Genomic DNA, 115343 nt, shown 5'->3' with positions numbered 1-115343 from the left:
GCGCCGCCGCCGTCGGCGCCCGCCGAGCCGCGCACCTGCACCTCGGCGGTGACGCTGCGGGTCACCCCCGCGATGGTGAGGTCGCCCACCGCCTGCGTCTGCACGACCGCGCCCGCCGCAGGCGCCGCGTCGAGTGTAACCGGCTGGGTGAGGGTGAAGGTGGCGGTGGGGTGCTCCGCGGCGCGCAGCGCCTGGTCGCGGAAGTAGGTGTCGCGCTGCGCGCTGTCCGTGCTGATCGACGCCACGTCGACCGTCAGCTCCGCGCGCTCGAGCGTGAGACCGCCCGCGCCGATCGTGAAGGAGCCCGTGACGTCGTCGGTGCGCCCGGTCACGGTGACGTCGGTGCCGTTCAGCACCTCGTCCACGCGATAGCCGGCCTCGGAACCGTCGGACACCCGCCACTCGCCCACGAGGGTCGCGGGTTCGAGCGCGTCGCCGACAGGCTCCAGCATGTCGCCGTCACCGCTGAGACTCGGAGCCTCGGCGGCGGGCGGTGCGATGAAGTCGCGGTAGACGATGGGGCCGGCGACCGCGGCGGCCACGGCGAGCGCGAGCACCCCGGCACCGGCGCCGATGAGGACCTTCTGGGACTTCTGCACGGGTGGCTCCTCTGCGCTGCGGGTCGACGGCTGAGATGCTCCCACCCTCGCAGGCGCGCCGATGAGGAAGCTCGGAGTCGCTGGGGAACGGGCTGGGAGTCGCGGATCGCGGCAGTTCAGCGCACCCGCAGTGCTGCGGGCAGGATCCGCACCTCGAACGACGACACCTCGCCGACGTCATCGCCGTCGACCTCGAAGGCGAGCGCCTGCGGCAGCTCCACCCGCACGGTCCGGGCCCGCAGATGCGCGGTCGATCCCGAGCTCTCGGCCGTGCCCCCGCCGCGGATGAGTCGCTTGAGGCCGTTGTCCCACACCATGTTCTTCATCGTGTCGAGCCACGCGCCCGCGTTGTCCGCGCGCAGCACCAGCAGATCGAGCTCGCCGTCGTCGGGAACGGCGTCCGGCAGCAGCGTGATGCCGCCCTGGATGCTGCCGCAGTTCGCCACCAGCACCGTGTGCGCGCTCTCCACCAGCGGCTGCTCGTCGTCGAGCTGCAGCGACAGCTCCACGACCTCGGCGCCCGTCGTCGCCCGTCCCAGCGATTCGACGTAGGCCAGCCAGCCCGTCTTCGCCTTCAGCTCGTCATCGGTCTCCACGATCATCTGCGCGTCGATGCCGAATCCCACCATCACCACGAAGCCGTGGCGCTCGGGCTCGGCGGCCGCGGCATCGTCGGAGTGGGGAGCTCCGTCGCCCGCGACGCGCGTCACGCGCACCTCGCCCAGGTCGAGCGGCGATCCCGTGCCGGTGAGCGCTCGCACGAAGGCCGCCCGCGGATTGCCGAGCGGCACGCCCAGGTTGCGGGCGAGCAGGTTGCCGGTGCCCAGCGGCACCACCCCGAGCTCGGCAGCCGGCGATCCCGACTCCCCGAGCCGCTCGGCCACCGCCCGCACCGTGCCGTCCCCGCCCGCTGCGATGACGAGAGAGCAGCCTGCGTCGAGCGCCGCCGAGGCCGCGCCCTGGCCGGGATCCTCCTCGGTCGTCTCGAACCACAGGCACTCTGGGCGATCCTCCGGCGACCCGAAGGCGCTCGCGAGGGCTCGCTCGCAGGCGTCGCGCAGCTTCTCGCCCTCGACCTTCGAAGGGTTCCAGACGATGCCGACCTGCTCGCTCATGGGCATTCTCCTCGGGTGTCGGGGTGCGTCGCGATGTCCTGCCGTCATGGGATCGCGGCTCCGCTTCGAAGGCTACAGCTCGGCGAGCAGCGATTTCCAGTGAGCTCGCCACTGCTCGATGCGCTCCCCGTCGGGCAGGCCCTCCTGCGACACCGCCAGCGACGTCTTCTCGCCCTTCGGGGTCGCCGCCACCTCGACCCGGCCGGCGCCGTCGAGATCGAAGCGCAGGAAGCTGCGCTTGTCGGTGCGCGAGCGGCGCGGATCGCCCGCCGCATGCCCCCGATGATCGGTGCGCCCGCCGTGAACGGCGGCCCACGCCTCGATCGCGGCGTCACGGTCGAGCGGCAGTGTGCGGCTCGCGCCCACACGGAAGGTGCCCGACGTCGACTGCCCCGGTACCCGCAGGCCGGCATGCTGCTCGTACGCGATGGCGGCGCTCTGGGCCCACCAGTCGGGGTTCTGCAACTCGGCCGGCATCTCGGCGCGGGCGACGCGCGCGATCCCCGCGTGCCCCAGCTCGCGCGCGCCCGCCGACTCGAAGAGCTGCAGCCAGGCCTGCCAGCTGCGGCCGGTGGCCCGCTCCAGGGCGGGCACGCTGCCCGCTCGGGTACGGTTGCCCGCGGACGTGTCGGCGGCGTCGGGTGCTGCGGCGTCGGGCTCGGCGGCGTTCATGGCATCAGCGTACCCCGCGGCTCGGCCCGCAGCTCGGCGGCCGCCGCGGCTGATGCTTGAATGGGGGCATGACTGAGGAGAGCACTCGGGAAGCACGACAGCACGTCGAGCACGTCTCGTCGCAGCACCGATCGGCGGGCGTCGGCGACGGCATCCGCGACGGCATCGTCGACGGCATCGTCGACGGCGGCCGCGAGCGGGCGGGCAGCGCCCGGGCCGCCGCCGGCCCCGCCGGAAGCGAGCCCCGGGGCGCCGCCGACCCCGCACCCGGCCGCGGATCCGCCCCCGCCCGGCCTGACCGCGACAGTGACGTCCACGGCGTGCAGGAGGGCGACGCCGTCGCCCCCACCGACGCGGCGCGCCCCGAGCTGGCGGGCGCGCAGGAGTACCGCATCGACCTCGAGCGGATCCGCTTCTCCTCCTACTTCGCGCGGCTCTCCGACGTCACCCAGGTCGTGCCGCGATCCGGAGTCGGCCCCGTGATGCACAACCGCCTCACCCATTCCCTGAAGGTGAGCGCGGTCGCACGGGTCATCGCCGCGCAGCTCGCAGGGCACGAGGCCCGGCATCGGGCGCACCTGCGCGGCGAGCGCGAAGACGACGCCACCGGCGCGATCGTCGCCCGGCTCGGCGGCTGCGACACCGTGGTCGCCCAGGCCGCGGCGCACGCCCACGACCTCGGGCACCCGCCGTTCGGGCATCTCGGCGAACGGGTGCTGGATCGCGTGGCCCGAGAACGGCTCGGCCTCGTCGAAGGCTTCGAGGGCAACGCGCAGAGCTTCCGCATCCTCACGCAGCTCGACACCCTCGGCCGCGACTTCCCCGGCCTCAATCTCACCGCCGCCACCCGCGCGGCAACCCTCAAGTACCCCTGGACGCGCGCCTCCTGGATCGGCGTGACCGAGGCCCAGCGACCCGTCGCCGAGCGCCCGCGCGGCGTCGGCGCAGACGCCGTGCACGGCGCCGAGAAGTTCTCCGCCTACGCGCTCGACGCGAGCGAGATGGAGGCGGCGCTCGCCGCATTCCCGCACGTCTCAGCCGGCATGCAGACCGTGGAGTGCGCCGTCATGGACCTCGCCGACGACATCGCCTACGCCGTGCACGACCTCGACGACTTCACCCGGGCCGGGGTGCTGCAGCAGGCCGCCGTCGCGGGCGAGTTCCGAGCCTGGCTCGCCGACATCAGCCGCTTCGAGCGCATGGCCCCCGACGAGCTCGCCGGATCGGGTGCGCTGCGCGTGCCCGGCCACGCCCTCGAACAGCTGTGGCGGCGCCTCGCGCTCAAGGACGCGTGGATCGCGGATCGAGAGGCGTTCACCGCCGCCGTGCGCCGCGTGAGCGTCGAGGTGGGCGACGCGCTGCTCGAGGCGCCCTACGACGGCGGCATCGACAGCGAGCGCGCCGTCTCCGACTTCACGCGCCGTTGGATCGAGCACCTGCGCACCTCCATCGTGGTCGAGGAGCGGCCGCACGTGCGCAGCGGCTACGTTCGGCTCGACCAGCGCGCCTGGCACGAGGTGATGGTGCTCAAGTTCGTGCACGCGCACTTCGTGCTCGAACGCCCCGAGCTGGGCCAGCCGCAGCGCGGGCAGGCGCGGGTCGTCGCCGACCTCGCCCTCGGCTTCGACGCCTGGCTGGCCGACCCCGTCGATGCCCCGCGGGCGCCCCGCCGCCTGCTCGAATGGGCGGAGGAGTCGGTCGCGGCGTACTTCGAGCTGCGAGGGGAGCGGCCCGAGCTGCTCTCGGGCGACACGAGCGATTCGGGTCTGCGCCGCCAGGGGCGCACGCGGGCGATCCTCGACTACGTGGCGTCGCTCACCGACCAGCAGGCGCTCACCACGCACCGGGAGCTGACGGGCGCGGTCTGAGCCCCGGTCGGTGGGCGTCTCGCCGCACGGGGCGGGCGCCGCCCGGACCTCTGGGTCTCTGGGTCTCTGGGTCTCTGGGCCTCTGGGTCTCTGGGTCTCGGGATCTCTGAGCTTCTGGCCTCTGGGAAATCGGGGTCACTTCTGGTCGTGTCGTTCCGCGACACGCGACCAGAAGTGACCCCGATTCCAGTGGGAGCCGGGGCGGCGGGGTGCGGGCTGCGGGCTGCGGGGGCATGCGGATGTGTCGGGCGTGCGGTGCGTGCACGGTGCGGATCGCCGATGCGCGGGGCCGCGGCGTGCGAGCGCGGGTCGGGCGAGGACCCGCGCACCGGCCGGGGGCTCGGGAGCGAGTACGGTGGAGGGCATGACTACGACGCGTGACCGTGACCGGCTGGTGCAGGAGCTGATCGAGGTGGGCCGCGACGCCGCCGCGCGGGGTCTCGTGCTCGCGAGCGCCGGCAACCTCTCGGCGCGCATCGCCGACGACCGCTTCGTCGTCTCGGGAAGCGGCGTGTGGTTCGACAGGCTCACCCCGGGGGACTTCGTCGAGCTGAGCCTCGACGCTCACGAGACCGGCGCCCCCTCGGCGAGCGGCGTGAAGCCGTCGAGCGAGTGGAAGCTGCACCACCGCGCCTACCGCGCCCGGCCCGATGCGGAGTGCGTGCTGCACCTGCACCCGCGCACCGCGGTCGTGCTCGCCAGCCTGGGCCACGACATCCGGCGCCTCACCCTCGACCACGCCTACTACCTCGGCTCCATCGGCGTCACCCCGTTCTTCCACAACGGCACCGATGAGCTCGCCGACACGGCTGCGGAGCAGCTGAGGGAGCACGACTGCGTCGTGATGCAGCACCACGGCTGCTCGGTCGTGGCCGACACCGTCGAGATGGCGTACCGGCGCGCCCTCAATCTCGAAGACGCCGCGCAGGCGACGGCGCTCGCGCTGCAGCTGGGCGACACCGGGACGGTCTTCCCGGAGGACGGCGCCCGCCACGCCTGAGCCCAGCGGGCATGCCCGGCTCACCTGAGCCTGGCGGGGCATGCCCGGCTCGGCCGGCGTGCGCGGTGCACTCGGCGCGCGCGAGGCGGATCCGCCTCAGGGGGAGACGGGGAGCAGACGGCGCGCGTCCCAGGGCGCTGCCCAGCCGAGCTCTTCGAAGAGCGCCGAGAGCAGGATGCCGGTGAAGCCCCACACGACGTGACCGCCGAGCCGGTCGTGCAGCTGGAACGCGGGGCCCCGGAAGGTGGATCCGCCCCGCCGCAGCACCGAGGTGCCGCGCGCCGCGGGATCCAGCAGCTCCGCCACCGGGGCGCGGAACACGTCGACCGATTCCGTGCGATCCGCGGCCACGTCGCTCGGCAGCCGCCACCAGCCCACCACGGGCGTCACGAGGTTGTTGCTCACCGGGATGTGCACGCGCTGCAGCGAGCCCAGCACTTCGACTCCCTCGGGCACGAGCCCGGTCTCCTCGACGGCCTCCCGCAGCGCGGTGCGCGCCGGATCGTCGCCGTCCTCGGGCTCGGCACCACCGCCGGGGAAGGCGATCTCGCCCGCGTGGTGGCGCATGCCGGTGGCCCGCCTGATGAGCAGCACGTCGAGCTCGGGCGGCATGCCGCTGGCCGCGGCCCCGGCGGGCGATGCCTCGGTGCGGTCGAGCGCGCCGAACAGGATCAGCACGGCCGAGTGGCGCAGCGGCCGGTCGGAGAGGGCGCCTTGCGGGTCGAAGGGGAACGAGAAACCGCGGCGCATCAGCTCGCGCAGTTCGCGCTCGGCGTCGGCGACTGTGCGGTGCATGGCTGCTGTGCTCCCGGTCAGCCTTCGATGAGGAGGTCGTTGATGCCCTCGGGCACCCGCTGCGAGCGGGACCACGGTTCGCGATCGCGGCGCGCCACGCGCTTGCGCCGTTGGGTCTCCTCCGCGCGCACCGCGGTGAGCACCGCGACCACGGCGGCCCGCTCCTCGTCGCTCACCTGCCGGGTGGCGAAACGGATGTCGTCGCCGTGGAGCGTGTCGTCGAGCGCTCCGAGCTCCCGGCGCCGGGCGGCGTCGCGCTCGGCGGCGTCGGGGGGCAGCAGGCGGTCGTTCACGATGATTCCTCTCGGTCCACGGTGCGGCTGGGCGCGGCCCCTTGAGAATACCTGAAGGGGTGCGGTGGGCGGGCTATGGGCGCCTTCCGAGCGGATCCGCGCGGCTGTGCGGATCCGCTCGTGTGGCCGCGGTGCCGCCCGTCTCCGTTCGCGAAGGCAGCCGGCCCGGCCCCGCCGCTACAGCGGGATGTTGCCGTGCTTCTTGGCGGGCAGTTCGTCGCGCTTGCCGCGCAGACCGCGCAGGGCCTTGATGACCGCGAGACGGGTGCCGGCGGGCTCGAGCACGTTGTCGAGCTCGCCTCGCTCGGCCGCGAGGAACGGCGACGACACGTCGGCCGTGTACTTCGCGGTGAGCTCTGCGCGCAGCGCCTCGACATCCTCGCCGCGCTCGGCCGCGGCCGCCAGCTCCTTGCGGTAGAGGATGTTCACGGCGCCCGCGCCGCCCATGACGGCGATCTCGGCGGTGGGCCAGGCGATGTTGAAGTCGGCGCCCATCTCCTTCGAGCCCATCACGATGTACGCGCCGCCGTAGGCCTTGCGCGTGATGATCGTGACGAGCGGCACGGTGGCCTCGGCGTAGGCGTAGAGCAGCTTCGCGCCGCGTCGGATGACGCCCTGGAACTCCTGGTCGGTGCCGGGCAGGTAGCCGGGCACGTCGACGAGAGTGAGGATCGGGATCGAGAAGGCGTCGCAGAAGCGTACGAAGCGGGCGGCCTTCTCGCTGGCGTCGATGTTGAGGGTGCCCGCCATCTGGTTGGGCTGGTTGGCGACGACGCCCACCGTGCGGCCCTCGACGCGGCCGAAGCCGATGAGGATGTTGGGGGCGAACAGCGGCTGCACCTCGAGGAAGTCGCCGCCGTCGAGGATCGCCTCGATGATCACCTTCATGTCGTACGGCTGATTGGGGCTGTCCGGGATGATGGTGTTGAGCCGGCGGTCGGCGCTGGTGATCTCGAGCGCGGTGTCGCTGTCGTACACCGGGGCCTCGGCGAGGTTGTTGTCGGGCAGGTAGCTGATGAGCGTGCGCGCGTAGTCGAGCGCGTCGAGCTCGTCGCTGGCGAGGTAGTGGCTCACGCCGCTCGTCTTATTGTGGGTGAGCGCGCCGCCGAGCTCTTCGAAGCCGACGTCTTCGCCGGTGACGGTCTTGATGACATCGGGGCCGGTGACGAACATGTGGCTGGTCTTGTCGACCATGATGACGAAGTCGGTGAGGGCGGGCGAGTAGACCGCGCCGCCGGCCGAGGGGCCCATCACGATGGAGATCTGCGGGATCACGCCCGAGCACGCCGTGTTGAGACGGAAGATCTTCGCGTACTTGCTGAGCGCGACGACGCCCTCCTGGATGCGGGCGCCGCCCGAGTCCAGGATGCCGAGCAGCGGAGCGCCCGTCTTGAGGGCGAACTCCATCGCCTTCACGATCTTCTCGCCGGCGACCTCGCCGAGCGATCCGCCGAAGGTGGTGAAGTCCTGCGAGAACACGACCACCTGGCGGCCGTGGATGGTGCCGGCTCCCGTGACGACCGAGTCGCCGAAGGGGCGGGTGTTCTCCATGCCGAAGCCCTGGGTGCGGTGCTTCACGTACTTGTCGAACTCGACGAAGGAGCCCTGGTCGAGCAGCGCCGAGATGCGCTCTCGCGCCGTCATCTTGCCGCGGGGGTGCTGCTTCGCGGCGGCGGCGGCATCGCGGTCTCCCACGGCCTCCTGGTACTTGCGGCGGTGGTCTGCGATGCGGCCCGCGGTGGTCGCGAGCGAGTCTGCTCCCGGCGAGGCGGGCGCAGCTGCGGTGGCGTTCTCTTCGATCACGCCTGCCAGCCTAGCGCGGGCCTCTGACGGATGGTTCATGGACACCTCCAACTGAGCTGGAAATTCGTAGTCGATTCCATACGAAACACGGCCGTGTCGCGTGCTCGCCGCGGGTCACGGGCGGGACTTCGAAGCTCAGCTCGCGACGCAGCTCGCGCGGTGGATCGCAGCTCAGACGGAGGTTCTCAGCGGATTCCTCCGTCTGAGCTGCGATCCACTGCCCGGACTGCGGGCCCGGAGAGGGGCAGACGGCAAAAGGGGAGGGGAGGGGGTGAGAGGGCAAGGGGAAGGGAGGGGGCAAGGGGGTAGCGTGGTGCGCATGGAATTGCGGCGCACGCGCGAACTTCTGCCCGAGGTGATCTGGCGGGAGAGCTCGCCCTCCACGAACGCCGAGCTGCGAACGCTCGCGACCGGCGCCGGGTCCGCTGCCGGTGCGCTGCCCCACGGCACCCTGCTCGCGACCTCGGACCAGACGGCCGGCCGCGGTCGGCTCGATCGCGGCTGGGTGATGCCGCCCGACACCGCGATCGCGGCTTCGCTGCTGATCCGGGGCTTCACCGGGCTCGGGATCGGCTGGCTGCCATTGCTCACCGGCTCTGCCATCACTGCGGCCCTGCAGCCGTACTTCGGCGAGGGGCTGCGTGTGGGCGTGAAGTGGCCGAACGACGTGCACGTGCGCGACGAGGAGGACGCGATCGCCGGGCGACCCGGGAAGAAGCTCTGCGGGATCCTCTGCGAGCTGCTGCCCGACGGCTCGGTGGTGGTGGGCACCGGCATCAATCTGCTCATCCCCGAGTGGGAGCTGCCCACGGAGCGGGCGACCTCGCTGCTGGCAGCGGGCGCCGATCTGACCGCGGGCGCCGATCTGATCGTGGGCGCCGATCTGACCGCGGGCGCCGATCTGATCGCGGGCGCCGATGGGCGCGACAGTGCGGGTGCGGATCCGACCCTCGCCGACGAGGTCGGCCGCGACCTCGCGGATCGGGTGCTGGCCGCCTACGCCGCCGAGCTGCTGCGGCTGATCGCGCTCGCCGCGAGCGACCCGGACGCCGCCCGTGCGCGCGTTGCGCGGCACTCGCTGACGCTCGGCACCGAGGTGCGCGTGCATCTGCCCGGCGGCGAGGTGGTGGACGGCCGGGCGCGGCGGCTCGCGGAGGACGGCTCGCTGGTGGTGGATCTGCCGACCGGCGGCGTGCTCACGGTCTCGGCGGGCGACATCGAGCATCTGCGGTGAACGCATCGGGGGCGGGCACGGGGTTTCCCGTGCCCGCCCCCGATCGGCGACGCGTCAGCGGCGCGGATCGAGCGGGTACTCCTCGCCGAGCTGGTCGATCTGCTCGGTCGTGGGGTCGTTCTCGGAGAAGTCCATCTTGGGCACGGGCCGCTTGAAGCCGCCGGTCACGATCGCGATGATGATGACGCCGACCACGAGCCAGATGCCGCCCACGAGCCAGGTGCCCGGTTCGAGGGAGGTCCACAGCCAGATGGTGAGTCCGAAGCCGATGAGGGGCGCGACGCCGTGCGTCAGGATCGCGCGTGCCGTGAGGGGCTGCGTGCGGCCGCCCTTCGGGAACAGATAGGTGCGGATCACCGACAGGTTGACCATCGCGAACGCGGCGAGCGCGCCAAAGCTGATCATGAACGCGACGGTGTCGAGCGACAGGAAGAGGCTCGACAGCGCGAACACCGACACGGTGACAGCCGCCACGATGGGGGTGCCGAAGCGGTGGTGCAGGCGCGAGAGCGGCTTCGGCAGCATGCCGTCGCGGCCCATCGCGTAGAGGATGCGCGACACCGACACCTGGCCGGTCATGCCGGAGCCGAACGCGCCGACGACGTAGACGGCCACGAAGAAGGCGGTGAAGGCCTCGCCACCGATGTTGTTCATGACGGTCACGCCCGCGGCGTCGACCTCGCCCGCGGTGAGCGACTCCCAGTCGGGCTGGTAGGCCATCGCGCCGGCCCACGAGACGAGGATGAAGAAGAGGCCGCCGACCATCGTCGCGAGCACGATCGCGCGGGGGATGTCCTTGCGGGGGCGCTTGGCCTCCTCGGAGAGGGTGGAGACCGCGTCGAAGCCGAGGAAGGAGAGCGCGAGGATCGCGGCGCCGGAGGCGACCGCGCCGATCCCGCCCTCGCCGAAGGTGAACGGCTCGATGAGGCTGATCTCGGTGTTGCCGCCGAGCGAGTGCTTGAAGGCGAGCACCATGAACAGGATCACGAGCACGACCGAGAGCGCGATGATGACCATGTTGGCCTTGTTCACGAGCGTGATGCCGAGCACGTTGAACACGAGCACGATCAGCAGCGCCGCGAGGGTGAACACCCATGCGGGGATCGCGGGGAACTGCGTGTTCAGGTAGATGCCGATGAGCATGAAGTTGATCATCGGGATGAACAGGTAGTCGAGCAGCATGACCCAGCCGGTGAGGAATCCGACCGCGCCGCCGAACGACTGCTGGGTGTAGGTGTAGGCCGATCCCGCCACCGGGTAGCGGCGCACCATCGCACCGTAGCTGGCGGCGGTGAAGAGCATCGTGACGACGGCGACGACGTAGGCCGCGGGCAGGTGCCCGTCGGTGACCTGGTTGACGATGCCGTAGGTCGTGAAGACCGTGATCACGGTCATGTAGGTGACGCCGAACAGGGTGAGGCCGGTGAGGCCGAGGGCCCGCTTGAGGTGCGGCTGCGAAGATTCGCTCATGATTTCTCCTTTGAAACCGGGGTGGTCGGCAGTTTAGCGTTGATAGGTGCGCTCGCCGGCAAGCCAGGTGCCGTGAACGGTGAGGTCCGCGATCGCCTCGGGTGCGATCGCGAGGGGATCCGCCGACAGCCAGACGGCGTCGGCGGTCTGACCGAGCGCGAGCGAGCCGCGATCGGGGGCGAGAGCCTGCCGCGCGATGCCGGCGGTATAGGCGGCGTAGGCGGTGGCGGGGTCGATGCGCTCATCGGGCAGCCAGGCCGTCGCGTCGGGTTCGGCGTGGCTGTGGCGCGTGATCGCGGTCGAGAGCGCCGGCCGCCAGTCGAGCGTCGTCACCGGCCAGTCGCTGCCGAAGGAGACGGTCGCTCCGCTGCGCACGATCGAGCCGATGAGGTACTGCCACTCGTCGCGCGGATGCCCGAGGTGCGGGATCGTGAGGTCGCGCATGACGGCGTCGCACTGCGCCCAGTAGGGCTCGAAGTTCGCGATGACGTCGAGCTCGGCGAAGCGGGCGACGTCGGCGGGGTCGAGCAGCGCGACGTGCGCGATGACGTGGTGGCGCAGGCGGGGGCCGTTCGCTCGGATCGCGGCTTCGAGGGCGTCGAGTGCGAAGCGGTTGGCGGCGTCTCCGATTGCGTGCATGTGCAGCTGGAAGCCGGCCGCGTCGAAGGCGGTGACGGCGGACGCGAGTTCGTCGGCGGTCCAGTTCGGGAGGCCGTGCTCATCGGGCCGGTCGGCGTAGGGCGCGAGCAGCGCGGCGGTGTGGCTCTCGATGACGCCGTCGACGAAGAACTTGATGGTGTGCGCGGTGAGCCGGTCGGCCCCGAGCGCCTCGACCGTCGACCGCGCATCGGCGAACGCGGCGAGCTGCTCGCGCCACTGGCCGGGAGCGGCGCGGAAGGCGAGGTTCACCCGGGTGTGGAGCCGCTGCTGCTCGGCCGCGGCGAGGTAGACGGGCAGCTCCGTGAGCTCCACCCAGGCGTCCTGCACCCAGGTGGTGCCCTGCGCCGCGTAACGGCGGGTCGCGCTTTCGATGGCGGAGAGCCGGGTGTCGAGGGGGTAGGCGGGCACGACGTCGGCGAGGAAGTCGTTGGCCGCGGCCTCCTGGAGGGTGCCGAGGGGTGAGCCGTCGGCGCGGCGCACGATGCGGCCGAGATCCGGATCCGGGGTGTCAGCGGTGATGCCGCCGGCCCGCAGCGCCGCCGAGTTCACCCAGGCCGTGTGGTAGTCCCAGGCGCGCAGGATCGTGGGGGTGTCGCCGGTGGCCTCGTCGAGCCAGCGGGCGTCGAAGAGGCCGCCCTCGGCGAAGGTGGCGTCGTAGCTGCCGCCCACGATCCACTCCGCCTCGGGGTGTTCGGCCTTCCAGGCGGCGACGGCGTCGATGATGCCCGGCCGGTCGGCCGCCTCGCGGATGCGGGGGCCGAGCGCTTCGAGACCGCCGAGCAACGGGTGGGCGTGGCCGTCGCCCGGAGCGGGGGCGAGGACGCCGCCGGCGAGGTCGATCACGCGGGCGTCCGGCTGCGCCGCGAGGGCTGCGGCGTCTGCTCCGAGCGCTGCGACGACGCCGTCGCGGAAGGCGATGGCGGCGCTCCGGGCCGCGGCGCCTTCGGCGAGCGGGTCGACGAGGATCGTGCCTCCGGTGAAGACGGTGAGGCTCATGGTGACGGCTCCTTTGCCTGTGGGGTGCGGGGGGTGCGGCGCGCGCCGCACCCCCCGCGGAATTACTTGAAGGGGGCGGCCTCTGCGACGGCGTCGATGACCTCGGTCGCGGGGCCCTCGGAGAAGTCCATGCGGGGCACCGGGCGCGTGAAGAAGCGGGTGTTGATCGCGAGGATCACGACACCGATCGCGAACCAGATGCCGCCGACCACCCAGGTGCCGGGCTGCAGCGAGGTCCAGAGCCAGAGCGACATGGCGAAGCCGATGAGGGGGAGCACGCCGCGCAGGACCCAGTCGGCGCGGACGGGCTTCGGGTCTCCGGCCTTCGGGAAGAGGTAGACGCGGATCACCGACAGGTTCACCATCGAGAACGCGGCGAGCGCGCCGAAGCTGATCATGAAGGCGGCCTGCTCGAGGGTGAGGAAGAGGCTCGCGAGGGCGAACACCGAGACCGTCGCCGCGGCGACGACCGGCGTGCCGTAGCGCGACCAGAGGAAGCCGAGCGGCCGGGGCAGGGTGCCGTCGCGGCCCATCGAGTAGAGGATGCGTGCGACCGAGACCTGACCGGCGAGGCCCGATCCGAAGCAGCCGGCCACGCTCACGAGGACGAAGAGCACGGCGAGCCACTGACCTGCGACGTGCTCGGCGAGCACGACCGCTGCGGCGTCGATGAGCTCGCGCGGGATGTCCTGCCAGTTCTCGGGCTGGTAGGCGAGGGCGCCCGCGAGCGAGACGATGATGAAGATGGCGCCGCCGATGAGGGTGGTGAGCAGGATCGCGCGGGGGATGTCGCGGCGGGGGTGCTTCGCCTCTTCGGAGAGCGTGGACACCGCGTCGAAGCCGAGGAAGGAGAGCGCGAGCACGGCGGCGCCGGCGAAGATGGGGCTGAAGCCCTCCTGGCCGGGGATGAAGGGGTCGATGAGGCTGGGCGCGTCGGGGTTGCCGATGGCGGCCTTCACGGCGAGCGTGGTGAAGACGACCAGCGAGGCCGTCGAGATGGCGATGATCGCCACGTTGAGCTTGCTCACGAGGGTGATGCCGAGCACGTTGAAGACGAAGACGAGCAGCAGTGCCGCGAACGAGAACACCTGCGCGGGCACGTCCGGGAACTGGGTGCTCATGTAGAGCCCGAGGATCATGAAGTTGATCATCGGGATGAAGAGGTAGTCGAGCAGCAGCACCCAGCCGGTGAGGAAGCCCGCGCCACCGCCGAAGGCCTGCTGTGCGTAGGTGTAGGCGGATCCGGCGACGGGGTAGCGCCGCACCATCGACGCGTAGCTGTAGGCGGTGAAGAGCATGACGAGCAGCGCGACCACGTAGGCTGCCGGGAGGCGGCCCTCGGTCATCTGGTTGACGATGCCGTAGGTGGTGAAGACGGTGCCCATCGCCATGTAGGCGAGGCCGAAGAGGATGAGCCCTCCGAGGCCGAGTTCTCGTCTGAGGTGCTGCTGCGGCGATGCGGTCTCGGCCACGGTATCTCCTTTGATCATGCTCGGGCGCGGGGCGTCGGCCCCGGCTCCTGCGGCAGAACAGTTAAAATGAACGGGGTTCTTTTAGGGCTGCCGGAATGAGAATAGTACGGAAAGGCCGATGATGGCGAACCGAAACGACGACGACTCCGCGGCGGCGCCCGCGACCCGGCGCAGGGTCGGCCGTCCGCGCGCGGGAGTGCTGTCGAAGCGGCTCATCACGGAGACCTGCCTCAGACTCATCGACGAGCGCGGCACCGAGGCCGCGAGCATGCGCGCGATCGCCGCGGAACTCGGCGTGCGCCCCTCGGCGCTCTACAACCACGTCGCGGGCTACAACGAGCTCATCGCCGGTGTGCGCGAGCTCATCAGCGAGCGGATCCCGGTCGACGCCTTCGAGCGGGAGCCGTGGGACGCCGCGCTCGCCACCTGGGCCCGCCACTACCGCGACGTGTTCGCAGCGCACCCCTCGCTCGTCGCGCTGCTCGCGGTGCTGCCGCTCGCCGAGGAATCGGTGACGACCGTGATGTACGAGGCGGTGATCGCGAAGCTCGGAGACGCCGGCTGGCCCGACACGCACGCGGTGACCGTGCTCGTGGCCCTCGAATCGTTCGTGCTGGGGTCGGCGCTCGACCTCTCCGCCCCCGACGACATGCTCGATCCGGGGCCGCGCGACGATGTGCCGCGCTTCAGCTCGGCCTACCGAGCCCGAGCGGCCCTGCTCGCGGAGACCGGCACTCGGCCCGCGGACGCGTCGTTCGAACTCGGCCTGCGCGCGCTCATCGCGGGGTTCTCGGCCGAGCTCGCGAGCCTCGCGGCTACTGGAAGATGATGGTGCGGTCGCCGTCGGCGAGGATGCGGTTCTCGGCGAACCAGTTCACCGCGTGGCGTAGCACCCGCGCCTCGATGTCCTGACCCAGCTGCACGAGCTCGCGCGGCGAGTAGGAGTGATCGACGCGCGTCGTGTCCTGCTCGATGATCGGGCCCTCGTCGAGGTCGGTGGTGACGAAGTGGGCGGTCGCGCCGATCAGCTTCACCCCGCGCTGGTGCGCCTGCTTGTAGGGGTTCGCGCCCTTGAAGCCGGGCAGGAACGAGTGGTGGATGTTGATCGCGCGCCCCTCGAGGGCCTCGCACAGCTCCGGCGACAGGATCTGCATGTAGCGCGCCAGCACCACGAGCTCGATGTCGAGCTCTTCGACGGCTTCGAGCACCCGGCGCTCGAAGGCTGCCTTGTCGTCGGCGCCCGCGATGGGGCGGTGCTCGAAGGGCACCCCGTAGAACTCGGCGATGTCGCGCACGGTCTCGTGGTTCGAGAGCACGAGCGGCACCTCGATCGGCAGCTGGCCGCCGCGGCGGCGGTAGAGCAGGTCGTTGATGCAGTGCGTCGCGGTGGAGGCGAGGATCAGCGTGCGCACCGGCCGGCCCACCGTATCGAGCCGCCACGTCATGTGGTAGCGCTCGGTGACCGGGGCGAGCGCGGCCGCGAACCGCTGCTCGAAGGTCTCGGGCTGGGCCACGGCGCTCACCTGCAGCCGCATGAAGAAGCGGCCGGTGTCGGCGCTCGCGAACTGCTGGCTCTCCTCGATGTTGCCCCCGGCGGCGACGATCGCGCCGCTGATGGCGTGCACGATGCCCGGACCGTCGATGCAGGAGAGGGTCAGCACCCACTGGGTGCGCTCTGCGGTGTCTGCGGGGGCGATCGTGTTCGTGCTCACGGAGTACAAGGGTAGTGGATCCGCGCTAAACTGGTGCCCGTCGTGACTGGCGTGCAGATGGGACACCATCGGGGAACGACAACTTCGTATGAATTGGCCGCTCGCCTGGGTCGTATTTCTCTGGAATCTCCGCGTGCCGCGGGGACGAAGATAGAAGGAGCACACAATGTCCACCCAGTCCGCATTCTTCAACGAGCCGCTCGAGTCGGTCGATCCCGAGATCGCCGCCGTGCTGCAGAACGAGCTCGGTCGCCAGCGCGCCACGCTCGAGATGATCGCCAGCGAGAACTTCGTGCCCCGCGCCGTGCTCGAGGCCCAGGGCTCCGTGCTCACCAACAAGTACGCCGAGGGCTACCCCGGCCGCCGCTACTACGGCGGCTGCGAGTTCGTCGACGTGGCCGAAGATCTCGCCCGCGAGCGCGCCAAGTCGCTGTTCGGCGCGAAGTACGCGAACGTGCAGCCCCACTCGGGCGCCAGCGCCAACGCCGCCGTGCTCAGCGCGATCGCCGAGCCCGGCGACACGATCCTGGGCCTCGAACTCGCCCACGGCGGCCACCTCACCCACGGCATGAAGCTCAACTTCTCGGGCAAGCTCTACAACGTCGTGCACTACGGCGTCGACCCCGAGACCTTCCTCATCGACATGGACGTGGTGCGCGCGCAGGCGCTCGAGCACAAGCCGAAGGTCATCATCGCCGGCTGGTCGGCCTACCCCCGCACGCTCGACTTCGCGAAGTTCCGCGAGATCGCCGATGAGGTCGGCGCGACCCTGTGGGTCGACATGGCGCACTTCGCCGGCCTCGTCGCCGCCGGCCTCTACCCGAGCCCGGTGCCACACGCGCATGTGACCTCGTCGACCGTGCACAAGACCATCGGCGGCCCCCGCTCCGGCTTCATCCTCACGAACGACCTCGAGCTCTACAAGAAGCTCAACTCGAACGTGTTCCCCGGTCAGCAGGGCGGCCCGCTCATGCACGTCATCGCCGCGAAGGCCACCGCCTTCAAGCTCGCCGCGACCGACGAGTTCAAGGATCGTCAGGTGCGCACCCTCTCTGGCGCCAAGCTCGTGGCCGAGGCGCTGACGAGCGAGGCCTCGAAGTCGGCGGGCGTGGACGTGCTCACCGGTGGCACCGACGTGCACCTCGTGCTCGCAGATCTGCGCCACTCGCAGCTCGACGGCCAGCAGGCCGAGGACGCGCTGCACGCGGTCGGCATCACGGTCAACCGCAACGCCGTGCCCTTCGATCCGCGTCCCCCGATGGTCACGAGCGGCCTGCGCATCGGCACCCCGGCGCTCGCGACCCGCGGCTTCGGCGACGCCGAGTTCGCCGAGGTGGCCGACATCATCGCGCAGACCCTGCAGCAGTCCGGCGACCTCGAGGCCCTCAAGGCCCGCGTCACTGCGCTCGCCGAGGCCTTCCCGCTCTACCCCGGTCTCGAGACCTGGTAACCCCGTCCGCCGGGTCGGCCGGGGCGAGCGGCGTTCTCCGCCCTCCGGCCGGCCCGGCGCACGGCTCACAAGAGGAGTCAGTCATGTCTGCAAGCATCCTCGACGGCAAGGCCGCGGCCGCCGCGATCAAGAGCGAGCTGACGGATCGGGTCGCCGCCCTGCGCGAGCGCGGCGTCGTGCCCGGTCTCGCCACGGTGCTCGTGGGTGAGGATCCGGGATCCCAGTGGTACGTCGCGGGCAAGCACCGCGACTGCGCCGAGGTCGGCATCGCGTCGATCAAGCGCGAGCTGCCCGAGACGGTCACCCAGGACGATCTGGAGGCGGTGCTCGACGAGCTCAACGCCGATCCCAGCTGCACCGGCTACATCGTGCAGCTGCCGCTGCCGAAGCACATCGACACCGATCGCATCCTGGAGCGCATCGATCCCGACAAGGACGCCGACGGCCTGCACCCGACGAACCTCGGCCGACTCGTGCTGAACGCGAACACCGAGATCACGAGCCCGCTGCCGTGCACGCCGCGCGGCGTGATCGAGCTGGTCGAGCGCAACGGCCTGTCCTGGGCCGGCAAGCACGTGGTGGTCGTGGGCCGCGGCGTGACCGTGGGTCGACCGATCGGGCCGCTCCTCACCCGCCGCGAGTACAACGCGACCGTCACGCTCACCCACACCGGCACGCAGGATCTCGCGGCCGAGCTGCGCCGCGCCGACGTGATCGTCGCCGCCGCCGGCGTCGAGGGCATCGTGCGCGCCGAAGACGTGAAGCCGGGCGCGATCGTGCTCGACGTGGGCGTCTCGCGCAAGACCGACCCGGAGACCGGCAAGAGCCGCGTGGTCGGCGACGTCGACCCCGCCGCCGCAGAGGTGGCCGGCTGGGTCTCGCCGAACCCCGGCGGCGTCGGCCCGATGACCCGCGCGCTGCTGCTGAAGAACGTCGTGGAGATGGCCGAGCGCACGCTCGCCGAGTAGCGCGAGCCGTCACCCGAGCCCTGGCCGCTCCCGCTGCCCGCACCGGGAGCGGCCAGGGGGCTGCGGGTAGACTTGCGCCAGCCGCCGAGCAGCCCGGCGCCGCCGCGATCCGCCCGACGTTCCGACGAAAGCAGAGCTCCCGTGACCACGATCTACCTCGCCCTCGGCGCTGTCGTCCCGGCTCTGCTCGGCATCGACTGGCTCGACCCCGAGACCCTGCTGGAGGCCGGCGGGTGGGCGGCGCTCATCCTCGCATGCCTGTTCGTGTTCCTCGAGACCGGGGTCGTGGTACTGGCCTTCCTGCCGGGCGACTCGCTACTGTTCACCGTCGGGCTGTTCAGTGCGACGGGCCCGGGCGGGGTGCCGATCATCGACATCCCGATTTGGATCACCTGCACGGTGCTGTTCGTCTGCGCCTTCCTGGGAGACCAGATGGGCTTCATGCTGGGGCGCAAGATCGGCCCCGCCATCTTCAAGCGCGAGAAGAGCCGCTTCTTCAACCCCGAGAACGTGGCCCGCACGCACGCGTTCTTCGAGAAGCACGGGCCGAAGGCGATCATCATCGCGCGCTTCCTGCCCATCATCCGCGGCTTCGTGCCGGCCGCGGCGGGCGTTGGGCACATGAGCTACCGCCGCTTCGTGGTCTACAACGCGGTGGGCGCCCTGCTGTGGGCCGTCGGGGTGACGCTGCTGGGCTACTACCTCGGTCAGATCCCGTTCGTGCAGCAGTACAGCGAGGTCTTCATCATCGTGCTCGTGCTGATCCCGGGTATCCCGATCCTCATCGAGATGTGGCGCGCCTTCTCCTCGTGGCGCGCGCGTCGCCGTGCTGCGCAGCTCGGGGGATCCGCGCAGCTGGGCGGATCGGCGGAGGCGACGGAGCGTCCCGAGGCACCGGCCGCCGAGTAGCGCCGCCTCGCCTTCGGGCGCGCGGGTTCGCCTCCGGGCGCGATGCGCGAGCGCGATGCATCCGGGGGTTGACCCCAAAACCGGCGCGAGCTAATATGCAACTAAATGGTTGCATATTGAGGAGATGCTCATGATCCCCCCGACCGCCCGGACCGCGCCGCAGGGCCGCGAGCTCGACGACGCCGAGGTCGACCGCATCTTCCGAGCCCTCGCCGATGCGACCCGGCGCGACATCGTGCGCCGCACCCTCGGCGCGGAGGCCTCGATCTCGCAGCTCGCCGAACGCTACGAGATGTCGTTCGCGGCGGTCCAGAAGCACGTCGCCGTGCTGGAAGCCGCCGACCTCGTCGAACGCATCCCCCGAGGAAGGGAGCGCATCATCCGCGGCAACCCCGACACCATCCGCCGCGCCCAGCAGCTGCTGGGCCGCTTCGAGCAGATCTGGCGCGGACGCATCGAACGACTTGACGCACTGCTCGCCGAAGATCCGCCCGCCAGCTGACCACCCCGGGCCGGCGCACCGCCGCGCCGGCCTCCACCAGAGCCCCACGGGGCCGCACGAAAGGCCGCCATCATGCCCATCACCGACGTCACCACCGATCCCGAATCCCTCACGCTCACCGTCACCGCCGACTTCACCGTCCCCGTGAGCCGACTCTGGGACGCCTACACCGACCCGCGCCAGATCGAGCGCTTCTGGGGCCCGCCCGAGTACCCCGCCACCTTCTTCCGGCACGACGCCCACCCCGGCGGTGTCAGTCAGTACTGCATGACCGGCCCCGAGGGAGACCGCAGCTGCGGCTACTGGGAGTGGACCGCGGTCGACGCTCCCCGCTCCTTCGAAGTGCGGGACGGCTTCGCCCACGAAGACGGCGAGCCCAACACCGAACTGCCCCACATGCGCATGGTGTTCGAATTCGCCGAGACCGCGCTCGGCTCGCGGCTCGTGACCACCACGCACTTCAACTCGCTCGAAGAGCTCGAACAGCTGCAGGGCATGGGCATGGTCGAGGGCATGAGCGCCGCCATGGGGCAGATAGACGCCGTGCTCGAAGACCTCGCCTCCTTCGCTGAGGGCCGAGGCACCGAACTGCAGCTCATCGGCGACCGCAAGGCGCGCGTCGCGCGCGTGATCCGGGGCACGGTCGACCAGGTGTGGCGCGCGCACATGGAAGCGGATCTGCTGCGCCGCTGGCAGCTCGGCCCCGATGGCTGGACCATGCCCGTGTGCGAGGTCGCCACCGAGGTCGGCCAGCACCACCGCAGCGGCTGGGAGAACACGGCCGACGGGCAGCAGTTCGGATTCACCGGCGTGCTGCTGGAGGTCGCGGCGCCGTACCGCGCGGTCACCACCGAGAAGATGTGGACGCCCGAGGACCCCGATGCCGACGGCAGCCCCGAGACGCGCAACGAGCTCACCCTCACCCCCGTCGAGGGTGGCACCCTGCTGTCGCTGCTCATCACCTACCCCGACACCGCGACGCGCGAGATGGTGCTCGCGACCGGCATGGTCGACGGCATGGAGGCGAGCTACGCCAGGCTCGAATCCGAGGTGATCGGGGCGTAGACCGCGCCCGGTCAGATCCTCACGAAGCGGGTCACAGTGTCGACCAGCACCTCGACGAGGCCGGTCTCCTCCTGCATCTCGGAGCGCAGGGCGAGGACCCGGTCGGGGTGGTCGCTGACGATCCCGTCCACGCTGCGTCGCAGCTGCTCGCGCATCCCCGGCTCGTCGTTCACGGTCCACACCATGAACCCGAGTCCCGCCGCCCACGTCGACTGCTGCAGCGGCTCGGTCGCGCTCCACTCCTCGACCACGATGAAGTCGGCCGGGGTGTCGGGCGCGGCCACCGCTGCGAACGCCATCGTGTAGCCGACCGAGAGATCCGGGCGCAGCTGCTTCAACCGGGCCACGCTCGGCGCGTCGAGGGAGTGGTAGATGTTGCTCTCGAGCGCGTCGAGCCGCTCGAGCTCGGCGACCAGCCGCTCGACGTGATCGGGCGTATCGGCCCCGCCGAGCTTGATCTCGATGAGCAGCGGCATCCCCAGCTGCTGCGCGCGCACGACGTAGTCGCTGAAGCTCGGGATGACATCCTCGTGCCCCTGCAGATCGTGCACCGTGATCGCGGTGAGCTCGGCCAGGGTGAGATCCTTCACCGCGTCGGGCCGGTCCGCGAGCCGGGCGAGCGTCGCATCGTGCATCGCGACGAACTCGCCGTCCTTCGTCTGCATGACATCCATCTCGACGAGGTCGGCGCCCGCGGCGTGCGCGGCTTCGAGACCGCCGATCGTGTTCTCGACGCCGCCGTCGGAGAAGCCGCGATGCGCGAGCACGAGCGTCTCCGGCGCCTGGGAGAGGCGCTGCATCGTGTCCATGGCGGCCGTGCCGAGACCGAGAGCGACGACGAGCGAGAGCGCCCCCACGAGCAGCGCCGGCCGCTTCGAGCGGGCGGCGCGGCGCCCCGATCGCGTAGCCGGTGCGGCGGATCCGGGCAGCCGCACGAGCTCCACGCCGGGCGCGAGGCGATCCGCACCCCGCTGCACCCGCGCGATGAGGATCGAGGCGACGAACGCCGTCACCAGCCCGCTCAGCAGGATACCGAGCACCTGCGCGATGCCGAGCGAGTACGCCGCGACCACGGGCGAGGCGGCGGGGGCGAGCTCGTCGGCGAGAGCCGTCGGCACGACCGCCGCGATCGTGAGGGCTATCACGGCAGCGCCGCCGAGCAGCATCGCCGCCGCCACCGCGAGCACGAGGGGCAGCCAGGCGCGGACTCCTCGGGTCAGTCGCCAGCTCGACCGCGAGGCCCGCCCGCCCGTGGTCAGCACGAAGATCGGCACGGTCAGCGCGAGACGCACGTTGAGCACCGCGAGGATCAGCAGCACGACACCGAGGGCGACCCCGCTCGACACGCTCTTCAGCAGCTCGCCCGAGACGAACGACGGGATCGCGATGCCGCGCGTGAACGCCGAAGTGAAGCCGAAGCCCGTGAGCGGCAGCAGCAGGAACAGGTAGAACAGCAGCGACAGCGAGCCCGGGCGCAACAGCTTGCGGGCCACACGGCCGAGCTCGCGAGCGAGCCCGTGCCAGCCGATCCCCGGCCACTGCAGCAGCACCACGAGCGCCGTGAACTGCAGCGAGATGAGCCAGAAAGCCAGGGCGACGATGGCGACGATCAGGCCGAGCGTCAGCGTGAGGCCGCGCCCGGGCGAGAGCGCGCCCAAGTCGAGACCCGTCATGCCGCTCGCGCGCAGGGCCTCCCGGAACAGCCAGCCGATGACCGGCATCGCCGCGCCCAGGATCACGAGCTGGGAGATCAGAATCAGGCCGAGCAGCCGCGCCCCGCCCGCCCGCACCAGGCCCCAGCCCCGGGTGAACAGCGTCGCGCTCTCGCGCCAGATTCCGGGCTTGGACACGGTTTCGATGTGCATGCTCTCAGTGTATGAGCGGGATCGGTCGCGCCGGGTCAGCGCGACCGCACCCGCCGATACGGGTGCGTCTGCACGCGGTCGGCAACCTCGGCGATCAGATCCTCGCTCGAACGCCCGGCCCGGGCTGCCGCGGTGAGGCGCCGCGTGACGCGGGCCGCGGCGCGCAGGCTCATCGGGCGGCCGTCGATCCCGAACAGCAGACGCGCCCACTCCGGCAGCAGGGAGAGGATCCCGTCCTGGATGTTGAGCGCCGCCCACACCTTCACCGGGTTGCCCCGCAGCGCCGGCGCTCGCAGCTCGCGGGAGAGCTCGGCGGCGGGCAGCGTGAGAGCCATCCAATCGCGGTTGTCGTCGATGTAGCGGTCGAGCTCGCGCCGGGTGCCGGGCAGCAGCGCGGCGTCGGTGATGCCGACGATGCGGGCCGCCTCGTGCTGCTCGACCACGAAGCGATCCTGCTCGGCGACGGTGAGCGTGGGCCCGAACGCGTCCGCCGCGCGCAGCACCCCGTAGACGATGGCATTGTGGGTCCAGGCGAGCCATTCCTCGGTATCGGCCCGCAGCTCCTCGCCGGTGCGCGGATCGGTCCAGACGCTCGCGGCGTGCAGCCGCTGCACCGCCTCGCCCGCGGCGTCGGCGTGGGCGCGGTCACCGAAGACGGTGGTGTCGATGTACCTGCCGGTGCGCTCCGCACGACCTTCGGCGTCGGATGCGTAGCCGCTGGTGCCCGCGAACACTCGCATCATCATGGGGTTGAGCGACTGGAGCAGCAGCGCGGCGACGCCGCCGAGCTTCGAGCTGGGGTCTGAGAAGAGGCGCCAGCTGACGCTGCCGGGCCCGAAATAGCCGTCGTCGGCGCCGCGGCGGTCGGGATCGCCGGGCGTCGCGCCGTGAGCGACGGGGCAGCCCGCCGCGGCGCGGGCGCCCGCACCCGGTTCGGGTGCGGGAGTGGGCGTGCGGTCCATGCGGTCTCCTGCCGTTCGTGGGACTGTGACGTTGACTCAGTCTAATTTTAGTTGCAATTCGAAAATGTGTGAACACTCGGCGCAAACCCCGCTCTTGCTGCGAACTCGCCGAGCACGCTTGGGGAACACCGGGATGCGGTGCCACACTGATGCCATGAGAACGAGGACCTGGGCCGCTCTCGGAGCCGCCGCCCTGCTGACCCTGACGCTCGCCGGTTGCGGCGGATCGGCCGGAGACCCCGCCGACTCGGAGCCGATCGGCAAGAACACCATCGCGCCCGTCACGATGAGCGTGAACGAACTGCAGGGCGCCACGGTCGAGTTGGTCACGGGGCAGGTGCTCAACATCAACACCGACAGCCTGGCGGTCGACAGCTACAACGGAGAGGTCGCCGACCCCGCGGTCGCCGAGTTCACGCCCGGCCGCACCGGCGACACCGCCGAGTTCAACCCCGGCGTCACCGCGCTCGCGCCCGGCACCACCGAGGTCACCATGACGAATGAGCAGGGCGGCATCCAGCCTCTCTCCTTCACGGTCGAGGTGACGGCACGCGACTAGTCGGCGCGCCTGCGAGTTCCCAGGGACGCAGGGTACCCTGAGGGACTGTGCTGAGTGAGCTGGAACACTACTCGACGATCGCGCTGTATTCCGCCATGATCGTGTATTCGATCGCGTTCGTCTTCTACGCGGTCGACCTCGCGAATCGCAGCGGCGACACGGCCCGGCAGGCATCGCGCGGCGGGGAGCAGCAGGCCGCTGCCGGAGGCGGCGTCGCCACCCTCACGCGCACCGCGACCGCCCGCGCCGAGACGCGGCCGCCCCGCTCCCGCTCGCTGCGGATCGGCTTCTCGCTGACGGTGCTCGCCTTCGTGCTGCACCTGGCCGCCACCGTGCTGCGCGGCATCGCCGCCTCGCGCGTGCCGTGGGCCAACATGTACGAGTTCGCGCTCACCGCCACCTGCGCGATCATGCTCGTCTTCCTCGTCGCGCAGCTCTTCATCGACTTGCGGTTCCTCGGCACACTCGTCACCGGCCTCGTCGTCCTCTTCCTGGGCGTCTCGAAAGTGAACTACTACGTCGAGATCGTGCCGCTGCAGCCGGCGCTCGACTCCTACTGGCTCGTGATCCATATCCTCGTCGCGGTGCTCGCGGTCGGCTTCTTCACGCTGTCGTTCGGGCTCGCCCTGCTCCAGGTGCTCCAGTCCGGGCGCGAGGCGAAGCTCGCGGCGCAGGAGCCGGGCGGGCTGCGATTCCTCGCCACGCTCCCCAACGCCGTGCGGCTCGAAGACATCGCCTACCGGCTCGCGATCATCGGATTCGTCTTCTGGACCTTCACCCTCATCGCCGGTTCGATCTGGGCCGAAGCGGCGTGGAGCCGCTACTGGGGCTGGGACACCAAGGAGGTCTGGACCTTCGTGATCTGGGTGCTCTACGCCGGCTTCATCCACGCGCGCGCGACGCGCGGCTGGCGAGGCACCCGCTCGGCATGGCTGAACATCATCGCCTACGCCGCGGTGATCTTCAACTTCACGATCGTCAACGTCTTCTTCAAGGGCCTGCACGCCTACTCCGGGTTGTGATCCTATGGCGGGCCACGGCGTCGACGCACCGCAGCCCGCGGTGAGCGACGGCGGGCCGCCGGCACCTGGCAGCACCTCGGTCGACGCTCCCCGCAGCGCCTCTGGCGGTGCCGCTGGCAGCACCGTGTCCGGCGCGCGCCGCTGGATCGGCGGCGCGGGCCTCGCCCTCGGAGCGGTCCTCGTCGCCGTCATCACGCTGACCCCGGATCCCGTCGACTCGAACCACCGCGCGCTCGTGCGCGAGCTGATCGCCTTCCTGCACGCGCACGGAGCGCCGCCCCAGCTCGGCTACGCCGCGCTCGAGTTCACGGCGAACATCGTGATGTTCGTGCCGCTCGGCTTCTTCGCGGCGCTGCTGCTGCCGCTCGGCCGGGCCTGGCTGGCGGCGCTGTTGGCCGTCGGGTTCTCGGCGGCCGTGGAAGCGGTGCAGCTGCTCCTGCTGCCGGCGCGCTTCGCGACGCTGCTCGACGTGCTCGCGAACGCGCTGGGCGCCGCCGTCGGCGTGGGCGTCGCCGTGCTGCTGCGCGTCTGCGTGGCCGCGCGCGACAAGCGCCTGCTGCGCGAGGCGCACGCACGGGCCGGCGCCGCGCCCGGCTCGCCGCCCGGCGCGGCGTCGCTCACCGCCCCCTCGCGTTCGAGGTGACGCGTGTGGTCGTCTCCTCGCCGGGAGACGACCACACGCGTTACCTCGCTGCGGGCTGCGCGGAGGAGGGCTGCGACGAGGAGGGCTGCGCCGAGAAGAGCTGGGGTACGGCCTCGCGCAGCGCGGCGAGCAGCGCCGGCTCCGTGGTGCGCGCGTAGGTGCTCGTCATGTGCCCGTCGTCGCGGTAGACGAGCACATTGCCCACGATCGGTTCGCACGTCGTCGGCCCGCAGAGCGCGTCGGAGAGGTCGATGATGCGCAGATTCGCGGGCAGATCCGCCGCCAGCGTCCCGAAGAAGTCGGGCGCCAGCTTCTCGTACCGCTGCAGCGAGCAGGAGCTCGGATCCGCACCGTGCTCGACGAGGCACTCGGGCACGTCGAAGGCGAACTTGGGCGTGCCGCGGATCCCGACCACCTCGATGCCCAGCTCGCCGAGCCGCTCCACCTGCTCGATCATGCCGCGCGGGATCTCCTCCGGCGTGCCCGGCTCGAACGAGACGACGCTGCCGAGGGTGAAGACGAGATCCGGGTCGTACGACGCGATCGTGCGGACGACATCGCCGTTCCACTCGCTGCAGGTGTCACCGGTCTGCTCCGTGGTGAGCCGGCAGCCGTCCTTCTCGATGACGAGCAGGCGCCAGTGCTGCTGCTCGGCGATCCTGCGCAGCGCCGGGTACCACTGCACGGAGAACGAGCCGCCGGTCAGCACCACGGTGCGCTCGCGGCCGAAATCGTCGACGTCGCAGACCAGCACCTCGCCGTCGCCGGGCTCGTCGCGGTGCGACTGGATGCAGCCCTCGTCGTAGATGGGCGCGAGGTCTATGAACGCCGAGGTGGGGGTGGGAAGGAAGCCGACATCGGGATCCGGATCGAGCGGCGCCGCCGCGCCGGGGCCGGCGAGCGCGCCCGCGCCGACCTGCTCGGGCGAGAGCCGGGCCGCGGCTGCGAGATCGGCGTGGCGCTGCCGGTCGACGAGCTCCGCCCAGCCGACCGTCGTGACCGCGAGCAGCATCAGCGGCACGAGCGGCACCGCCGCGGCCCTCGGCCACGACCAGTCGCTCAGCGAGCGCCGCGAGACCGCCGAGACGATCCGCTCCGTCGCGATCGACAGCGCGAACGACACCGCCGCGATGAAGATCGCGGTGCCCCAGCTCACCGTCGTCTCGCCGCGCACCCGCATCGTGAAGATCAGCACCGGCCAGTGCCAGAGGTACAACTGGTAGGCGATCCGGGCGAGGAACTTCACCGGGCCGACGCTCAGCGCGTGCGCCGCCCAGCCGTCGGGCGCCCCGCGGGTCGCCCCGAAGAGCACCAGCAGCGAGGCGCCGACCGGCCACAGGGCCGGCACGCCGGGGAACTCGCGCGCGCCGTCGAAGATGAGACCGCAGACGAGGATCATCGCGAGCCCCACCCACACGCCGGCCTCGCGCACCCAGCCGTGCGCGAGGAAGGTCGCCGGGATGAACGCGATCATCGCGCCGGCCCCCAGCTCCCAGAAGCGGCTGAAGGTGTTGAAGTAGGCCACGGTCTGGTCGGCGTCGACGAGCACCAGCGCCCAGACGAACGAGGCCGCCGTCAGCGCGAGCGTCGTGCCGAGGAACACCGCGCGGAAGGTCGGCCGCCGCGCCCCGCCGCGCGCGAACAGGGCGTAGAGGGCGAGTGCCAGGAACGGCCAGACGAGGAAGAACTGCCCCTGCACGGCCAGTGACCAGAAGTGCTGCACGGGGCTCGAATCCGGCCCCGCGGCGCCGTAGGAGAGCTGCGACGAGATGAGCTCCCAGTTCTCGTAGTACAGCGCCGAGGCGAACACCTCGCGGAAGGTCTGGAGGTAGCGCGTCGCGGGGAGCCACAGCCAGGTGGCGATCAGCACCGCGGCGAGCACGATGACGGCGCTCGGGATCAGCCTGGTCGACACCCCGATGAAGTGCTTCCGCAGCCAGGCGCCGGGCCGCTTGCGGCCGCCGCCCGGTTCGGGTCTGTCGAAGTACCCCAGCAGCTTGCGGGTGAGGAAGTAGGCCGACAGCACCAGGAACACGTCGACGCCGCCCGAGACCCGGCCGTTGCCGAAGACGTGGAACACCATGACGAGCGTGAGAGCAATGCCGCGCACGCCATCGATCTCGTGCATGTACCCGGCTTTGGAGCCGGCGCGCACGACGCCCTGATGCTGCACTGCGATTGCTCCCACACCGCAGAGCGTAGGCGCCCCCGGCGGGGCGGGAGGAGGAAAGCCGTGATTCCTACTCACCCCCGGGGGTGGGGCGGGGGTGGGGCTACTGCAGCACCTCGACGATCTCGACAGGCTCGATGCGCCGGCCCGTGTAGAACGGCGTCTCGAGGTGCACGTAGTTGCGGGCATCGACGCCGCGCAGATCCCGCATCATGTCGACCAGCTCGGTGAGGTCGTCGGCCTCCATCGGCAGCAGCCACTCGTAGTCGCCCAGCGCGAACGCCGACACGGTGTTCGAGACGACTCCGGCGTGCTGCGCACCCGCGCTGCCGTGCTCGGCGAGCATCGCGCGGCGCTCCTCGGGCGGCAGCAGGTACCACTCGGGCGAGCGCACGAACGGGTACACGGCGAGCCACTGCAGCGGCGGCACCCCGCGCGCGAACCCCGGCAGGTGCCCGCGGTTGAACTCGGCGTCGCGGTGCACGCCCACGGCGCCCCAGGTGCGGATCAGGGGTTTGAGCAGCGAGGAACGGCGCAGTTCGCGCAGCGCCCACTGCAGATCCTCGGCCGCCGTGCCGTGCAGCCAGACCAGGAGATCGGCGTCCGAGCGCATGCCGCTGACGTCGTACCAGCCGCGCAGCGTGACGCCCTCGTCCTCGATGAGCTCGACCACGCCCTCGAGCTCCCGCACCGCATCGGGCACGTCGCGGCCGTCGACCGTGACGGGGTGCGAGGAGCTGAGACGGAACACCGCGAAGAGCGTGAAGGCCGGCTCGTCGGAGCCTCCCTCGAAGTCGACGTCGATGGCGGCGTTGTGGTCCGGGACGGCGTGGAGCGGTGAGGAGTTCATGAGCTCATCGTGCTCTCTCGCCCGAGCCGGCGCAAGAGGAGGCTCGCCGAGCGGGTCGGCGTTCAGGCGGCCGGCGGGCCGAGGGCGGCGATCCGCTGCCACGCGTCGACCCAGGTGGGCACCTGCTGCGGCAGCGCCTCGCCGGCGTGCGCGAGCGCGGCGGCCACCGCGTCGGAGAGCGACGCCGCATCGTCGAGCGGCACGGTGTGCTGCGCGATGCCGGGCGGGAGCGACAGTCCCAGGGTGAGCACGGGGCGGCGGCTGGCGAGCGCGTTCCAGATCTTCGCCGGCACGAGGGTCTGCTGGCGGTCGCCCACGCGGTAGGGCAGCAGGATCGCGCTCCAGCGGTCGATGATGGGCGGCAGCTCCGCGACCGGCACCGGCGGCGCGAGGCGCACCCCCGCCGCGAGCAGCTCGGCGCGCGAGGCCTCGTCGACCTCGCCCACCACCTCGACGGGACGGGTGCGTGCGACGGCCGCGACCGCGGGCAGGTCGACGATGCCCTGCTGCACGGTGCCGAAGTAGCCGATGGGCGCGTCGGGCTGCGGCTCGGACCAGGGGTAGCCGGTGAACTCGTCGTCGGCCGCGGGCAGCACCAGGATCGAGTCGAGGCCGCGTTCGGCCCACGCCAGCTGCATGGCGGCGGAATCGGTGACGAGGCCCGCCTCGTGCTCGAGCGCGCGCTCGACGCGGCGCCAGTGGCGGGGCGGGTACCAGTTCGCGGGCACCTGGGACCAGTCGAGCACCCGGTCGTAGACGATCCGCCGCGGGCTCAGTCGCCTCGCGAGCGCCAGGCAGCGGCGCGAGGGCACGTACTGCAGCACCATGGTCTCGCTCGCGGACGCGGACCCCAGGCGTCGGCGGATCCGGCGCAGGGTCGCGCCGGGCAGGAGATCGACGGGCGACCAGTGCAGCACCCGCACCCCCGCGGGCAGCTGCTGCGCCGGGGGAGCGTCGCCGCCCCGGCGCCGGAGCCTCGCGAGGATCTGCCGGACATCGCGCAGCAGCGGCTCGACGAACACGACGGCGGTCCCCGCCCCGGCCGCGGCCCTCGCGAGCGAGTGATGGCGCTGCCAGGCGAAGTTCCACTTCACCGAGCTGAGGATCACGAGCGCTACGGGCGCGGGGGCTGGAGCCGCCCCGTGGGCGGCGCGGGGCGCCCGATCGGGGGTCTCGGCGTCGGTGCGTTCGACGCCCGACGCCCGACCGCCGGGGTCTGCGTGCTGGGCCATGACTCTCCTTCGAATCGTGACGGCCGGATCCTCATCCTTGCACGGCCCGGCACCATACGCCGAGAAAGTCGTACACCTTTATCACACATGGAACAAGATTCCCAAAGCATCATTGACGTGTCGGGACATTTGGGCGGAGACTTACGTACGTGCGAAACACGTAAAGTCGAAAGCGGAGCAAAAAAGCCAGACTTACTCTGAGAGGGCTTTCGGGCGGCAGTGGGGGCCGACTGGCTCCCCTGGGGGAGTCAGGTCATGGAACTGTTCAATGGAGATGGAGCGGATCGCGAATTCACGGTCTCGGCCGAGTCGCGTCTCGCAGTGGAGGCGAGCAGCACGCCGGAGCGCTTGGACGCGCTGCTGGAAGCGCTGGTCGCTCCCGGCAGCGTAGCCCTGCTGATCGGCGAGGCCGGCACGGGCAAGAAGCGGCTCGCGCACGAGGCCGCGGGGGCACTCGGCGGGCGGCTCGGCGAGCCCGTATCGGTGATCTCGCTGGAGTCCCCTCCGAGCCCACTCACCGGCATCGCCTCCCATTTCGGCCTGCACTTCCCCGAGCTCTTCGGCGCAGCGGACGCTCTCGAGAACCGGGACCACTTCAACGTCGAGGAGCCCGAGGTGCTGGCGGCCCGCCTCATCGAGGCCGTCGAGCGCGACAGCGAGAACCGCACGCCGCTGCTCATCGCGCAGGGACTCGACCAGTACTCGCCGATGGCGGCGATGATGCTCGACCGGCTGGTGCGCTCGCGTCGCATCCGGGTCATTGGCACCACCCGCCAGCTCAGCGGCGCCGCGGGCCAGCTCGCGCGCGACCCGCAGGTGCGCAAGATCTCCGTGCCCCCGCTCTCGGTGGCCGAGGCGCAGCGATTCCTCGTGCAGCTGCTGGGCGCGGAGTACGTCGAACTGCAGACGCTGCGCCGCTGGTACCGCGTGACCGAGGGCAACTCGCTGTCGCTCACCCTGCTCGCGCTGACCCTCGACCGCCGCGGGCTGGTGGGGCGCAAACGCGGCGTGGTCTACGAGCTGCCCGGCGCCGAAGCGGTGCCCACCGAGTTCCGCGAGTTCCTGCACAGCACCTGCACCGCGGACGAGCTGCGCACCCTCGAACTGGTCGCCCACGTCGAGCCCATGTTCGAGAACGCCTTCATCCAGCAGCTCGATCCGGTGCACGTGGCGCACCTCACCGATCAGGGCCTGCTCGCCGCGGGAACGGGTCCGAGCGGACGGCTGACGCTCAGCCTCAAGCATCAGCTGCTCACCAAGGCGGTGCGGGAGCAGATGACCCCGACCCGGCTGGTGGAGGTGAGCAACCAGCTCTTCGACGCACTGCACGACGAGCTCGGCTCGGAAGACCCGTACCGCTCCCCGCGCCTGCTGTTCCGCATGGTGGCGATGGGCCTCGACGCCGACCGCAACGTGCCGCTCGGCTGGCTGTGGGAGGCGCTCGAGATCCTGCGCAGCGGCCACGAGCTGCAACTGCGACTGCGCGTCGCGCTGGCGGTGGCCGCGCACCCGGACGCCTCGACCCTGCAGCTCACCATCGGCGCGCAGCAGGCCAGCCAGATCGCGCGCTTCATCGGCGATCGCGAACGGCTCGTCCAGGCGCTCGACCACGTGCGCACCGCGGTGGAGCGCACGCGCCGCGTCTCGGGGGTGCCGGCGCTGCTGCGCGCGAAGCTGCGGCTCGCGCTCGTCGAGCACCTCACCCTCGACCGCGACGACGCCGAGGCCGCCGAAGCGCTGCTCGGCGAACTGGAGCGCGAGTTCGCGGAGGCCGACGTGCGGGTCGTCGAGGTCGTGCGCAACGCGCGAGTGCTCTTCCTCTCCCGCACGGGCCGGCTGCGCGAGGCCGCCGAACTGGTGCCCGACCCGAGCGACTTCGGCACGATGCCGATCGAGTGGGAGCGCACCTTCGGGCGGGCGGTCTCCTCGCTCATCCTCGCGCAGCGCGGGCGGCAGGACACCGCGGTGCAGACCGCCGAGTACGCCGAATCGTTCGCGTCGCTCGGCGAGCAGCCGCAGATCGACAGCGCAGACCTGCTGCGCTTCTGCGGGTTCATCAGCGCCTGGGGCTGCGGCGGGCTCGAATCGGCGCGGCAGATGCTCGCCGAAGCCGTGCGGCAGTCGTTCTCGGACATGCACTACTCGGGCCTCGTCGACACCTGCGCGGTGCTGATGAGCATCGCCGACGGCAAGTGGCGGCTGGCCGCCCAGCGCGCCGAACGGCTGCGGGAACGCCTCGGCGCCTACGACAGGCACGGCGTGATCGGACTCGTGAACGCCGGTCTTGCACTCGCGCTCGCTGCGCTCGGCGAGCACGCCGCCAGCCGCCGCGCGATCCGCCTCGCCGAGAGCCGCCACTACGGCATCTCGCAGGCCGTCACGGGCTACCTGCGGCTGATGACGCTGCAGGCGCGGCAGTGGAACAGCGACCCGGAGATCGTGGAGCTCGTGCAGCGGCTCGCCTCGTGGGCCCGCACGCAGCAGCTCGAACTGGTCGAACTGCGCGCGCTGCGCCTGCTCGCGATCGAGGATCGCGCGGCGGCCGCGCCCTACCGCGGGCGGATCGAGGCGCTCGCCGCCGCGGTCGACCCCGACTTCGGCAGCGCGCTGCGCGCGCACTGCGACGAACTGCTCGACGGCCGGGACGGCTGGGACACGCCGTCGTCGAGGCGGCTCACCGAGTACGGCATCTGGATGCCGCTGCCGCTCACGGAGGAGCTGTCGTCGCGGGAGCGGGAGATCGCGCTCTTCGCCTCGCTCGGCTACTCGAGCCGCTGGATCGCCGAGCAGTTCCACCTCTCGGTGCGCACCGTCGACACGCACCTGCGGCACGTCTTCACGAAGCTGCGGGTGAGCGGCCGCGACGAGCTGCGGCAGTGGTTCCGCCGCGAGCACGTCTCTCGGTAGACGCGGGAGCGGCCGTCCCTCTGGGATCTGCCGTGGATATGGCCCGGGAGGCGGGAACTGCCATACGTTCGGCAGATCCCATATCCGTGGCCGGGCTCTCGGCCGGGCTCTCGCCGCCGGGCGTGCGGAGGAATGCGTAGCGGAAGGAACTCCCCGCGACGGGCGCGGAGAACAGCGCCGAATCGCTCCGTAGAGCTTGCGTAACTTGTCCCCGCAGAGGCCCCCACCCTTCTTAGCCTGACTCCACATTCACGATGGAGTGCAAGCTAGGGGAGTCGGCATGCTGGTGGAGAGCGGGCTGGATACGTTCACGGGAGCGGTGGCGCTGTCGCCGAGGCGCACGCCCACTCTGGAGCGGCGGCGGCGCTGGGAGCGCAACTTCCGCTGGTGCCTCCGCGTCTCGGACACCGTCGTCATCCTCGCCTCGATCGGCGCGGCGCTGCTGCTGCAGGGGCTGCTCGTGGGCGAGAGCCCGTCGACCCCGGTCGTGGCGGCCGCGCTCGTGACGCTCTGGATCCTCGCGCTCACCGGCATGCGCAGCCGCGACATCGGCTGCCTCGGGGCCGGCACCGTCGAGTACCGTCGAGTGGCGCACGCCACCGGGCTCGCCGTCGGCGCCGTCGCCATCACCGCGCTCATCGCCGACTGGAGCGGCGACCGGGTGCTCATCTTCGCAGCCCTGCCGATCGGGCTCGTCGCGCTGCTCGTCTCGCGGTGGGAGTGGCGTCGCTGGCTGCGCGAGCAGCGCCGCATCGGCCACTACGCCTCGCGCACGCTCGTCGTCGGCGAACGCGCCGACGTCGAATACGTGATCCGCACGCTGCAGGCGGATCGCGGCAGCGGCTACCAGGTGGTCGCGGCGACGCTCTTCGGCGCCGACCGGGCCCCGCTCGTGGTCGGCGGCCACCGCTATCAGGTGCGGGGCAGTGCCGACCAGGTGGCGGCCGTCGCCTCGCAGGCCGGTGCCGACACCATCATCGTCGCCAGCCAGCCCGAGAACGCCCCCTCCTTCGTGCGGGAACTCAGCTGGCGGCTCGAAGGCACCGCGGCGAACCTCGTGCTCTCCAACCGGGTCACCGACGTCGTCGGACCGCGCATCTCCTTCCGACCCGTCGAGGGGCTGCCGATGCTGCAGATCACGATCCCGTCGTACGAGGGCGGGCACCACCTGCTCAAACGGGGGCTCGACGTGAGCGTGGCCGCGTTCGCGCTCGCCGCGATCGCGCTGGTCACCCCGGTGCTGGCGCTGCTGATCAAGCTCGACTCGCCGGGGCCGGTGCTCTTCCGGCAGCAGCGCGCCGGCCGCGACGGGCGCCTGTTCACGATGGTCAAGTTCCGCACGATGGCGGTCGACGCCGAGCAGCGGCTCGCCGAGCTGAGAGAGCAGAACGAGGGGTCCGGCCCGCTGTTCAAGATGAAGCAGGATCCTCGGGTCACCCGCGTGGGACGGGTGCTGCGGCGGCTCTCGCTCGACGAGCTGCCCCAGTTCTGGAACGTGCTGCGGGGCGACATGAGCGTCGTGGGCCCCCGCCCGCCGCTGCCCGCCGAGGTCACCGCCTACGACGGCACCGTCGTGCGTCGGCTCTACGTGAAACCCGGCATCACCGGCCTGTGGCAGGTCAGCGGCCGCAGCGACCTCTCGTGGGACGAGAGCGTGCGCCTCGACCTCAGCTACGTCGAGAACTGGTCGCTCATGAACGACCTGCAGATCATGTGGCGCACGGCCCGCGTGATGGTGCACCGCGAAGGAGCGTACTGATCATGTCGCACCTCAACGTGCATCCTCACGGCAGCGCCTCGGTCGAGGTCGCCGGGGTGGCGATCGACTCCTTCACCGAGCGCTCCTTCGCCGAGACCGTCATCGAGTGGGCCGCCCGGCCCGGCGTCGATGTCGCGGTGGGCGTCAACGCGCACGTGTGCAATCTGGCCCGCAAGGACGCGCAGCTGCGCCGCTTCCTGCAGCAGCACACCACCTACGCCGACGGTCAGTCGGTCGTGTGGGGCGCCCGGCTCCTCGGGCGCCGCCTGCCCGAGCGGCTCGCGACCACCGACGTGGCCGAGCCCGTGCTGCGGGCGGCCGCCGACGCCGGCATCCCCGTCTACTTCCTCGGCGCGGCCGAGGGGGTGGCGGAGACCGCCGCGGAACGGTTGCGCGGCCGCATCCCCGGGGTGCGGATCCGCACGCACCACGGCTACTTCGACGAGCGCGACGTGCCGCGCATCGCCGCCGACATCGCCGACCACGGCACGGGCATCCTCTTCGTGGGCATGGGCGACCCGGTGCAGGAGCGCTGGGTGCAGGAGCACGAGGAGCTGCTGCCGCCGGCCGTGCTCACCTGCGGCGGCCTCTTCGACTGGCTCAGCGGATCGAACCGCCGTGCGCCGCAGTGGATGATCCGCGCCGGGCTCGAGTGGTTCTGGCGGCTGGGCCTCGAACCGCGACGGCTGGCGAAGCGCTACCTGGTCGGCAACGTGCAGTTCATCGCCGCGCTCGCGCGGCAGCGTCTGACGGCGAGCCCCGCATGACCGCCGTCGCGGCGCCCGTGCGCGAGGAGCGGAGCCTGGGGCGCCGGAGCATGCTGAGCTTCGCGGGTTCGGCCACGAGCGCCCTGCTCGGCTTCCTGCTCGTGGTGGTGCTCGCCCGGTTCCTCGGCGACGCCGACTCCGGCATCGTGCTGCAGGCCATCGCGGTCTTCATGATCGCGCTCGGCTTCGCCCGCTTCGGCATGGACTCGACCGCGGTGTGGCTGCTGCCCCGGCTCGCCGACGACCAGCCGCAGCAGGTGCGGGCCACCGCCTGGTTCCTCATCGCGGTGTCCGGCATCGCGGGCTCCCTCTGCGCCGTGGTGGTGTGGATCGGCGCAGGGTTCGCGGCCGAGGCCGATCCCGCCGACCCGCTGCCCGCCGTGGTGCGCGTCAGCGCGGTCTTCCTGCCGATCGCGGCGATGCTGCTCACCGCCCTCGCCGTCAGCCGGGCGCTCGGACGCATCGCCGAGTACGTGCTCATCGGCGGCATCGGGCTGCCCGCCGCCCGCCTGCTGGCCGTGCTCGCCGCCCTGCTGCTCGGGGTGGCGCTCAGCGGTGTGATGCTCGCGTGGGCGCTGCCCGCAGCGCTCGCGCTCGCGCTCGCCCTCGTCGTCGTTGCCCGCCAGCTGCGCGGCCTCGGAACCGGCGACGGCGCCCGCTTCTTCGGCACCGCACTGCCCACCCGCACCCTCGGCTTCGCGGGCCCGCGCGTGATCTCTGCGGCACTCGAGCAGATGCTGCTCTGGATCTCGGTGCTCGTCGTCGGCGCGGTCGCCGGCGCCGCAGCCGCGGGCGTGTACGGCGCCGCGAGCCGCTTCGTCGCGGCCGGCATGATCGTCGACTCCGCGATCCGCGTCGTCTTCGCCCCCGTGTTCAGCCGCATGCAGCACCGCGGCGCCGAGGGCGAGGTGCGCGAACTGCACCGCACCGCGACGAGCTGGCTCGTGCTGTTCAGCGCCCCCGTCTTCCTGCTGCTCGCGATCTTCGCCCCCGTCGCCCTCTCGGTGCTCGGCCCCGACTTCGCGTCAGGCGCATCCACGCTCGCCGTGATGTGCATCGGCGCGCTCATCGCCTTCCTCGCCGGCAATGTGCAGACGATTCTGCTCACCGCGGGCCGCAGCGGCCTCGCCGCGATCAACAAGGCCGTCGTCGTCACCGTCAACGTCGCACTGATCCCGCCGTTCGTCGCGATGTGGGGGATCGTCGGCGCCGCCTGGGCCTGGACCATCGCCTGCGTCATCGACGCGCTGCTCGCCTGGTGCGAGATCCGCTTCGTGCTGCGGCTGCGGATCGCGCCCGGTGCGGGATTCGCAGCCCTCGCGGTCTGCCTCGGCAGCGTCGGCCTCTCCGCGATGATCGCCCGGCTCGTGCTCGGGCCGAGCTTCGTCGGCCTCGTCGTCGCCGCCGGCCTCGGCCTCGCACTCTTCGCCGCCGCCTGCCGCTTCGGCCGGATCCCGCTCAGACTCGCCGGCCTCGCACCGCCGACCCCGAGACCACCGGAGTGAACCCGCTCCGGTCACCACCGCCGGCGACCCGCTCGTCCGGCCCACCACACGCAGAAATCAGGGACACCATGAACATCGAACCCACCGGCCCGGTACGGCCGCCGCGCAGGAGGTGGGCGCTGGCCGCGATCATCGCGGCCACGCTCGCAGCCACCGCGGGGGGCATCTGGCTCAGCACCGCAGGTGCCCAGCAGCCCGAAGCGGCCGGCCCCAAGACCGAGGGCGCAGCGCCGCCCACCAAAGCCCCCGCATCCTCCGAGCCGCCGAACTCCCCTGAAACTGCGGGCGGTTCGGGGGATGCGGGCTCACTCACCGAAGACACGGCGAGCACGCTCATCGCGACCGCCATCGGCGCACCGCTCACTCAGAGCGAGGACGAAGGGGCCCTCGCCCAGCAGATCGCGAGCTTCGCGGCGGGCGCCTTCGCCTCCGAGCTCGAAGTGCAGTGGGAAGAGCTCGTGGTCAACGGCTGGAGCATCTCCGGCACGCCCGAGATCGTCAAGACCTCGGTCGAGACCGCCGCCGATGATCGCAGCGCCGTCGCGCTGAGCTGCGTCGACGCCACCGCGGTGCACACGCTCGACTCCGAAGGCGAGCCCATCGCCCCGGAGGCGTCGCGCGACAACCGCGCCCTGCACCGCTTCACCCTCACCCGCGGAGACGACGACGTCTGGCGAGTGACCAAGCACGACTTCCCCGACGATCCGGCCTGCTGAGCCGCCGCAACGAAAGAGACACGAAGATGTTCGAACACCGAACCGAGACCCGGCGCAGGCTGCGCCGCGGCGGCGCTGCAGCCGTCGCCCTCGCCGCCGCGCTCGCCGCGAGCCTGCTCGCCGCCCCGACCGCTGCGACGGCCGCCCCCACCCCGCCCGTCATCGACGGGCTGAGCGAGGCGACCGCGGCGGCCTCCTGCTGGGAGATCAAGCAGACCACGCCCGCCGCGCCGAGCGGCATCTACTGGATCGCCACCCCCGCCATGGGCGGCGCGCAGCAGTTCTACTGCGACCAGGACCGCAACGGCGGCGGCTGGGTGCTCGTCGGGCGCGGCCGAGACGGCTGGGGGGTCGCGAACGCCGGATCCGGAACCCCCGAGCAGGTGCGCAGCACCGTCACCGGACCCGAGGCGTTCCTGCCGCGACAGCTGTCATCCGAGATCATCGGACAGCTCGCGAACAACACCCCCATCAAAGACCTGCCCGACGGCATCCGCCTCGTGCGGGCCACCAACCAGCAGGGCACCTCCTGGCAGGACCTCACCTTCACCCTGTCGAGCCCCCGCGCCGACTGGACCTGGCAGTTCAACAACAAGCAGCGCGTCGCCACCTACAAGATCGGCAACACCACCCGCAGCGGCGGTGAGACCGCCAACTTCGGCAGCGACAACTCCTACAACCGGGTGCGGATGGCCACCGGCAGCAACGAGGGCTGGAAGATGGGCTTCGGCTTCGGATCGCAGATCCGCGGCAACCCCTCCGCCACCAGCTACCTCTGGTCGAAAGACACCTCGACCGGCTACGCCAGGCCCTTCACCCAGGTCTTCATCAGGCCCAAGCTCATGAGCACCGAGGTCTACCAGCCGATCCCCGACACCGGCACCCCCGCCGTCACCACCACCTCGGTCGTCGACAGCTTCGCGCTGCCCCAGCCGTGGAGCGTCGCCGGCACCGGCAACGGCCCCAGCTCGATCGAGGGCAACAACGAGGTCGCCGCGTTCACCGAGGACAACGGCAAGGTCTACGTGGGCGGCAACTTCACCACGGTGCAGAAGACGGCGGCCGGCGGCAGCGCCCAGCAGCAGTCCTACCTCGCCGCGTTCAACCGCGACACGGGAGAGTGGGATCCCGGCTTCCGGCCCACCTTCAACAACGCGATCCGAGCGCTCGCAGCCCTCCCGGGCAACCGCATCGCCGTGGGCGGCTTCTTCACCGAGGTGAACGGGCAGCCCAGAAACGGCCTCGCCGTGCTCAACGGCACCACCGGGGAGCTCGACCCGCTGTTCACGGGCCGGCTCATCAACAAGCTGAGCGGCGGATTCCCGCTCGTCCGAGCGCTCGATGTGCAGGACGGCTGGCTCTACGTGGGCGGCTCCTTCACCCACGGCACCGGCGGCTCCACGAGCCAGGAGCGCTACATGCGAGCCGGCGGCCGCCTCTCGGTCACCGACGGCACCCCCGACCTCTGGAACCCCGAGTTCAACGGCACCGTGATGGCTGTCGACGCCTCACCGCGCGGCGACCGGGCCTACTTCGCCGGGTACTTCAGCCAGTCCCGCGGCCGCGACGCCGACAAGGCCGCCGCGCTGTCGTCGACGAGCACCGACCTCTTCACCTGGAACGTGCTCTTCTCGAACCGCACCGGCGGCAGAGCCGGCTATCAGCAGGCCGTCAAGGAGGTGGGCGATCGGGTGTGGCTCGGCGGCGCCGAGCACTCGCTCTTCAGCTACTCGCGCGACGACTTCTCGGTGCTGAGCACCACCATCGGCAACGCCGGCGGCGACTTCCAGGCGATCGCCGAGTACAACGGCGTCGTCTACGGCGGCTGCCACTGCTTCGAGACCCAGTACGAGGGAGAGACGCTGTGGCCGAACATCGGCACCGGCTGGACCTCGGCCAACGCGGTCTGGGGGACGGGCGCCTGGAGCGCGAGCACCGGTGAGCGGATCCCGCAGTTCAACGGCACCTTCAGCACCTACCGCGGAGCGGGCTCCTGGGCGCTGATGGTCGATTCGAACGGCACGCTCTGGCAGGGCGGCGACTGGTCGTACTCGACCAGGCCCGGCTACGTGCGGCAGTGGACGAGCGGCTTCACACGCCACGCCCAGCGCGACGTCACCGCACCGGCGACACCGGCCGGGCTCACGGCCATCGGCGACGTCTCGGCGGTCTCGCTGAGCTGGCCGGCGGCGACCGACAACACCGGCGTCACCGCGTACGAGGTGATGCGCGACGACAGGGTCGTCGCGACCGTCACCGGCACGAGCGCCGAACTGCCGCCCGCGGCCTCGGGCGCGAAGTACTTCGTGCGCGCCGTCGACGCCGCAGGCAACAAGTCGGCCTCGACCGCGGCCGTGCTCGCGCAGGAGCCGCCGGAGACGCCGGACACCGTCAACTACATCAACTCGGGAGACGAGTGGTCGTACCTCTTCAACGCGGCGGGACCGGGAGCCGGGTGGACCGGCATCGGCTACGACGCGTCGGCCTGGACGACGGGCGCCGCACCGTTCGGGTGGGGCCACGCCGGACTCGCGACGACGCTGTCGGCGCCGAGCCCCGTACCGCTCGCCTCGTTCTACCGGAAGTCGTTCGAGGTCGCCGACGCGACCCTCGTCGACTCGATGGAGATCACCACCCGCGCCGATGACGGCGTCGTGGTCTACGTCAACGGCACCGAGGTCGGACGGCAGAACGTGTCGGCCAATCCGGCCGGTGTGAACAGCTACGCGACGAGCTCTCCCAACGCGGCGACCGCGCTCGCGAACCCGGTGACGATCACCGTGCCGGGCGAGCTGCTGGTGACGGGCACCAACGTGGTCTCCGTATCGATGCACTCCGGCTACCGAACGACGCCCAGCCACAGCTTCGACCTGCAAGCGGTCGGCACGCTGAGCGCCGAACCGGTGCGCAACGAGACGGTCTCCTACGTGAGCCCGGCCTCCGAGTGGGTGTACCTCTACAACGCGGCAGGCCCGAGCGGCGACTGGACCAGCCTCGGCGCAGACACCGCAGGCTGGTCGACCGGAGCCGCACCCTTCGGGTGGGGTCACGCCGGGATCGCGACGCCGCTGTCGGCGCCGGCTCCGATGCCGTACGCGTCGTTCTACCGCCGGGCCTTCGAGGTGGCAGACGCGACGAGAGTCGAGTCGATGCAGATCACCACGCGGGCAGACGACGGCATCGTGGTCTACGTCAACGGCACCGAGGTCGGACGGCAGAACGTGTCGGCCAACCCGGCAGGCGTGAACAACTACGCGACCGCCTCGCCGAACGCCGCCTCCGCCCTCGCGAACCCGGTGACGATCACCGTGCCGGGCGAGCTGCTCGTCACCGGCACGAACGTGATCGCCGTGTCCGTGCACTCGGGCTACCGCACGACGCCGAGCCACAGCTTCGAGCTGCAGGCCATCGGCACCGTGAGCCCGACCCCGCTGCGGGCGGCGGCTGCGCCGCCCGCACTGCTCGAAGCACCGGCCGAGGCGCCCCTCGAAGCGCCCGCCGATCCCGCGCCCGCACCGCAGGCCGAGACTCCGAGCACCCCCGCCCCTCAGGTGACCCCATCGCCCGAGGAGACAGAGGATCCCGCCGCACCTTCCCCGGCCGTTCCCCCGGCTGCAGGCGGGTCCTCGCCCGAGGGCGGTGGGCGATTCATGATCGCCCCCGCCCCCGCGGTTCCCGAAGAGGAGTGAGATCATGCTCGACCGCAGCCCGCGCGCATACCGCGAGAACATCGCCACACTGCAGCACGCGCAGAAGAGCGGCGCCGGGGTGCCCGCCTACATGCGCTGGGTCAACCGGTGGCTCGGGCGGCGCATCGCGGCCGCCGCGGCTGCGGTCGGGCTCACTCCCAACGGGGTGACCGCGATCAGCGCCCTCTGCTCGCTCGCCGGGCTCGTGCTGCTCGTGGTCGCCGAGCCCCGGGTCGGCACCGGCATCGCCGTGGCCCTGCTGCTCGCGCTCGGCTTCGCCTGCGACTCGGCCGACGGCCAGCTCGCCCGCCTCACCGGGGCGGGCGGGCCTGCCGGGGAGTGGATGGATCACGTCGTCGACGCGATCCGCACCCCGCTCACCCACGTCGCGGTGGCGGTGGCCCTCGTGGTGCACCGGCCCGACCTGACGTGGGCGGCCGGGGTCGCCCTCGCCTACGCCGTGGTCTCGGCAGGGCAGTTCATGAGCCAGATCCTCGCCGAGCAGCTGGTGCGCCAGCGCGGCGGGGAGGATCCGGAGCCCTCCGGCGTGCGAAAGTCGATCGCGCTCATCCCCACCGACACCGGCACGCTCTGCTGGAGCTTCGCGCTGTGGGGCGCGCCCCTGCTGTTCGTACCCGTCTACCTCGTGCTGTTCGCGGTGAACGCCGTGTACGCCGTGGTGTCGATGCGGCGCAAGTACCGCAAGCTGCGCGCGCTCTGATCGCCGCACCTCGGGCGCCCGGGCTCCGGTCCGGGCGCCCGTCCGTGCGCCCGGCGCCCCGGGTTGCGCGCCCGGCGCCCCGGGTTGCGCGCCCGGCGCCCCGGGTTGCGCGCCCGGCGCCCCGGGTGCGCGCCCGGCGCCCCGGTCACTCCTCGGAGACGAAGCCCACCACCGGGGTGCCGGCGCGGCGCGCCTCCTGCGTGATCCAGCGCACATCCTCGACCAGAGCCGTGCGCCGAGAGCAGAGCACGAGCACCGCCGTCGCCTCGCGCAGCATCGCGAGCCCGTCGGCGCGACTCGCGGCCGCGTCGACGCGCTCGAACTGCACCGATCCGTCCGAGATCGTCTCGAGGCGCTGCAGCGCGCGAGACTCCTGCTCGCTCCTGCGCGCGTCGAACACCAGAACAGGGCCCGCCGTCGCCGCGGCGTCGCTGCGCAGGCGCTCGAACACGACCCGCATCTGCTCGTGCGCGTCGTCATCGGAGACCTCCCCCCGTCGCGGGTCGAGATCGGCGAGCATGGGCGCGCCCAGCGCGTCGGCGACATCGGAGGGAGACCGCAGCCGCCGGTCGAAGGGGTTGCGTGCGAAGGCGGCGATGATCCCGAGCACCAGTCCGCCAGCGAGCCCGGTCGCGAGCGTCATCCTCGTCGACGGGCTCTCCTCGAGGTCGCTGTCGCGGGCCGAGGTGAGCACGATGCCGCCCGTCGTGTCGACGTTGGAGAGGGCATTGCGCTGCGACAGCAGACTGTCGAGCTCGACCTGGATCTGCTGCTGCTGCGAGACCGCCTGCGCGTAGTCGGTCGTGCCCGGTTCGGCCGAGACGAGCTCGCGGTTGGCCTGCAGCAGCGCCTCGTTGAGCTTCTCGACGCGGGTGTTCATGCTCGTCAGCATGGTGTCGATGCGCTGCTGCGCCTGATCGCTGCGGAACTCCAGGTAGGCCTGCGCGATCGCATCGGCGCCGCGCACCGCCTCCCGCGCGGTCGGAGCGGTGAACGCGACGCGCACCACCGAGGCGCCCCCGGAGGAGGAGACCCGCGACGAGGCGCGCACCTGCGAAGCCGTGAACGCACCGCCCAGCAGTTCGGCCGCGCCCTCGGCGACCACGTGCGAGCTCGCGATGTCGGCCTCGGTCGCGGCGTCCAGCAGCCCCGACGCGGGCCGCTGCTGGTTGAACGGCTCCGTGGTGATGACGTTGAGGTTGACCGCGGTGGTCGCGGTGACGGTGTGCGGGGCGACCAGCAGGTAGGCGCCCGCTGCGACCACGCCCGCGAGCACCCCGGCGAGCGCGATCCAGCGCTGCCGGCGGAGCACGGAGAGGTACCGCGAGATCCCGAGGGTCTGATCGTTCGCTGCGCTGCCGCCCATTGACGCTCCGCCTCCTTCGGCAGGGGAACTCGTGAACGGAAACGCCCGAGAACCCGGTGGTGTGCTTATCCTAAAGGAAAGCAGGGGAATGAGAAGAGCATGCGATCAGGGGGCGTGACAGTGGACGGGGCGGCCGTCGAACGCGCTGCGCTGCCGAGATGGCCCCTCACTGCGATGATCGTCTGGTTCCCGCTCTGGTGGGTGCTGGGCGTCGCCGAGATGGCGTGGATCCCGCTCGCGGGCTGCATGCTGGTGCTGATGATCCGGCGGGGCGGGATCCGCGCGCCCCGCGGCTTCGGGATCTGGCTGCTGTTCCTCGTGCTCATGCTCGTCTCGGTGATCGGCATCGACACGAGCGGGCGCCTCGTCGGCTTCGTCTACCGCGCGATGCTCTACCTCGTGGTGACGCTCGTGTTCGTGTACGTCTACAACGCCCGCGAGCGGCTCACGATGCGCTACGTGCTGGGCGTCTTCACCGCGTTCTGGGTCTACACCTGGCTGGGGGGCTACGCGGGAGTGTTCTTCCCGGAGTTCTCGTTCAGGTCGCCGCTCGGCTACATCCTGCCGCCGTCGCTGCTGCAGAACGAGCTGATCGACGAGATGGCCGTGCGGCGCACCGCGCAGTACAACCCCGACGGGTGGCTCGAACTCGCGCCGCGGCCGTCGGCGCCCTTCCTGTACACGAACGCCTGGGGCAACGTGTACTCGGTCACCCTGCCGATCGCGATCGCCTACCTCGACGTGGTGCGCCGAGGGTGGCGGTTCTGGTGCGTGCTCATCGCCGTTCCGGTGTCGCTGGTGCCCGCGATCCTCTCCCTCAACCGGGGCATGTTCATCGGGCTCGTGGTGGCTGGCGCCTACTGCTTCGTGCGCTTCATCATGGCTGGCCGCACGCGCGAGGTGCTATCGCTCGGCGCGCTCGGCCTGCTCGGCGTGGGACTCGCAGTGGGGCTCGACCTGTTCTCGCGGCTCTCCGACCGCGTGGAGGTGAGCGCGTCGACGACGACCCGCTCCACCCTCTACGAGGAGACCTGGGTGCGCACCCTCGACTCGCCGTTCTTCGGCTACGGCGCTCCGCGGCCCTCGTACACCTCGCCGCCCGCAGTGGGCACGCAGGGGCACGTCTGGATGGTGATGTTCTCGCACGGGCTGCCCGCACTGCTCTGCTTCATGCTCGCGCTCGTCTGGCTCGTGGTCGCCACTGCGCGATGGCAGGGCCCCGTCGTGCTCGTGCTGCACACGGTGCAGCTGGTGACGCTCGTCGAGAGCACCTACTACGGCCTGCTGCCGAACGGGCTGATCGTCTCCTTCGCCGTCGCGGCGCTCGCGCTGCGGGAACGCGACGACGGCGAGCGGGCCGGGCCGGGATCGCGCGATCCCGTGCACCGCGCCGAGCCCGGGGCGGGTGCGGCCCGGCGATCCGCCGCACCCCACGCGCAGCTTACGTAGTTCCCGCCGATGCGCCGCCGGGGGTGCCGAACTTACGCTGACGTGAAGCGCACGGTTCGCAAGGGGGCGGCCGGCGCCGGCGAAGGGGAGCACCATGACGCGCATCGGCTATGCAGCGGGAGCATTCGACCTGTTTCACATCGGCCACCTGAACCTGCTGCGGCATGCGAAGCAGCAGTGCGACTACCTCGTCGCGGGAGTGGTGAGCGACGAGATGCTGCGCGAGGTGAAGGGCAGCGAACCCGTGATCCCCACGGCCGAGCGCGAGGAGATCGTGCGCCACATCGACTTCGTCGACGAGGTCTACGTGGAGCGCGTGCCCGACAAGCTCGAGGTGTGGCGCGAGGTGCGCTTCACCCACTTCTTCAAGGGCGACGACTGGCGGGGCACCGAGAAGGGCCTGCAGCTCGAACGCCGCTTCGCGGCGGTGGGCGTCGAGGTCGTCTACTTCCCGTACACGGCGCACACGTCGAGCACCGCGCTGCGGCGCGCCCTCGAACTGCTCGAGACGCCGGCCGCGCGCTTCGACACCGCCCCCGTCGCCGTGCTGCAGGGCTAGCCTTCGCTCACTGAGACGGCCTATTCGTGTCGAGTCGGCCTGCTTCTCGCGCGAATCGTAGGCCGACTCGGTACGAACAGGCCGACTGAACGGGCGTGGGGCGGGGCGGGCGCTTGGCGCTCACCCCTGGGGGAGCCCGGAGCCCGGGGTGCGGGTCGCCGCGTACTCGTTCAGGGTGCCGTTCTGGAACGCGGCTTGCACCTTCGCCATCTCGGCCCAGTCGGGGAGCACGATCGACTGCCCGTCGGCCGAGGTGCCCGTGCCGAGTGTGGGGCTCGTGAAGAACTCGATGTCGTCGCTGCGCAGATCGCGCATATCGTAGCCGAGGGCCACGGCAGTGCCGAGATCGAGGCCTTCGTCGAGGATGAGGTGGGGTTTCAACGCCTGGAAAGTGTCGACGAGCCGCCCGGGGCTGCGCAGCGTCTCGGAGCTCATCACCTTCTGGGCGAGCGCCTTGAGGTAGGCCTGCTGGTTGCGCGCCCGCTGGTAGTCGCCGTCGACGAAGGAGTAGCGCTCGCGAACGAAGCCGAGGGCCCGCTCGCCGTCGAGGGCGACCTCGCCCGCGGCGAAGTCGAAGCCGCCGTGCGTGGACGTGAAGGCGACGTCGTTGTGCACGGTCACCCCGCCCACGGCGTCGGTGAGCCCCTTGAACGACTCGAAGTCGATGAGCGCGACGTGGTCGATGCGCGCCCCGATGAAGTTCTCGACGGTGTTGACCGCGAGCGGCAGCCCGCCGAAGGCGACGGCCGCGTTGATCTTCGCCTCGCCGTGGCCCTGGATCTCGACCCAGTTGTCGCGCATGATCGACATGACCGTGAGGTGCTGACGGTCGGGCGAGATCTGCGCCACCATGATGGCGTCGCTGCGGAAGCCCCGGAGGTCTTCGGCCGACGCAGCCGGGTCGGTGGTCTCGCGCGAGTCGGAGCCGAGCAGCAGGATGTTGATCGGCGCCTGCTCGCCCGGCGCGGGCTGCACCGCCGCGGGTCGTTCGAGGGCGGGATCCTGCTCGATGCTCACCCGTTGCACTTCGTTGTAGGTGCTTGCGAGCAGTGCGTATGCGACGCCCGCGGCGATGCCGAGCAGCACCACGAGCACGCCGAGGGCGATGAGCGTGTTGCGCAGGCCGCGGCGCATGCGGCGGGGCGCGGCACCCGTGCGGCCCGGAGCTGACGATGCGGGGGTTCGATCGTCGGTCATGGCCTGCTCCTCGGGTGTCAGCGGGCGCCGGGTGAGCGGGTCCGACTACCTCGGCGAACCCACCACCGGGAAGGTGCCGGTGGGCGTCTCACCCTCATCGTAAACCGTGGCGGGCGGGCCGATGATCTTCGAATCCGGATTGCCGACGAGCTTCACGTCTTTGTTGGGGTAGTCGAAGCGCGAGAGCACCCAGCGCATGGCCTCCAGGCGGGCCCGCTTCTTGTCGTTCGACTTCACGACGGTCCAGGGGGCGTGCGGCGTATCAGTGTAGAAGAACATCGCCTCCTTCGCGGCGGTGTAGTCGTCCCACTTGTCGAGCGAGGCGAGGTCGGTGGGCGACAGCTTCCACTGCTTCACCTCGTCGGAGGAGCGTGAGACGAAGCGCTCGTGCTGCTCGGCTTTGCCCACCGAGAACCAGAACTTGACGAGGTGTACGCCCGAGTTCACGAGCATGCGCTCGAACTCCGGGGCGGATCGGGTGAACTCGAGGTACTGCTGCGGCGTGCAGTAGCCCATGACCCGCTCGACCCCGGCCCGGTTGTACCAGGACCTGTCGAACATCACGATCTCGCCCGCCGACGGCAGATGCGCCGCGTAGCGCTGGAAGTACCACTGCGTCTGCTCGCGCTCGGTGGGGATCTCCAGCGCCACCACCCGCGCGCCGCGGGGGTTCATATGCTCGGTGAAGCGTTTGATGGCGCCGCCCTTGCCGGCGGCATCGCGGCCCTCGAAGAGGATCACGATCTTCTGGCCGGTCTCTTTCACCCAGGCCTGCAGCTTGAGCAACTCGATCTGCAGTTTGCGCTTCTCGCGCTCGTAAGCGCGACGGGAGATCTTCACGTCGTAGGGGTAGCCCTGCCGCCACGGCGCATCCGGGCCGTCGTCGAGCTTCGGAGCGCGGCCCTTGCGCCGCAGCTCGGCGATCTCGTCGATCTCGGGCGTGACGTCGATCTGGCCGGGAGCGGCCATCTCGAAGGTGTCGTCTGCGGGCGCGTGTTCGGGGCCGTTGACCATGTGATTCCTTCGGTTCGAGTGGATCAGCGCGGGCGCACTTCCCAGTCTACGGCGGGCATGGTCCGCTCACAGCAAGCCCCGAGGACACCTCCAACGCGGCGCCCCTCAGCGACCCGTCATTTGTGAGGGAGCCGCAACACCGCTGCGCCGTGAAGCTCAGCGCCGCAGACTCGCAGCACCGTCAGCGCACGAGTCGGGCGATTGCGGCGGAGGCCTCGTGCAGCTTCTCGGCCGCCACCTCGCCGCCCTCCGCGGCGGCTGAGGCGACGCAGTGCGCGAGGTGGTCGTCGAGCAGTGCGAGCGCCACCCGTTCGAGCGCCTTCGTCGCCGCCGACACCTGCGTCAGGATGTCGATGCAGTACTCGTCGTTCTCGACCATGCGGTGCACGCCGCGCACCTGGCCCTCGGCGCGCCGCAGCCGCTTCAGCAGATCGTCCTTGTGGTCGATGTAGCCGTGGGTGTCGTGCTCGCAGGAGGCGTCGGTCGCTTCGCTCATGCGAGAACCCTACACGTCGTCCCGCGGAGGATCCGCGGAGGGCGATCCGCGCCCCGACCGCAACCGCGACACCCCGCCCACCACGAGCACCAGCACCGCAACCCAGATGGCGCCGTAGATGACCGACTCCTGGGGCGAGATCCGCTCGCCGTTCAGCAGCGACGCGATCATGAGCAGTGCCGGCTCGAGATAGCTGAGCAGGCCGAACAGGCTCATCGTGAGCAGGCGCGAGGCCGCGAGGTAGCACATCAGGGCGACGCCCGAGGCGATCGCGAACACCGGGGCGGCCCACCACAGCGCAGGATTCGCGGCCGTGGCGGATCCATCGGCGATCTCGATCACCAGCATGACGACCGCGACGGGGGCGAGCGCCAGGAACTCCCAGAACATGCCGCCCAGGTGGCCGATTCCGAGCGCACGACGCAGCACGAAATAGACGGGATAGCCGAGCGCCACGAGCAGTGTCTCCCACGACACTCCGCCCACCCGGACCAGCTCGAAGACGACGCCCGCGGCGGCGCAGGCGGGGGCGAGCCACTGCCACCAGGCCAGCCGGTCACGATAGAGGACGCGGCCCACCACCACGAGCACGAGCGGCAGCAGGAAGTATCCGAGGGCCACCTGCAGGCCGCGCCCGTGCAGCGGGGCCCAGCTGAACACCCACAGCTGCGCGGCGACGAGCACGCCGCAGACGAGGATCCCGAGCGCCAGCACCGGGGATCGCCGGATGCGCCGCCCCACCTCGGTGATGAGGTGCCACTGCCGGATGGCGAGCAGCGCCACCGCGATCACCGGGATCGTGATGAGGTTGCGGATGCCCCAGATCGCCTCGGCCGACGCCGGAGCGAGCAGCGGCGTGACGAAGTAGATGCCGCCGAAGAGCACCGACGAGGCGACAGAGACGAGGACGCCGCGACCGCCCGAGCCGAGCGGGCCCGGGCGGAGCGGGCGGCTCAATCCGCGAGGTCGATTGCGCCGATGATCTCGCCGTAGGGCGTCTCTCCGATCGGCGTGAAGCCCATGTGCAGGAAGAAGCCCTCGGGGCCGTCATCGCCGGGCTCCCACAGCACGGTGAGACGGCCGACGCCGCGCCGGCGCGCCTCTTCGACGAGCGCGTTCACCGCGAAGGCGCCGACGCCCATGCCCTGCGCCTCGGCGTCGACGTTGATGCGCCAGAGCGCGGCGCGGAACTCCTCCTGCGGAGCATCCGGATCGAAGTTTCCGTGCACGAAGCCGACGACGCGGTCGGCGTCGAGAACGACGCGCTGCCAGGCGGTGTGCACCGGCGTGACGGCCGCCGCTGCGGCGTACGAGACCGGGGTGATGAACTGCTCTTGGCCCGGCTTCAGGCCGAGCGTGTTCACGGCCACGATGGTCGCGGCGGACAGTTCTTCGAGTCTCAGAGCGCTCATGAACCCAGGCTAGCGCCTCCGGCCTTCGCTGGCGAGCGCGGCTCCGACCGCGGCCGCCGAGGAGTCGGCGGCGAGCAGTTCGACCCGGCCCGAGAGATCGAGCATCCCGAGGAAGGGCGACTGCGCGGCCCAGCCGTCGAGCGTCTCGCGGATGCCGTCAAGCAGCCGCGAACCCAGGAAGCGCAGGCCCCCGCCGATGATCACGGTGTGCGGATCGAGCGTCAGCGACAGCAGCCGCACGCAGCTCGCCGCACCGCGCACCAGCTGCTCGAAAGCGTGCACGGCCTCGACATCGCCGGCATCGACCGCGGCGAGCAGCACCCTCCCCGGGTGGTCCCCGCCGGCAGGCCAGTACCGCTTCAGCGCCGAACCGCTCGCGACCGTCTCGATGCAGCCGCGCTGCCCGCACGGGCAGGGGCGCTCGAGCGGGTCGACGGGCAGATGACCGATCTCCCCGGCGACGCCTTGCGCGCCCCTGACCGGAGCGCCGTCGATCACGAGGCCCGCCGCGAGCCCTGTGCCGAGATTCAGGTAGGCCACCACCCCGTCGAGGCGCATGAGATGGGCGGCGCCGATCGCCGCCGCGGTGACGTCGTTGTCGAGCGCCACCGGCAGCCCCGTGGCGTCGGCGAGCCGCCCCGCCAGCGGCAGCCACGCGAGGCCGAGGTTGTACGCGTTGTGCACCTCGCCGTGCTCGCGGTCGATGCGGCCGGGGATCCCGACTCCCACCGACGCGAACTCGGCGACCGCGCACCCCGTCTGCTCGGAGAGCATCGCGATCACGCGCTCCGCCGTGCCGACCACGCCGTCCGGGCCCCCAACCGTCGCGATCCGGGCCACCGCCACGACCGTGCCGTCGCGGTCGAGGGCCACCGCCTCGGTCTTGGTGCCGCCGATGTCCATGCCGATCCGCAGGGCGCCGTTCATGCCGCACCTCCCGCCTTCTTCGAAGCGCCCGACCGGGTGCCGGTGCACTGCGTCACGCAGGGGCTCGGCACGATCCTCGAGGCGCGGCAGCTGCTGCTCGTGGTGCAGGGCGAGGGCAAGGCCGAGGCCGTGGCGCAGATGATCGAGGGGCCTCTCGCGAGCATCTGCCCCGCGAGCGCGCTGCAACTGCACCCCGATGCGGTCGTGGTGATCGACCGGGCCGCAGCGTCGCAGCTGCGGTTCTACGACTACTACGAGTACGTGCAGGAGCAGCTGCCGGAGGGCTCGGCGTGACGAGCGCGCCGTCGGGCACCGGCCTTGTCGCCGCTGCACGCGTGGTGACGGCCTCGGCCGTGCACGAGCCGGGCTGGGTGGCGTTCGAGCGCGGCAGGGTCACGGGAGTCGGCGGCGGTCGCCCGCCCGTGCCCGCCGACTGCGATCTCGGCGACGCCGTGCTCGTGCCCGGCTTCGTCGATGTGCACGTGCACGGCGGCGGAGGGGCGGGCTACACCGACGGCTCAGCGGAGCTCGCGCGGCGGGCGCGCGCGGCGCATCTCGCGCACGGCACGACGACGAGCCTTGCGAGTCTCGTGACCGACACCCCCGCGCGGTTGCTCGAGGGTGTGCGGATGCTCGCCGGCCTCGTCGCGGCAGGCGAACTGCGTGGGATCCATCTCGAGGGCCCGTGGCTGAGCCCCGAGCGCGCGGGGGCGCACGATCCCGCGCTGCTGCGCGAGCCGGATCCCGCGGAGATCGACGCGCTGCTGCGCGCGGGCTCGCTCGCGGGCCAGCTTGCGGATCCGCACGCGGATCAGGGCGCGGGTCGAGCAGCGAAGCCGCGCCCAGAGGCGGTGGCGGGCGGCGGATCCGGATCCGCGCCCCACAACGCGATCGCGATGGTCACGATCGCACCCGAGCTGCCCGGTGCGATGGACGCCATCGAGCGGTTCGTGCGCGCGGGGGTGGTGGTCGCCATCGGGCACACCGACGCCGACTACGACTGCGTCCTCCGCGCGATCGACGCCGGCGCCACGGTGGCCACCCACCTCTTCAACGCGATGCGCCCGCTGCACCACCGTGAGCCGGGTTCGGTGCTCGCGCTGCTCGAGGATCCGCGGGTCGCTGTCGAGCTGATCGCCGACGGCACGCACCTGCATACCGCGCTCGCGCGGTGGGCGGCCGCCCACGGGGGCACCGGACGGGCGATGCTCGTGACCGACGCGATGGGGGCCGCCGCGTGCGGTGACGGCGCCTACCGTCTGGGGGCGCTCGACGTCGAGGTCTCGGGCGGTGTCGCGCGCGTGGCGGGCATCGGCACGATCGCCGGGAGCACCGCCACTATGGACGGGCTGTTCCGCGACTGGGTCGAGGGCGCGGCGGCCGGCCGGCACGATGCGCTGCGGGAGGCGGTGCGTTTGACGGCCGCGAACCCGGCACGGGCGATGGGCTGGGGCGACGTGGGCGATCTCGCCGTCGGCCGGCGCATGGACGCCGTCGTGCTCGATCCCGATCTGCGCGTCACCGGGGTGATCCGCGGCGGCCGGACCCCCGATATATCTCGATGTCGAGATATCCCAGCCGCTCTCGGGTAGGATGGGCGGCGGCTTCATACATACGGAATACGAGAGTGGGAGAAGCGTTGGCGAAGATCAAGGTTGAAGGTACGGTCGTCGAGCTCGACGGCGACGAGATGACGCGCATCATCTGGCAGTTCATCAAGGACCGTCTGATCCACCCGTACCTCGACGTCACGCTCGACTACTACGACCTCGGCATGGAGCACCGCGACGCGACCGACGATCAGGTCACCATCGACGCGGCGCACGCGATCCAGAAGCACGGTGTGGGCGTGAAGTGCGCCACCATCACCCCCGACGAGGCCCGCGTCGAGGAGTTCGGCCTGAAGAAGATGTGGCGTTCGCCGAACGGCACGATCCGCAACATCCTCGGCGGCGTAATCTTCCGCGAGCCCATCATCATCTCCAACATTCCGCGCCTCGTGCCCGGCTGGAACAAGCCGATCATCATCGGCCGCCACGCATTCGGCGACCAGTACCGCGCCACCGACTTCCGCTTCCAGGGCGAGGGCACGCTGACCGTCGAGTTCACCCCGAAGGACGGCGGCGAGCCGCAGAAGTTCGAGGTCTTCCAGTCGCCGGGCGACGGCATCGCCCAGGTGCAGTACAACCTCGACGCCTCGATCCGCGACTTCGCGCGCGCCTCGCTCAACTACGGCCTCTCGCGCAACTACCCGGTGTACCTCTCCACGAAGAACACGATCCTCAAGGCCTACGACGGCCGTTTCAAGGACATCTTCCAGGACGTCTACGACACCGAGTTCAAGGAGCAGTTCGAGGCCGCGGGCCTCACCTACGAGCACCGCCTCATCGACGACATGGTCGCCTCGGCCATGAAGTGGGAGGGCGGCTACGTCTGGGCCTGCAAGAACTACGACGGCGATGTGCAGTCCGACACCGTGGCGCAGGGCTTCGGCTCGCTCGGTCTCATGACCTCGGTGCTGGCGACCCCCGACGGCAAGGTCGTCGAAGCCGAGGCCGCCCACGGCACCGTGACCCGCCACTACCGTCAGCACCAGCAGGGCAAGCCGACCTCGACGAACCCGATCGCCTCGATCTTCGCGTGGACGCGCGGTCTCGCGCACCGCGGCAAGCTCGACGAGAACCAGGAGCTGATCGACTTCTCGCACACCCTCGAGGACGTCGTCATCAAGACCGTCGAGTCGGGCAAGATGACGAAGGATCTGGCGCTGCTGGTCGGCCCGGATCAGAGCTACCTCACCACTGAGGAGTTCCTCGCCGCGATCGACGAGAACCTGCAGCAGCGACTGGCGTAGTCCTCACTCGCCCCGCGGTCCGCGCAGGGGGCCGGCGCTTCGGCGCCGGCCCCCTGCTGCGTTCGAAGCTGCGTGCCGCACCGGTCGACGGTCAGGCGCCCGGTGCGCGGAGGACGAGGCGCCGGAGCGCGGATCGGTGCGTGTCGTGCGGCGGCTACGGCGCGTGAACGGGCGCCCGGGAGGTGGACTCGCGGATCTCGAGCGTGGCCTCCGGCGCCGTGAGCGGCTCCGCCACGGGGCGTCCTTCCGCAAGGGCCACGGCGGCCTCGACTGCGATCTGCGCGGTCTGCTCCGGGCGCAGGTCGAGCGTCGTGACCGTGGGCTTCGAGGTGCGGTTCTGCATCGCCCCCGACCCTGCCGCGATGAGCAGGTCCTCGGGTACGCGGATACCGCGTCGGATCGCCGCGTCGGTCACGCCGGCCGCGTGACGGCCGGTCAGGCAGAAGATCGCGTCGGGGCGATCGGTGGGATCTCCTGAGAAGAAGTGGTCGATGACCCGATCGCCGACCTGCTCGCCCTCCGCCTCGGGCAGTGCCAGCACGAGCGGCTTCTGACCTCGCGCCTCGCTCCACTCGATGAGCGCTTGGCGGGAGCCGAGGTTCCAGTCGTTGCGGTCGGTGCCGGTGACGAGCGCCATGCGTCGTGCTCCTGCCTCCGAGAGGTGGTTCATCATGGTGCGCGCCTGCTGCCCCGCGGATTCGTCGATCGAGTGGAAGAGGCCGCGTCGTGCGGGGTCGGCGCCGACGGTGACGAAGGGGATGCGCTGCTCCGAGAGCATGGTGAGCACGGGATCGTTCTCGAAGGGCTCCGTCACGATGTAGGCGTCGGCGGCGAGGGCGCTGGGCGGCACGCCGGGGCGTGTGGGGTCGTCGATGAGCATCATGCTGTAGCCGCGCTCCATTGCGCTGAGCGACGCGGCGCCGGCGATGCGGAGGAAGTAGTCGACGCCCTCGGGCAGGAAGGTGTCGAGGCTGTGGAAGGGGCGGATCACGAGGGCGAGCAGCCCGAGTCGCGAGCTCTGCAGCCCGCGTGCGATGGCGCTCGGGCGGTAGCCGATCTCGGAGGCGATGCGCTCGATGCGTTCGGCGGTCTCCCGTCGCACGACGCCCTTGCCGTTCAGGGCGTGCGAGACGGTGGTGGGGGAGACGCCAGCCGCCCGCGCCACGTCTTTGATGGTCGGTCTGCCACTGCGCTGCACCCCGTCAGGATAGCCGGACGGCGCCGGTGCGATGGGTGCGAACACCGGGGAGAAACCCGGTTCCGTTATCGAAACGTTGCACCCAAAACGTTTTTCACAAATCGTTTTGGGTGCTAGCATCCTCGTGGGTCTTCGTCCAGCGCAGTGCCGGACCAGGAGGATTCAACGACGAAACTTCGAATGGAGAACAACGTGACACTCGCAAAGACACGGGCGGCGATCGCCCTGCTTGCCATCACGGGCCTGGCGCTCGCCGGCTGCGCCTCGGGCAGCCGCGGCGGCGGGGAGAGCGGCGGCACCGCCGACCTCGAACTGCTGCAGACCACCCCGGCGGCCACCGGCGAAGCCGACAAGGTCACCTGGAACTCGACCTACGGCGAGCTCGCCAGCCTCGACCCCGCCAAGGCGTTCAACTACTCCGAGAACACCGTGGTCACGAACCTCTGCGAGCCGCTCTTCCAGATGCAGCCCGACTTCTCGATCGAGCCCAACCTCGCGACGGGCGCGGAGACCGAAGACGGCCTCACCTGGAAGATCGGCATCCGCGACGACGTCACCTTCTGGGACGGCACCCCGATGACCGTCGAAGACGTCGTCTACTCGCTCAAGCGCCACAACGATCCCGCCGAGGGCAGCTACTGGACCGGCGGCGTCACCGCGAACATCGCCGATGTCGTCAAGAGCGGCGACTCCGAGATCACCGTCACCCTGAACACCCCCGACCAGCTGCTGCCCTCCTCCTTCTCGACCGTGCTCGGGGTGGTCGTGCAGGAGAAGCAGCGCAAGGCCGCCGGTGAGAACTACGGCAACCCCGACACCGGCGTGATGTGCACCGGCCCGTTCCAGTACACCCCCGGTGACTGGAAGCAGGGTCAGTCGATCACCCTCGACCGCTTCGACGGCTACTGGAACGCCGACAAGCAGGCGAAGGCCAAGCAGATCGAGATCAGCTTCGTGGTCGACCCCACCGCCATCTCGACGGCACTCGCCGCCGGTGAGATCCAGGGCTCGTACGACGTGCCCCTGCCCGCGCTGAGCGAGCTCGCGAACAGCACCTCGGGCAACCTCTACTTCGGCGAGGGCATGCAGATCATGGCCATCATCTCCACCGGCAACGGCCTCTTCGGTGATCCCGACGTGCGCCGCGCCATCACCCGCGCCACCGATCGCCAGGCCATCGCCGACACCGTCTACGAGGGCACCGGCACCCCGTCGCGCTCCGTCGTGCCGCAGGCGCCCTGGGACGCGATCGACGGCGTCGCCGAGCTGCGCGACGAAGAGCTGCCCGACCTGAGCTTCGACCTCGAAGCCGCGAAGGCCGACCTCGAGAAGAGCGACGCGGATCTCTCGCAGCCCATCAAGATCGCCTACCCGAGCGAGCGCGGCTTCTACGCCGACATCCTGAACGAGATGGCGAATGGCGCCAAGGAGCTCGGCATCACGCTCGAGCCGACCGGTGTGCCGAGCGCCCAGTTCGGTGCGTTCTTCTCCGACCCCGAGGCGCGCAAGGGCTACGACGGATTCGTGACCACCAACTACATGAGCGCGCCCGATCCGCTGCTGCACCTGGTCAGCGTTGCGAAGACCGGCAGCGACCAGAACTACTCGGGCTTCTCCGACCCCGCCGTTGACGCGGCACTCGACGCCGCGCTCGCCGAGAGCGACCCGCAGAAGCGCGCCGAGCTCACGGTCGAGGCCGAGGCGCTCATCATGGACCAGCAGCCGTGGGTGCCCATCAACGACCTCGCCGTCCGCATGTACATGGACGAGGCCATCACGGGCGCTCCCGCCTCGTTCGTCTACCTCTACTACCCGTGGGCCGCTGACCTCGGCTCCGCCGAGTAGTCGGTGACCCCAGCAGGAAGGGATCGTTCATGATCTACGTGCTGCAACGGATCGGAGCGCTCATCGCGGTGCTCGTCGTGTCCAGCTTCATCGTGTTCGCCGGCATGTATCTGGCGCCGGGCAGCCCGGAGCAGTTCCTGGTCCAGGGCCGCACCGTCAGCCCGGAGGTGCTTGCCACGATCCGCGCCCAGTACGGTCTGGACGATCCCTTCCTGCTGCGGTACTGGCACTGGCTGCTGGATGTGTTCCAGGGCGATCTCGGCCGTTCGCTGCTGACGCAGCAGGACGTGTCGACCCTGGTCATGTCCCGCCTGCCCACCACGCTGTTCCTCGCGGCGTTCGCCGCGATCCTGATCATCGTGTTCGGTGTGGGCCTCGGCGTGCTCGCCGCGACCCGCTCGGGCGTGTTCGAGAAGCTCGTGGTGTTCGGATCCAACCTCGGCTTCGCGGTTCCGACGTTCTTCGCCGCGCTGATCCTCATGGCGCTCTTCGGTTCGAACCTGGGCTGGTTCCCGGTCTCGGGATCCGGTGAGGGCTTCACCGACCGGTTGTGGCATCTCACGCTGCCGGCGCTCGCGCTCGCGTTCCCGGGTATCTCGGTCGTGGCGCGCATCACGCGAACCGCGGTGCGGGAGGAGCAGGGCTCCGAGCACGTGATCATGGCGATCGCCCGCGGCGTGCCGAAGCAGTTCGTGCTGTGGCGGCACACGATTCGCAACTCGATGCTGCCCGTGTCGACGGTGCTCGGCACCCAGATCGCGGGCCTGCTCGCGAGCGCGTTCGTCATCGAGTACGCCTTCACGCTCGATGGCATCGGGTCGCTGCTGGTGAACTCGGTGCAGAAGAAGGACTTCGCGGTGGTGCAGGCGATCGCCCTCATCATGGTGCTGGCCTTCGGTCTCATCAATCTGATCGTCGATCTGCTGTACGCGGTGATCGATCCCCGGGTCCGGCTGAGCAAGGGAGCGGCACGATGACTCAGCAGAAGTCCACACGCAAACCATCCACGAACACCTCCGCGCAGGACACCGTCGCGGTGCAGTTGCTGCGCAAGCACCGCGGCGATGTGCCCATCTCCGGGTGGCGTCTCATCGCGAAGCGTCTCGGCCCGATCGGGATCGTGTGCCTCGGCGTCATCCTGCTCGTGGTGCTCATGGCCGTGCTCGCTCCGGTCATCGCGCCCTACGACCCCTACGAGGGCAGCGTCACCGCCCGCCACGAGGCGTGGAGCCTCGCGCACCTCATGGGCACCGACCAGTCGGGTCGCGATATCTTCTCCCGCATCATCTGGGGTGCCCGCACCAGCCTCGTCGGGCCGCTCATCGTGATCGTGGTCACCGCGGTGCTCGCGACCACGCTCGCGCTCACCGCGGTCTGGTTCGGCGGCAAGGTCGACGCGTTCATCAGCCGGATTCTCGACATCCTCTTCGCGTTCCCCAACATGCTCCTCGCGATCCTCGCGGTCGCGATCTTCGGGCCGTCGCTGCTGACGGCATCGATCGCGCTCGCGATCGGGTTCACCCCGTACTCGGCGCGCGTGATCCGCTCGGTCGCGCTGCGCGAACGCAACCTGCCCTACGTCTCGTCGGCGCAGCTGCAGGGCATCTCGGGGTTCGTGATCACCGTGCGGCACATCCTGCCGAACGTGCGCACCCAGATCCTCACCGGTATGACGATCAACTTCGGCTACGCCATGATCGAGCTGGCCGCGCTGTCCTTCCTCGGGCTCGGCGTGCAACCGCCCACCGCCGATTGGGGCCTCATGGTCTCCAACGGGCAGGCGTCGCTGCAGCAGGGTTACTGGGAGCAGAGCATCTTCGCGGGCCTCGCCATCGTGATCACCGTCGCGGCCTTCGGGTACGTCGGCGAACAGCTCGGCGGTCGCCGCGCTTCAGGAAGGACCCGCTGATGCTGACTATCGAGAACCTCGTCCTCACCGTCACCGACCCCGAGACCGGGGCCGAGACCGAGATCCTCCACGGCAACTCCTTCGCGCTCGCCCAGGGCGAGGCCCTCGGCCTCGTCGGCGAGTCCGGATCGGGCAAGTCGATGACCCTCAAATGCATCCTCGGCATCGAACCCTCAGGGGCTCGGGTCGAGGGGCGGATCGAGCTCGACGGCACCGACCTGCTCGCCGCCGGCGGCGAGCAGCTGCGGAAGATCCGCGCCAACGATCTCGCACTCATCGCGCAGAACCCCCACGGAGCCCTCAACCCCGTGCTGCCCGTCGGCCGCTTCCTCGTCGAGGGCATGAGCGATGCCCGCACCATGAGCCGCGCCGATGCGCAGGCGAAGGCCGCCGATCTGCTGCGGCAGGTCGGCATCACCGACACCGAGCGGGTGCTCGCCTCGTACCCGCACCAGCTCTCGGGCGGCATGCTGCAGCGCGTCGTGATCGCCGGCGCGATCTCCGGCGAGCCGAAGCTGCTGCTCGCCGACGAGCCGACCACCGCCCTCGACGTCACCACGCAGGCCGAGGTCGTCGCGATCCTCGACGAGATGCGGCGCGAGCACGGACTCTCGATGATCTTCGTCACCCACGACCTCGACCTCGCCGCCGCAGTCTGCGACCGGCTCGCCGTCATGAAAGACGGGGAGATCCTCGAGATCGGCACCCCCGACGACATCCGCGATCATCCCGAGACCGAGTACACCCGCGCCCTCATGGCCGCCCGCCCGCTGCTCTACCCCGCCGGTCACCCCGTGCCCGACGCAGGAGCACACGCCGCGAGCAGGCCCGACAGCAGCGCGAACACCGAGGAGGCAGGCGCATGAGCGAGCAGCCCATCATCGAGGTCGAACACCTCAAACGCACCTTCCACCTGAGCCGCAAAGCCAGCGTCGCCGCACTCGACGACGTCTCCTGCGAGCTCCGGGCCGGCACCTGCCTCGCCGTGGTCGGCGAATCCGGATCGGGCAAATCGACCCTCGCCCGCGTCATCGTCGGCCTCGAATCGGCAGACTCTGGCACGGTGCGGATCGCGGGCCGTGACGTGAAACCCACCACCGCACGCCGCGCCCTGCGCGAACGGGCCAAGCTCGTGCAGATGGTCTTCCAAGACCCGCAAGGCTCGCTCAACCGTTCCCTGCCGGTGGCGGCGACCATCGACGAGATGCTGCGCGCGCACCGCCCCGACCTCGACAAGGCCGGACGCCGCGCCCGCGTGCTCGAACTGTTCGACGAGGTCGGCCTCACCGAACGCCACGCCGACGCCAAACCCGCCGCGCTCTCAGGCGGGCAGAAGCAGCGCGTCGCGATCGCCCGCGCCCTCGCCGCGGAGCCCGAGATCATCGTGCTCGACGAGGCCGTCTCCGCGCTCGACGTGTCGGTGCAGGCCCAGGTGCTCGACCTCCTCAAGAAGCTCCGCACCGAGCACGGCCTCTCCTACCTCTTCATCACGCACGACCTCTCCGTCGTGCGCGACATCGCCGACGATGTCGTGGTGATGCGCAAGGGCCGCATCATCGAGCGCGGCACCGTCGACGCCGTACTCGACCGCCCGCAGCAGCCCTACACCCGCCTCCTCATCGCCTCGGCACCCCGCCCCGGCTGGCACCCGCAACGCGGACTCCGCGAAACGCTGCTCGCCGACGAGGCCTGAGCCTTGCGACGATCCGGATCCGGCGGCCGAGAACGCCGGATCCGGGCCGCGGCGGGCGGACTCCGATCCTGATCCCGATCCGCACCCGCCCGCCCGACCCCGCACTCACCCAGAAGGAACCCCCAATGACCACCAGAGCCGAACGCCTCCACATCGATGTCTCGGGCGCGACCCCGCGCGAGCTGGGGCTGAGCCGCGGCGCCGCGCTGCGGGCCACCCTGCCGGCCGCCTACGCCAAGTACGCCGAGCTGTTCCGCCTGCTGGGCGTGAGCGAGGAGCTGGAGCGCGAGGGCACCGAACGCATCATCGCCGCCCTGCGGCCGTGGCGGCCCGCACTGCTCGAGGAGTTCGCGGGGATCGCCGAGGGTGCCGGGGTCGACCTCGCCCCGGTCATCGCGCTCAACGCCCGCACCGAGATCATCGCGCTCGGGGGGATGGCGAGCAGCGAGTGCTCGACGCTTACCGCGCAGATCGGCGGCCACCGTCTCGGCGTGCAGACCTGGGACTGGCACATCGAGCTGGAGCCCTTCTGGCACACGCACTCCGTCATCGGCCCCGGCCTGCGCTACGCCGGGCTCACCGAGCAGGGCATTCTCTCGAAGATCGGCGTCAACGAGGCCGGCCTCGCTCTGCACTTCAACATCCTCGGGCACCGCGAGGACGGCCCGGACGGGGTGCCCATGCACGTGCTGTCGAGCGTGGTGCTCTCGGAGTGCCGCTCCGTCGAAGAGGCGATCGCGCTGATCCGCGAGGCGCCGATCGCGTCGTCGTCGGCGTTCACGATGCTCGACGCGCAGCGGGCGGTGTCGGTCGAGATGAGCCCCGCCGGGGTCTTCGTGATCGAGGAGCAGGGCGGCTCGGTGCAGCGCACCAACCACTTCCAGCACGGCACCCCGCTCGCGGAGCAGAAGTCCGAGGTCTTCGAGCCCGACTCCTCGGCGCGCCTGGCGCTCGTGCGCGAGCGTCTCGCGGAGGGGTCTCCCACCGCGCCCGCCGAGATGGTGCGCGTGCTGCTCAGCGGCGAGGGCGAGCCGCCGCTCACCTGCCGCGCCGACATGTCGAAGAGCTACGGGGAGCGCTGGGCGACCCTTGCAACGGTGCTCACCGACCCCGACGCGCGCACGATCCGCATCCTCGACGGCATGCCCACCGACGCCGAGACCGGGGCCTGGCGCACGCTCGTCGCCTAGGGCGCGGCTCAGGCCGCGAGCAGTTCGCGCACCCGCGGCATCACCCGCGTGGCGTAGAGCTCGATGCTCGCGCACAGCAGCTCGTGCGGCATCGTGCCGTTGGCGTACTTCAGATCGAAGCGGTCGGCGCCGAGCGTGCGCACCGTGCGCGCGATCCGCTGCGCCACCGTCTCCGGCGACCCGACGTACAGCGATCCCGAATCCGCTTCCTGCTCGAATTCGGCGCGCGTGGTGCTCGGCCAGCCGCGCTCAGCACCGATGCGATTGCGGTTCGCCTCGAAGTGCGGCCACAACTGATCGCGCGCCTCGGCATCGGTGTCGGCGATGTGGCCCGGCGAGTGCACGCCGAGCGGCATCGGCTCCCGGCCCAGCTCGTCCTGGGCCTGCCGGTAGAGCTTCGCGAACGGCACGAAGCGAGCCGGATCGCCGCCGATGATCGCGAGCATCATCGGGATGCCCGTCTGCACCGTGCGCAGCACGGACTGCGGGCTGCCGCCGACGCCGATCCAGGCGCGCACCCCGCCCTCCTGCTCGGTCTTGGGGAACACCTCCTGCTCCACGAGCGGGCTGCGGTGGCGGCCCGACCAGGTCACAGCGCCCTCGCCGCGCAACCGCGAGAAGAGCTCGAGCTTCTCGCTGAACAGCGCGTCGTAGTCTTCGAGCCGGTAGCCGAACAGCGGGAACGACTCGGTGAAGGAGCCGCGCCCCAGGATCACCTCGGCGCGGCCGCTGCTCACCGCGTCGAGCGTCGCGAAGCGCTCGTAGGCGCGCACCGGGTCGTCGCTCGACAGCACCGTCACCCCGGTGCCGAGCAGGATCCGCTCCGTGCGACCCGCGATGGCCGCGAGCGCGATCTCGGGGCTGCTCAGCGCGAAGTCGTCGCGGTGGTGCTCGCCGAGCGTGATCGCGTCGACCCCCAGGCGGTCGGCGAGCACGGCCTGCTCGACCACGTCGCGGATCACCTGCGCGTGATGCGCCGGGGCGCCGTCGGAGGTGCGGGTGACATCTCCGAAGGTGTCGAGACCGAGGATGAGCTGCCGGGCGTCCGCCCCGGCGACCGCGCGCAGCGGGGCAGGGGTGGGGCCTGTCGGGTGGGTGAGGTGAGCCATGCCGATCTCAACCGCGGGGCAGGGGGCCGTATTCCTCGCCCGCGCTCACGGTTCGGGAGGCTCGGGGCGATCGGGTGAGGCTGCCGATCAGACCGCTCGGTCGAGCGATCTGGTCAGGCCGCCCCGCTCAGACCGCCCGGTCGAGCGATCCGGTCGAGCGACCCGCTCAGGCCTTGCGGCTCGAAGCGATGTAGCCGACCACGGCGCCGGCGACGCCGTAGAGCGCCGGGACCACCCAGAAGACGCCGAGCGCGAGCAGTGCGGCGACCGCGGCCGCGAGCAGCAGCAGCTCGAAGAGGGCCTGTGCGAAGCGGTCGGTGCGCAGCACGGGGCGCGGCGACAGGAAGAGCGCCCACAGCAGCACCGAGAGCGCGAGGAACCCGAACCCGGTGAGCAACCCCGGGAACGGCAGCGGCCAGGCGACGAAGCCCCACACCGTCACCGAAGCGACGGCGACGAGGTGGAAGAGCGCGCGCACGAGTTGCAGGATCACGGCGGCACGGGTGGGCTGAGTGTCGGAGGTGCTGGTCACCGCATCATTCTATTCGACCCGTGGGGCGCGATCGGCCGTGCGGGCTGCGGGTGCTGCTGCGTGCCGGGCCTGCCGCACGCACCTCGCGACCGGCGGATGGCGGAGTGCTAGATTGCTGCTGCACATGCGGCACGGCCGCGCGGCGGGAGCCGCGGAGCGCCGTGCACATGCCGGGGCGCCGTGCACTGCGGCGGGATGGAGTGAACATGAGCATCGAGACGGAGTCGCCGGCGAGCAGCGGCGAGGCGGTGCTCGGGGTCCGGGTCCTCGATGAGCGGGGCGGATTCACCGCACCGGGCCGGGTCTCGTGGAGTCGAGGCGCGTTCGCGCTCGGCGGGCGCGAACGCGAGACCGACCTCGCCCCGGTGAGCTGGGGCGCGACCGAGCTCTGGCTGATCCCGGGTCTCGTCGACGCCCACCTGCACGCCGCCTGGCACGCCTTCGACGCGGCGGACCGCGGCCGTCTGGACGAGGCGCAGACCCTCGCCGCGACGGAACGGGCGCTCGCCCGCACGCTCGCGGCCGGTGTCACGAGCGCCCGCGACGCGGGCGGGCTCGACCCCCTGGCGCTGCCCGCGATCCCGAGCTCCTCGCGACCCCGGATGCAGCTCTCGATCAGCATCATCGATCGGGCGCTCGCCGACTTGTCCGGCGGCCTCGACCGCGCCGTCGAAGCGGTGCTGGAGCGCGGCGCGGCCTGGGTGAAGCTCTACGGCACCGCGGGCATCGGCTCGCCCGCCGGCGCCGGTCTCGACGCGACCTTCACCGCGGCCGAGATGCGCGATGCGGTGCATCGCGCGGAGCGCGCAGGCGCCGGGGTGATGGTGCACGCGTGGGGCGGCACGGCGATCGACGACGCGATCGAGGCGGGCGCGCTGAGCATCGAGCACGGCCTCTTCCTGACGGGGGAGCAAGCCGCGCGGGCCGCTGAGCGCGACATGACGCTCGTGCCCACTCTGCGCATCTACCGCCTCGTGGAGCGCATGATCGACGTCGGCTCGCTGCCCGCCGGGCTGCGGGCGCGGGTCGCCGAGGCGATCGGCGCGCACCCGGGAGCGGTGCTGCGGGCGCGCGACGCCGGACTGCGCATCGCGCTCGGCACCGACTACGGCACCCCCGAGCAGCACGGCACCAACGGGCGCGAGCTCGACGCGCTCGTCGACGCCGGGCTCACTCCAGGTGAGGCGCTGCTGGCCGCCACGCGCTCGGGGGCGGAGCTGCTCGCGCGGGTCGCGGAGCGTGCTGGGGATCGTGGCGCCGCGGATCGTGCGGCCGCGGCGGATCGCGGCGCGCTCATCGGGCGGATCGCGGATCGCGCCGTCGCCGACGGCGTGATCCTGCGCCGAGACCCGCTGCAGCCCGGAGCGCTGAGCGATCCGGAATCCATCGCGGCGGTGCTGCTCGGCGGCCGCCTCATCGACCCGGCGACGCTGCGCGCCGTCTGATCGCGAAGCCCCGGCGGTGGTTCTGCGCGGCTCACGGAAAGTGGTCCACTGATCTGCGCTCGGTTAGCGTATGAACATAGACCACGCAGGGCGCACCGGCGCCCGATCCCGATCCGCACCCGGAGGACCCCGTGCCCAGACAGCCCCACACCGCGCCGCGCCGCCGCCTCGCGCTCGCGACCGCCTCGCTCGCCGCCGCGGCCCTGCTGCTCAGCGCCTGCGCCGGCGGGGCGAGCCCCCAGGCCGAGGGCGACTCCGCCACCCCGGTCGCGGGCGGCACGCTCACCTTCGGCCGAGTCGCAGCGGTCAACAACCTCGACCTCAACCAGCAGATCACCGCCAACAACGCCTTCGCGATCGACAAGATCTTCGAACCGCTCGTCGCCTTCGACGAGCACGGCGAGATCGGCCCCTGGCTCGCCGAGTACGACGAGAGCGACGACGGCCTCGTCTACACCTTCACGCTGCGCGAGGGCCTGCAGTTCTCGAACGGCGACGACGTGACCCCCGACGACGTGGTCTTCTCGCTCAACCGGCACCTCGAAGTCGGGGGGCCGCTGCCGCTGACGGCGCCCATCGCGAGCATCGAGGCCACCGGAGACCGCGAGATCACCATCACCCTCGACACCCCGTATACGCCGTTCCTGTCGGAGCTCTCGGGCTTCTCGAACGGCATCTTCCCCGCCGATTTCGGCGGCGCGACCGAGGAGGAGTTCTTCCAGAACCCCGTCGGCACGGGGCCGTTCGTGGTCGAGAAGTGGGATCCGAGCGGCGACCTGTCGTTCGTGAAGAACGAGCACTACTGGCAGGAGGGCAAGCCCTACCTCGACGGGCTGGTCTACAAGTTCATCGCCGACGACACCCAGCTGCGCCAGCAGCTCGCGGCCGGCCAGATCGACGCCATCGACACGGTTCCGGCCGCCAATGCCGCCGAGGTCGACGCCGCAGCAGATACCGTGCTCTCGCGGACCGACGGCTGGTCGACCGAGCAGGTCTTCTTCAACACGCAGCGCGAGCAGTTCGCCGATCCGCACGTGCGCCGCGCCATCGCCCACGCCCTCGACCGCGAGGGCATCACCTCCGCCACCACCTTCGGCACCGCCGAGGTTGCGAACGCGCTGCTGCCGCCCACCATCACCTACTCGGCGAACGACACCGTCGAGGCGCTCGACTTCGACGTCGATGCGGCGAAGGCCGAGCTGGCGAAGTCGGCCTACCCCGACGGATTCACCACCACGCTGCTCATCGCGAGCGGCAACTCGCAGCGGGCGCAGATCGCGCAGATCGTGCAGGAATCGCTGAGCAAGATCGGCATCGAGGTCGAGATCGAGCAGCTCGACATCGCGGTCTTCCGCGAGCGGTTCTTCGCCTACGACTACGACTTCATGCTCAACAGCGGCCAGTCGGACGCCCCGGATCCCAACGGCTTCATCACCTTCCAGGCCGACCCGGAGGGCTTCAGCAAGTCGTACTGGACGCACTACACGAACGAGCGGGTCACCGAGCTCATGCACGAGGGACGCACCACGCCCCCCCGGCGACGAGCGCGAGGCGATCTATGCCGAGATCCAGCAGATCCTCGCCGACGACGTGCCCTATATCCCGCTGTTCTTCCCGGCGAACCTGAAGGCGACCACGGGCGAGGTGCACGGCTTCACGGTGCTGCCCAACTCGAGCGTCCGCTTCCAGGAGGCCTGGCTGAGCGGCGGCGGGAAGTAAGGCGTCCGATCTGACGGCCCGTCGCGGGGCGGTGCCCTGCAAGAGAGTCGCGGCCCGCGGTCTCGCCGAGTGCGAGACCGCGGGGCGCGACTTCCGATTTCGGCGGCACTGGGCCGGGGCCGTCGGGCAGGGGTCCGGGTGGTGCCGCCCGGGTCGATAACGGAGCGTCGATTTCGGAGGCCGTGAGTAGGGTGAGACCGTGAAGAACGACAGGCTGCGACGAACGCTGCGGGCGGTGGGGCGGATCACCGCGCGCATCGTGCCCGTCATGCTCGGCGTGGTGGTGGCGGTCTTCTTCCTGCTGCGCATGGTGCCGGGCGATCCCGCCGCCATGATCCTGGGCGAGCGGGCCACCCCCGAGTCCGTTGCGCAGCTGCGCGCGCAGCTCGGCCTCGACCAGCCTCTGTGGCGGCAGTTCACCGATTTCGCGGTGCAGGTGGTGACGCGCTTCGACACGGGCGATTCGCTGGTCACGGGGGTGCCGACGCGGGAGCTGATCTTCGCCCGCGCCCCCGTGAGCCTCGGCATCGTGGTGTTCGCGGTGGTGCTCGCGGTGCTCATCGCCGTGCCGCTCGCGCTCGCCGCCGCGCTGCGCCGGGACGGCTGGGTCGATCACGTGGTGCGCGTGCTGCCCGCGGTGGGCATGGGCATGCCGCTCTTCTGGATCGGCCTGCTGCTCATCATCGTGTTCGGCGTGCAGCTGCGGTGGTTCCCGGTCGGCGGGGTCGGATCGGGGCCGGGAGAGCCGCTGCGCAGCCTCTTCCTGCCGTCGCTCGCAGTCGCGCTCGGCATGGCGCCGCCCCTGATCCGCTCGCTGCGGGCCCAGCTGCTCGAAGTGCTCACGGCCGACTTCGTGACGACGCTGCGCGCAGCGCGCGTGCCCGAGCACCGCATCCTGTGGCGACACGTCGTGCGCGGTGCGGCGCTGCCCACGCTCACCCTGCTGAGCGTGAACACCGCGTACCTGATCGGCGGCACCCTGGTGGTCGAGAAGGTGTTCGGCATCGACGGTCTCGGCACGCTGCTGTTCCAGTCGATCGGCAGCCGCGACTTCCCCGTGGTGCAGGGCGTGGCCCTCTACTGCGCGGTGCTCGTGGTGCTGGTGACGACGCTGGCGGGGGTGCTCGCGGCGCTGCTGGATCCGCGCCTGCGCGTGGGCGAGCAGCCGGAGTCGGCGCGGCCGGCGGACGAGGGGATCGCCCGATGAATGCCCTGGGTCGCCTACGCCGCTCGCCCGCCTTCGCGGCCGGGGCGACGCTGCTCGCGCTGATCCTGCTCTCCGCGCTGCTCGCCCCCGTGCTCGCCCCCTACCCGCCGAACGCCCAGAACCTCACCGGCGGGCTGCTGCCCCCCTCGCCCGAGCACTGGTTCGGCACGGATCAGCTGGGACGCGACGTGCTCTCGCGCATGCTCTTCGCCGCCCAGACCGACCTGCGCGTGTCGGTGCTCGCAGCGCTGGCGCCCTTCGTGATCGGGGTGACGGTGGGGCTCGTCACCGGCTACTTCGGGGGCGCGGTCGACTGGGTCGGATCCCGCATCATCGACACCGTCATCGCGTTCCCCTTCTACGTGATCGTCATCGCGATCGTGTTCGCGGTGGGTGCCGGCGAGGGCGGCATCATCGTCGCCTTCGCGCTCGTGGGGTGGGTGGGCTACGCGCGGGTGCTGCGCGCGATGACGGCCGCACTGCGGGAGTCGGGCTGGGTGCAGGCGGCGCGCGGCGGTGGGCTGTCGCACGCGCGGGTGCTGCTGCGGCACCTGCTGCCGAACGTGCTGCCGCAGGCGATCGTGCTGCTCGCCACCGAGATCGTGCTCATCATGGTCGCGATCGTCACCCTCGGCTACCTCGGGCTCGGCATCCAGCCGCCCACGCCCGACTGGGGCACCATGATCTCCGACGGCCAGGCCTTCATCACCACCCACTGGTGGCTGTCCGCCCTGCCGGGTCTCGCCGTCGTGCTGACCGGGGTGTCCCTGTCGCTGATCGGCGACGGCGTCGGCGACGCGCTGCGCGTCGGGGCCGGCGCCCGGCCCCGAGCCGGCCGCGCGGGCCGCGTCGACCGCGGTCGAGGTCACGCGAGTGGTCGTCTCCCGCGCGCGAACGGGCCGTTCGCGCCACCTCGGCGGCGGATCGAGCGCCCGGCGGGGGCTGACGCGAAGGCCGGTGCGGCCGGGGGCGCGAGCGCTGCGCTGCGCGCGGGCGAGGTGCGGGTGCGGGGTCTGCGAGTGGAGGCGGCGCCCCGCGGCGGCGGGAGCGGGCCGGTTCTGGTCGACGGGCTCTCCTTCGAAGTGCGACCGGGAGAGGCCGTCGGCATCGTGGGGGAGTCGGGATCGGGCAAGACCCTCACGCTCCGCGCGCTGCTCGGCATGATGCCGCCCGGCACGCGCGTCGCGGCCGGCGAGGCGAGCGCGGGCGGGCCGGTTCGCATGGTCTTCCAGGATCCGCTGACGGCGCTCGACCCGCTCACGCGCGTCGGCGTGCAGCTGCGCGAAGCGGTCGAGGCCGCGCACGACGGTTCGCGCGCGGAGGCCGCCAGGCGCGTGCGCGAACTGCTCGAACGGGTGCGCCTGCCCGATCCCGGGCGGATCGCGCGCGCCTATCCGCATCAGCTCTCGGGCGGGCAGCGGCAGCGCGTGGTGATCGCGATGGCGCTCGCCGGCGATCCGGCTCTGCTGCTCTGCGACGAGCCCACGACCGCGCTCGACGTCACCGTGCAGCGCCGCGTGCTCGAACTGCTCGACGAGCTGCGTCGCAGCCGCGGCATCACCCTGGTGTTCGTGAGCCACGATCTCGCAGTGGTGTCCTCGATGTGCGAGCGGGTCATCGTGATGCGCGGCGGCCGGGCGGTCGAGTCGGGCGAGACGGAGCGCGTGGTGCGGGATCCCCGGGAGCCCTACACCCGCGCCCTGCTCGACGCGGTGCCCGCGCTGCCGCAGCTCGCCGCGGACCCCGGGCCGGGTACCCCCCTTCCGGGCGGCCGTGATGCACCGCAGCGCCCGCAGGGCCGCACCGGCGCTCGGACACCGGAAGCGCTCGTGGCCGGGGGAGCGGCCTCCGCGTCGCAGCCGCCCGTGCTCGAGGTGCGCGGTGCCCAGATCGGCTACGGCCGCGCGCTCGCCGTCGACGGCGTCTCCCTGGCGGTGCGGGCCGGGGGCGCGCTCGGCATCGTGGGGGAGTCCGGATCCGGCAAGACCACCCTCGCCCGCGCCATCGTCGGCCAGCTGCCGCTTATCGGAGGCGAGATCCTGCTCGACGGGCGGATCCAGCCGTCGCGGCGCGACCGCGCGGCGCGGCGGGCGGTGCAGCTCGTGCCGCAGGATCCGTACTCCTCGCTCGATCCGCGCATGACGGTCGGGCAGACGCTCGGGGAGCTGCTGCGGGCGCATCGTCTCGCGACGGGGGCCGAGTCGCGCGCGCGGATCGCCGGGCTGCTCGAATCGGTGCGACTCGATCCGGGCCTGGCACGCTGCTATCCTCACGAGCTCTCGGGCGGGCAGCGCCAGCGGGTCGCGATCGCCCGTGCGCTCGCGGTCGAACCGCGTGCGATCGTCGCCGACGAGCCCACGAGCGCGCTCGACGTCTCCGTGCAGGCGAGCGTGGTGGAGCTGCTGCGGGAGCTGCGGAGCGCGACCGGGGTGGCGCTCGTGCTCGTCTCGCACGACCTCGCGGTGGTGCACGAGCTGTGCGAGGAGGTGCTGGTGATGCGCGGGGGCGAGGCCGTCGAGACCGGAGGCGCGGCCTTCTTCACCGAACCCCGCACCGACTACGGTCGTCAGCTGCTCTCCGCGGTGCCCCGGCTGGGTCGCCGGGCCTGACCGCGGCGGCGCCGCGCCGCGCGGCGACACCGGGCCCGATCCGCGCCGCCGCGCCCGACCACTGCTGCTGCGCCCGCCCGGCGGTGACGATGTCCGAGGCCCTTGATACGCTGCCAGTACCGGATCGTGCGAGAGGAGCCCCTCGATGGATGGCATCATGACCTGGTTCGAGCGGCTGCTCGACGGCTCGCTGATGGCGGGCGGCGTCTTCCTCGTCATCGGCGTCGTCGGCGGGGTGCTGCTGCTCGTGTCCCTGGTGCTCGACGGCATCTTCGACGCGTTCGACTTCGGCGATGGACCGCTCAGCCTCACCACCATCGCGGCGTTCACCGCGATCTTCGGCTTCACCGCATTCGCGAGCGTGGGCGCGGGCATGGCCACGCCGGTCGCGGCCGTGATCGGCTCCCTGGCCGGCGCGGTGGGCGGTGCGGCCGCCTGGTGGCTGTCGCGCATGATCCGCGGGGCCGAGTCGAGCACCGCGGTGAGCGGCGGCGATCTCGTCGGATCCGAGGGCGCGGTCGTGCTTGCGATCCCGGAGGGCGGGCTCGGCGAGGTCGCGATCACCCGCCACGGCGAGCGGATCTCGCTCGCCGCCTCGGCCGACACCGCGATCCCGCGTGGTGCGGCGGTGCGGGTCACGCAGACCATCACCTCGACCTCGGTGCGCGTCGAGCCGGTCTCGGCGCCGCCCGCCCCGGATGCTGCGCCCGGCGCCTCCGGCTCAGACCCTGCAGCAGACCCCAAGACTCAATGAACGGAGACTGAATGTTGCTCGCAAGCCCGGCGATCATCGGTATCTTTGGCGCGGTCATCGCGCTGGTACTGGTGGCACTCGTCATCATCAAGCGGTACCGCATCGCAAAACCTGACGAGGCGATCATCGTCACCGGCGGCAAGGGCAAGGAAGTCGTCGATGCCTCGGGGCAGCGGTCGCGCGATCTGTCCGGGCAGAAGGTGGTCACCGGTGGCGGCGTGTTCGTCGTGCCCTTCGTGCAGAAGTCGTTCACCATCTCCCTGCGCTCCCGACGCCTCTCGATCACCACCGAGGCTCAGACCACCGACGGCATCACCATTCAGGCGCAGGCCGTCGCCGTGGTGAAGGTGGGCGGCACCCAGGAGATGATCCGCGCCGCGGCTCAGCGATTCCTCTCGAACTCCGACGAGATCGACGAGTCGACGCAGGAGGTGCTGTCGGGCTCGCTGCGCTCGATCATCGGCGGGCTCACCGTGCTGCAGATCATCAGGGATCGCGCCGTCGTCGCCCAGAGCGTGCTCGAAGCCGCCGAGGAAGCGCTCACGAAGCAGGGCCTCGTGGTCGACACCCTGCAGATCCAGGAGATCCGCGACGGCGCCGACTACATCACGAACATCGGCCGTCCCGAGGCGGCGAAGGTGCGCCAGGCGGCCGACATCGCCGAGACGAACGCCTATCAGGCGTCGCAGGAGGCGAAGATCTCGGCCGAGAAGGTGCTGCTCGATCGCAATCGCGAGCTGAAGCTGCGCCAGGCCGAGATCCAGGCCGAGACCGACAAGGCCACCGCGCAGGCGGCGGCCGCCGAGCCGTTGGAGCAGGCGATCCAGCAGCAGGCCATCGTCGAGCAGCAGCAGATCACGGCGCAGAAGGGCGTGGCGCTGCGCACCGAGCAGCTGAACGCCGATGTGCGCGCCGTGGCCGAGGCCGAGGCCTACCGGGTCGAGGCGCTGGCGAAGGCCGAAGCCGCGGCCGCGGTGTCGGCCGCCGAGGGGCGGGCGAAGGCTGTGGAACGCGAGGGCCTCGCGAACCGCTCCGCGCGTATCGCGGCGTCCGAGGCGCTCGAGGCCGAGGGCCGGGCCGAGGCTTCGGCGCTCGAGGCGAAGGGCACGGCGGAGGCCGCCGCGATCGACGCCCGCGCCCGCGCGCTCGAGACGCAGTCGCAGGCCGTGCTGGCGCAGGAGCTCATCCACCTGCTGCCGGAGATCGCGGGCGAGTACGCGCAGGCGATCGGCGCGATCGACAACATGACCGTCGTGTCGGCCGACGGCTCGGCCAAGGTGACCGGCGACGCGATGGGCAACATCAAGGGTATGCTCGAGATGGCTCGCGAGACTGTGGGCATCGACCTGGTGGGCATACTCAACGGTGCGGTCACCGGCGGTGCCGCGGGTGCGGCTGCGGGCCGTGCCTCGCAGGGGCAGGCGGATCGAGGGCGGGTCGAGCGCGTCCAGGCGGATCACGCCCGCACTGATCGGGCGCGGGCTGCTGTCGCGACGTCGGATGCCGCTCCGGCCCGTGCCGGTGCCTCCGGCTCCCGCGCCGGATCGAACGCCGGTGCAGCCGAGCAGATCGCCGTCGCCGCGCAGGATCTCGCCGCGACTGCGGCCCAGACCGCCTCCGAGGCCGCCGAGGCCGCCGAGTCCGTGACGGGCGCAGCCGGCGACGCCGCCCAGCGCGCCGGCCGCACGGCTGCGACCGGTCTCGACCGTTTCGGCGCTGCGCCTCAGCAGAACCCGGCAGAATAGGGGCATGCCCTCCCGCGCTCCACGATCGGTCACGGCGGAGGTCGAGTCGGTGCTCGGCCCCGCCCCGGTGAGCTATGCGCAACCGGAGGTCGTGGTGCTGCGATTCCGGCGGCACGGGCGGCAACTCGTGCCGCCGGTGCTCGCGCTGGTCGTGATCGCCGCCGCCGCCGGGTTCTGGGTGGGCGCGCTCCCCGCCGCGTGGATGAATCTCGCGGCGGGCGCGGGCGCACTCCTGCTGGCCCTGCTGCTCGGGGTGCTGCCCGTGTTCTCGTGGCTCGCCCACCGCACCACGGTGACGACCCGTCGCGTCATCCTGCGCCAGGGCCTCTTCTCGCGTCACCGCAGCGAGGTCTCCTTCGGGCGGGTGCGCGAGGTGCGCTCTCGTCGGGGGCTGTCCCAGCGGGTGTGGGGCTCGGGAGACATCGACCTGCTGCACGGGGCCGAGAGCCTCAGGCTGACCGACGTGCCCGGCAGCGAGCGGGTGGCCGACGCGCTGCAGGATCTGATGGCGCGCAACTACGAGCATGCGACGCGGGTCGAGCAGCGGCTCGCGAACCTGCCGGCGCCGCAGCTCCCGGGGCCGACCGCGGCGCAACCGGAGCAGGCCGGGCCGGTCTCGTTCTGGTGATCCGCCCCCGCTGAATTCGACCGCGGGAAACTCCGCCCGTACCCGCGGGCACAGACGATCATCCGATCGCTCAGCTGGTGCGGGTGATGAGCACGTCGATCAGCTGACCGGCGAGCCCGACGAGCTGTTCGATCTCGCTCTCGTCGCGATCCACCCAGCGGCACTCCGGGTCTCCGACCGGCACGAAGTTCTCGTGGCGCTCCCACACGACCAGGGTGCGCTCGGCCCCGAGCACGTACTGCTGCCACCAGACCTGGCGCAGGTAGTTGCGGGGGATCGAGCGCCACTGCTTGTTGGTGGTCTTGATCTCGGCGAGCTCGATGACGCCCCGGTCGCGCTGCGCGAGCCCGTCGGGGGTGGCCAGGTGGCGCAGGTCGGTCTCGGCGTGGAAGAGGGCCTGGCTCGGCGAGATGCGGTGCTCGCGCAGCACCCAGGAGGCGATCTCGGGTTCCCGGGCCTTGCCGTGCGCCGTGTAGGCGTTGCCGGTGAAGCGGCTGCCGTGCAGCTTCTCGTGAGCGGCGGCCTCGATCGAGCGAGGACTCGTCAGCTTCGCCACGTCGGTCGCGGTGATGCCGCGTGCGCGTGCGCGCATCCACGCCATGCGATCCGTGCCGTCGGTCACCATCCGGTTCAGGTAGGAGGGCTGCTGCTCGGTCACCATCCCAGTCTTCCACGTCTCGGCTGCGGCTTCGACTCGGCTCGCGAACGCCCCTGAAAGACACCTACTGTCGCGCAAAACACTGGAATACGGCATATTCGTTCGCGTGAATCGGAAAGTTCGCTGATAATCCATCGGGAGATGCCGATCCTCATCGTCTGTTGGATGCGCTGCGGGAAAGGAAAGCACTAGGCTCGTGAAGACAAGTTCCCCGAGCGCTCACATGAACTCGGGCCTCGGGGGGAGATAACGATCTGGTGCGCTTCGGCGTTGACTTCTCTCAGCGCGAGACGTGCCGGGTGAGGGGCACTCAGAACATGGAATCTCAAACATTGAAGCGCGCCGATGGTGGGAAGGTGCGCGCCCTCGTCGTAGACGACGAGGAATCGATCACGCAGCTCGTCGCGATGGCGCTGCGATATGAAGGGTGGGATGTCGAGACTGCAGCCAACGGGGAAGAAGCGCTGCAGAAGATTCGCGCATTCGAGCCCGATGTCGCAGTGTTCGACATCATGCTGCCCGACTTCGACGGGATGCAGCTGCTGTCGCGGGTGCGCTCCGACGGGCGCATGTTCCCGGTGCTGTTCCTGACCGCGCTCGACTCCGTCGAGGACCGCGTCAACGGGCTGACGGCGGGCGGTGACGACTACGTCGTGAAGCCGTTCAGCCTGGAAGAGCTGATCGCGCGGCTGCGAGGTCTCGTGCGTCGCTCGCAGGTGGCGCTCGCCCAGGAGCCGGATCCGGTGCTGCGTGTGGGGGATCTCACGCTCAACGAGGACAGCTACGAGGTGGAGCGCGCGGGGGAGTCGATCGCGGTCACCAACACCGAGTTCGAGCTGCTGCGCTATCTGATGCGCAATCCGAACCGCGTGCTGTCGAAGGCGCAGATCCTCGACCGCGTGTGGGCCTACGACTTCAACGGCAAGTCGACCGTGGTCGAGCTCTACATCTCGTACCTGCGGAAGAAGGTGGATGCCGGCCGCGATCCGATGGTGCACACCGTGCGCGGCGCGGGCTACATGCTGAAGCCGGCGGCCTGAGCCCGTCGACGCGTTCGACCGACGGATGCGATCCGCCCCTTGGGGGAGGGGCGGATCGCATCCGGGTCCGTGGTGTGGTAGAGTTCTCGACGGCCACAGACCGCCGGTAGGGTCCGCCAGGATCCCGGAACGTTCGCGTAAGCGAAGACCTGCGCAGGTACGAACTCCTTGAGAGTGGGATTCCGATCCCGATCTTCACAGAAGCTCCGTGCGTGCGCGCCGGAGCTTTTCCCGTTTCAGGGGGAGCATCCGAGCGGCACGGCCCCCGAGCGGCATCCGCTGCACGGGTACGACAAGCTAGGGAGCGCCATGGCTACGAAGGACGCTACGGTTGCCGATCTTCAGCAGAAGTTTGAAGAGTCGACCGCCGTTCTGCTGACTGAGTACCGCGGTCTCACGGTTGCCGAGCTGCGGGATCTCCGCAACAGCATCCGCGAGCACGCGACGTACGCTGTGGCGAAGAACACGCTGACCAAGATTGCGGCCAACAACGCCGGGATCACCGCTTTCGATGACGAGCTCGCCGGTCCTTCGGCTCTCGCCTTCGTGCACGGTGACACCGTTGCGGTCGCCAAGGCTCTGCGTGACTTCGCCAAGGCACACCCTCTTTTGGTGGTGAAGGCGGGCTACTTCGATGGCAACGCCCTGACCGCCGCTGAGGTAGGCAAGCTTGCCGATCTCGAGAGCCGCGAGGTGCTGCTGGCCAAGGCCGCCGGCGCCATGCAGGCTGCTCTGGTCGGTGCGGCACAGCTGTTCAACGCTCTGCCCGCCAAGGCCGCACGCGGCTTCGGCGCGCTGCAGGAGAAGCAGGACGCGTAAGGATCGGCATACGCCGTTTCGCTACACACACACCCGCCTCTCGCGCACCGCGTGAGGGCAGACATCAAGGAGATACACAATGGCTAAGCTTTCGACTGAAGAGCTGCTCGAGCAGTTCAAGGAGCTCACCCTCATCGAGCTCTCGGAGTTCGTGAAGGCGTTCGAGGAGACCTTCGACGTGTCGGCTGCCGCTCCGGTTGCCGTCGCCGCTGCTCCGGCCGCCGGTGGCGCTGCCGAGGCCGTCGAGGAGAAGGACGAGTTCGACGTCGTCCTCGAGTCGGCTGGCGACAAGAAGATCCAGGTCATCAAGGTCGTGCGCGAGCTGACCGGCCTGGGCCTGGGCGAGGCGAAGGCTCTCGTCGAGGAGGCTCCCAAGAACGTGCTCGAGGGCGCGAAGAAGGAGGACGCCGAGGCGGCCAAGGCCAAGCTCGAGGAGGCCGGCGCGGGCGTCAAGCTCGCCTAAGTCCTTCCGGACTTCGGTTCTTCGCACAGCGAAGCAGGGGCGGGATCACCTTCGGGTGGTTCCGCCCTTTCGCGTATGCGGGGAGCGACGGTGGTGGTCGCAGCTGGAAGCTGGTACAGTTGCCCGGCTGTTCTGATCCGATTCAGGATCCCCGCTGCCGCGCGCTGGATCCTCCCGCTGCCGCCGACCGGCCATGAATGTCGGTGGTGCGTCGCAGAATGGCACACGACGAAAGGATTCTCGTGGCCCTCATCTCCCTGACGCTTCGACACGCGAAAAGGTACTGGCCGTTCATCGCGGCCGTGCTCGTGCTGCAGCTGCTCTCCACCATCGCCGCGCTGTGGCTGCCGAGCCTCAACGCGCAGATCATCGACCGCGGCATCGCCCTCGGCGACACCGATTTCATCTGGCGCACGGGCGGCTTCATGCTGATCGTCTCGCTGGGGCAGCTCCTCACCGCTGCGGCGGCCGTCTACTTCGGTGCGCGCACCTCGATGGGCGTCGGCCGCGACCTGCGTCGCGAGGTCTACCGCAAGGTCGACTCGCTCAGCACGCTCGAGGCGACCCGCTTCGGCGCCGGCACGCTCATCACCCGCGGCACCAACGACGTGCAGCAGGTGCAGATGCTCGTGCTGATGACCCTCAACTTCATGGTCTCGGCGCCCATCATGGCGATCGGCGGCATCATCATGGCCCTCCGCGAGGATGCGGGCCTGTCCTGGCTCGTGTGGGTATCGGTGGTCGTGCTCGCGATCATCGTGAGCTTCCTGGTGTGGCTGCTGCTGCCCCTCTTCCGCACGATGCAGGATCGGGTCGACTCGATCAACAGCGTGCTGCGCGAGCAGATCATGGGTATCAGGGTCGTGCGCGCCTTCGTGCGCGAGAACTTCGAGGCCGACCGCTACGAGGTGGCGAACCGCAACATCACCGACGTCTCGGTGAAGGTCGGCAACATCTTCGTGCTCATGTTCCCGGTCATCATGATGGTGCTGCACTGCGCCACGGCCGCGGTGCTCTGGTTCGGCGGGCACCGGGTCGACGAGGGGCTGGTCGAGGTCGGCTCGCTCACCGCCTTCCTGCAGTACCTGCTGCAGATCCTCATGGCGGTGATGATGGGCGTCTTCATGACCATGATGATTCCGCGCGCCGTGGTCTGCGCCGAGCGCATCCGGCAGCTCCTCGACACCGAGTCGACGCTCTCGTTTCCGACTGCAGAGACGGTCGCGACCCCCAGTTCCGGGCGCGTCGAGTTCGACAGGGTCACCTTCGGGTTCCCGGGCGCCGAGAAGCCGGTCGTCAACGATGTGAGCTTCGTCGCCGAGCCCGGCAAGACGACCGCGATCATCGGTTCGACGGGCGCGGGCAAGACGATCCTGCTCAACCTCATGCTGCGCCTCTACGACCCCCAGCAGGGGTCGATCACCGTGGACGGCGCTCCGATCTCGGCGCTGACCCGTGCGCAGCTGGCCGAGGCGCTGAGCCTCGTACCGCAGCGGCCCTACCTCTTCTCCGGCACGATCGCCTCGAATCTGCGCTTCGGCCGCTCCGATGCGAGCGACGAGGAGCTGTGGGAGGCGCTGCGGGTCGCTCAGGGCGAAGACTTCGTCCGAGCCAGAGAGCGCCAGCTCGACGAACCGGTGTCGCAGGGCGGCACGAGCGTGTCGGGCGGTCAGCGTCAGCGCTTGTCCATCGCGCGTGCGCTCGTCGCGAAGCCCCGGGTCTACCTGTTCGACGACTCGTTCTCGGCGCTCGACGTGGCGACCGATGCGCGGCTGCGCGCGGCGCTGCCGGAAGCGACGGCGGGAGCCACGACCATCATCGTGGCGCAGCGCGTCTCGACCATCACCGACGCCGATCAGATCCTCGTGATCGAGCACGGCGAGATCGTCGGCCGCGGCACCCATGAGCAACTGCTCGAGTCGAACGAGGTCTATCAGGAGATCGTTCGATCGCAGCTCGAAGAGGCGGAGGCGGCCTGATGGCTGAGAAGAAGACGAAGAAGCGCGCCGAGGCGGCCGAGGCTGCGACCACCGGCGAGTTCGAGCTGCCCGACGACTACCAGCCCGACAACGACGACTGGACCGGATCGCAGCCCGTCAAGAAGGCGAAGCACTTCTGGCCGTCCGCGAAGCGGCTCATCGGCCTCCTCGCACCGGAGAAGTGGCTCTTCTCGCTGGTGGTGCTGCTGGTCGTGGGCTCGGTCGTGCTCACCGTGATCGCCCCGAAGATCCTCGGCCAGGCGATGGACGTGATCTTCAACGGCATCCTCGGCAAGCAGCTCCCGGCCGGCGTGCCGATCGAGCAGATCATCGAGGGCGCGCGAGCCGAGGGCAACACGCAGTTCGCCGATGTGCTCGCCGGCGCGAACGTGGTGCCGGGCGAGGGCATCGATTTCGGCCTGCTGAGCCGGTTGATCCTCGCAGTGCTGGCGCTCTACCTGGTGGCCTCCTTCCTCATGTGGCTGCAGGGCTATCTCCTGAACCGCATGGTGATGCGCATCGTCTACCAGTTGCGCCGCGACATCGAGGAGAAGATCAACCGGCTGCCCCTCAGCTACTTCGACGGGCGTCAGCGCGGCGACGTGCTCTCGCGCGTCACGAACGACGTCGACAACATCCAGCAGGCGCTCCAGCAGGCCTTCTCGCAGCTGGTGCAGTCGCTGCTGACGGTGATCGGCATCACCGCGATGATGTTCATCGTGTCGTGGCAGCTCGCGCTCATCGCTCTCATCGCACTGCCCCTCTCGGGCATCATCGCGGGCGTCGTCGGCGTGCGCGCGCAGAAGCTCTTCGTGGCGCAGTGGAAGCACACGGGCGACCTCAACGGGCACATCGAGGAGTCGTTCACGGGTCACGAGCTCGTGCGCATCTTCAACCGGGATGCCGAGATGGCCGAGGAGTTCGACCGCCGCAACGAGGGCCTCTTCGATGCCGCCTACAAGGCGCAGGCGCTGTCGGGCACGATCATGCCGGCCATGCAGTTCGTGCAGTATCTCAGCTACGTGCTCATCGCCGTGGCAGGTGCGCTGCGCGTCACCGCCGGCCAGATGACGCTCGGCGATGTCACCGCCTTCATCCAGTACTCGCGCGAGTTCTCGCAGCCCATCAGCGAGATGGCGAGCATGGCGAACATGCTGCAGTCCGGCGTGGCCTCGGCCGAGCGCACCTTCGAGCTGCTCGACGCCGACGAGCAGGATCCCGATGCCGCCTCCGAACGCCTGCCCGAGCGCACCGACGGGCACGTGGAGTTCGAGAACGTCTTGTTCAGCTACGACCCTGAGACGCCGCTCATCGAGGGTCTCTCGCTCGAGGCGAGGCCCGGCCACACGATCGCGATCGTCGGGCCGACGGGTGCGGGCAAGACCACGCTCGTGAACCTCATCATGCGGTTCTACGAGCTGAACGGCGGGCGCATCATGCTCGACGGCGTCGATATCACCCGCCTCACCCGCGCCGAGCTGCGCAGCCAGGTGGGCATGGTGCTGCAGGACGCCTGGCTGTTCGACGGCACGATCCGCGAGAACATCCGCTACGGACGGCTCGACGCGACCGACGACGAGGTCGTCGAGGCAGCGACGGCGACGATGGTCGACCGCTTCGTGCGGCAGCTGCCCGACGGCTACGACACCGAGATCTCGGAGAACGCATCGTCGCTGTCTGCCGGTGAACGGCAGCTGCTCACCATTGCGCGCGCCTTCATCGCGAACCCGTCGCTGCTGATCCTCGACGAGGCCACCTCGTCGGTCGATACGCGCACCGAGGTGCTCGTGCAGCAGGCCATGCGCGCGCTGCGCACTGACCGAACCTCGTTCGTGATCGCGCACCGCCTGTCCACGATCCGCGACGCCGACACCATCCTCATGATGGAGAACGGCAGCATCGTCGAGCAGGGCTCGCACGAGCAGCTGCTGGCGAAGCGGGGGGCCTACTACCGGCTCTACCAGGCGCAGTTCGCCGGAGAGATCGACGAGGCCCACGCCGAAGAGCTGTTGACCGGCTCGGTGGCGGTCGTAACGGGTGCGGTCGGAGTGGTGGAGGGCGACAGCGCCGAGGGGCCCGCCGCCTCCTGAGTGCTCGGGGCGGCGCCGTGACGCGGCGCCGCCCCGAGCGTCCGGCAGGGCCGGCCCACGAACGTCGGTGCCACGGGTCAGGAACTTCGGGAGCGCCGCGCTCGCGCCCCGGTTCCGGCGCCCGGGGCGGTTCGCCGGAAGTGCGGCTCCTGCCGCACGATTCGCGCAGGTGCAGTGGTTCGGAGCGCCGTGGGCACTATCTCCCATCGATGTGGACTGCGTTCAAGTTTTCAGGTAGTCTCTGCCCTGGTTGGGTGTCGTTCGGCATCCGGGGATTGGGGATACTATGCGCGCATCGATGCGCCGGGGGATCGCAGCGGCTGTTGCGATCCCGATGCTGATACTGTTCGCCGCACCCGCGTATGCGGAAGGAGAGGAACAGGCTCCCCCGAGCACCCTTTCCGAGCGCATCGTCGAGGCGGCATCCGAGGGAGCTACCACTGCCGAGCAGTTCGCCGAGGAGGCGTCACTCCCGGTCGAGGGCGGCGGCAGCCTGACCTTCGACGACCAGCAGCGCGTCGCAGCGACCGTCGTCTACGAGCAGATCCCGAGCACAGATCAGCTCGCCAGCCTGGCCGAGATCGCGCAGATCGAGAACGAGCCGTCGTTTGTGCCCGTCGCTACCGTCAGCGTCGCACCCGAGCATCTCCTCGAACTCGAAAACCTGCCGGGCGTTGTGAGCGTCACCCCCGCCCTCGCCCCGTTCGTCGGCAGCGACCGGTCGGCAGTGGCCGCGAGCCTGCGCAGCGAACTCGGACTGGTGACGTCCCAGGCGCCCACGCCGCTCCAGACGACCCCTGCGACCGACTGCCGCCCCGTCCCCATCGAAGCCGACGTGCCGCTGAACTCCGGAGATGCTCGCACCGACTTCAATGTGGACGGCACCGGTGTGACCATCGGCATCATCTCCGATTCCTTCGCCAAGACCTCGGCACCCACGAGCTGGGCAGACGACGTAGCCTCGGGCGCACTGCCCGGCACCGGCAACCCTTGCGGGCGCCTCATTCCCGTCGAGATCGTCTCCGACCAGCGGTCCGGCAGCGACGAGGGCCGCGCCATGGCGCAGCTCGTGCACGGCATCGCGCCCGGCGCCAAACTGCTCTTCGCCGACGCCGGCAGCAGCGATGGACACATGGCGAACAACATCGTCGCCCTCCAGCAAGCGGGTGCCGACATCATCGTCGACGACATCACCTGGCCCTCCGAGACTTACTACCAGCAGGGCTTCATCTCGGGCGCGATCGAGCACGTCAAAGCACAGGGCATCACCTACTTCACCTCGGCCGGCAACTCCACGGGAGTCGGATCGAGCGGAGCGAGCGCGGACAAGCCCATCTCCTCCTGGCAGACCACCGCCTACCGTGCCACGGCCTGCCCCTCCTGGCTGCTCGCCGCAGGCGAGGATCCCGCCCCCTACGCCAGCGCGGACTGCCTCGACTTCGATCCCGACACTTCGGCCGTCGTCCCTTACGACACGCTAAAGATCAGGGACGGACTCCGTGATGGTCAGGCCGTCCTGCAGCCCATCGGGTCGATCGGTGAACCGCTCTACGGCGTCACTACGCGGTATGAGCTGCGCTTCTACGAGGTGGACGCCGCAACCAACGACGTTCAGCTGCTGAGCGTCGTGCCGCAGTTCAACTCCGACTACCCCGGCTTCAGCGGTGCGGTGACCGTGAACGAGGACACCGAGGTGCGGATGGTTATGGTGCGCACCGGGCACGATCCGGCCGTGCGTGAACCCGCAGTCTTCCTCTCCTTCATCCGTGGCGGGCCCGCCATCGCCGAACGCCACTTCCTCGGCAACGCCCACCTCGGCAGCGCCGCGACCGACTGGGTCGGTGAGACCGTCTTCGGTCACAGCGGCGACGGCTCGGCGATCAGCGTCGCCTCCCTCCACTGGGACGCACCCCAGACGGTGCGCGACTACAGCTCCCTCGGCCCGGGCACGCTGCTCTTCGAGCCGGTAAACCTCGTGAACCCGACGGCGCCCTCGGCGCGCCTGCCCCAGCCTGTGATCGTGAACACGCCGCACATCGCGGCGGTCGATGGCACCCAGACCACCTTCTTCGGTGAGGACGAAGGCGCGCCGGGCGCTCCCGAGTACCGCTTCTACGGCACCTCCGCAGCGGCGCCGAATGCGGCCGCCGTCGCGGCGCTCGGCCTGTCGTACTCGTCCGAGCTGCGCGGCCCGGCGCTCGGACAGCTCGTCCTCGAGACGGCCCGGGGCACCGCCGCGGGCGGACCGGCGAACCCCTACACGGGATTCTCCGATGCCGAGGTCTTCGGCGCCGGCATCGTCGACGCGAACGCGCTGCTCGAGCGGATCTACGCCGACTCGCCCGTGCCCGCCCAGCCGACCGCGCTCGCCACGACCGCCGTCACGCACTCCTCGGCGACGATCGGCTGGCAGGCCGCAGCGAACGCGAACCGCTACATGGTCGAGCTCTTCACCGGCGACCCGCTGCCCGCGAACGCGGTGCAGACGGCGCAGCTGGGCGCGCAGCAGCTGAGTCACGCCTTCACCGGGCTCACCGCCGCCACTCGCTACACCGCCCGGGTCACCCCGATCTCAGCCCTCGGGAAGGCCGGTGCCGCATCATCAATCACGATCACCACGGCCAACGCCCCCGCGCCCGACCCGAAGCCGAACCCCGCTCCGCAGCCGAACGACGGCGGGCCCGGCGCGAAGGGCCTGTCGAAGACCGGCGGCGAGAACAACACGCCGCTCATCATCGGCGCAGTAGCCCTCGTGCTGCTCGGCGGCGCAGCCGTCGCAGTGGCGATCACGCAGCGCCGCAAGCGCGCCGCGGCGAGCACCGTGAACGACGCCGAGGAGAACATCGGCTAGACTAGTAAGGCCCCCCATGCGGTGGCATCTCGGCGAACTCCCCCAGGTCGGAAACGAAGCAAGGGTAGTCGGGCTCTGCCAGGTGCATGGGGGGTCTTTCTATGCCCGGAGGCCTACTGGTGTGGGTGGGTCCGGCGCTGTGTCTCGCGTGCATGGGGGGTCTTTCTATGTCGACTGGCCTGCTGGCGTCGGTGGGTCCGGCGCTGTGTCTCGAGTGCATGGGGGTCTTTCTATGCCCGGAGGCCTGCTGGTGTGGGTGGGTCCGGCGCTGTGCGGGGCGTGACGCTAGGCTGGGCGCATGACTTCAGCAGGCGCCGTCGTCGTCGGGGCAGGACCGAACGGCCTCGCTGCCGCGGTCACCCTCGCCCGCGCGGGCATCCCCGTGACCGTCTACGAAGCGGCCGAGACCATCGGCGGTGGCACTCGCACGCAGCAGCTCGTGCGCCCCGGCGTGCTGCACGACGTCTGCTCCGCGATTCACCCCATGGCCCTCGCCACCGGCTTCTTCCGCGCGTTCGAGCTCGAACGCCGCATGCGTTTCGTGGTCCCCGAAGCCTCCTACGCCAACCCGCTCGACGGCACGGCAGGCGATCATCGGGCCGCCATCGCCTACCGCGACCTCGAGCGCACCGCCGCGGAGCTCGGCCGTGACGGAGCGGCGTACGCGGGCCTCTACCGGCCGCTCCTCCGCCGGCTGGAAGGCGTGATCGACTTCGCCCTCGGCGGGTCGATGCTGCGCTGGCCGAGCGACCCGCTGGCTGCGATTCTCACCGGCCTGCGCACCCTCGAGCAGGGTACGCCGCTCTGGAACGCCCGGTTCAGCGAGCAGGCGGCCCCGGCTCTCGTCTCGGGCGTCGCCGCTCACAGCATCGGCCGCATGCCGGGGCTCGCCTCGGCCGGCGTCGGCCTGGTGCTCGGCGCGCTCGGGCACGCGAGCGGCTGGCCGGTGCCGGTGGGCGGATCCCGGGCCATCACCGACGCGCTCGCAGCGGATCTCCTCGCGCACGGCGGCCGGATCGAGACGTCCCACCCCGTCTCCGACGTGCGCGAACTCGACGCGTACCGTGTCAAGCTCTTCGACACCTCCGCCCGCGGGCTCATGCGGATCGCGGGCTCGGCTCTGCCCGGCCGCTACCGTCGTGCGCTCGGCCGCTTCAGATACGGCGACGGGGCGACCAAGGTCGATTTCGTGCTCGACGGGCCGATTCCGTGGGCGGACCAGCGGGTCGCGGGCGCCCCCACGGTGCACCTGGGCGGCAGCCGAGCCGAGGGGGCGGCGGCCGAACGCGAGGTCGCCCGCGGTCGGCACCCGCGGCAGCCCTACGTGCTGCTCGCGCAGACCGCGGCCTTCGATCCTGAGCGGGCACCGGTGCAGGAGAACGGGGCCGAACTGACGCCCATCTGGAGCTACACGCACGTGCCGAAGGGGTCGACGGTCGACATGTCCCACCCCGTCATCGCGCAGATCGAACGCTTCGCCCCCGGGTTCCGCGACCGGATCCTCGATGTGCGCGTCACCACCGCCGCCGAGTTCGCCGGGTACAACCGCAACTACATCGGGGGCGACTTCAGTGCGGGCGCGGTGACGCCGTGGCAGCTGCTCGCGCGGCCGGTGGTCGCCCGCGAGCCGTGGCGCACCCCCGCAGCCGGCATCTACCTGTGCTCGTCGTCGACGCCGCCGGGGCCCGGAGTGCACGGCCTCTCGGGCTGGTATGCGGCCCGCGCCGCCCTCCGGCATGAGTACGGCCTGCCAGCGCCGGGCCTCGGCCTCGACTCGTAGACCAGGCCCCTCACCCACAAGCTTCACCGCTCACACTCACCCCCGCCCTCCGCCTTGGATATGGAATCTGCCGAGGATATGGGGATATCCGGAGGAGAGGCCATATCTACGGCAGATCCCATATCGAGGGCAGGCTCAGGTCGGGCGGATCAGCGGCTCCCGGCGGATCAGCGGATCCCGGGCATAGGGTGGGAGGGTGGCAGCAAGCATCTACCTCACCTCGGCCGAGGGGCGCACGGGGAAGAGCGCCGTTGCGCTCGGCGTGCTCGACGCGTTGCGGGCGGACGCACCGCGGGTGGCGGTGTTCCGGCCGCTGATCCGTTCAGCAGGCGAGCGCGACCGGGTGCTCGATCTCCTGCACTCCCGAACCACGTCCGACGCGCCCTACGAGGCGTGCGTGGGGGTCACCTACGACGAGGCGCACGCCGATCCCGAGGCCGCGATGACCCGCATCGTGGCGGCCTATCGGCGGCTGCGCGACCGCTGCGACGCGGTCGTGGTGGTGGGCTCGGACTTCAGCGACGTGGCCGCCCCCACCGAGCTCTCCTTCAACGCGCGCATCGCCGCGAACCTCGATACGCCCGTGCTGCTGGTGCTCGGCGGTCGCTCGAACGAGGAGGCGGAGCACCTGGGCCAGCAGCCGGCGCGAACGCCCTCGGAGATCGCGCAGCTCGCCGAGCTCGGCATCGCCGAACTCCGCGCCGAGCACGCCGAGGTGCTCGCCGCGCTCGTCAACCGCGCCGACCCGCAGCACCTCGCCGATATCGAGCAGCAGGTGGCGGTCTCCCTGCCCACCGGCACGCCGGTCTGGGCGGTGCCCGAGGAACTGCTGCTCGTCGCGCCCCCGGTGAGCGGCGTGATCGAGGCCGTCGAGGGGGAGCTGGTGCGCGGCTCCGCGGACCTGCTGGCCCGCGAGGTGCGCGATGTGGTGATCGCCGGCATGTCTATGGAGAACGTGCTGCCGCGGTTGCTCGAGGGCGCGGCGGTCGTGATCGCGGCGGATCGGGCCGAGACGCTGCTCGCGGTGACCATGGCGCACGAGGCCCCGACCTTCCCCACGATCGCGGCGGTGGTGCTGAACGGGGAGTTCGAGCTGTCGCGCTCCGTGGAGCAGTTGCTCGACGGCATCGACTCGACGCTGCCGATCGTGCGTACGAGCTTCGGCACCTTCGACACTGCGCGCCGTATCTCTCGCGCTCGAGGGCTGCTGACCGAGGAATCCCCCGCCAAGTTCGACACGGCGCTCGCGCTGTTCGACCAGCACGTGGACGCGGCGGTGCTGCGGGAGCGTCTGCGACTGCACCGCGGCGGTGTGCGCACCCCGGTCATGTTCGCCTATGAGCTGTTCGACCGCGCAGCCGCGGCGAACGCCCACATCGTGCTCCCCGAGGGCGATGACGACCGCATCCTCCGCGCGGCGAGCACGCTGCTCGCGCGCGGCACGGCGCGGCTCACGATCCTCGGCGACGAGGCGGCCGTGCGCAAGCGCGGGGGCGAGCTCGGCCTGTCGATCGACGCGGCCGAGGTGATCGACCCCGCGAGCTCCCCGCTGCGCGAACGCTTTGCCGACGAGTACGCGAGGCTTCGCGCCCACAAGGGGATCTCGCTCGAGCAGGCGCGCGATGTGATGCGCGACGTGAGCTACTTCGGCACCATGATGGTGCACCTCGAACTCGCCGACGGCATGGTGTCGGGCGCCGCGCACACGACGGCGCACACCATCCGACCCAGCCTGGAGATCATCAAGACGCGCCCCGGCGTCTCGGTGGTGTCGAGCGTGTTCTTCATGGCCCTGGCCGACCGCGTCCTCGTCTACGGCGACTGCGCGGTCAACCCCGACCCCACGGCCGCGCAGCTGGCCGACATCGCCGTCTCGTCGGCCGACACGGCCGCGCAGTTCGGCGTCGAGCCCCGGGTCGCGATGCTGTCGTACTCGACGGGCGAGTCGGGATCCGGCGCCGACGTCGACAAGGTGCGCGAGGCGACCGCGCTCGCGCAGGCCGCACGCCCCGATCTGCTCATCGAGGGGCCGCTGCAGTACGACGCCGCGAGCGACCCGGCGACCGGGGCCGCGAAGCTGCCGGGATCCGCCGTCGCAGGCCACGCCACGGTCTTCATATTCCCCGACCTGAATACGGGCAACAACACCTACAAGGCCGTGCAGCGCTCCGCAGGCGCCGTGGCGGTGGGGCCGGTGCTGCAGGGGCTCGCGAAACCGGTCAACGACCTCTCGCGAGGGGCCACGGTCGACGACATCCTCAACACGGTCGCGATCACCGCGGTGCAGGCCGGAATGGAGCAGCGGGCATGAGCAGCATCCTGGTGATCAACGCCGGTTCGTCATCGGTGAAGTATCAGCTCATCGAACCGCAGACCGAGGAGCGCCTCGCGTCGGGACTGGTCGAGCGCATCGGCGAACCCGAGGGGCGCCTCGTGCACCGCAGCGACGACGGACGCGAGGAGGAGCGTCGTGTGCACGTCGCCGATCACACCGCGGCGTTCGCCGAGATGGTCGCGGCGTTCGAGCGCGCGGGCACCCCCGTGGCCGCCCTCGGCATCGCGGCCGTCGGACACCGGGTGGTGCAGGGCGGCAGCGTGTTCAGCGCTCCGACCCGCATCGACGACCTGGTCGCCGCGCAGATCCTCGAGCTCGGGTCCCTCGCACCGCTGCACAACCCCGGTCAGCATCAGGCGATCGTGGCAGCGCGGGAGCGGTTCCCCGGAGTGCCCCACGTCGCCGTCTTCGATACGGCGTTCCACCAGACCATGCCGCAGGAGGCATACGCCTACGCCATCGATTCGGGTGTCGCCGAGCGCCACGGGATCCGCCGCTACGGCTTTCACGGCACCTCGCATCAGGTGGTGTCCCGGCGCGCTGCGGAGTTCCTCGGGCGCCCGATCGAATCGCTGCGCCAGATCGTGCTGCACCTGGGCAACGGGGCTTCCGCGTGCGCCGTCGCAGCGGGGCGGTCGATCGACACCTCGATGGGCTTCACCCCGCTCGAGGGGCTCGTGATGGGGACGCGCGGCGGCGACCTCGACCCGGGTGCGCTGCTGCATCTGCTGCGCGAGGGCTACGCCGTCGACGAGCTCGACCGGCTGCTCAATCACGGCTCCGGGCTGCTCGGCTTCACGGGCACCGGGGACTTCCGCGATGTGCGCGCCGCCGCCGATGCGGGAGACGACGAGGCGGCGCTGGCCATCGCGGTCTACGCGCACCGTGTGCGCCGCTACCTCGGGGCCTATCTCGTGGAACTCGGCGGGGCCGACGCGATCGTGTTCACCGCGGGCGTGGGCGAGAACAACGCTGCGCTGCGAGCCGAGATCTGCGCCGGCCTGGAGTGGTTCGGCATCCGCATCGACGGGTCGCGCAACGAATCGCCGGATCGGGGAGCCCGCCGCATCAGCGCCGACGACTCCCGAGTCGAGGTGCTCGTGGTGCCCACCGACGAGGAAGCGGAGATCGCCCGACAGACCCGCGCTCTCGTCGGCTGACCCGCGGTCGCGGGGGAGCGGACGCCGGTCGGGCCGATCCAGAGCCGGCGTCGTCGTCAGGGCTGCCGGGCTGCCGGTCTGCTGCGATGGACGGATCGCGATCGCGGGACTCGCTCCACGAAGAATGTCAGTGGTCGCCGGTAGCATGGACCCGTGGTTGCCGCACTGTATCGCCGTTACCGGCCAGAATCGTTCGCCGAGATGATCGGTCAGTCCCAGGTGACCGAACCGCTCATGACGGCCCTGCGCACGGGGCGCATCGGGCACGCCTATCTCTTCAGCGGTCCGCGCGGCTGCGGCAAGACGACATCGGCCCGTATCCTCGCGCGCTGCCTCAACTGCGCCGAGGGCCCCACCGACACCCCCTGCGGCGAGTGCGCGAGCTGCCGCGAGCTGAGCCGCGACGGAGGCGGATCGCTCGACGTGGTCGAGATCGACGCCGCCAGCCACGGCGGCGTCGACGACGCGCGCGACCTGCGCGAGCGCGCGGTCTTCGCTCCGGCTCGCGATCGCTTCAAGATCTTCATCATCGACGAGGCGCACATGGTGACGCCGGGCGGCTTCAACGCGCTGCTGAAGATCGTCGAAGAGCCGCCGCCCCACGTCAAATTCGTGTTCGCCACGACCGAGCCCGACAAGGTCATCGGTACGATCCGCTCGCGCACCCACCACTATCCCTTCAGGCTCATCGCGCCCGGCACGCTCATCGACTACGTGCAGTCGCTCTGCGACAGCGAGAGCGTGCGCGTCGAGCCCGGAGTGCTGCCGCTCGTGGTGCGGGCCGGCGGCGGATCGGTGCGCGACACCCTCTCCATCCTCGACCAGCTCATCGCGGGCTCCGAGGGCGACCTCGTCACTGCCGAGCGCGCCGCCGGCCTGCTGGGCTTCACCCACGCAGAACTGCTCGACGACGTCGTCGCCGCGCTGGGCGCCCACGACTCCGCAGCCGCCTTCCGCGCCACCGACCGCGTCGTGCAGACCGGGCAGGATCCCCGTCGCTTCGTCGAAGACCTGCTCGAGCGGCTGCGCGACCTCATCGTGGTGAGCGCGACGACCGTCGAGGGCGCCGCCGCGGTGTTCCGAGGCGTGCCCCAGGACCAGCTCACGCGCATGTTCGAGCAGACGCAGAGCTTCGGGCCCGGCGAGCTGTCGCGCATCGCCGACGTGGTGAGCGGCTCGCTCGACAAGATGGCCGGCGCGACGGCGCCCAGGCTGCAGCTCGAACTCATGATCGCCCGCGCACTGGTGGAGCAGGTCGCGCAGCCGGCGGTTGCGGCGGCTCGCCCGCAGCGCACTGCGGCGGCTCCGGCGGCATCGCCCGTCTCCGCTGCGCCGGCGGCTCAGCGTGCTGAGGCAGCCCCAGGCCAGGCCTTCCCGCCCGCCGCGCCCACGCCGCCGCGGCCGGATCCTCTCGCCGCGGTGGCTGCTGCCCGGGGCGCGCTGAACGACTCCCCGGCTGCCGGGGCGGCCCCGGCCCAGGCCCCGGCGAACAGCAGCCCCGCCGCCTCGCGGTCGGCACGCGCAGATGCGCAGCCGAATGCGGCCGAGACGGCGGCTTCGATCAGGGAGTTCCTGCGCGAGGATCCGGCGGGTGCCGGCGCGGCGCCGAAAGCTCCGAGCACTGGGGCGACCGATTCCGGCGCGGCCCCGGTCGAGGGCCCGTCGGACACCGCGGGCACCGGGCCCTCGGCGACCCATCCCAACACGGGAGCGGCAGGGTTCGGGCGACCGATCTCCGATGTGCTGAGCGCGGCGCAGATCGAGGGGATCGGCCGCGACGCAGCCTTCCAGGCGCCCCCCGCCGCGCAGCAGAGCGCCGCCGACTCGGAGGCCGCAGCTCAGCCCGGGTCTTCGGAGCGCGCGTCGGGCCAGAACGACGAAGCCGCGTCGACGGCGCCGGTCGCTGCCGACGGTGGCGTGGCCGTGGCGAGCGCCGGAGGCTCCGAGCCGACTGCGGAGGGATCGCAGCACGATGGCTCCGAGGTCGAAGCCGAGGCTGCTTCGGGCGGCTTCGACGACCTCGTCGAACTGTGGCCCGAACTGCTCGAGGAGATCCTGCAGGCGGATCGCGATGCGTGGAACGCGGTGCGCGTGGTGACGCCGATGGCGCTCGACGGCGAGGTGCTCACCGTCGGGCTCGGCTCCCAGTCCGACCTCGCCGCCTTCAAGACGAGCGGTGCGGGGCCGCTGCGCGAGACCATCAATGCGGCCATCGGCATCAACGTCAAGTACGTGCCGAAGCGCATCGCTCCGGGCGGCGAGAGCCGCGAGGCCGCTCCCCAGGGCGGCAGCGGCCAGGGCGAGGCCCAGCGCGATCCCGACGCAGAGGAGCCCCATCGAGCGGGTGCTTCCGACCAGCCGAGTGCCCCGCGTGCGACCGCGCCCGCGGCGAGCTCTGCGCCTTCCGAGGCGCCTGCGGGCGGGTTCGACCCCGGCGATGCCGACGATCCGGTCGCGCGAGCGGCCGCTCGCCTGAGCGGGCTCGGCCCCGCTCTCGCAGCGCCCGCCTGGGCTGAGCCGCCGCCCGCCCCGCCCGCCGACGGCGCGCCGCTCGCACCCGCTGCACCGCGACCCGCGCGACCCGAACAGCCCGCCGCATCGGAGGCCGGCGTCCGGCGCGGCCCGGACGTCGAGACTGCCGGGGGAGCGGCGGGCGCCGCCCCCGGACCGGACAGCACCCCCGGGGGCAGCGCCCGGGAGCGCGTCGCCTCGGGTGGCGACGACTCGAACAGCGCAGACGACGACTACATCCCCGCGTCCTACGACCCGGATGGCGACCCCTACGCCGGAATGCCCGATGATCCATACGGGTCCGAAGGCCCCGGCCCGGAACGCGATCAGGTGGACCAGGCCCGGGAGACCGCCGCCACTGCGGCGACGCCCGACCCTGCCACTGCAAGCGCTCAGGCCGCAGGTGATCCGCCTGCCGCGCCGTCCAGCGAGCCGCCAGCCGCTCCGGACCCGTCGACTCGGCGCTCAGCGCCGGCCTTCACCCGCTACGGCGAAGCCGTCGTGCGCGAGGTGCTCGGCGCCCGCTTCGTGGAGGAGCGCCCGCTGCCTCCGCGCACCCCCTGACCCCGCGCGATCCGACTCACCCACTTCGAGGAGACACCCCACGTGTACGACGGCATCGTCCAAGACCTGATTGACGAGTTCGGCCGGCTCCCGGGCATCGGCCCGAAGTCGGCGCAGCGCATCGCGTTCCACATCCTCCAGACCCAGAACTTCGATGTGTCACGCCTCGCCGAACTCCTCACCGAGGTGCGCGAGAAGGTGCGCTTCTGCGAGGTTTGCGGCAACATCACCGAACAGGAGCGCTGCTCGATCTGCCGCGACCCCCGGCGCGACCAGACCCTCATCTGCGTGGTCGAGGAGCCGAAGGACGTGGTCGCGATCGAGCGCACCCGGCAGTTCCGCGGGCTGTACCACGTGCTCGGCGGCGCGATCAGCCCCATCGACGGCATCGGCCCCGACGACCTCAGCATTCCGGCGCTCATGCGCCGGCTCGGCGAGGCAGAGGTGCGTGAGGTCATCATCGCCACCGATCCCAACCTGGAGGGCGAGGCCACCGCGGCGTACCTCTCGCGACTGCTGACGAGCATCGAGGTTCCCGCTTCGCGGCTCGCCTCCGGCCTGCCGGTCGGCGGCGACCTAGAGTTCGCCGACGAGGTCACCCTCGGTCGCGCGTTCGAGGGCCGCCGCAGCATCGACTAGAGGCGCACGCCTCTCGGCTCGATCCGGTCTCACGGGGCAGCGGGCTTCCCTCGCCGAACTGCAGGATACTCGTGCACCGTCGCTCCGGCCACCCCTGGCGTCGGCCCGGCCCGCGAGCGAAGCTGGAAGGGCGGGGCGAGTGCGGACGCAGTCCCGCTCGACCGGGAGAGGAGTCCGACGATGCGGAGAGCCCCGAATGCGAGTTCGTCGGCCCGGCCCGCGCGCGCAGCCGAGCGAACGGAGGCGGCACCATGAGTCGGCACGAACCGGCTTCGAGACGGGAACACCGCCGCGACCCGATGAGCATGAGTAATCAACCGGCGCTGCAGACCTCCAGCGGCCTGATCTGGATCGTGGTCGGCGGGTGCTTCGCGATCGCGAGTCTCGTGCCGCTCGTGATGCTCGCACTGGCAGGAGGGGCTTCGACGCCGATCGCGGTGGTGGCCATCACGGCGGTGCTGCTGCTCTACGCGGCGATCATCGTGCTGCGGTTCGCCGTCGCCCGGCGGCCTATCCGGCTGTGGTGGATGGCCGCGTGCATGCTGATGATGGCGGCGGTCGCACTGGTGGGGATCTGGGCGGCGGCCATCATCGAGGCGAGCTGAACGCCTCCTTCGCGACGACCGATCCGCTGGGTGGGACCGGACAGGACATCGCCCGGGCGCCTCCGGGAAGCGGCCCCCTGGACCGGGCGCGGCTTTCGGGCAGCGCCGTCCGATAGACTGGCCTCTCGCGTAGACTTGAGGAGGACCCGCGTGGCGTTGATCGTGCAGAAATTCGGGGGCTCGTCGGTCGCGGATGCCGAGAGCATCAAGCGGGTCGCCAAGCGCATCGTCGAGACCCGCCGTGCGGGCAACGAGGTCGTCGTCGCCGTGAGCGCCATGGGCGACACCACCGACGAACTGCTCGATCTCGCAGCGGAGTGCACGCCGATCCCCGCGCCCCGCGAGCTCGACATGCTGCTCACCGCGGGCGAGCGCATCTCGATGGCGCTGCTGGCCATGACGATAAAGGGCATGGGCATCGAGGCGCTGTCGTTCACCGGCAGCCAGGCGGGCATGATCACCACGGCCGAGCACGGCTCGGCCAAGATCGTCGATGTCACCCCGGGCCGGGTTCGCGAAGCGCTCGATCAGGGAGCCGTCGCGATCGTCGCCGGCTTCCAGGGCTTCAGCCGCGACTCCCGCGATATCACCACCCTCGGGCGGGGCGGATCCGACACCACGGCCGTCGCGCTCGCCGCTGCGCTCGGCGCCGACGTCTGCGAGATCTACACCGACGTTGACGGAATCTTCACGACCGACCCGCGCGTCGTTCCCAAGGCCCGCAAGATCGACGCGATCACGGCCGAGGAAATGCTCGAACTCGCGGCCTCGGGCGCCAAGGTGCTGCACCTGCGCGCCGTCGAGTACGCCCGCCGCCACGGCGTCGCACTGCACGTCCGCTCCTCGTTCTCGGACGAGCAGGGCACCATCGTCTACGACCCCCAGAAGGGGCATCCGAAGGGAGATCAGGTGGAAGAGCCGGTCATCACAGGTATCGCCGCTGAGAAGAGCGAGGCGAAGGTCACCGTCGGCGGCGTGCCCGACGCCCCGGGCAAGGCCGCCCAGATCTTCGAGATCGTGGCGAAGACCCACGCCAACGTCGACATGATCGTGCAGAACGTCTCGGCCGCCGACACGAACCGCACCGACATCTCGTTCACGATTCCGCTCGGCGATGGCCGCCGCGTCATCGAGGCCCTCGAGGCCGAGCGCGAGACGCTCGAGTTCGAGAATCTGCAGTACGACGACCAGATCGCGAAGGTCGCGGTCGTCGGAGCGGGCATGCGCACCAGCACCGGCGTCTCGGCTCAGCTCTTCCGCGCGCTGTACGAGGCCGACATCAACATCGAGATGATCTCGACCTCCGAGATCCGTATCTCGGTGGTGACCCGCGCGGATCTCATGGACAAGGCCGTGCGCGTGCTCCACACCGCTTTCGGCCTCGACTCCGACACCGACGCCACGGTCTACGCCGGTACCGGCCGCTGAAGGGAATCCACATGGCAGAGCAGCTGAGCTTCAACGTCGCCGTCGTCGGCGCGACCGGTCAGGTGGGCGCGGTCATCCGTCGTCTGCTCGACGAGCGCGACTTCCCCATCAAGAGCCTGCGCCTCTTCTCGAGCGCTCGTTCCGCCGGGTCGGAGATCGAGTTCCGCGGTGAGTCGATCACCGTCGAGGACGTCGACACCGCAGACAAGTCCGGCATCGATATCGCGCTCTTCTCCGCGGGCGGCGCCGCATCGAAGAAGTACGCCCCCGCGTTCGCGGAGGCCGGTGCGATCGTCATCGACAACTCCAGCGCGTGGCGTCTCGATCCCGAGGTGCCGCTCGTCGTGAGCGAGGTCAACCCGCACGCGCTCGACGGCGTCGTCGCGGCAGGCCGTGGCATCATCGCCAATCCCAACTGCACCACGATGGCCGCGATGCCGGTCATGAAGGCGCTCGACAGCGAGGCAGGGCTCGAACGCCTGGTCGTCACCACCTTCCAGGCCGTGTCCGGATCGGGTCTCGCCGGAGCTCGCGAGCTCGCGGGCCAGGCGGTCGCCGCGGTCGAGGCCGGCGGCATCGAGCGCCTCGTGCACGACGGCTCGGCGGTGACATTCCCGGATCCCGACGTCTACGTCAAGCCCATCGCGTTCGACGTGCTGCCGCTCGCCGGCTCGATCGTCGACGACGGAGAGGGCGAGACCGACGAGGAGAAGAAGCTCCGCAACGAGAGCCGCAAGATCCTCGAACTGCCCGCATTGCGTGTGGCCGGCACCTGCGTGCGAGTGCCGGTCTTCACCGGACACTCCCTGTCGATCAACGCCGAGTTCGCGAACCCGATCACCGCGGATCGCGCTCGCGAGGTGCTCGCCGACGCCCCCGGTGTCGAGCTGAGCGAGGTGCCGACCCCCCTCGAAGCCGCAGGCCAGGATCCCTCGTTCGTGGGACGCATCCGCGAGGATCAGTCCGCGCCCGAGGGCCGTGGTCTCGTGCTCTTCATCTCGAACGACAACCTGCGCAAGGGTGCAGCGCTCAACGCGGTGCAGATCGCGGAGGCCGTCGCGGCCAAGCTCGCCGCGTAACCGCGCCGTACGCCAGAGGGGTGGGGATCCGAATCGGATCCCCACCCCTCTGCTGTGTCTCTCGTCTCTCCTCGCGGCGCTTGCGCGCCGTTGAGGCGCGAAGCCTGCCGCCCGGAGGAGGCTCGCCTCAGCGTGCCGCCTCGAGCGTCAGGAGCGAAGCCTCGGGGCGGCACGCGAACCGCACCGGTGCGTAGATGGAGTTGCCGAGACCGGCGCTCACGTTCAGGAACGCAGCGCGGTGAGCGTCGTACCAGACGCTGAGCCCGCGGGCCTGCGCGGTGGGGAGATCGCAGTTGGCGGTGAGCGCTCCCACGCCGGGTACGCGCACCTGGCCGCCGTGGGTGTGCCCGGCGAGGATCACGTCGGCCCCCTCGTCGAGGAGTGCGCCGAGCGCCTCCTGATAGGGTGCATGCACCACGCCGAGGCGCACTGCAGCGGTGTCATCGGCCGTTGCGTCGCTGCGCTCCGCCTGCAGCGCGTGCAGGGCTGAGCGCATCGCCGCGGCGTCGTGATAGCGCACATGCGGATCGTTCATCCCGAACAGTTCGACGCGCGTGCCGCGCAGTTCGAGCTGAGCGGCATCGTTGTTGAGGTTGATCGCGCCGAGCTCTTCGAGGCCGCGGGTGAGCGCGACGTTGTCGATGTTGGGCTTGCGCGTGCTGAGCCGGCTGGGCTCCATGAGGTATCGGGCCGGGTTCTTGAAGACGGGCCCGTAGTAGTCGTTGGAGCCGTGCACGAAGACCGTGGGCGTGCGCTCGACGAGGGGGCGCAGGGCGCGCAGCAGTGCGGGACGCGCCTGCAGATGACCCATGAGGTCGCCCGTGAGCACCAGGAGATCGGGGTGCAGCTCGACGAGCGAGCGCACCCAGTCGATCTTCCGCGACTGCCAGGGGGCGAGGTGCAGGTCGGAGAGCTGCAGCACTCGGATCGGTGCCGCGCCATCGGCCAGCAGCGGCACGGTGTGCCGACGCACGGTGAAGAGACGCCGCTCGATGAGCGTCGACCAGATCGCGACTCCCGCTGCGGCCGTTCCGAGAACGGCCGCAGCGTTGCGCTGCGCTGAGCTCACCGCGTCAGCCCTTGTCCGCGCAGGCGAGGACCATCGAGATCTTGCTGTTGCCTCGTGCCTCGCCGCCGCTCGCGGGATCAGTGGAGACCACCAGGTCCTTCTTCGGGTCGGGCTTGCCCCCGGCCTGGCAGGAGAAGTCGGCCCCGTTGAGTCCGGCGGCCCGCACTCGGGCCTCGGCATCGCTGCCTGTCGCACCCACCAGGCCGTCCGGCACGACGACCGCCTGGCCGTTGCTGCGGTACAGCGTGATGCCCGAGCCGAGAGAGACCGAGGCGCCGCCCTCCGGATCGGAGCGGGCGATGAGGCCCTGGGCGATCGAGGAGTCGATCTCGCCGCCGTCGGAGACGGAGAAGCCGACATCGGTGAGCAGCTTCGTCGCCTCGTCGAAGGGCTTGCCCTTCACGTCGGGCACGGTCACCATCGTCTGACGGATCGAAGCGGAGGAGGGCTGCGGGAACGCGGCGCCGCCGTACTTCTGGTCTGCGACGTTCATCATGGCCGGCCAGATCGTCTGATCCGCGAACATGAGGTTGCCGAAGCCCTGGGTCGAGACGCGCTCGCAGACGCCGTCGTCGTAGCAGATCGGGTCGGCGTTGCCCACCCAGGTGGCGGTGGCGACGGTGGTGCTGGAGCCCACGGTCCAGTTGTCCTTGATGTCGTCGGTGGTGCCGGTCTTCGCGAGGTGCGGCACACCGAAACGCGACTGCGCGTGGTCGGCGAGACCGTTCCTCACGGTCTCCTCGAGCGCATACGCCACACCTGCGGCGACCTCGGGGGCGACGCCCTCCGTGCACTTGCTCTTGGTGAACGGTACCGGCTCGCCCTTCGTGTCGAGGATCTCGTCGATGGGCACCGGGGTGCAGACGGTGCCGTCGCCAGCGAACGCGGCGAAGGCCGAGGCCATGGTGATGGGCGCGATCTCGTCGGTGCCCGCGAAGGTGCCCGAGGGCACGCGCGTGAGCTTCGTGGTGCCGTAGTTGTCGAAGCCGGGTTCATGGGTCTGCTTCGCGGCGCGGTGAATGCCCAGCTTCTCGGCGAGCTTGTAGGTGTCGCAGAGATCCATCTTCTGCTGCATCGACACGATGCCGCCGTTCACCGACTGGGTGATCGCCGTGAGCACCGGTCGGTTGCCCCGCACTCCGAGGTTGTCGTTCTGGAAGGTCCAGGGGCCGTAGCCGTAGACGCCGTCGGGGGAGCAGGAATCGCGGAAAGACTGCAGCTGCACGGTGCGTCCGTCCATCTGCACGATGTCACGGATGGAGTGGCCCGTGCGGATCCACTCGGCCAGCGTGATCGGCTTGAACGTCGATCCGACCTGGAAGCCGTTCGATCCGCCGTAGTCGAAGTCGGTGTTGTAATTCACCGTCGTGTATTCGGGGTTGACGCTCAGGAACGATTCCGCGTCGTTGAACGGCCGGTTCTGCACCATCCCGAGCACGCGCCCGGTGCCGACCTGCGTACTCACGCTCGCGGCACCGACCTTGATGCCGTCCATGAGCGCCGGCACGGTGTTGCGCACCGCTTCGAGCCCGGCCGCCTGAATGTCGAGGTCGATGGTGGTGTAGATCTTGAACCCGCCGCGGCTGAAGCGGAACTCGCGCTCGGCCGGGTTGGCCCCGAAGTTCGGATCCTGCTTGATGTAGCGCAGCACGTAGTCGCAGAAGTGGCCGAGCCCGAAGTTCTGCTCGGCGACGAAGCAGCCCGCGACGCGCGGCGTGATGTTCGGCTCGATCGGGGTGGCGACGGCCTCTTCATGCTGGGCCTCGGTGATCTTGCCGTGCTTCAGCATGCTGTCGAGGATCTTGTTGCGGCGCTCCAGGTTCGCGGGGAGGTTCTCGGGCACGTCAAGCTGGTACAGCGAGGGGTTGTTCACGATCGCGACGAGGCTCGCGGCCTCGGCCAGCGAGACGTCCTTCGCCGACTTGCCGTAGTAGTACTGCGCGGCCGACTCGATGCCGTAGATCTGGCGGCCGAAGAGAGCGATGTTGAGGTAGCCCAGCAGGATCTCGTCCTTCGGGTACTGCTTCTCGATGCTGATCGCGTAGCGCATCTCCTTGAGCTTGCGGTCGGCGTCCTGACGCATCGCGTCCTCGTAGGCCTTGTCGCGCTCCTCCGGGTCCTGGATCGAGTAGGCCTCTTGGATGAGCACGTTGCGCACGAACTGCATCGTGATCGTCGAGGCGCCCGACAGATTCTGGCCCGCTGCATTCTGCAGCACTGCTCGGCTCGTCGCCAGGATGTCGACCCCGCCGTGGGTGTAGAAGCGCGGATCCTCCTCGGCGACCGCAGCGTCCTTCACGTACTGGGAGATGGAGCCCCAGTCGACCATCTCGCGGTTCTGGTCGTAGAACGTGGCCAGTTCGTACTCGGTCCCGTCAGATCCCCTCGCGTAGAGGGTCGACGGCTCGGCGAGCTGGCCCGGGTCGAGGTGGCCGGGGAGCTTCTCGAAGATCTCGACGGCGGTCTTCGCGGTGTGGCCGCTCAGCGCGACGACCGGGGTGACGGCGGCGGTGACGAGCACTCCGGCGATCACGCTCATCGCGATGGCGCCGAGAATGCCGCCAAGGGCACCACCCGCGCTGCGCGGCTTGAAGGTGCGCACGCGCGCGGACTTGGATGTCTGACGGGTCATAGAATCAAGGGTAAGCGACATAGCTGACAAAACAGCAAGGCGGCAGGCCCCACGGCCTGTTCCGCCGTCGCCCGCAACGCATTGTCACCGCACATACCGAGGGGAGATCCGCACGTGAGTGAATCGACCGAAGCACCTCGCTGGGAGTACTTCGTCACGCCGCTGCTGCTGCACAACGAGGCCCAGATCCTCAACAACTGGGGGGCCCAGGGGTGGGAGCTCGTGCAGATCATCGAGGGTCCTGCCGGCGGCAACGTCGCATATCTGAAGAGGAAGGCCTGAAATGACGTCTGTGATCGAGGAGCGCCTGAGCGATCTCGGCTACGAGATTCCCGAGGTGGCCGCTGCGGTCGCCGCCTACGTCCCGGCTCTGCGCGACGGCAACTACGTGTACACGGCGGGGCAGCTGCCCTTCGTGAACGGTCAGCTGCCCGCCACCGGCAAGGTGGGTGAGGGCGAGGGCCTCGTCGCGCCCGAGCAGGCGGAGGAGCTCGCGCGGCTCTGCGCGCTCAACGCGCTCGCCGCCGCACGCGGCGTGATCGGCTCGCTCGACAAGATCACCCAGGTGGTGAAGGTGACCGCGTTCGTGGCCTCCGACCCTTCCTTCACCGGTCAGCCGGGCGTGGCCAATGGCGCCTCGGTCTTCCTCGGCCGCGTGTTCGGCGACCTCGGCATCCACGTGCGCTCGGCGGTGGGCGTCTCCGTGCTGCCGCTCGACGCCCCCGTCGAGATCGAGTTCGTGTTCAAGGTCGAGGACTGAGCGCGCCCTCGTCGTAACGCGACAACAAGGCGGGGCGGATCCGGTATTCGGATCCGCCCCGCCTTTCTCGCGCCTGCGAGCCGCTGCCTACTAACCGGCTCGCAGCTGATCCTGGATCGTGGACATGACCTTCGTGTCGGCGAGGGTGGTGGTGTCGCCCACCTCCTTGCCCTCGGCCACGTCCTTGAGGAGACGACGCATGATCTTGCCCGAGCGGGTCTTCGGCAACTCGGACACGACGAGCACCCGACGCGGCCTCGCGATGGCGCCGATGTGCGCGGCGACGTGCTGCTTGAGCTCGACCTCGGCCTGCTCGGGCGCGAGCAGCGTCTGCTGAGACTTCAGGATCACGAACGCCACGACTGCCTGACCGGTGGTGTCGTCGTGCGCGCCGACCACCGCGGACTCAGCGACGGCGTGGTGCTCGACGAGCGCCGACTCGATCTCGGCCGTCGAGAGCCGGTGGCCCGACACGTTCAGCACGTCGTCGACCCGGCCGAGCAGCCAGATGTCGCCGTCGTCGTCGAAGCGCGCGCCGTCGCCCGCGAAGTACTGGTCGCCGAACTTCGCCCAGTAGGTGTCGATGAATCGCTGGTCGTCGCCCCACACGGTGCGCACCATCGACGGCCAAGGGCGCTGCACCACCAGCAGGCCGCCCTGGCCGTGGCCGACTCGCTCGCCCTGCTCGTCGACGATGGTCGCGGTGATGCCGGGCTGCGGAACCTGGGCGCTGCCCGGCTTCAGCCCGGTGAGCCCCGGCAGCGGGGCGATCATGATGGCGCCCGTCTCAGTCTGCCACCAGGTGTCGACGATGGGAGCCTTGCCGCCGCCGATCACCTCGTGGTACCAGCGCCACGCCTCGGGATTGATGGGCTCGCCCACGCTGCCGAGCACGCGGATCGAGGAGAGGTCGTACTGCTCGGGAACCTGGCGCCCGACCTTCATGCAGGCGCGGATCGCCGTGGGGGCGGTGTAGAAGATGCTCACGCCGTACTTCTGGATGATGCTCCACCAGCGCCCCCAGTCGGGGGTCTCCGGGGTGCCCTCGTAGATGACCTGCGTGGCGCCGTTCGCGAGCGGTCCGTACACGACGTAGCTGTGGCCGGTGATCCAGCCGATATCGGCCGTGCACCAGTAGACGTCCGTCTCGGGTTTGAGGTCGAAGACGTCGCTGTGGGTGGCGGACACCTGAGTGAGGTAGCCGCCCGAGGTGTGCAGGATGCCCTTCGGCTTGCCCGTGGTGCCGGAGGTGTAGAGGATGAACAGCGGGTTCTCCGAGGGGAAGCCCTTCGCCTCGTGCTGTCCGTCGAAGGCCGTGATCTCCTCGTGCCACCAGAGGTCGCGACCCTCCTGCATGACGACCTCGTTGCCGCCGCGCTGCACGACGAGCACCCGCTCGACCGAGAGCGGGGTGCCGGTGTCGAGCGCGAGCGCGTCGTCGACGGTGGGCTTCAGAGCCGAGACCCGCCCCTTCCGGTAGCCGCCGTCGGCGGTGATGACGAGCTCGGCCTGGGCGTCGTCGATGCGGGCGCGCAGGCTCTCGGCGCTGAAACCGCCGAACACGACCGAGTGCGCCGCGCCGAGACGCGCGACCGCGAGCATCGCGATCACGGCCTCCGGGATCATCGGCATGTAGATCGCGACACGGTCGCCGGCGGAGACGCCGAGGCTCGTCAGCATGTTCGCGGCGCGCTTCACCTCGTGCGTCAGCTCGGCGTAGCTGAGGGTGCGCGTGTCGCCGGGCTCGCCTTCGAAATGGATCGCGACGCGATCCCCGAGGCCCGCTGCGACGTGGCGGTCGAGGCAGTTGGCGGCGACGTTCAGCTCGCCGTCGGCGAACCACTTCGCGAACGGCGGGTTCGACCAGTCAAGAATCTCGGTGAACGGCTTCGACCACTTGAGCTGGCGGGCGCGCTCGGCCCAGTAGGCCTCGGGATCCTGCGCCGCCTGCCAGTAGACGGAGGAGTCGCGCACGTTCGCCTGCGCGCGGAACTCGTCCGACGGCGGATACACCTCCACCTCCTCGCCGTGCTGCAGCGGGTGACTCTCGATGGTGCCGTTCTGATCAGTCATGGACGCCCTTATCCGTCTTTCCAGTGATCCGCCCGCGGAACGGGGCCGTGGCTGCCGAGACCGCGCGCGTGCGAATGAATGCTGGTGTCAGGCTATACCGTCGGAGGGGTCATCGTCGCGTGGGACTTCGCTCACAATCCGGTCCTGCGCGGAGATCGCGCGGCTTATCCACACAAGCCCCGTTCCGCCACCGCGAGCATCGGGATCCTGCTTGTCTGAGACCATGACCGCTGACCCCGTCTCCATGCCCCGCGGTGCGCCCGTTCCGATGCCCCGCGGTCCGGCGCCGCTCTTCGCGCCCGCACGGACGGGGCGGCTCGGCATCGCCGAGCGGCGCGCCCTCGGCGGCCTGCTGCCGCTGCTCGACGACCCGGAGCTGCGCGACCTGCTCGTGCAGGTGAGCGCCGGCGAAGGGCGGCTGTGGGCGGATCGCGGCGGCGGGCCGCAGCCCATCGGGGGCTGGCGTGCGACACCTGCCGCCGTGCACCGGCTGGCCTGCGAGCTGATCGCGGCCGGCGGGCGGCACATCGACGAGTTGCACCCCTGCGCCGACGTACGGATCGGCGACGGGATCCGGGTGCACGCAGTGCTGCCGCCGGTGGCGGTCGAGGGCGCTGCGGTCTCGATCCGCGTGCCCAGGGTCGCGCCCCCGGATTTCGATGCGCTCGTGAGCGGTGGGCTCTGCTCGGACGCGATGGCCCGGGCGCTCCGCAGCGCGATCGCCGCTCGCCGCAACCTGCTCGTGACCGGCGGCACCGGGAGCGGGAAGACCACGATGCTCGGAGCGCTGCTCGGGCTGGCCGATCCTCGCGAGCGGATCCTCGTCATCGAGGACCTCGCGGAGCTGCGGCTGCGCCACCCCCACGCGCTCTCGCTCGAGGCCCGCCGACCGAGCACCGAGGGCCTCGGCGAGGTGGGGCTCGACCGCCTGCTGCGCGAGGCGCTGCGCATGCGTCCGGATCGGATCGTGCTCGGCGAGTGCCGAGGGGCGGAGGTGGCGACCCTGCTCGCCGCTTTGAACACGGGGCACGACGGCAGCGCGGGTACGCTGCACGCGAACCGCATCGAGCACGTGCCGGCCAGGCTGGAGGCCCTTGGCGCCCTCGCGGGGCTCGACCCGCCGGCGCTGACGCGGCAGGCGGCGTCGGCGCTGCACGGGGTCATCCACCTCGAACGCCGCCGAGGCGTCCACCGCGTGGCCGGGGCCGGCCGGCTTCGGCTCGATCGCGCCGGGCTGCTCCGCATCGAGGAGGTGCGGCCGTGACAGGGCGGAGGCGCGCGCGGAGCGAGGCCGGCGCGGGAGATGCGGCCGAGCTGGCGCTCCGCTGCGCCGCGCTGCTGCGCGGGGGCGTCCCGGCTGGACGTGCGGTGGTGCTCGCCTCGGCGGATCCGCCCGGTGGTCCCCCTAGGCGTGAGGGCGCGGACCCGGCGGGCCTCGCCGCACGCATCGCCGCCGGGGTTCCACCGCCCGAGGCGCTCGGTGCGTGCGGGGCGCCCGAGTGGCGGGTGCTCGCGGCCGCCTGGCGGCTGGCCGAGCAGAGCGGTGCACCGCTCGCCCCCGCCCTGCAACGCATCGGCTCGGCGCTGCGCGGTCTGGAGCAGCTGCGGGCGCGCCGTGCGGTGCTGCTCTCGGGGCCGCGCGCGACGGTGCGCCTCGTCTCGGCGCTGCCGCCGCTCGCGCTGCTGCTCGGCGCCCTGCTCGGCTTCGATCCGGTGCCCGTGCTGCTGAGCCCGCTGGGTGCCGTGCTGCTGTCCGCCGGGGCGCTGCTGCTCGCCGCAGGGGTCGCGTGGGGCCGAGCGCTGCTGCGCCGGCTCGAACGCGAGGACTGCGTCGCCGGGATCGAACTCGAACTGGTGTGGGTCGCGCTCGGCGGTGGCGCCCCGCCGGGGGCTGCGGCGCTGCGCACGGCGGACGCCGTCGACGCCTTCGGTGCGGAGTGGGTGCCGTTCTCGGCCTTCGAGCGGTCGGGAGCGCTCGCGAGCGCCGTCGCGGCGGCGACGAGCACGGGTGCGCCCCTGCAGCGCCTGCTGCTGGAGGAGGCGGCGGCTGCGCGGGCCCGGGCTCAGGCGAGGCTCGAACAGGGAGCGGAACGTCTCGGCGTGCGGGTGCTGGTGCCGATGGGCGTGTGCGTGCTGCCCGCGTTCATCGTGCTCGGAGTCTTGCCGGTGCTCATCGCCATGCTGGGCGCCTGATGCGGCTCGCACTTCGCTCACAATTGCGCATCCGGCCCGGATCGCCCGGACTTCTTCACAGATCCTCGACCGGCGCTCCGGCGTCGACGCGACTGCCGCAGGATGGGTGCACCGGCGACCGCCGGGCCGTGCGCGATGAAGGGAGCACCCCATGAATGCCAGACTCGAACTCGTATCGGACCGCGGCGTCGCGCTGCGGAAGCAGCCCGCGCCGCCTCCTTCGGGGCAGGGTCGCCCCGCGTTCGTGGCGCGCGCTCGCCGCCGACGCGCAGCAGCGCCCGCCTCCCGCGATCTGCTCGGCGACGAGCGGGGCGCGATCACGGCGGAGTACGCGGTGGTGATCCTTGCCGCGGTCGCCTTCGCGGGCCTGCTTGTGGCGATCATGCGATCGGCGGAGATCCGCGCCATGCTCGTGCAGCTGGTCGAGAATGCTCTCGGCTCCGGCGGGTAGCGCCGGTGCCGGGCGAGTGCTCGGCGCGCTCGATGGTGCTGCTGCCGGCAGTTCGTCGCGGCCGCGTTTCGGCGGTCCGCTGGGCGGTCTCGTCCGCGACGAGCGCGGCACCGTCACCGCGGAGTTCGCGGTGGTGATGCCGGCGGTGCTCGTGGTGCTCGGTCTCGTGATCGGCGGGATCTTCATCGCGGCCCACCGCATCACGCTGGTGAGTCTCGCTGCGGAGGTCGCGAGACTCGAGGCCAGGGGCGATGCGGACCGCGCACGAGCCCGGCTCGATGAGGCCCAGGGGGCGATCACGGTGCAACGGGACCGCAGCGGACCGCTCCACTGCGTCACCCTCAGGGCCAGCCCGGGGCGCGGGATCCTCTCGGGCATCGGCATCGAGAGTCGGGCGTGCGCCGCGACGAACAGCGAACCCGGCGGCGATTCCGAGGCGTCGCCGTGAGCGCGCCGGCCCTGCTCGCCTGCGGCGCTGCGGCGCTCTGCCTGGGCTTGCCGCTGATCGCCGCGAGCGCCCAGCTCGAGGCCGGGCATCGCGCGGCGGCAGCGGCGGACGCCGCCGCGCTCGCCGCCGCTGATGCGATGACGGGCTGGATCGAGGGGGAGCCCTGCGCACTCGCGGGACTCGTCGCGGTCGAAGCGGGAGCGGCGCTCGCGGGGTGCGAGGCCTCCTCGGTCTCGGGCGAGGCTCGAGTCGAGATGCGGATCGCGTTGCCGTTCGGGGACGCGGTGGCCGCGGCGCGAGCAGGGCCGCCGCCCGGCCCGGTCCAAGCCGCGAGAGGCGCGGTCGCGGCGAACGGCTGGGCCTGGCCGTCGGATCTTCGGGCCCTCTCGCAGGGGTTCCACGACGGCTTCTCGCTCGACCTCGAGGTGACTGCCGAAGGCGCGCTCTACGCTCCGTACGCGGGCGTCGTGGTGCGTGCCGGGCCGGACGGGGGAGGGATGCCCGATCCGTGCGTCGCCCGCCCCGAGTGGTGGCGGGGCGTCAACCACACGGTGCTCATGCGGCACGACGTCGGGGGCCGCACCCTCTACAGCTCGCACAACCATGTCGCGCCGGGGTCGCCGCAGCGCTTCGGGGTCGTGCCGGGTGCGCGGGTGGTGGCTGGGCAGCGGGTCGCGAGCGCCGGGATGAGCGGCTGCACCTCCGGGCCGCACACCCACTTCACTCTCTCGTCGGCTCCGTCGAACAGGAACCCGGACGTCGATCCGCTCGCCTACCTCGGTCCGCCGTGACCGCACCCACCGCTCGGGTCTGCGACGGGTGTTAGGGCAGGGCGCGGGAGCCGTCGCGCGAACCGGCCGCGGGGCGTGCAGGCCGAGGCCGAGGCCTCGTCGCGCGCTCCCGTGATCGCGACGATGGTATGAATAGAGGAGCGCCGCGGATCGCCGATAGTGGTTTCTTGCACGAGAGTGTGTATCGTGTCGGTGCAGAACCGCGTGTCGGTGCAGCAACCGGCAGTCGCCGAGCAGGCGACTCACCAGCCGTGAGCTCGGAGCAACGAAGGAGACCCGTGGAGGGTACGAAGAAACTCGTCATCGTCGAGTCGCCGACCAAGGCGCGCACGATCGGCGCCTATCTCGGCGACGACTACGAGGTCATCGCCTCGGTCGGGCACATCCGCGATCTCGCCGAGCCGTCAGAGCTGCCGAGCGAACTGAAGAAGGGGCCCTTCGGCAAGTTCGCCGTCGATGTCGACAACGACTTCGCCCCCTACTACGTCGTCAACGACAACAAGAAGAGGACGGTCTCCGAGCTCAAGCGGGCGCTGAAGGGAGCGGACGAGCTCTGGCTCGCAACAGATGAGGACCGCGAGGGCGAGGCCATCGCGTGGCACCTGCTCGAGGTGCTGAAGCCCAAGGTGCCGGTGCGCCGCATGGTCTTCCACGAGATCACCCGAGAGGCGATCGAGCAGGCCAAGCAGAACACGCGTGATCTCGACATCTCGCTCGTCGACGCTCAGGAGACCCGCAGAATCCTCGACCGGCTCTACGGCTACGACATCTCGCCCGTGCTGTGGCGCAAGGTCGCCCCCAAGCTGTCCGCCGGCCGCGTGCAGTCGGCGGCGACGCGCCTCGTCGTCGACCGCGAGCGCGAGCGGCAGGCGTTCCGCGCCGCCGAGTACTGGGATCTCACCGCCACCTTCCAGCCCGCCGCCGACGCCGCCGACACGACCGCCTTCGAGGCGAAGCTCGTACGCGTCGGCGATCGGCGCGTGGCCACAGGTGGCGACTTCGGCGACGACGGCGAACTCACCCCCCGGGCGCTGAAGGCGAACGTCGTCGGCCTCGAGCAGCAGCGTGCCGAGCGCCTCGCCTCGCTGCTCGGCACCGGCACCGCGGCGACGGTGCTCTCGGTCGAGACCAAGCCCCACACCCGCCGCCCCGCGGCTCCGTTCACCACCTCCACGTTGCAGCAGGAGGCCTCGCGCAAGCTGCGCTACAGCTCGCGCCAGACCATGTCGTTCGCGCAGTCGCTCTACGAGAACGGCTACATCACCTATATGCGTACCGACTCGCCCACGCTCTCGAGCCAGGCGATCCAGGCGGCGCGCAAGCAGGCCGCCGAGCTCTACGGCGCCGAGACGCTGCCCGAGAAGCCCCGCGTCTTCACCGGAAAGGCGAAGGGCGCGCAGGAGGCCCACGAGGCGATCCGCCCCGCAGGCGACACCTTCCAGCGGCCCAGCTCGTTGAAGGGCAAGCTCACCCAGGGCGAGTACGCCCTGTACGAGCTGATCTGGAAGCGCACCGTCGCCAGCCAGATGGCCGACGCCAAGGGATCCACCGACACCGTCACGGTCGGCGCCTCCGTCGTCGAGCCCGGAGAGGGCACTGCCACCGCGCTCGAGTTCACCGCCAGCGGCACCGTGATCACCTTCCCCGGCTTCCTGCTCGCCTACGAGGAGGGGCGCGACGAGAAGCGCGGCGACGCCGAGCAGAACGTCTCCCTGCCGCAGCTCTCCGAGCGTCAGGGTCTCGGGATCGCCGATCCCACCGCCAAGGGCCACGAGACCAGCCCGCCGCCGCGCTACACCGAGGCGAGCCTCACCAAGCGCCTCGAAGAGCTCGGCATCGGCCGCCCCTCGACCTACGCGGCGATCATCAGCACCATCATGGATCGCGGCTACGTCACGAAGAAGGGCCAGGCTCTCGTGCCGAGCTGGATCGCCTTCTCCGTCGTTCGCCTGCTCGAGGAGCACTTCAGTGCGCTCGTCGACTACGACTTCACCGCCGAGATGGAGAACGATCTCGACCGCATCGCCGCCGGCGAGGCTGCGCGCGGCAAGTGGCTGGGCGAGTTCTACTTCGGCACCGACGCCCACCCGGGCCTGCGCGGCGTGGTCGACAACCTCGGCGAGATCGACGCGCGCGCGATCAACACGATCAAGATCGATGACGAGATCTCGCTGCGCAACGGCAAGTACGGCCCCTACCTCGAAGTCTTCGACGAGAAGTGCGAGGTCGGCGACGACGGCGCGCTCAAGCCGCGCAGCGTCAACATCCCGGACGGCATGGCCCCCGACGAGCTCACCCCCGAGCGCGCCCACGAGCTGGCCGACGCCGAGCCCGCGGAGGACCGGGTCGTGGGTCTGCACCCGCAGACCGGCAAGCGCGTCATCGCGAAGAACGGACGCTTCGGCCCCTACGTCACCGAGCTGCCCGACGAGGGCGAGGAGCTGCCCAAGGGGCAGAAGCCGCGCACAGCGTCGCTTTTCAAGAGCATGGATCCCGCGACGATCGACCTCGACGCGGCCGTCGCACTGCTCGACCTGCCGCGCGTCGTGGGGCAGGATCCCGAATCGGGTGCCGAGATCACCGCGCAGAACGGCCGCTACGGCCCCTACCTGAAGAAGGGCACGGACACCCGGACGCTGCCGAGCGAGGACGCGATCTTCTCGGTCGATCTCGCGGGCGCCCAGGAGCTCTTCGCGCAGCCGAAGTACGGTGCGCGGAAGGCCAGCGCGGCGCTCAAGGAGTTCGACGCCGACCCGGTGAGCGGGAAGCCCGTGCGCGTGCGCGACGGACGCTTCGGCCCGTACGTCACGGACGGCGAGACCAACGCGACGATCCCGCGCGGCGACAGCGTGGACGACATCACCTTTGAACGCGCGATCGAGCTGCTGGCCATCAAGCGCGCCAAGGGTCCGGCGAAGAAGAAGGCTCCCGCGCGCAAGACCGCGGCGAAGAAGACCGCCGCGGCCGGCAAGGCGACGACCACGAAGGCAACGACCAAGAAGCCGGCGGCCAAGAGGACCGCCGCGAAGAAGGCGGTCGACCCGGCCCGCTCCGCTGCGGCGAAGAAGGCGGCCGAGACGCGCAAGGCGAACGCGGCGAAGAAAGCCGCCGAAGCCGCAGGACAGTAGCGAGGGGTGCGCCTCAGAGACGTCCTCCTGCCGAACCAGCCGCGACTCCCGTGGCGCCGGCTCGTGCTGGCCTCACTCGGAGTCGCGGTGATCGTCGGCGTGCTCGGGCTCCTCGACGAGACCGTCGACCTGCTGCCGCTGTTCGTGGGCTTCGCCCCCAGCTGCCTCCTCGTCTTCGTGCTCCCCGAGGCGCCGGTCTCCCAGCCTCCCGCGGTGATCGGCGGGCAGCTCGTCGCGTCGCTCGTCGGCGTGGCCGGTGCGTTCGTGCTGCCGGTGACCTGGTGGAGCATCGCGCTCGTCGCGGGGTGCTCGGTCGGGGCGATGGCGGTGCTGCGGATCATCCACCCTCCGGCGATCGCGAACACCGTGCTCGCCTTCGTCACCGGGGCGGGCTGGATGTTCCTGCTGGTGCCCGTGCTCGCAGCTTCGATGGCGATCGTCGCGGTGGCACTCGTCTGGCACCGCTGCACGGGCACCCGCTATCCGGCCCCCGGCCTGCTCGGCGGGCCGCCGCCGCGTCGTCGCACCACGGGCTGAGTCGCTTCGCCGGCCGAGGTCGAGCCGCGGTCGAGCGGCGGCCGAGCCGCGGTCGATGGCAGACTGGACCCATGAGCGGACTCTTCATCACCCTCGAAGGCGGCGACGGTGCGGGCAAGAGCACCCAGGCGGAGCTGCTTGGGGCCTGGCTCGAGGCCCGTGGTCACGAGGTCGTGCGCACGCGCGAGCCGGGCGGCACGCGTCTCGGCATCGAAGTGCGGCGTCTGCTGCTGCACGGCGGCGACGAGATCGGCGAGGTCGATCCCCGCGCCGAGACGCTGCTCTACGCGGCCGACCGGGCGCAGCACATCGCGAAGGTCGTACGGCCGGCTCTCGAACGCGGGGCGATCGTGGTGGCGGATCGCTATATCGATTCGTCGCTCGCCTACCAGGGGGCCGGGCGCGTGCTCGACGTTGCCGATGTACGACGCATCAGCGAATGGGCGGTCGGCGGCCTCTGGCCCCAGGTCACCGTGCTGCTCGATCTCGACCCCGTGACCGCGATCGCGCGGCGACGCGGACGCGGGGAAGTCGACGATCGCCTCGAGGCGGAGGCCGTCGAGTTTCACGAGGCGGTGCGCGAGGGCTTCCGAGACCTTGCCCGCGTCGCTCCCGACCGCTACCTCGTGCTCGACGCCGCGCAGCCTGCGGACGAGCTGCACACGGCCGTGATCAACCGCGTGGCGCCGCTGCTCACGGCCCTCTGACCGCCGGCGAGAGGGCGACGACCCTCTCCGGCAGCGCGATGCCGGGCAGCGTGATCCGCGGAACATGGTGGAGCCGGATCTCGGCCGCGGGGGAGCTCTGGTCGCACCGAGCTGCGAGCTGCAGCACCATCTACCTGACACTTCATCGGATGAAAGTTAGGTTATGATTAGCGAGATTTCGCGGGGCGCGCTCCGCGAGACGCAGCGAGCGTCGCTCGCGCAACCCGTCATTCCGATGAAAGGACCGCCCATGCGCGTCTCCCGCGTTCTCGGTCTCGCCGCAGCCATCGCTGTCGCGATCCCTCTCGCCGCCTGCTCCTCCTCCTCTTCTGGCGGCGACGAAGCCTCGTCCGGCACCGCCTCCTCCGAGGGTTTCCCCGTCGTCATCGAACATGCCTACGGCGAGACGACCGTGGTCGAGAAGCCCGAGCGCGTCGCGACCGTCGCGTGGGCCAACCACGAGGTTCCGCTCGCCCTCGGCATTGTGCCGGTCGGCATGAGCAAGGCCGCGTGGGGCGATGACGACGGCGACGGCGTGCTGCCCTGGGTCGACGAGAAGCTCGAAGAGCTCGGGGCTGAAACGCCCGTGCTGTTCGACGAGACCGACGGCATCGACTTCGAGGCCGTCGCAGACACCAAGCCCGATGTGATCCTCGCCGGCTACTCCGGCCTCACCGAGGAGGAGTACGACACCCTCTCGAAGATCGCCCCCGTGGTCGCCTACCCGGCAGGCGGTGTCGCCTGGGGCACCTCGGTCGAAGACATGATCACGATCAACTCGAAGGCCCTCGGCCTCGAGACCGAGGGGAAGCAGCTCATCGCCGACCTCGACGCGCAGTCGCGCGACGCGCTCGACGCGAACGCCGGTCTGGCCGATAAGAAGGTCATCTTCGCGTTCATCGATCCATCTGACCTCAGCAAGGTCGGCTTCTACACCAGCCACGACACCCGTCCCGGCTTCCTCGAGGGCCTCGGTATGCCCACCCCGACCATCGTCTCAGAGGAGACCGCCAAGACCGATGCCTTCTACGTCGAGGTCAGCTCGGAAGACGCCGAGCGCTTCGAAGACGTCGACGTCTTCGTCACCTACGGCGACCCTGACGGCAAGCTCGTCGCGCAGCTGCAGGCCGATCCGCTGCTCTCCAAGATTCCCGCGATCGCGGCCGGCGACATCGTCATCCTCGAAGATTCGACGCCGCGCGCCGCGTCGGCGAACCCCTCGCCGCTGTCGGTTCCGTGGGGCATCGGCGACTACTTCGCCCTGCTGAACAGCAGCTCCGCAACCGAGTAGGGCGCGGCGGGTGAGCGCGGCGACGCAGGCGCGGGCGCAGAGCCCCAGCGGTGCGCGGGGCGCAGATGCTGCGCAGAGCGCAGGCGCGGCGCAGCTCGTCGGGCGCGCGGCCGGGCGCAGCGCGGTGCTGCTCGGCTGCCTCGTCGTGCTCGCCCTGCTCGTCTGCGCATCGGTCGCGTTCGGTGTGCGCGAGGTCTCGCTGCACGACATCGCCGCCGCGCTCGGCGGTGCCTCCGACACGGTGGGGGAGGCCGCGGTGGTCAAACGACTGCCCCGCACCGTGCTCGCGATTCTCGTGGGGGCCGCCCTCGCTCTCTCGGGCGCATCGATGCAGGCCGTGACGCGCAACCCGCTCGCCGATCCAGCCATCTTCGGCATCTCGAGTGGCGCCTCGTTCGCCGTCGTGCTCGGGCTGGTGCTGTTCGGTCTGAACACCCCCTACAGCACGATGGCGGTCGCGATCATCGGCTCGGCGGCGGCGGCGATCTTCGTCTACGGCGTCGGATCGCTCGGCCGCGGCGGTGCCACGCCGCTCAAACTCGCGCTCGCCGGCGCCGCCACGGCCGCCGCACTGACCTCGCTCACGGCCGCCGTCATGCTGCCCCGCGTCGACCTGCTGCGCACCTACCAGTTCTGGCAGATCGGCGGCGTGGGCGGCGCCACCTGGGATCGCATCGCCACCGTTCTGCCGGTGCTCGCCTTGGGCGCGCTCATCGTGCTGGCGAGCGCCAAGAGCCTGAACTCCCTGGCCCTCGGCGACGAGATGGCTGCGGGCCTCGGCGAGCACGTCGGGCGCGCCCGGCTCACCGCGACCGCCGGAGCGGTGATCCTCGCCGGCGCGGCCACCGCGGTCGCGGGGCCGATCGGCTTCGTCGGACTCATCGTGCCGCACCTCTGCCGCCTGCTCGTCGGGCCCGACCATCGCGTGCTGCTGCCGTTCTCGGCCGTCGTCGGATCCTGCCTGCTGCTCGCGGGTGACGTGGCGGGCCGCCTCATCGCCCGGCCCGCGGAGATCGAGGTCGGCATCGTCACCGCGCTGATCGGAGCCCCCGTGTTCATCTGGATCGTTCGCAGGCAGAAAGTGAGGGCGCTGTGAGCGTCGAGGCCATCGTCGGCACCCGTCCGGCCCCGGGTGCGGCAGCCATCCGCCGCGGCCGCGCGCTGCGCCGCCGCCGCAATTCGGTGGTCGCGGCGTCGCTGTTCGTCGCGTTGCTCGCAGTCTTCGCGATCACCCTCATGATCGGCGAGACCCGGTATTCGGCAGACGAGGTGCTGCGCGTGCTGCTCGGCGAGACGGTGCCCGGAGCATCCTTCACGGTGGGGGAGCTGCGCCTTCCCCGCGCCACGGCGGGCGCCCTCGCCGGTTTCGCGTTCGGCGCGGCCGGTGCCACCTTCCAGACCCTGCTGCGCAATCCGCTGGCCTCGCCCGACATCATCGGGATCAGTGCCGGGGCGAGTGCCGCCGCGGTGATCGGCATCGTGCTGCTGGGGCTCGGCAGCACCGGGGTCTCGGTGCTCGCGCTGTTCGCGGCCCTCGCCACCGCGATCGCGATCTACGCGCTGTCGCATCGCCGGGGCTTCGCTGGTGCGCGGTTCATTCTCATCGGCATCGGGCTCGCCGCGATGCTGCAGAGCATCACGTCATACGTGCTGTCGCGCGCGGCGACGTGGGACATGCAGTCGGCGATGCGCTGGATCACGGGCAGCCTGGGCGGTGCTTCGTGGCCGAATGTGCTGCCGCTCGCCCTGGCGTGCGTGGTGCTGATCCCTCTGCTGCTGATCACCGCGCGCGGCCTCGGCGTGCTGCAGCTCGGCGACGACAGCGCCGTGGCGCTGGGACTCCCGGTGCGCACCACGCGCATCGTGCTGATCGTGGCAGCGGTCGCCCTGCTCGCCTTCGCCACGGCCGTCGCGGGACCGGTCGCCTTCGTCGCCTTCATGTCGGGCCCGATTGCCGTACGGCTGATCGGTGGGGGCTCCTCGCCCCTGCTCGCGGCCGGGCTCGTCGGTTCGCTGCTCGTCATGACCGCCGACCTGGTCGGTCAGTTCATGTTCGAAGGCCGTTATCCCGTCGGCGTCGTCACCGGTGTGCTCGGCGCCCCCTACCTCATTCTTCTGCTCGTTCGTATGAACCGTTCCGGAACCGCATCATGACCGCATCGCATCGGCTCGAGGCCGACTCAGTCACGCTCTCCTACGGGACGCGCACCATCATCGACGGGCTCGATCTGCAGGTGCCGCCCGGCCGCATCACCTCGATCGTCGGGGCCAACGGCTGCGGCAAGTCGACGCTGCTGCGCGCGTTCGCCCGGTTGCTGAAGCCGCGCTCGGGCGGCGTGCTGCTCGACGGCCGCGCGCTGCACGAGCTGCCGTCGAAGGAGCTCGCGCGCACCCTCGGCCTCCTGCCGCAGAGCCCCATTGCCCCCGAGGGCATCGCCGTCGCCGATCTCGTCGGCCGCGGCAGGCACCCCCACCAGGGGGCGCTGGCCCGCTGGAGCGCGCGCGACTACGAGGTCGTCGCGGAGGCTCTTGCGGCGACGGGCGCCTCGGATCTCGCGGACCGCCCGGTCGACGAGCTCTCGGGCGGCCAGCGCCAGCGCGTGTGGATCGCCATGGCCCTCGCCCAGGAGACCGGCATCCTGCTGCTCGACGAACCCACGACCTTCCTCGATGTGGCGCATCAGGTCGAAGTGCTCGATCTGCTCACCGATCTCAATCGCGACCGCGGCACCACGATCGTCATGGTGCTGCACGACCTCAATCTCGCCGCGCGCTACTCCGACTCCCTCGTCGCGATGGCGGGCGGGCGGGTGCGCGCCTCGGGCGGTCCAGGCGAGATCCTCACCCCCGAACTGGTGCGGGAGGTCTACGGCCTCGACAGCAGCATCATTCTCGACCCGGTGTCGGGCACCCCGCTCGTACTCCCGAAAGGACGGCATCATGTCCGCGTCACGCAGTGACTCCGCTCCCTCCTCCGCAGCCGACGCCGAGCGGCCCGCGGCAGCCGCGCAAGCCGGGCGCGACAGGCAAGCCGGGCAAGCCGGGCGCGACGAGCAGCCCGCCTACGGAGTCGTGTGCGGCACCGTCGAAGCCGTCGAGCTCGTCTCGCCGAGCTTCGTGCGCATCACCTTCGGCGGCCCGGGCGTCGATCAGCTCGGCAACCCGGCCGAGACGTTCGACCAGCGCATCAAGCTCATCTTCCCGCCCGCATCGGGCGTGCTGCCCGACCTGTCGTGCAGCGGTGACGAGTGGTACCAGGCGTGGCTCGCGGTCGATGAGGCGCAGCGCGGTTCGATGCGCACCTACTCCATCCGCGACGTCGTGGTCGACGACGGCCGCACCTCTCTGGTGATCGACTTCGTGCTGCATCTGGTGCCGGGCGAGACCGGTCCGGCCTCGACCTGGGCGAGTACCGCGACGATCGGTGACGAGCTGCTGATCGTCGGCCCCCGCCGCGGACGCTTCGACGGCGGGGGGATCGAATACCGCCCGGGAGACGCGCGCATGGTGCTGCTCGCGGGCGACGAGACGGCCGCCCCCGCCATCGCCCGCATCATCGAGGACAGCGGCCCCGAGCTGCGCGGCGCGGCCTTCATCGAGGTGCCGACCTCGGGCGACCGTCTCGATATCGCGGCGCCCGACGGCTTCGAGGTGCGTTGGCTGGCGCGCGCCGGCGTCGGCACCGGCACGATGCTGATTCCCGCCGTGCTCGAACATCTCGAACACCTCGAACGCGAGGCGGCAGTTGCCGAAGAGGAGCGCGCGAGGCGCTCGCTGCTGCCGGAGGGTGAGCTCGAGATCCGCGACGTCGATTCGGAGGCGCTCGTCTGGGAGACCCCCGACTACTCGGGTCTCGGCGAGCCGGTCGAGGGAACCCGCAACCACTCCGACTCCTACTTCTGGATCGCCGGCGAGAGCGGCACCGTCACCACGCTGCGACGGCACCTCGTGCGCGGTCTGGGTATCGACCGCTCCCAGGTCGCCTTCATGGGCTACTGGCGCCGCGGCGTGGCGATGAAGGGCTGACGGGCCGAGAGCGCACGCCTCGGCGTCTCCTCCCTCGTCGCAGTAACGCAGGAGGGGACTCGGAACGCTGTGCCGAGCCCCCTCCTGCGTTATGGCGAGTGCGGCTGGAGACGAAAGGGGCGGGGGATCCTGCCGCAGGATCCCCCGCCCCTCGCTTCGCTCCGCGGGCGGACGCTACTCGCCGATGACGGCTCCGAAGCGCTGCGGCAGCGTCGCCTGCGAGGTGGCGCGCAGCTCGGAGAGCGGCAGTGTGAAGCGATCCTGCACCTCGATCGAGGCGTCGGCGCCAGCGCCGTCGGTGACGCCGATGCGCAGCACGGGGAAGCCGCGGCCCTCGCAGAGCCCGCGGAACTTCACCTCTTCCTCGTGGGGCACCGCGACGAGCACGCGCGCCTGCGACTCCGAGAAGAGCGCAGCGGTCTCGTCGAC

General features: G+C 70.8%; 96 protein-coding genes, 1 other RNA gene and 1 riboswitch (2 of these 98 cut by a window edge). Of the genes, 67 read left to right on the top strand and 30 right to left on the bottom strand.

Annotated elements, in window-relative coordinates; all coding sequences use genetic code 11:
• The 3 genes from H629_RS0107045 to H629_RS0107035 all read right to left on the bottom strand — a co-directional run.
• Nucleotides 1-599, bottom strand: partial view of a YceI family protein gene (locus tag H629_RS0107045; protein WP_024356589.1) — the 5' portion only. It extends 130 nt beyond the left edge of the window; only the first 599 of its 729 coding nucleotides appear in the window; the start codon lies at nt 597-599; its stop codon lies beyond the left edge, outside the window.
• A gap of 116 nt (nt 600-715) precedes the next feature.
• Entirely contained in the window at nt 716-1714 is a 999-nt protein-coding gene (locus tag H629_RS0107040; protein ID WP_024356588.1) for a diacylglycerol/lipid kinase family protein, read from the bottom strand.
• A gap of 72 nt (nt 1715-1786) precedes the next feature.
• On the bottom strand, nt 1787-2386 hold the full coding sequence (locus tag H629_RS0107035) for a hypothetical protein (RefSeq protein WP_024356587.1): 600 nt from the start codon (nt 2384-2386) through the stop codon (nt 1787-1789).
• 68 nt (nt 2387-2454) lie between these two features.
• Between H629_RS0107035 and H629_RS0107030 the strand changes: the two genes are divergently transcribed.
• Together H629_RS0107030 and H629_RS0107025 are read left to right on the top strand one after the other, a co-directional pair.
• Nucleotides 2455-4254 carry a deoxyguanosinetriphosphate triphosphohydrolase family protein gene (locus H629_RS0107030; RefSeq protein ID WP_024356586.1) on the top strand — a complete coding sequence of 600 codons (1800 nt, stop codon included), beginning with the start codon at nt 2455-2457 and terminating at the stop codon, nt 4252-4254.
• 364 nt (nt 4255-4618) lie between these two features.
• Nucleotides 4619-5254 carry a class II aldolase/adducin family protein gene (locus tag H629_RS0107025; protein WP_024356585.1) on the top strand — a complete coding sequence of 212 codons (636 nt, stop codon included), beginning with the start codon at nt 4619-4621 and terminating at the stop codon, nt 5252-5254.
• Between the two features lie 96 nt (nt 5255-5350).
• Here H629_RS0107025 and H629_RS0107020 read toward each other — a convergent pair whose 3' ends face one another.
• The 3 genes from H629_RS0107020 to H629_RS0107010 all read right to left on the bottom strand — a co-directional run bounded on the left by H629_RS0107020 (nt 5351) and on the right by H629_RS0107010 (nt 8145).
• A complete protein-coding gene (locus H629_RS0107020) occupies nt 5351-6049 on the bottom strand; it encodes an NUDIX hydrolase (protein ID WP_024356584.1) in 699 nt (232 codons plus the stop codon).
• A 17-nt stretch (nt 6050-6066) separates the two neighbouring features.
• Complete coding sequence (locus H629_RS0107015) at nt 6067-6342, bottom strand: acyl-CoA carboxylase epsilon subunit (RefSeq protein ID WP_024356583.1); 276 nt, start codon at nt 6340-6342, stop codon at nt 6067-6069.
• Nucleotides 6343-6519: 177 nt separating this feature from the next.
• Nucleotides 6520-8145 carry an acyl-CoA carboxylase subunit beta gene (locus H629_RS0107010; protein ID WP_024356582.1) on the bottom strand — a complete coding sequence of 542 codons (1626 nt, stop codon included), beginning with the start codon at nt 8143-8145 and terminating at the stop codon, nt 6520-6522.
• Nucleotides 8146-8464: 319 nt separating this feature from the next.
• Here H629_RS0107010 and H629_RS0107005 point away from each other — a divergent pair, with 319 nt between their 5' ends.
• The gene (locus tag H629_RS0107005) at nt 8465-9379 is read left to right on the top strand and encodes a biotin--[acetyl-CoA-carboxylase] ligase (RefSeq protein WP_024356581.1); all 915 of its coding nucleotides are present in this window, start codon (nt 8465-8467) and stop codon (nt 9377-9379) included.
• A gap of 54 nt (nt 9380-9433) precedes the next feature.
• Here the strand turns inward: H629_RS0107005 and H629_RS0107000 are convergent, their stop codons facing one another.
• The 3 genes from H629_RS0107000 to H629_RS0106990 form a co-directional block, all read right to left on the bottom strand.
• Entirely contained in the window at nt 9434-10849 is a 1416-nt protein-coding gene (locus H629_RS0107000) for an APC family permease (RefSeq protein WP_024356580.1), read from the bottom strand.
• A 33-nt stretch (nt 10850-10882) separates the two neighbouring features.
• Nucleotides 10883-12505, bottom strand: coding sequence for an amidohydrolase (locus tag H629_RS0106995; RefSeq protein WP_024356579.1), 1623 nt, complete (start codon nt 12503-12505; stop codon nt 10883-10885).
• 62 nt (nt 12506-12567) lie between these two features.
• Nucleotides 12568-13977: an APC family permease gene (locus tag H629_RS0106990; protein WP_024356578.1), complete on the bottom strand. Its 1410-nt coding sequence runs from the start codon at nt 13975-13977 to the stop codon at nt 12568-12570.
• 118 nt (nt 13978-14095) lie between these two features.
• Between H629_RS0106990 and H629_RS0106985 the strand changes: the two genes are divergently transcribed.
• Nucleotides 14096-14806: a TetR/AcrR family transcriptional regulator gene (locus H629_RS0106985; RefSeq protein WP_024356577.1), complete on the top strand. Its 711-nt coding sequence runs from the start codon at nt 14096-14098 to the stop codon at nt 14804-14806.
• Here the strand turns inward: H629_RS0106985 and purU are convergent.
• The gene (gene purU, locus H629_RS0106980) at nt 14793-15698 is read right to left on the bottom strand and encodes a formyltetrahydrofolate deformylase (protein WP_024356576.1); all 906 of its coding nucleotides are present in this window, start codon (nt 15696-15698) and stop codon (nt 14793-14795) included. The two genes, H629_RS0106985 and purU, sit on opposite strands and share 14 nt — an antisense overlap.
• Before the next feature lie 23 nt (nt 15699-15721).
• Nucleotides 15722-15807: riboswitch (ZMP/ZTP riboswitch) on the top strand.
• Between the two features lie 48 nt (nt 15808-15855).
• Here purU and glyA point away from each other — a divergent pair.
• The 5 genes from glyA (at nt 15856) to H629_RS0106955 (ending at nt 20583) form a co-directional block, all read left to right on the top strand.
• Complete coding sequence (gene glyA, locus H629_RS0106975; protein WP_024356575.1) at nt 15856-17139, top strand: serine hydroxymethyltransferase; 1284 nt, start codon at nt 15856-15858, stop codon at nt 17137-17139.
• An 83-nt stretch (nt 17140-17222) separates the two neighbouring features.
• Complete coding sequence (locus H629_RS0106970; RefSeq protein ID WP_024356574.1) at nt 17223-18107, top strand: bifunctional methylenetetrahydrofolate dehydrogenase/methenyltetrahydrofolate cyclohydrolase; 885 nt, start codon at nt 17223-17225, stop codon at nt 18105-18107.
• A gap of 141 nt (nt 18108-18248) precedes the next feature.
• Nucleotides 18249-19016 carry a VTT domain-containing protein gene (locus H629_RS0106965; protein ID WP_024356573.1) on the top strand — a complete coding sequence of 256 codons (768 nt, stop codon included), beginning with the start codon at nt 18249-18251 and terminating at the stop codon, nt 19014-19016.
• Between the two features lie 130 nt (nt 19017-19146).
• Nucleotides 19147-19518 carry an ArsR/SmtB family transcription factor gene (locus H629_RS0106960; protein WP_024356572.1) on the top strand — a complete coding sequence of 124 codons (372 nt, stop codon included), beginning with the start codon at nt 19147-19149 and terminating at the stop codon, nt 19516-19518.
• 72 nt (nt 19519-19590) lie between these two features.
• Nucleotides 19591-20583 (top strand): SRPBCC family protein, encoded by a 993-nt coding sequence (locus tag H629_RS0106955; RefSeq protein WP_024356571.1) that lies wholly within the window; start codon nt 19591-19593, stop codon nt 20581-20583.
• Between the two features lie 11 nt (nt 20584-20594).
• Here H629_RS0106955 and H629_RS0106950 read toward each other — a convergent pair whose 3' ends face one another.
• Together H629_RS0106950 and H629_RS0106945 are read right to left on the bottom strand one after the other, a co-directional pair.
• On the bottom strand, nt 20595-22448 hold the full coding sequence (locus tag H629_RS0106950) for a glycerophosphodiester phosphodiesterase family protein (protein WP_024356570.1): 1854 nt from the start codon (nt 22446-22448) through the stop codon (nt 20595-20597).
• Between the two features lie 35 nt (nt 22449-22483).
• Nucleotides 22484-23410: an oxygenase MpaB family protein gene (locus tag H629_RS0106945; protein WP_024356569.1), complete on the bottom strand. Its 927-nt coding sequence runs from the start codon at nt 23408-23410 to the stop codon at nt 22484-22486.
• Between the two features lie 154 nt (nt 23411-23564).
• Here H629_RS0106945 and H629_RS0106940 point away from each other — a divergent pair, with 154 nt between their 5' ends.
• From H629_RS0106940 to H629_RS14490, 3 genes are all read left to right on the top strand, one after another.
• Nucleotides 23565-23969 carry a pilus assembly protein N-terminal domain-containing protein gene (locus H629_RS0106940; protein WP_024356568.1) on the top strand — a complete coding sequence of 135 codons (405 nt, stop codon included), beginning with the start codon at nt 23565-23567 and terminating at the stop codon, nt 23967-23969.
• A 95-nt stretch (nt 23970-24064) separates the two neighbouring features.
• Complete coding sequence (gene ccsB, locus H629_RS0106935) at nt 24065-24991, top strand: c-type cytochrome biogenesis protein CcsB (RefSeq protein ID WP_152485667.1); 927 nt, start codon at nt 24065-24067, stop codon at nt 24989-24991.
• A gap of 4 nt (nt 24992-24995) precedes the next feature.
• Nucleotides 24996-25634: a VanZ family protein gene (locus H629_RS14490; protein WP_024356566.1), complete on the top strand. Its 639-nt coding sequence runs from the start codon at nt 24996-24998 to the stop codon at nt 25632-25634.
• 40 nt (nt 25635-25674) lie between these two features.
• Here the strand turns inward: H629_RS14490 and H629_RS0106925 are convergent, their stop codons facing one another.
• From H629_RS0106925 to H629_RS0106915, 3 genes are all read right to left on the bottom strand, one after another.
• Nucleotides 25675-27822 carry an acyltransferase family protein gene (locus H629_RS0106925; protein ID WP_161607991.1) on the bottom strand — a complete coding sequence of 716 codons (2148 nt, stop codon included), beginning with the start codon at nt 27820-27822 and terminating at the stop codon, nt 25675-25677.
• An 85-nt stretch (nt 27823-27907) separates the two neighbouring features.
• Nucleotides 27908-28654, bottom strand: coding sequence for a hydrogen peroxide-dependent heme synthase (hemQ, locus tag H629_RS0106920; RefSeq protein WP_024356564.1), 747 nt, complete (start codon nt 28652-28654; stop codon nt 27908-27910).
• Nucleotides 28655-28716: 62 nt separating this feature from the next.
• Nucleotides 28717-29886, bottom strand: a complete 1170-nt coding sequence (locus H629_RS0106915) for a glycosyltransferase family protein (RefSeq protein WP_024356563.1) — start codon at nt 29884-29886, stop codon at nt 28717-28719.
• Between the two features lie 255 nt (nt 29887-30141).
• On the opposite strand from H629_RS0106915, the gene H629_RS0106910 reads away from it, so the two are divergent.
• From H629_RS0106910 to H629_RS0106880, 7 genes are all read left to right on the top strand, one after another.
• Nucleotides 30142-32793, top strand: coding sequence for a LuxR C-terminal-related transcriptional regulator (locus H629_RS0106910; protein WP_024356562.1), 2652 nt, complete (start codon nt 30142-30144; stop codon nt 32791-32793).
• A 280-nt stretch (nt 32794-33073) separates the two neighbouring features.
• Nucleotides 33074-34552, top strand: coding sequence for a sugar transferase (locus H629_RS0106905; protein WP_024356561.1), 1479 nt, complete (start codon nt 33074-33076; stop codon nt 34550-34552).
• Nucleotides 34553-34554: 2 nt separating this feature from the next.
• The gene (locus H629_RS0106900) at nt 34555-35319 is read left to right on the top strand and encodes a WecB/TagA/CpsF family glycosyltransferase (protein WP_024356560.1); all 765 of its coding nucleotides are present in this window, start codon (nt 34555-34557) and stop codon (nt 35317-35319) included.
• Nucleotides 35316-36824, top strand: coding sequence for a lipopolysaccharide biosynthesis protein (locus tag H629_RS0106895; RefSeq protein WP_024356559.1), 1509 nt, complete (start codon nt 35316-35318; stop codon nt 36822-36824). The genes H629_RS0106900 and H629_RS0106895 overlap by 4 nt, the downstream gene beginning before the upstream one ends.
• Nucleotides 36825-36892: 68 nt before the next feature.
• Nucleotides 36893-37540 (top strand): hypothetical protein, encoded by a 648-nt coding sequence (locus H629_RS0106890; RefSeq protein WP_024356558.1) that lies wholly within the window; start codon nt 36893-36895, stop codon nt 37538-37540.
• 26 nt (nt 37541-37566) lie between these two features.
• Complete coding sequence (locus H629_RS0106885) at nt 37567-41229, top strand: fibrinogen-like YCDxxxxGGGW domain-containing protein (protein WP_024356557.1); 3663 nt, start codon at nt 37567-37569, stop codon at nt 41227-41229.
• Between the two features lie 4 nt (nt 41230-41233).
• Complete coding sequence (locus H629_RS0106880) at nt 41234-41950, top strand: CDP-alcohol phosphatidyltransferase family protein (RefSeq protein ID WP_024356556.1); 717 nt, start codon at nt 41234-41236, stop codon at nt 41948-41950.
• 145 nt (nt 41951-42095) lie between these two features.
• On the opposite strand, the gene H629_RS0106875 is transcribed toward H629_RS0106880, so the two are convergent.
• Nucleotides 42096-43316, bottom strand: a complete 1221-nt coding sequence (locus tag H629_RS0106875; RefSeq protein WP_024356555.1) for a YveK family protein — start codon at nt 43314-43316, stop codon at nt 42096-42098.
• A gap of 174 nt (nt 43317-43490) precedes the next feature.
• Between H629_RS0106875 and H629_RS0106870 the strand changes: the two genes are divergently transcribed.
• Together H629_RS0106870 and H629_RS0106865 are read left to right on the top strand one after the other, a co-directional pair.
• Nucleotides 43491-44765: an O-antigen ligase family protein gene (locus tag H629_RS0106870; RefSeq protein WP_205618693.1), complete on the top strand. Its 1275-nt coding sequence runs from the start codon at nt 43491-43493 to the stop codon at nt 44763-44765.
• A 94-nt stretch (nt 44766-44859) separates the two neighbouring features.
• Nucleotides 44860-45324 carry an FAD synthase family protein gene (locus H629_RS0106865; protein WP_024356553.1) on the top strand — a complete coding sequence of 155 codons (465 nt, stop codon included), beginning with the start codon at nt 44860-44862 and terminating at the stop codon, nt 45322-45324.
• A 120-nt stretch (nt 45325-45444) separates the two neighbouring features.
• Here H629_RS0106865 and H629_RS0106860 read toward each other — a convergent pair whose 3' ends face one another.
• From H629_RS0106860 to H629_RS0106835, 6 genes are all read right to left on the bottom strand, one after another.
• A complete protein-coding gene (locus tag H629_RS0106860) occupies nt 45445-46521 on the bottom strand; it encodes an LCP family protein (RefSeq protein ID WP_024356552.1) in 1077 nt (358 codons plus the stop codon).
• A 45-nt stretch (nt 46522-46566) separates the two neighbouring features.
• Complete coding sequence (gene ppk2 / locus H629_RS0106855; protein WP_024356551.1) at nt 46567-47535, bottom strand: polyphosphate kinase 2; 969 nt, start codon at nt 47533-47535, stop codon at nt 46567-46569.
• Between the two features lie 181 nt (nt 47536-47716).
• Complete coding sequence (locus H629_RS0106850) at nt 47717-48031, bottom strand: metal-sensitive transcriptional regulator (protein WP_024356550.1); 315 nt, start codon at nt 48029-48031, stop codon at nt 47717-47719.
• Nucleotides 48032-48040: 9 nt separating this feature from the next.
• Complete coding sequence (gene rarD, locus H629_RS0106845; RefSeq protein WP_024356549.1) at nt 48041-48988, bottom strand: EamA family transporter RarD; 948 nt, start codon at nt 48986-48988, stop codon at nt 48041-48043.
• Nucleotides 48985-49443 carry a GNAT family N-acetyltransferase gene (locus H629_RS0106840; protein WP_024356548.1) on the bottom strand — a complete coding sequence of 153 codons (459 nt, stop codon included), beginning with the start codon at nt 49441-49443 and terminating at the stop codon, nt 48985-48987. The genes rarD and H629_RS0106840 overlap by 4 nt, the downstream gene beginning before the upstream one ends.
• Before the next feature lie 9 nt (nt 49444-49452).
• The gene (locus H629_RS0106835; RefSeq protein ID WP_024356547.1) at nt 49453-50370 is read right to left on the bottom strand and encodes an ROK family protein; all 918 of its coding nucleotides are present in this window, start codon (nt 50368-50370) and stop codon (nt 49453-49455) included.
• Between the two features lie 42 nt (nt 50371-50412).
• Between H629_RS0106835 and H629_RS0106830 the strand changes: the two genes are divergently transcribed.
• Genes H629_RS0106830 through H629_RS0106820 form a run of 3 tightly spaced genes read left to right on the top strand, consistent with a single transcriptional unit; the run spans nt 50413 to nt 53224 of the window.
• The gene (locus tag H629_RS0106830; protein ID WP_205618692.1) at nt 50413-50664 is read left to right on the top strand and encodes a sugar phosphate isomerase family; all 252 of its coding nucleotides are present in this window, start codon (nt 50413-50415) and stop codon (nt 50662-50664) included.
• Nucleotides 50661-51962 carry an N-acetylglucosamine-6-phosphate deacetylase gene (nagA, locus tag H629_RS0106825; protein WP_024356545.1) on the top strand — a complete coding sequence of 434 codons (1302 nt, stop codon included), beginning with the start codon at nt 50661-50663 and terminating at the stop codon, nt 51960-51962. Before H629_RS0106830 ends, nagA begins: the two co-directional genes overlap by 4 nt.
• A gap of 47 nt (nt 51963-52009) precedes the next feature.
• A complete protein-coding gene (locus tag H629_RS0106820; protein WP_024356544.1) occupies nt 52010-53224 on the top strand; it encodes an NADP-dependent isocitrate dehydrogenase in 1215 nt (404 codons plus the stop codon).
• A gap of 154 nt (nt 53225-53378) precedes the next feature.
• On the opposite strand, the gene H629_RS0106815 is transcribed toward H629_RS0106820, so the two are convergent.
• Nucleotides 53379-54389 carry a LacI family DNA-binding transcriptional regulator gene (locus tag H629_RS0106815; RefSeq protein WP_051137837.1) on the bottom strand — a complete coding sequence of 337 codons (1011 nt, stop codon included), beginning with the start codon at nt 54387-54389 and terminating at the stop codon, nt 53379-53381.
• Nucleotides 54390-54614: 225 nt separating this feature from the next.
• Between H629_RS0106815 and H629_RS0106810 the strand changes: the two genes are divergently transcribed.
• The 6 genes from H629_RS0106810 to H629_RS0106785 all read left to right on the top strand — a co-directional run bounded on the left by H629_RS0106810 (nt 54615) and on the right by H629_RS0106785 (nt 61059).
• Nucleotides 54615-56267, top strand: coding sequence for an ABC transporter substrate-binding protein (locus tag H629_RS0106810; protein ID WP_240471073.1), 1653 nt, complete (start codon nt 54615-54617; stop codon nt 56265-56267).
• A gap of 29 nt (nt 56268-56296) precedes the next feature.
• A complete protein-coding gene (locus H629_RS0106805) occupies nt 56297-57244 on the top strand; it encodes an ABC transporter permease (RefSeq protein WP_024356541.1) in 948 nt (315 codons plus the stop codon).
• On the top strand, nt 57241-58176 hold the full coding sequence (locus H629_RS0106800) for an ABC transporter permease (RefSeq protein WP_024356540.1): 936 nt from the start codon (nt 57241-57243) through the stop codon (nt 58174-58176). The genes H629_RS0106805 and H629_RS0106800 overlap by 4 nt, the downstream gene beginning before the upstream one ends.
• Entirely contained in the window at nt 58176-59042 is an 867-nt protein-coding gene (locus H629_RS0106795; protein ID WP_024356539.1) for an ABC transporter ATP-binding protein, read from the top strand. The genes H629_RS0106800 and H629_RS0106795 overlap by 1 nt, the downstream gene beginning before the upstream one ends.
• On the top strand, nt 59039-59869 hold the full coding sequence (locus tag H629_RS0106790) for an ABC transporter ATP-binding protein (RefSeq protein ID WP_024356538.1): 831 nt from the start codon (nt 59039-59041) through the stop codon (nt 59867-59869). Before H629_RS0106795 ends, H629_RS0106790 begins: the two co-directional genes overlap by 4 nt.
• A gap of 125 nt (nt 59870-59994) precedes the next feature.
• A complete protein-coding gene (locus tag H629_RS0106785; RefSeq protein WP_024356537.1) occupies nt 59995-61059 on the top strand; it encodes a C45 family autoproteolytic acyltransferase/hydrolase in 1065 nt (354 codons plus the stop codon).
• Nucleotides 61060-61067: 8 nt separating this feature from the next.
• Here the strand turns inward: H629_RS0106785 and H629_RS0106780 are convergent, their stop codons facing one another.
• The gene (locus H629_RS0106780) at nt 61068-62168 is read right to left on the bottom strand and encodes an LLM class flavin-dependent oxidoreductase (RefSeq protein WP_024356536.1); all 1101 of its coding nucleotides are present in this window, start codon (nt 62166-62168) and stop codon (nt 61068-61070) included.
• A 166-nt stretch (nt 62169-62334) separates the two neighbouring features.
• Nucleotides 62335-62700, bottom strand: a complete 366-nt coding sequence (locus tag H629_RS14060; RefSeq protein WP_024356535.1) for a DUF2568 domain-containing protein — start codon at nt 62698-62700, stop codon at nt 62335-62337.
• 206 nt (nt 62701-62906) lie between these two features.
• On the opposite strand from H629_RS14060, the gene H629_RS0106770 reads away from it, so the two are divergent.
• The 7 genes from H629_RS0106770 to H629_RS14045 all read left to right on the top strand — a co-directional run bounded on the left by H629_RS0106770 (nt 62907) and on the right by H629_RS14045 (nt 72807).
• A complete protein-coding gene (locus H629_RS0106770) occupies nt 62907-64145 on the top strand; it encodes an amidohydrolase family protein (RefSeq protein ID WP_024356534.1) in 1239 nt (412 codons plus the stop codon).
• 131 nt (nt 64146-64276) lie between these two features.
• On the top strand, nt 64277-65878 hold the full coding sequence (locus H629_RS14055) for an ABC transporter substrate-binding protein (RefSeq protein ID WP_240471071.1): 1602 nt from the start codon (nt 64277-64279) through the stop codon (nt 65876-65878).
• Between the two features lie 185 nt (nt 65879-66063).
• Nucleotides 66064-67071, top strand: a complete 1008-nt coding sequence (locus H629_RS0106760; protein WP_029746668.1) for an ABC transporter permease — start codon at nt 66064-66066, stop codon at nt 67069-67071.
• Complete coding sequence (locus H629_RS0106755) at nt 67068-69680, top strand: ABC transporter ATP-binding protein/permease (RefSeq protein WP_024356532.1); 2613 nt, start codon at nt 67068-67070, stop codon at nt 69678-69680. Before H629_RS0106760 ends, H629_RS0106755 begins: the two co-directional genes overlap by 4 nt.
• Before the next feature lie 145 nt (nt 69681-69825).
• Complete coding sequence (locus H629_RS14050; RefSeq protein WP_024356531.1) at nt 69826-70434, top strand: hypothetical protein; 609 nt, start codon at nt 69826-69828, stop codon at nt 70432-70434.
• Between the two features lie 11 nt (nt 70435-70445).
• The gene (locus tag H629_RS0106745; protein ID WP_024356530.1) at nt 70446-72179 is read left to right on the top strand and encodes an SPFH domain-containing protein; all 1734 of its coding nucleotides are present in this window, start codon (nt 70446-70448) and stop codon (nt 72177-72179) included.
• A 4-nt stretch (nt 72180-72183) separates the two neighbouring features.
• Nucleotides 72184-72807, top strand: coding sequence for a PH domain-containing protein (locus tag H629_RS14045; protein ID WP_024356529.1), 624 nt, complete (start codon nt 72184-72186; stop codon nt 72805-72807).
• 70 nt (nt 72808-72877) lie between these two features.
• Here H629_RS14045 and H629_RS0106735 read toward each other — a convergent pair whose 3' ends face one another.
• The gene (locus H629_RS0106735; protein ID WP_420835247.1) at nt 72878-73432 is read right to left on the bottom strand and encodes a YqaJ viral recombinase family protein; all 555 of its coding nucleotides are present in this window, start codon (nt 73430-73432) and stop codon (nt 72878-72880) included.
• Between the two features lie 350 nt (nt 73433-73782).
• Between H629_RS0106735 and H629_RS0106730 the strand changes: the two genes are divergently transcribed.
• The 15 genes from H629_RS0106730 to H629_RS0106665 all read left to right on the top strand — a co-directional run bounded on the left by H629_RS0106730 (nt 73783) and on the right by H629_RS0106665 (nt 94808).
• Nucleotides 73783-74505, top strand: a complete 723-nt coding sequence (locus tag H629_RS0106730; protein ID WP_029746664.1) for a response regulator transcription factor — start codon at nt 73783-73785, stop codon at nt 74503-74505.
• Nucleotides 74506-74814: 309 nt separating this feature from the next.
• Nucleotides 74815-75324: a 50S ribosomal protein L10 gene (gene rplJ / locus H629_RS0106725; protein WP_024356526.1), complete on the top strand. Its 510-nt coding sequence runs from the start codon at nt 74815-74817 to the stop codon at nt 75322-75324.
• 79 nt (nt 75325-75403) lie between these two features.
• Nucleotides 75404-75787, top strand: a complete 384-nt coding sequence (gene rplL / locus H629_RS0106720) for a 50S ribosomal protein L7/L12 (RefSeq protein WP_017883632.1) — start codon at nt 75404-75406, stop codon at nt 75785-75787.
• 242 nt (nt 75788-76029) lie between these two features.
• A complete protein-coding gene (locus H629_RS0106715) occupies nt 76030-77766 on the top strand; it encodes an ABC transporter ATP-binding protein (RefSeq protein WP_024356525.1) in 1737 nt (578 codons plus the stop codon).
• Nucleotides 77766-79856 (top strand): ABC transporter ATP-binding protein, encoded by a 2091-nt coding sequence (locus tag H629_RS0106710; RefSeq protein ID WP_024356524.1) that lies wholly within the window; start codon nt 77766-77768, stop codon nt 79854-79856. The genes H629_RS0106715 and H629_RS0106710 overlap by 1 nt, the downstream gene beginning before the upstream one ends.
• Nucleotides 79857-80190: 334 nt before the next feature.
• Nucleotides 80191-82707 carry a S8 family serine peptidase gene (locus H629_RS14040; protein ID WP_205618691.1) on the top strand — a complete coding sequence of 839 codons (2517 nt, stop codon included), beginning with the start codon at nt 80191-80193 and terminating at the stop codon, nt 82705-82707.
• A gap of 5 nt (nt 82708-82712) precedes the next feature.
• An RNA gene (gene ffs / locus H629_RS14785) (signal recognition particle sRNA small type) lies at nt 82713-82809 on the top strand.
• 196 nt (nt 82810-83005) lie between these two features.
• Nucleotides 83006-84487: a phytoene desaturase family protein gene (locus tag H629_RS0106700; protein WP_024356522.1), complete on the top strand. Its 1482-nt coding sequence runs from the start codon at nt 83006-83008 to the stop codon at nt 84485-84487.
• Nucleotides 84488-84683: 196 nt separating this feature from the next.
• Nucleotides 84684-86798 (top strand): phosphate acetyltransferase, encoded by a 2115-nt coding sequence (gene pta, locus H629_RS0106695; protein WP_024356521.1) that lies wholly within the window; start codon nt 84684-84686, stop codon nt 86796-86798.
• Entirely contained in the window at nt 86795-87982 is a 1188-nt protein-coding gene (locus H629_RS0106690; RefSeq protein ID WP_024356520.1) for an acetate/propionate family kinase, read from the top strand. The genes pta and H629_RS0106690 overlap by 4 nt, the downstream gene beginning before the upstream one ends.
• A gap of 153 nt (nt 87983-88135) precedes the next feature.
• Nucleotides 88136-91057, top strand: coding sequence for a DNA polymerase III subunit gamma and tau (locus H629_RS0106685; RefSeq protein WP_024356519.1), 2922 nt, complete (start codon nt 88136-88138; stop codon nt 91055-91057).
• Between the two features lie 42 nt (nt 91058-91099).
• Entirely contained in the window at nt 91100-91696 is a 597-nt protein-coding gene (recR, locus tag H629_RS0106680; RefSeq protein ID WP_024356518.1) for a recombination mediator RecR, read from the top strand.
• A gap of 305 nt (nt 91697-92001) precedes the next feature.
• Nucleotides 92002-92301 carry a hypothetical protein gene (locus tag H629_RS0106675; protein ID WP_152485657.1) on the top strand — a complete coding sequence of 100 codons (300 nt, stop codon included), beginning with the start codon at nt 92002-92004 and terminating at the stop codon, nt 92299-92301.
• A gap of 150 nt (nt 92302-92451) precedes the next feature.
• The gene (locus H629_RS0106670; protein ID WP_024356516.1) at nt 92452-93729 is read left to right on the top strand and encodes an aspartate kinase; all 1278 of its coding nucleotides are present in this window, start codon (nt 92452-92454) and stop codon (nt 93727-93729) included.
• A gap of 11 nt (nt 93730-93740) precedes the next feature.
• Nucleotides 93741-94808 (top strand): aspartate-semialdehyde dehydrogenase, encoded by a 1068-nt coding sequence (locus tag H629_RS0106665; RefSeq protein ID WP_024356515.1) that lies wholly within the window; start codon nt 93741-93743, stop codon nt 94806-94808.
• A gap of 127 nt (nt 94809-94935) precedes the next feature.
• On the opposite strand, the gene H629_RS0106660 is transcribed toward H629_RS0106665, so the two are convergent.
• Together H629_RS0106660 and H629_RS0106655 are read right to left on the bottom strand one after the other, a co-directional pair.
• Nucleotides 94936-95877: a metallophosphoesterase gene (locus tag H629_RS0106660; RefSeq protein WP_024356514.1), complete on the bottom strand. Its 942-nt coding sequence runs from the start codon at nt 95875-95877 to the stop codon at nt 94936-94938.
• A 4-nt stretch (nt 95878-95881) separates the two neighbouring features.
• Nucleotides 95882-98509, bottom strand: coding sequence for a transglycosylase domain-containing protein (locus H629_RS0106655; protein ID WP_240471069.1), 2628 nt, complete (start codon nt 98507-98509; stop codon nt 95882-95884).
• A 114-nt stretch (nt 98510-98623) separates the two neighbouring features.
• Here H629_RS0106655 and H629_RS15150 point away from each other — a divergent pair, with 114 nt between their 5' ends.
• Nucleotides 98624-98791: a Sp36 family protein gene (locus tag H629_RS15150; protein ID WP_017883616.1), complete on the top strand. Its 168-nt coding sequence runs from the start codon at nt 98624-98626 to the stop codon at nt 98789-98791.
• A gap of 1 nt (nt 98792) precedes the next feature.
• Nucleotides 98793-99269, top strand: a complete 477-nt coding sequence (locus H629_RS0106645) for a RidA family protein (protein WP_024356512.1) — start codon at nt 98793-98795, stop codon at nt 99267-99269.
• 90 nt (nt 99270-99359) lie between these two features.
• Here H629_RS0106645 and acs read toward each other — a convergent pair whose 3' ends face one another.
• Nucleotides 99360-101342 (bottom strand): acetate--CoA ligase, encoded by a 1983-nt coding sequence (gene acs, locus H629_RS0106640; RefSeq protein ID WP_024356511.1) that lies wholly within the window; start codon nt 101340-101342, stop codon nt 99360-99362.
• 223 nt (nt 101343-101565) lie between these two features.
• Here acs and H629_RS0106635 point away from each other — a divergent pair, with 223 nt between their 5' ends.
• The 13 genes from H629_RS0106635 to H629_RS0106570 all read left to right on the top strand — a co-directional run bounded on the left by H629_RS0106635 (nt 101566) and on the right by H629_RS0106570 (nt 114914).
• Nucleotides 101566-102606, top strand: a complete 1041-nt coding sequence (locus H629_RS0106635) for an ATPase, T2SS/T4P/T4SS family (RefSeq protein ID WP_024356510.1) — start codon at nt 101566-101568, stop codon at nt 102604-102606.
• On the top strand, nt 102603-103535 hold the full coding sequence (locus H629_RS0106630; RefSeq protein WP_024356509.1) for a type II secretion system F family protein: 933 nt from the start codon (nt 102603-102605) through the stop codon (nt 103533-103535). The genes H629_RS0106635 and H629_RS0106630 overlap by 4 nt, the downstream gene beginning before the upstream one ends.
• Nucleotides 103536-103686: 151 nt before the next feature.
• Nucleotides 103687-103986, top strand: a complete 300-nt coding sequence (locus H629_RS0106625) for a DUF4244 domain-containing protein (protein WP_024356508.1) — start codon at nt 103687-103689, stop codon at nt 103984-103986.
• Entirely contained in the window at nt 103964-104434 is a 471-nt protein-coding gene (locus H629_RS14035; protein WP_024356507.1) for a TadE family type IV pilus minor pilin, read from the top strand. The genes H629_RS0106625 and H629_RS14035 overlap by 23 nt, the downstream gene beginning before the upstream one ends.
• Nucleotides 104431-105225, top strand: coding sequence for a M23 family metallopeptidase (locus tag H629_RS0106615; RefSeq protein WP_024356506.1), 795 nt, complete (start codon nt 104431-104433; stop codon nt 105223-105225). Before H629_RS14035 ends, H629_RS0106615 begins: the two co-directional genes overlap by 4 nt.
• Nucleotides 105226-105503: 278 nt before the next feature.
• Nucleotides 105504-108353, top strand: a complete 2850-nt coding sequence (topA, locus tag H629_RS0106610) for a type I DNA topoisomerase (RefSeq protein WP_024356505.1) — start codon at nt 105504-105506, stop codon at nt 108351-108353.
• Nucleotides 108354-108359: 6 nt separating this feature from the next.
• Nucleotides 108360-108890, top strand: a complete 531-nt coding sequence (locus tag H629_RS0106605) for an HPP family protein (RefSeq protein WP_024356504.1) — start codon at nt 108360-108362, stop codon at nt 108888-108890.
• Nucleotides 108891-108961: 71 nt separating this feature from the next.
• The gene (gene tmk / locus H629_RS0106600; protein ID WP_024356503.1) at nt 108962-109597 is read left to right on the top strand and encodes a dTMP kinase; all 636 of its coding nucleotides are present in this window, start codon (nt 108962-108964) and stop codon (nt 109595-109597) included.
• A gap of 250 nt (nt 109598-109847) precedes the next feature.
• Nucleotides 109848-110888 carry an iron-siderophore ABC transporter substrate-binding protein gene (locus tag H629_RS0106590; protein WP_024356502.1) on the top strand — a complete coding sequence of 347 codons (1041 nt, stop codon included), beginning with the start codon at nt 109848-109850 and terminating at the stop codon, nt 110886-110888.
• A 10-nt stretch (nt 110889-110898) separates the two neighbouring features.
• Nucleotides 110899-111984: a FecCD family ABC transporter permease gene (locus H629_RS0106585; RefSeq protein ID WP_024356501.1), complete on the top strand. Its 1086-nt coding sequence runs from the start codon at nt 110899-110901 to the stop codon at nt 111982-111984.
• Entirely contained in the window at nt 111981-113042 is a 1062-nt protein-coding gene (locus tag H629_RS0106580; RefSeq protein ID WP_024356500.1) for a FecCD family ABC transporter permease, read from the top strand. Before H629_RS0106585 ends, H629_RS0106580 begins: the two co-directional genes overlap by 4 nt.
• Nucleotides 113039-113848, top strand: a complete 810-nt coding sequence (locus tag H629_RS0106575) for an ABC transporter ATP-binding protein (protein WP_024356499.1) — start codon at nt 113039-113041, stop codon at nt 113846-113848. The genes H629_RS0106580 and H629_RS0106575 overlap by 4 nt, the downstream gene beginning before the upstream one ends.
• Entirely contained in the window at nt 113829-114914 is a 1086-nt protein-coding gene (locus H629_RS0106570; protein ID WP_084705358.1) for a siderophore-interacting protein, read from the top strand. The genes H629_RS0106575 and H629_RS0106570 overlap by 20 nt, the downstream gene beginning before the upstream one ends.
• 174 nt (nt 114915-115088) lie before the next feature.
• On the opposite strand, the gene purL is transcribed toward H629_RS0106570, so the two are convergent.
• Nucleotides 115089-115343: the 3' portion of a phosphoribosylformylglycinamidine synthase subunit PurL gene (gene purL, locus H629_RS0106565; protein WP_024356497.1), read on the bottom strand. The gene runs 2079 nt beyond the window's last position; the window shows 255 of its 2334 coding nt (coding positions 2080-2334); the start codon falls outside the window, past its right edge; its stop codon occupies nt 115089-115091.

It is taken from the genome of Leucobacter chironomi DSM 19883 (assembly GCF_000421845.1).
Lineage (GTDB): Bacteria > Actinomycetota > Actinomycetes > Actinomycetales > Microbacteriaceae > Leucobacter > Leucobacter chironomi.
The sequence above is the reverse complement of the archived record's forward strand: the minus strand, read 5'-3'. Positions and strand labels throughout refer to the sequence as shown.

Coding starts and splice junctions, on each gene's coding strand:
- H629_RS0106885 (WP_024356557.1), top strand. CDS start 37,567: ATGTTCGAACACCGAACCGAGACCCGGCGCAGGCTGCGCCGCGGCGGC.
- H629_RS0106915 (WP_024356563.1), bottom strand. CDS start 29,886: ATGGCCCAGCACGCAGACCCCGGCGGTCGGGCGTCGGGCGTCGAACGC.
- H629_RS0106635 (WP_024356510.1), top strand. CDS start 101,566: ATGACCGCTGACCCCGTCTCCATGCCCCGCGGTGCGCCCGTTCCGATG.
- H629_RS0106995 (WP_024356579.1), bottom strand. CDS start 12,505: ATGAGCCTCACCGTCTTCACCGGAGGCACGATCCTCGTCGACCCGCTC.
- H629_RS0106870 (WP_205618693.1), top strand. CDS start 43,491: ATGATCGTCTGGTTCCCGCTCTGGTGGGTGCTGGGCGTCGCCGAGATG.
- rplL (WP_017883632.1), top strand. CDS start 75,404: ATGGCTAAGCTTTCGACTGAAGAGCTGCTCGAGCAGTTCAAGGAGCTC.
- H629_RS0106645 (WP_024356512.1), top strand. CDS start 98,793: ATGACGTCTGTGATCGAGGAGCGCCTGAGCGATCTCGGCTACGAGATT.
- H629_RS0107005 (WP_024356581.1), top strand. CDS start 8,465: ATGGAATTGCGGCGCACGCGCGAACTTCTGCCCGAGGTGATCTGGCGG.
- H629_RS0106690 (WP_024356520.1), top strand. CDS start 86,795: ATGAGCAGCATCCTGGTGATCAACGCCGGTTCGTCATCGGTGAAGTAT.
- H629_RS14045 (WP_024356529.1), top strand. CDS start 72,184: ATGCCCTCCCGCGCTCCACGATCGGTCACGGCGGAGGTCGAGTCGGTG.
- H629_RS0106900 (WP_024356560.1), top strand. CDS start 34,555: ATGTCGCACCTCAACGTGCATCCTCACGGCAGCGCCTCGGTCGAGGTC.
- H629_RS0106970 (WP_024356574.1), top strand. CDS start 17,223: ATGTCTGCAAGCATCCTCGACGGCAAGGCCGCGGCCGCCGCGATCAAG.
- H629_RS0106840 (WP_024356548.1), bottom strand. CDS start 49,443: ATGAGCGCTCTGAGACTCGAAGAACTGTCCGCCGCGACCATCGTGGCC.
- H629_RS0106835 (WP_024356547.1), bottom strand. CDS start 50,370: ATGAACGGCGCCCTGCGGATCGGCATGGACATCGGCGGCACCAAGACC.
- H629_RS0106790 (WP_024356538.1), top strand. CDS start 59,039: ATGAGCGAGCAGCCCATCATCGAGGTCGAACACCTCAAACGCACCTTC.
- H629_RS0106905 (WP_024356561.1), top strand. CDS start 33,074: ATGCTGGTGGAGAGCGGGCTGGATACGTTCACGGGAGCGGTGGCGCTG.
- H629_RS0107020 (WP_024356584.1), bottom strand. CDS start 6,049: ATGCACCGCACAGTCGCCGACGCCGAGCGCGAACTGCGCGAGCTGATG.
- H629_RS0106890 (WP_024356558.1), top strand. CDS start 36,893: ATGAACATCGAACCCACCGGCCCGGTACGGCCGCCGCGCAGGAGGTGG.
- ppk2 (WP_024356551.1), bottom strand. CDS start 47,535: ATGGTCAACGGCCCCGAACACGCGCCCGCAGACGACACCTTCGAGATG.
- H629_RS0106805 (WP_024356541.1), top strand. CDS start 56,297: ATGATCTACGTGCTGCAACGGATCGGAGCGCTCATCGCGGTGCTCGTC.
- tmk (WP_024356503.1), top strand. CDS start 108,962: ATGAGCGGACTCTTCATCACCCTCGAAGGCGGCGACGGTGCGGGCAAG.
- H629_RS14050 (WP_024356531.1), top strand. CDS start 69,826: ATGGATGGCATCATGACCTGGTTCGAGCGGCTGCTCGACGGCTCGCTG.
- H629_RS0106945 (WP_024356569.1), bottom strand. CDS start 23,410: ATGGACCGCACGCCCACTCCCGCACCCGAACCGGGTGCGGGCGCCCGC.
- H629_RS0106860 (WP_024356552.1), bottom strand. CDS start 46,521: ATGACCGACGATCGAACCCCCGCATCGTCAGCTCCGGGCCGCACGGGT.
- H629_RS0107025 (WP_024356585.1), top strand. CDS start 4,619: ATGACTACGACGCGTGACCGTGACCGGCTGGTGCAGGAGCTGATCGAG.
- acs (WP_024356511.1), bottom strand. CDS start 101,342: ATGACTGATCAGAACGGCACCATCGAGAGTCACCCGCTGCAGCACGGC.
- H629_RS0107035 (WP_024356587.1), bottom strand. CDS start 2,386: ATGAACGCCGCCGAGCCCGACGCCGCAGCACCCGACGCCGCCGACACG.
- H629_RS0106735 (WP_420835247.1), bottom strand. CDS start 73,432: ATGGTGACCGACGGCACGGATCGCATGGCGTGGATGCGCGCACGCGCA.
- H629_RS0106875 (WP_024356555.1), bottom strand. CDS start 43,316: ATGGGCGGCAGCGCAGCGAACGATCAGACCCTCGGGATCTCGCGGTAC.
- H629_RS0106710 (WP_024356524.1), top strand. CDS start 77,766: ATGGCTGAGAAGAAGACGAAGAAGCGCGCCGAGGCGGCCGAGGCTGCG.
- H629_RS0106940 (WP_024356568.1), top strand. CDS start 23,565: ATGAGAACGAGGACCTGGGCCGCTCTCGGAGCCGCCGCCCTGCTGACC.
- H629_RS0106675 (WP_152485657.1), top strand. CDS start 92,002: ATGAGTAATCAACCGGCGCTGCAGACCTCCAGCGGCCTGATCTGGATC.
- rplJ (WP_024356526.1), top strand. CDS start 74,815: ATGGCTACGAAGGACGCTACGGTTGCCGATCTTCAGCAGAAGTTTGAA.
- H629_RS0106730 (WP_029746664.1), top strand. CDS start 73,783: ATGGAATCTCAAACATTGAAGCGCGCCGATGGTGGGAAGGTGCGCGCC.
- H629_RS0107000 (WP_024356580.1), bottom strand. CDS start 10,849: ATGAGCGAATCTTCGCAGCCGCACCTCAAGCGGGCCCTCGGCCTCACC.
- H629_RS0107040 (WP_024356588.1), bottom strand. CDS start 1,714: ATGAGCGAGCAGGTCGGCATCGTCTGGAACCCTTCGAAGGTCGAGGGC.
- H629_RS14490 (WP_024356566.1), top strand. CDS start 24,996: ATGGCGGGCCACGGCGTCGACGCACCGCAGCCCGCGGTGAGCGACGGC.
- H629_RS0106795 (WP_024356539.1), top strand. CDS start 58,176: ATGCTGACTATCGAGAACCTCGTCCTCACCGTCACCGACCCCGAGACC.
- H629_RS0106910 (WP_024356562.1), top strand. CDS start 30,142: ATGGAACTGTTCAATGGAGATGGAGCGGATCGCGAATTCACGGTCTCG.
- H629_RS0106780 (WP_024356536.1), bottom strand. CDS start 62,168: ATGGCTCACCTCACCCACCCGACAGGCCCCACCCCTGCCCCGCTGCGC.
- H629_RS0107030 (WP_024356586.1), top strand. CDS start 2,455: ATGACTGAGGAGAGCACTCGGGAAGCACGACAGCACGTCGAGCACGTC.
- H629_RS0106955 (WP_024356571.1), top strand. CDS start 19,591: ATGCCCATCACCGACGTCACCACCGATCCCGAATCCCTCACGCTCACC.
- hemQ (WP_024356564.1), bottom strand. CDS start 28,654: ATGAACTCCTCACCGCTCCACGCCGTCCCGGACCACAACGCCGCCATC.
- H629_RS0106800 (WP_024356540.1), top strand. CDS start 57,241: ATGACTCAGCAGAAGTCCACACGCAAACCATCCACGAACACCTCCGCG.
- H629_RS0106850 (WP_024356550.1), bottom strand. CDS start 48,031: ATGAGCGAAGCGACCGACGCCTCCTGCGAGCACGACACCCACGGCTAC.
- H629_RS14035 (WP_024356507.1), top strand. CDS start 103,964: ATGCTCTCGGCTCCGGCGGGTAGCGCCGGTGCCGGGCGAGTGCTCGGC.
- H629_RS0106770 (WP_024356534.1), top strand. CDS start 62,907: ATGAGCATCGAGACGGAGTCGCCGGCGAGCAGCGGCGAGGCGGTGCTC.
- H629_RS0106590 (WP_024356502.1), top strand. CDS start 109,848: ATGCGCGTCTCCCGCGTTCTCGGTCTCGCCGCAGCCATCGCTGTCGCG.
- H629_RS14040 (WP_205618691.1), top strand. CDS start 80,191: ATGCTGATACTGTTCGCCGCACCCGCGTATGCGGAAGGAGAGGAACAG.
- H629_RS0106665 (WP_024356515.1), top strand. CDS start 93,741: ATGGCAGAGCAGCTGAGCTTCAACGTCGCCGTCGTCGGCGCGACCGGT.
- glyA (WP_024356575.1), top strand. CDS start 15,856: ATGTCCACCCAGTCCGCATTCTTCAACGAGCCGCTCGAGTCGGTCGAT.
- H629_RS0106950 (WP_024356570.1), bottom strand. CDS start 22,448: ATGCACATCGAAACCGTGTCCAAGCCCGGAATCTGGCGCGAGAGCGCG.
- H629_RS0106655 (WP_240471069.1), bottom strand. CDS start 98,509: ATGACCCGTCAGACATCCAAGTCCGCGCGCGTGCGCACCTTCAAGCCG.
- H629_RS0106880 (WP_024356556.1), top strand. CDS start 41,234: ATGCTCGACCGCAGCCCGCGCGCATACCGCGAGAACATCGCCACACTG.
- ccsB (WP_152485667.1), top strand. CDS start 24,065: ATGATCGTGTATTCGATCGCGTTCGTCTTCTACGCGGTCGACCTCGCG.
- H629_RS0106985 (WP_024356577.1), top strand. CDS start 14,096: ATGATGGCGAACCGAAACGACGACGACTCCGCGGCGGCGCCCGCGACC.
- H629_RS0106895 (WP_024356559.1), top strand. CDS start 35,316: ATGACCGCCGTCGCGGCGCCCGTGCGCGAGGAGCGGAGCCTGGGGCGC.
- H629_RS0106755 (WP_024356532.1), top strand. CDS start 67,068: ATGAATGCCCTGGGTCGCCTACGCCGCTCGCCCGCCTTCGCGGCCGGG.
- H629_RS0106700 (WP_024356522.1), top strand. CDS start 83,006: ATGACTTCAGCAGGCGCCGTCGTCGTCGGGGCAGGACCGAACGGCCTC.
- H629_RS0106570 (WP_084705358.1), top strand. CDS start 113,829: ATGTCCGCGTCACGCAGTGACTCCGCTCCCTCCTCCGCAGCCGACGCC.
- H629_RS0106785 (WP_024356537.1), top strand. CDS start 59,995: ATGACCACCAGAGCCGAACGCCTCCACATCGATGTCTCGGGCGCGACC.
- H629_RS0106745 (WP_024356530.1), top strand. CDS start 70,446: ATGTTGCTCGCAAGCCCGGCGATCATCGGTATCTTTGGCGCGGTCATC.
- H629_RS0106575 (WP_024356499.1), top strand. CDS start 113,039: ATGACCGCATCGCATCGGCTCGAGGCCGACTCAGTCACGCTCTCCTAC.
- H629_RS0106865 (WP_024356553.1), top strand. CDS start 44,860: ATGACGCGCATCGGCTATGCAGCGGGAGCATTCGACCTGTTTCACATC.
- H629_RS0106960 (WP_024356572.1), top strand. CDS start 19,147: ATGATCCCCCCGACCGCCCGGACCGCGCCGCAGGGCCGCGAGCTCGAC.
- H629_RS0106625 (WP_024356508.1), top strand. CDS start 103,687: ATGAATGCCAGACTCGAACTCGTATCGGACCGCGGCGTCGCGCTGCGG.